Raw genomic sequence first — 114,111 nt, 5'->3', positions numbered from 1 at the left:
ACTTTTCCAATGACCTAGCCATCGACCTAGGAACCGCTAACACCTTAATTTATATGCGTGAGCGGGGTATTGTCCTCGATGAACCTTCTGTTGTGGCAATTCGCCAAGAAGGTGGGCCAAACGGCAAAAAGACCATTTTGGCCGTCGGCAAAGAGGCAAAAGCGATGCTGGGTCGTGTTCCAGGGAATATTGAGGCCATTCGCCCAATGAAAGACGGCGTGATTGCCGACTTCACCATCACCGAACAAATGCTCAAGCAATTTATCAAGCTTGTGCATGAAAGCAAATTATTAAAGCCAAGTCCACGCATCATCATTTGCGTTCCTTGCGGATCTACCCAAGTTGAGCGTCGTGCGATTCGCGAATCCGCATTAGGTGCTGGCGCATCACAAGTATTCCTCATTGAAGAACCAATGGCAGCTGCAATTGGTTCTGGCTTGCCTGTCTCAGAAGCTGCGGGTTCGATGGTTGTCGACATCGGCGGCGGCACAACTGAAGTTGGCGTCATGTCATTAGGTGGCATGGTTTACAAAGGCTCTGTTCGTGTTGGTGGCGATAAGTTTGATGAAGCGATTACCAATTACATTCGTCGTAACTACGGGATGTTGATTGGTGAACAAACTGCTGAACTGATTAAGAAAACGATTGGCTCAGCTTTCCCTGGCGCTGAAGTGCGCGAGATGGAAGTAAAAGGTCGCAATCTTTCTGAAGGTATTCCACGTAGCTTCACTGTTACTAGCAACGAAATTCTGGAAGCATTAACTGATCCATTGAATCAAATCGTGACTGCGGTAAAAGCAGCTCTCGAGCAGATTCCACCTGAGTTGGCATCCGATATTGCTGAACGCGGCATGATGCTTACTGGCGGCGGAGCCTTATTGCGCGACCTCGATCGCCTCTTGCTCGAAGAAACTGGTTTGCCAATTCATGTGGCAGAAGATCCCTTAACTTGCGTGGCTCGTGGTTGCGGTATCGCACTCGAGCGCATGGATAAGTTAGGCGGAGTGTTCTCGCACGAGTAAGCGACATACACGTCGACCAGGGAATTGCAACATAGCGCTCCACCACTTTTCAGACAGGGCATTCCGGCCTTACTTAAACTGATTGTCTGTCTGTCGATCAGCATCGCTCTGATGCTGATCGATTTTCGTTTCAAAGCACTCGACCCCATTCGCAACAACGTCAATTGGATTTTGCGTCCACTTGAATATGTCATGATGGCGCCGCGCAATGCCTTTGAAGCAACGTCTGAGTATTTCACAACCAGATCGACTCTTGATCAAGAAAACCAAGTAATGAAAGTGCGTCAAGCAGAGCTTTCTTTGCTGGCAAATCAATCTGAATTTTTGATGGTGGAAAACCAAAACCTGCGCGAGCTTATGACCTTGCAAAAACAGGTTCCATTCAAAACATTGCCGGTAGAAATTCTATTTAACCCACCCAATCCCATTTCACAACGCATCGTAATCAATCGCGGCAGTAATGACGGCCTAAAGCTTGGAAACCCGATTGCCAATGATTCCGGGATTTTGGGCCAAGTGGTCCGTCTCTATGAGCGCTCTGCTGAGGTTTCCCTGTTGGAAGACCGTGATTTTGCGGTTCCAGTCCAAGTGGCCCGCAATGGCCTTCGTGCAGCCGTATTTGGCGCAGGGCGCGGCAATCCACTAGAGCTTCGCTACCTCCCGGTAGCCAGCGATTTGGAAGTTGGCGATATTTTGCTGACCTCGGGCATTGATGGCGTTTACCCTCCAGGGTTTGCAGTAGCAGTGATTAGCAAGATTGAGCGCAATGTCGATAAGAACTCTTCTAACGTCTTTTGTGTTCCCGTTGCGGCAGTAAATCGCTATCGTCAAGCGCTTGCACTGTTGTACGATCCGCAACTCGATGCCAAAGCAGCTACTGTGAATAACAAATCCACTTCTGGTGCACCACTAAGCAATACACCCGGCAGACGCCAAACTCGCGCGCGAGGTATGCAATGATCGATTTCCAGAGCGGCTATATTCTGCGCCCGGTAAATCCGGTCTTCATTTATTTCAGCTTATTTTGTGCACTGCTATTAAACCTATTGCCCATTGGTAATTACGGTTGGGTGCCAGATTGGTTAATCCTGTGTATTGTGTTTTGGAACATTCATCAACATCGCTATGTCAGCGTCATCACCGCCTTCATTTTGGGCTTGATGATCGATGTACATAATTCCGATTTATTAGGATTGCACGCCTTTAGTTACTCTTTGGTCGCCTACCTTGCTATTTCATGGCACAGGCGCATTGTGGCCCTGACCGTTCTTTCACAAGCATTGCACCTACTTCCTATTTTCTTATTGGTATCGCTATTTCCTGTGTTGGCACACTGGCTACTCAGCGGTGAACTCTATTGGTGGGCTTTAACAGGCGCGATCCAGGCTTTGATTGAAGCAATGCTTTGGCCACTAGCTACCCGCATCTTGCTTGCGCCCCAACGTCGCCCTATAGATGTTGATCACAATCGACCCCTTTAAGAAGCGGAATGGTTTCTTTTAAAAAACCGAATCTCGACTCTTTTCAAGAGCGCATTCATATTGCGACTCTATTTGTCACGTTTTGCTTTTTACTACTCATCACGCGTCTTGTGTGGCTGCAGCTAGTAAGCCACGGAAAATACGCACTGCTAGCTGAAAGTAATCGCATTGCCTTGGTTCCGGCCCCGGCAAATCGCGGACTCATCATTGATCGTAATGGCATTGTCATTGGCCGAAATTATTCTGCCCTCACGCTAGATGTGAATGCTGAAGAAGTCAAAGGGAATGTAGATCAGCTCATCAACGATCTTTCTGAAATCGTTGCCATTTCACCTCGGGATCGTCGGAATTTCAAGCGTTCGCTAGAGGATTCTCGAAATATGGGCACTTTTCCCCTGCGCTCCATGCTCAATGAGACCGAAACTGCCCGTTTTATGGCCAATCGCTATCGCTTTCCTGGGGTAGAAATCCGGGCTAGAAGCTTTCGGGAGTATCCGTACAACGAATTAGCCTCGCACCTGATTGGCTATATTGGTCGCGTTTCGCAGCGCGACAAAGAGCGGATGCAGACTGAAATTGAGGGTGCTAAAGCAGATGATCCTGATGCATTGCAGGCTTCATTTTTGCCGGGCATTCAGTACGTTGGCAAGATTGGTTTAGAGCAAAGTTATGAAACTGTATTGCGTGGCGTGCCTGGTTACGATCAAGTAGAAATTACTGCGGGCGGCAAACCGGTGCGTACACTTTCAAGCTCCCCTTCAGTTCCCGGCAAAAATGTAGTTCTCTCCGTTGATATCAAGCTCCAATATTTAGTTGAGCAACTATATGGAAATTTCCGCGGTGCATTTGTGGCCATTGAACCAGCGACAGGTGATGTATTGGCTTTTGTCTCTAAGCCCAACTTCAATCCGAATGATTTTGTTGAGGGCATTGATTCAGTGACCTGGAAAGAGCTCAATGACTCACCACAGAAGCCACTCTATAACCGCCCACTAAAAGGGATCTATCCACCTGGATCCACTTACAAACCTTTCATGGCATTGGCGGCCTTAGAAAATAAAAAGCGCACACCATCACAAACAATTTCGGATCCTGGTTACTTTGACTTTGGTAACCATACCTTCCGGGATGATAAAAAAGGTGGTCACGGAATTGTCGACATGCAAAAGTCGATTGTTGAATCTTGTGACACGTATTACTACATGCTTGCCCGAGACATGGGCGTCAACATGATTGCCGATTTTATGAGGCCATTAGGCTTTGGTCAAATTACTGGCATCGATTTACAAGGCGAAGCAAGAGGTGTTTTGCCATCCACCGAGTGGAAGAAAAATACTTTCAAAAAACCTGAGCAGCAAAAGTGGTACGAGGGTGAAACTATTTCCTTAGGCATTGGGCAGGGTTACAACGCTTTCACAATTTTGCAATTAGCTCATGCCATGGCAAACGTAGCTAATAACGGTATTGTGATGAAGCCTCACTTAGTCAAAGCTATTGAAGATCCATTTACTCGCAACAGAGTGCTGACAACCCCAAAAGAAAGTTATCGCATCGATCTCAATGCTGAGAATATTGAAGTGATCAAGAAGGCTATGGTCGAGGTTAATAACTCTGGCACATCTGCCGCAGCATTTAAGGGCACTGGATATCAAGTGGGCGGAAAAACCGGAACTGCGCAGGTATTTAGTTTGAACTCCAAAGATTACAAACATGGATCCACAGCAGAATTTTTGCGCGACCATGCCTTGTATATCGCATTTGCTCCAGCGGATAAACCAACCATTGTGATTGCGATGGTTGTAGAGAACGCAGGCTTCGGCGCGCAGTATGCCGCTCCGATTGCACGTCAAGCATTGGACTACTACATTGAGGGCAAGTGGCCCAAGGAGGTTCCTGAATGGAAAAGAGCCCCTTAATCAAAGTTAAAGGATTTTTCTCAAGCATCTTTGCGGGACTAGATCGCCAGCTAGGCTTTATTCTGCTTGGCTTAGCTGCCGTTGGCTTTTTTACTTTTTTATCTGCAAGTCAAAATACACCCGTACAAATTGCAGATGAATTGCGCAACCTCGCACTCTCGTTTTTAGTGATGTGGATCGTTTCACGTATTCCACCTAAGTGGTTAGAGATGGGTGCAGTTTGGATTTATGGATTTGGTGTTGCCCTCTTAATCGCAGTAGCCGCATTCGGACTCATTAAAAAAGGTGCTCGTCGCTGGCTCAATATTGGAGTTGTCATTCAGCCATCCGAGATCATGAAGATTGCAATGCCACTCATGCTTGCCTGGTACTTTCAAAAGCGGGAAGGCATTCAAAAATCCTGGGACTATGGTGTTGCTGCAGTGATCTTAGCTATACCGGTTTTTTTAATTGCACGCCAACCAGACTTGGGAACGGCGTTACTCGTTTTTGCAGCAGGGCTATACGTCATCATCTTGGCGGGCCTACCGTGGAAATGGATACTGCCATTTATTGGTTTGGGTGTTATTGGCATTTTGTTAATTATTATTTTTGGCGGCACTATTTGTGCGCACGATGTAGTGTGGCCATTTGTGCACGACTATCAAAAGCATCGCATATGTACTTTGCTAGATCCAACTAGCGACCCGCTTGGTAAAGGCTTTCATACCATTCAATCTATGATTGCTATTGGCTCTGGTGGATTCTTTGGCAAAGGTTGGTTCCAAGGAACGCAAGCACATCTAGAATTTATTCCAGAAAAACATACTGACTTTGTCTTTGCAGTGTTCTCTGAGGAATTTGGTTTGTTGGGCAACCTGATATTGATTGCCTTGTTCTTTGCGCTCATTAAAAGAGGTTTAGCGATCTCGGCGAGTGGGCCAAACTTATTTACGCGTCTGTTAGGTGCGTCAGTGACTTTAATTTTCTTTACCTATGCATTTGTCAACATTGGCATGGTGAGCGGCCTCTTGCCGGTAGTTGGTGTGCCACTTCCATTTATTAGCTATGGAGGCACTGCATTAGTGACGCTCGGATTTGGCGCAGGAATGTTAATGAGCATCCATCGTCACCGTCGTTTAGTGCAAAGCTAACTCAGTGCAGTGATGCATTTGATTGATTGAAATTTTTGCAGGAATAAAAAAGCCCGGCATGCCGGGCTTTTTTATCAACAAAGGAAGAATTACTTCTTACGCTTGTTAACTGAATCTTTAAATGCTTTACCAGCAGAAAACTTAACAGTCTTTGCAGCAGCAATTTTGAGTGGCTCGCCAGTTTTTGGGTTACGACCCATACGTGCAGCACGTTTGCCAGAAGCAAAAGTACCAAAGCCGATCAGTTGTACTGAGTCACCTTTAGTAACAGCTTTGATAATTGTGTCGATTGCAGAATTCAATGCGAATTCAGCTTTGGCTTTAGAAATCTCCGCGTCGTCAGCAATCGCTGCGATTAGTTCGGCTTTGTTCAAGTGAAGCTCCTTATAGATATTGATGTCAGCGCACATTACGCTTACATGATTTTAACCACAAAAAATTACAAAAATAAAGTTGCGTTACAGCAATTTTTTACTACGACTACAAATTACTCATCCAAAACGGTGATATCAGAAACAAAATACTCGGTATCGCCAAAACAGGTTGTTGGCAAACCAATGTGTTGCTCATACTTTAGGGCAACCTTTTTACCTAAATTAGCATTTATTTTTTGCGCCACAGCATCTTCTCGCACCGTAAAGAGGAATTTTTCTGACATTGTGCCTGGCATAGAAACCATGGCCAATTCACCTTCCCAGGTTTTACATATATAACCGCGATTAGAGAATTTCTGGACATACCCTGCGCGTTCACCGCTGCCATAGCTCCAAGTTAGCATTCCCCACGTATAGACCGAAATACCCACTAACCCAATTAAAACAAGGCTTAAGAGCCACTTTATAAAGCTATTCATAAGATCATCCTTAGCAAAACTCCACATAAACCCTAAGCCGGTTTTCAAACCCTCTGCTTGAAGTATATGAGTATCCGAGCATAAGAAATAGTCAATTTAGGGCTGGCATACAAATTAAAATACTAACAATTACCTCACTTAGACAAAGCTCATGGAAATTCGCCACATCATCTTTTTTATTTTTATAGCATCGGCTGTTTATGTCTATTTCAGAGGAAAGGTTCGTTTTGGGGTTGTTAGATCTCTTACCGACTACCAAGTGCTTCTAGCCCCCGTAAATGCACTTTTGTATTTATTTTCAAAAGTAAAACCTGGCGCTTTTATTCCAGTAAGCCAATTTCCTGAAATGCAGCCCGTCCAAGATAACTGGGAAATGATTCGGCAAGAGGCGCTTTCTCTGCAAGAAGGTGGCTCCATTGCGGCCGCAACGGGATACAACGATATCGGCTTTAACTCCTTCTTTCGGACTGGTTGGAAGCGTTTTCACCTCTGCTGGTATGGAAAAGAGGTACCCTCAGCTCAAGCGGGTTGCCCCAAAACAGTTGCACTGCTTAAATCAATCCCCTCAGTCAAGGCTGCCATGTTCGCATCTCTGCCCCCTGGAGCAACGCTGGTGCGCCACCGTGACCCCTATGCGGGCTCCTTGCGGTATCACATTGGCCTAACGACTCCCAACGACCCCAAATGCTTTATTGATGTAGATGGGGAGCGTTATTTCTGGAAAGATGGCGAAGCGGTCATGTTTGATGAAACTTACATTCATTTCGCTGCTAATGAAACAGATCAACAAAGAATCATCTTATTTTGCGATGTCGAGCGCCCAGTTCATACAAAGGCAGTTGCTCTATTCAATCGCTGGTTTGGACGCTATGTCATGAGCGCCGCATCATCCCAAAATGTTGAAGGTGAAAAAATAGGTTTCGTAAATATTTTGTTCACCTATTTCTACCATCTCCGTGCACAAGCTAAAAAACTCAAAGCAAAACATCGCTCCGTTTATTACGTGGGCAAATGGGTGCTCATTTTGGGAATATTGTGGGCAATATTTTGGTAAGGGCCGACCTTTAAATCAAGGGCTCAACAACTGCACAATTTGCTCGGGACTGATAGGCCCCCAAATTTCCACTCGTTTCTTGCGGCTATTTTGACCAGAAACAAACTGAATTTGTTTTTGAGGCACCCTTAATTGCTTAGAAAGCCAAGCCAATAAGAGCTCGTTCGCTTTATTTTCAAGGGCAGGTGCCTGTAAAGAAATTTTTAAACAGCCGTCATGCAGGCCAACGACCTTAGTCACCTTGGCTCCTGGCTGACAATGTAAATTTAAGGTAATTCCGGCGGGGGTTTGTTTTAACCAAATAGGCGTCATTAAAGTACTTTAAACTGAAAGCATGACGATGAAGAATTCTCAAGCTCTAGAACAGCTATTTGCCAATAATCGCACCTGGGCGGAAAGCATGGTGGCAGAGGATGCCAATTTCTTTAAACGCCTCGTTTCTCAACAAGCCCCTGAATATCTGTGGATTGGTTGCTCTGATAGCCGAGTACCAGCGAATGACATCGTGAACTTGCTGCCTGGTGAATTATTCGTTCACCGAAATGTTGCAAACGTAGTGGTTCATACTGATTTGAATTGCTTGTCTGTTATTCAATTTGCGATTGATTTGCTTAAGGTAAAACACATATTAGTAGTAGGTCACTATGGCTGCTCTGGTGTCCATGCGGCACTAACTGATAAAAGAGTTGGCTTAGCTGACAACTGGTTGCGTCACGTTAAGGATGTACATCAAAAACATGAGCGTTATTTGGGCGATGCTATTCCAACCCCTAAACGACAAGATCGACTTTGCGAACTCAACGTCATTGAGCAGGTTGTTAACGTTTGCGAAACCACCATCGTGCAAGATGCTTGGGCGCGCGGACAAGACCTCACTGTTCATGGCTGGGCATATCGCCTTGAAACTGGCCTAGTGAATGATTTAGGAATGTCGAGCAGCTCCATTGAAGAAATGGCTGAGCGCTATGCCAAATCCGTAAAGCGTTACGAATCAGAGCAAAACTAATTTGCTGAAGTCTTTTTCCAACCAAACAGTTGTTGTTCTACTCAAGCTTCTTGCCCTTCTGCCTTATAGGCTGCTGGTTGAGTTGGGTTACGGGCTTGGATATATTGCGGCGCGCGTTCCAAGCGATAGAAATCGAGTAGTAAAAACAAATCTCCATTTGTGCTTTCCAAACTTAAGTCCATCTGAAGTCGATAGTCTTGCCAAAGAGCATTGGCGATTGCTTGGGCGCAGTCTGGTAGAGAAAAGTATTATCTGGTGCGGCAGCTCTAAACAACTCAGCAATATGATTGAGGTGAAATCAGCAGTTGACCTCTCTAGTAGAAAACCACGCATCTTAGTAAACATGCATTTCACAGGAATTGAGGGCAGCATTATTTTGAGCGCCCTCTCCAAGGAAAAACGTTGGCCGCGCACCTCGGGCTTTTTTCAGAGAATGAAGAATCCTTTTTTTAATAAAAGAATTGTGGAATGGCGCAATCGCTTTGGTGGGAACTCAATTGATCGCCAAGGTAATGCAAAGGCGATCATCCGAGAAATTCGCAATGGAGATTTCATCATCATCGCACCTGATATTGATCTCGGTCTTAAGGATTCTGAGTTTGTGCCATTTTTTGGAATTCAAACAAATACCATCACCACTATCTCGCGTTTGGCAAAAATTACTGGTGCCGACGTTTGCTTAATGACCACCACATTAAAAGCAGATGAGTCGGGTTACCTTTGCGAAATTGGGAAGCCTTTAGAGAATTTTCCTGGGGCAGACCCCAAGTCTGACACCGCACGCCTTAATCAATACTTTGAAGAAGAAATTCGACTTCGGCCGGCCGAATACTACTGGGTTCATAAGCGCTTTAAAAATCGCCCAGATAATGGTCCGAGCCCCTATAACCCTTCTATCTAGGGGCCTTTTGTCCTATCATTAAGGGATGACTGAACGTATTGGGCTATTTGCCGATCTCCACAGCAATTTAGAAGCTTTTGATGCCTGCATGGCTCGTGCCGAGGAACTTGGCGTTACTCGCATGGTGTTTCTGGGTGACCTCGTGGGCTATAACGCTGATCCTGTTGCGCTGCTTGAGCGCATTGCCACGCTCGTAGAAAATAAAAAAGCGATTGCCCTTCTTGGCAACCATGATGAGGCTGTTTTTAAAGATAGCCGTAATCAAATGAATGCCAGCGCCAATGCCGCCATTGAGTGGACTAAATCTCAACTCAACAATGACCATGTAGATTTCCTTAAAAATCTTCCTCTGATGGTTCAAGAAGATCAGATTTGTTTTGTGCATGCCTCTGCCTACAATCCAGCAGAGTGGAATTACATTACCGACAGCATGAGTGCATGGCGTTGTGTACAAAGCTCTGGTAAAAACTACACTTTTGTTGGTCATGCCCATGAGCAAGCGCTTTTTTATCAAAGCGCTGTTGGGAAACTCATTCGATTTGCACCACACCCTGGTGATGAAATTCCGGTACTACCTCATCGCCAATGGGTAGGTGTTGTTGGCTCTCTTGGTCAACCTAGAGATGGCAATCCAGAGGCCTGCTTTGCTGTTTTTGAGCCCGCTTCAGAAGCGCTGACATTTCATCGTACGCCCTACGATCACTACACTGCCGCAGAGAAAGTACGTCGCGCTGGCCTGCCAGAAGACCTGGCAAACCGCCTCATCACCGGCAAATAAACAATGCCCATCAACACCGACATTCAAGCAGTAGACGATATATTTCAAGAAGGCAAAGTAGTAGATGGATTTGTTTTAGGCAAGGAAGTTCACCGCGGCGGAATGGCTAGCCTTTTTTCTGCAACTAAAGAGGGAATAGATGTCCCTATCTTGCTGAAAATCCCGCGTGTTGGCAGAGATCAACCGGTTGAAAGTTTGATCGGCTTTGAAACCGAACTCACTATCTTGCGCTCCCTAAAAAGTCCTTACGTTCCTCAATATTTAGGTTCAGGCAATATGGCCACGCGCCCGTATATTGCAATGGAAAGAGTTGAGGGCCGCCCATTAGAGGATTACATCAAGGAAGGCAAAGTATTTACGATTGATGAGGTAGTTCGCATTGGGGCAGATTTAGCGCAAGCTGTTCAATCACTGCACTCACAAGATGCCATTCACCTAGATGTCAAGCCTGAAAATATTTTGATTGATGAGAAGGGGAAGTTAACACTCATTGATTTTGGATTGTCGCACCACGCTCGATACCCGGACTTGCTTGCAGAAGAGATGCGCAAAGGTATCGGCTCTGCACCTTATATTTCTCCCGAACAAGTAGCCGGCATTCGCTCTGATTCGCGCAGTGATATTTTTTCCATTGGCGTGATCATGTACGAGCTGCTAACTGGCGAACTGCCATTTGGCAACCCTCAAACGATGGGTGGTCTGCGTAAGAGAATGTGGGCTGAGCCCTTTCCACCACGAGCTATTCGTAGGGAAATTCCGCGCTGGTTACAAGAGGTAGTGCTGAGATGCCTGGAGCCACGCGCTGCAGATCGCTATCAAAGTGCTGCGCGTTTACGTCAAGTATTACGAGATCCCGAAGGCGTTACGCTCACAGAACGCGCCGACCGCGTTGAACCGCCTAGCTTTTGGGAAAACCTCAAAGGGATGTTCAAAGCCGCTGGTTACGAGCCCTCCCCAAGCCCACGGCCGAGTATGGGCAGCCTTGATGCACCCCTTATGATTGCCGCGATAGATACCCGTCAATCCGATGAAGATTTGCGTGAGCGCATGCAAACCACAGCAAAAAATTTATTGCAGGCCTATCCTGAAAGTCGCTTAATTTGCTTGAGCACGATTGCCAGTACGCCAACCTACGAAGGCAATCATGAAAGCCAAACCGCTAGCGGTATTGTGCGTGGGCACCTAGTGCAACTGATGGATTGGGCAAAACCACTTAAATTACCACCTGAAAGAATTTCTTATCACGTACTTGAGGCGCTTGATCCTGCCTCTCGAATCGTTGAATTTGCCAAAGACAATGATGCATCCCTTATTTTGATTGGGGCATCACATAAGTTGCCTAATAAGGTAACGCCTTGGAGAACCTCGATGACCAAAATCGTCGAGGAGGCCCCTTGTAGCGTTCACATTGTTCGCACTTAAAGATTATTCGGGCAAACGGGGCAAGCGCTCAGCGCCCGCTGGTATCTGATGCTTGGCCATATTCATCTCCATGGCCAGGAAGGTGTAATACCCTGCAATCCCCGCTAAATCGATTGCCCCCTTTTTACCAAAACGCTTCTCTATTTTGGCAAATGTAGCATCTGAAACCTGCTTATATCGTTGCAGCTCAATAGTGAAATCGTAGACCATCGACTCATCCTCACTCATGCCTTCGGGTCTTCTACCCTCTTTTAATGCCTGAGCGATTGCTGGCTTTAATCCAGCTTTGATGGCAATCGGATAATGAACATACCACTCATAGTCTTGCGTCCACTCACGTGCGGTAATCAGAATCGCAAACTCACTTAAGAGACTATCGAATGCAGAGTTATAGCGCAGATAGTCGCCCATAGCACGGGCATTATTCATCAGCTTCGGGCTGTACATCAGCATGGCAAAAGGCCCCCATGGGGCCTTTTTACGTGTCACCTCAAATTCCTTGGCAGCCTTTTGCTGGTCTGGGGTATATTGCTCAACTGGAATTTCTGGAAGGCGTGTTTGAGCAAGCGCTACTTCACTAAATGCCAGCATTGCTATGAATAACGAACAAATTTGCTTTCTTTTCACAGCGCCTCCAGATTAAAGAATCACTTCATCTTCTCTTGTCGCTGATCCAAAATAATTTCAGGCTCCTGTGCCTCAATCCAATTGTCGCGATTGAGCACACTAGTGAGCCGCTTTTGATCAAGCTCGCCAGTCCATTTCGCAACCACAATCGTAGCCACGCCATTACCAACCAGGTTTGTTAGCGCACGCGCCTCTGACATAAAGCGATCGATGCCGAGAATAATGGCTAGGCCCGCAACCGGAACATCTCCGACAGCAGAAAGGGTGGCTGCCAAAACAATAAAGCCGCTACCAGTAACGCCTGCTGCACCCTTAGATGTGAGCAACAGCACTAGCAAGAGCGTGACCTCCTGCATGAGTGTCATCGGCGTATTGGTTGCTTGCGCAATAAATACTGCGGCCATTGTTAAATAAATAGAGGTGCCATCTAAGTTGAATGAATAACCTGTTGGAATAACAAGACCAACACAAGTCTTCTTGGCGCCCAATAGCTCCATTTTCTCCATCATGCGTGGCAAGACGGATTCGGATGATGAAGTACCCAAAACAATTAACAACTCTTCTTTGATGTAGCGCACGAATTTAAAAATATTGAACCCATTAATTCGTGCAATGATTCCTAAAACAATAAATACAAAGAGCAAGCAAGTTAAATAAAACGAGCCCATGAGTTTGCCCAATGAGAACAAAGAACCAATGCCGTATTTGCCAATGGTGAATGACATTGCGCCAAATGCGCCAATAGGCGCAAACTTCATAATCACACCAATCATGTCAAAGAGAACATGGGATGTTTTTTCAATTAAGTCGAACACCATCGTTCCGCGACCACCGAACTTATGTAAGGCAAATCCAAACAAGATTGCAATGAAAAGGACCTGCAAAATTTCACCCTTAGCAAATGCATCAACTGCACTGCTCGGAATAATATTCATTAAGAAATCCGTAGTGGTGCCCATTTTTCCGGGCCCGGTATATGCAGCAATTCCTTTGGTGTCTAAGCTTGAAGGGTCGATATTCATGCCTGCGCCAGGCTGAAGTACATTCACAATGACCAGACCAACCACCAAAGCAATCGTGCTCACGATCTCAAAATACAACAGGGCTAGTCCGCCAGTTTTGCCAACCTTCTTCATGTCCTCCATGCCGGCAATACCCAGAACTACCGTGCAGAAAATAACGGGGGCAATTAACATCTTGATGCCTTTAATGAAGGCATCCCCAAATGGCTTCATTTCTGTACCCAAGCTTGGGTAAAAATGGCCTAGCAAAACACCAATTACAACCGCTGTAAGTACTTGAAAATAAAGGATTTTATAGATTGGTGGTTTTTTTAATGTAACGGTCATTTGGTCATCCTTTATTGAATTATGAGCAGGCTTTTTTATTTCATCTGCCCCCATATTAACTCCAGGCCAATAATTAGCCCCAATACCGGATAATGCAGGCATGGAAGAAAAAGTACGCGTCTCAAAATTACTCTCTGAGCTTGGTCTTTGCTCGCGTCGTGAGGCAGACTCGTATATTGAGCAAGGTCTGGTAACGGTAGATGGTGAAGTGGTGAACGAATTGGGCGTGCGCGCCTATCGTCATCAAAAAATTGAGCTGCAGTCTGGCGCTAAAGCCCAGCAAGCCTCTCGCATTACTGTCATTCTGAATAAACCCGTTGGTTACATTTCTCACTATGATGATGAGCAGGAATATCAACCAGCGGCCTCTTTGATTACCCCTGAAAATTACTTTGCCAGTGCGCTTGATAAAGGTAGAAGCCCTCGCTTTAACACCAAAGGGCTGGCGCCAGCAGGTAGACTAGATATTGACTCTACGGGCATGCTAGTTCTGACTCAAGATGGTCGCATTGCCAAATTATTGATTGGTGAAAATAGCCCCGTTGAAAAAGAATACTTAGTACGCGTAGAGGGGGCCCTCTCTTTCGAAGATTTAGATCGCCTAAAACATGGCCTCTCTCTTGATGGGGTAGAACTCAAACCTGCACAGGTTAGCTGGCAGAATGAAGATCAACTACGCTTTGTGTTGCGTGAAGGGCGTAAGCGCCAAATTCGTCGGATGTGTGAGATGGTGGGCCTCAAAGTGATAGGCCTCAAACGCGTCAGAATGGGTCGCATCTCATTGGGACCGCTTCCTCCCGGGCAATGGCGCTACGTAGGGGCTCATGAGCAGTTCTGAAGCACCTTGGCACGCTTATAATTGCCTCCGAACTTAGATACTCAACGCAGAATTACCATCGAAACTCTTACCTCCAGCACTCCAGGCGCAGAAGTACTTAGACGTCGCAGCTTTGCGATCATCTCTCACCCAGATGCGGGTAAAACTACGCTTACAGAAAAGTTACTGCTGTATGCGGGAGCTATTCAGATTGCGGGAAGTGTTAAGGCTCGCAAAGCTAGCCGTCATGCAACATCTGACTGGATGGAAATTGAAAAGCAGCGCGGCATCTCTGTAGCAAGTTCGGTGATGCAAATGGAATACCGCGATTGCATCATTAACCTATTAGATACACCGGGCCACCAAGACTTTTCAGAGGACACTTATCGTGTGTTGACTGCGGTTGACTCCGCTCTGATGGTGATTGATGCTGCTAATGGTGTTGAATCTCAAACATTGCGCTTGCTTGAAGTTTGCCGTGCGCGTAATACGCCTATCGTGACATTCATTAATAAGATGGACCGCGAAGTTAAGCCCCCAATGGAATTAATGGATGAGATTGAAACTGCGCTTGGCATAGAAGTGGTGCCCTTCACTTGGCCAGTTGGCATGGGTAAATCCTTTGCTGGAGTGATTGATATCGCCAATGCTCGTATGCGCATGTTCAAAGCAGGTGAAGATCGCGTGACCGAAGACTCACATGCAGTAGTTGCTATAAATGATCCAGCCCTTAAAGAGCGTCTGGGCACAGACTTAGAAAATGCCCTTGCTGAAGTGGAGCTGATCAAAGAAGCAATGCCAGCCTTTGATCTCGAAGCCTTTCTGGCTGGCCGCCAGTCACCGGTCTTTTTTGGTTCAGCTATCAACAACTTTGGTGTACGCGAGATTCTCAATACATTGGTTGAGCTCGCACCATCGCCAGGCTCACGTAAAGCCTTGCAACGTGAGGTCAGCCCTGCCGAGAACAAGTTCTCAGCAGTTGTATTCAAGATTCAGGCCAACATGGATCCAGCACATCGTGACCGTGTAGCTTTTTTACGCATCTGTTCTGGCCATTTTCAGCGCGGCATGAAACTCAAGATTTGTCGCAACGGTAAAGAAGTACGAACCAACAATGCGCTATCTTTCTTATCGCAAAGACGGGATATTTTGGATGAGGCTTTTCCAGGCGACATCATTGGCTTACCAAATCATGGCTTGCTGCGATTGGGTGACACCTTAACCGAAGGTGAGCAATTGCAATTTACGGGGCTCCCATTCTTTGCACCAGAAATTTTCCGTATGGTTGAATCTGCCGATCCTTTGCGCTCTAAGCAATTACGCACTGGACTGATGCAATTGGGTGAAGAGGGCGCTATTCAGGTCTTTAGGCCAATGGCTGGGGGCACCATGCTACTTGGCGCCTTTGGTCAACTTCAATTTGAAGTGGTAAGTCATCGCCTCCAAACTGAATATGGTGCAGAAGTGCGTCTTTTGCCGGCCCGATATAGCTTGGCTCGTTGGGTTAGCTCAGACGATCCTGTTGCGCTGAAGAAATTTACTCAAGAAAATATCCACCGTATGGCAGAAGACGTAGTGGGCGCATCTGTTTTCTTGGCATCACATAAATCAGAGCTGGATGTTGCCCAACAACGCTGGGAGTCCATTCAATTCCATGCCCTCAGAGAGCATGCCGGATTAATTTATCAATCCGATTTAGCAGGCTAATTCGCCCAGCGGTTGCATTAAATTAGCGTGTGGTTTTGCAATCAAAGACCGCAAACAACTGCGTATCACTACTTCTAAACGAGGCCACTTTGCCGTACTGTGCGCAATAAGCACCGGCTTTCTGAGTTAATTGCTCAATTGATTCACCACTACTATTTAGAAAAGTAACGTGATTAGAATCTGATGCATCGGTATATACCGCAGCACAAGCGCTCAAAATAGATGCGCAACATATAGTCAAAATAGAAGACTTCATCAATACATTCATTTAATCATTCCTCATCTGTAAGCTAGGGCTTATTGAGCTCCAGCACCTTCATAATCTTTGCAGTGATTTTGCTAGCAAATGGCCTGTAAATCAGAATACAAACAATGGCTACTGGGTAAGCTACTGACCAAACTTCAAACCATACCCAGAAGAAATTTTCTGCACGGCCAATACGAATAAATGTAGTAGCAAGCGTAATGCTTGAGGACATTAAGAATCCCATAACCAGGGCAAAAATGAGATTGGGTAGGCTGATCATGGCTACATCATAGCTTCTATACTTGTTAACTGTTATTCTGGACTGTGATCACTATTGTGCGCCCTAGACAGGGGAATCTCTTGCGAAAGTCATTGAGATTCATCATTCCATTACTCTAGGAAAACTCCATGGCTGTAGGCCAAAATCAAAGAACCAGAAAAAATGACTCTATGCTCACCAAAACGGGAAAAGCGCGCTTAGGCCCCCTGAATACCGCTCAACTTACTAAGTTACTAGAATCGAGCACCAAACCCAAAGAGAAAAGCAAAATCTTGCGCGCACTCAGCAAACACAAAGTTGTTGCCGCATAATTAAAAAGCCCCGTTTAATCGGGGCTTTTTAATTTCATGGTTACAAATAAAACTACGCTCTTTTTACCAACATTCTTTTCCCAAGGATGACGGTAGACACAACCAATATGGCAAAGATTAAATTCATCGCCGTGAGTGAATCGCCCAACAAAATACTTGCTGCTACTAAAGTGCAAAACGGCTGAATTAACTGCACTTGACTGACGCGTGCAATGCCACCAATCGCAAGTCCCTCATACCAAAAAAAGAAGCCAAGAAACATGGGGAATAAACTTAGATAGACAAAGCTAGTCCATGCCACGGCATCCGCATGAATATATTCTGGGCTATAAGTGAACCAAGTCATCACAATATTCAGCGGCAAGGAAATGATCAAGGCCCAAGAAATGACCGCGCGTGGATTCATTTTTCTGGAAAGTTCACCGCCCTCTACATAGCCAATGCAGGCACTAGTGCCACCAAGCACTAAAAGGCCATCAATATACGTAAAGCTACCGGAGCTTTTCAATAGAGCGTACAGAATGACCAGCCCCGCACCCAATAAAGATACCAGCCAAAACCCCAGGGAAGGCCGCTCTTTAAAGCGCAGCACTCCAATAACGGTAGTAGCAAGCGGCATCATCCCTAAAATCACTGCCCCATGTGACGATGAGCCTTGAGTCATAGCGACGGTGGTAAATATGGGAAAACCAAATACGACGCCCAAAGCTATGACAACAAATTTGACAAAATCTACTTTAGTTGGTGTGCGCTCTTTTTTGTACGCAAGATAGACTAGTGCAACCAACCCCGCTAAGGTTGCTCTGCCAAAAGCAATGAAATACGGGTTAAAGCTTAAAACAGCAATCTTACTTACTGGTAGCGTTAAGCTAAAAATTAGAATGCCAATAAAGCCAATTAGCATTCCCTTACTTTCTTTATTCACCGTTACCCTTTGTCTTGTGTTGTATTTATTGTATTAACAATCATCAAAGCATGAGTTGTAATATGTAAACACTCCTTATGAAATTCAATGCCTATATTCAAGCCATCTATCTAGCAGCGTCTGCTGGCAAGCAGATGCGATCCGTCAGCACTGCCAAAGTCATAGTTGGCAGTGGCCTTGAAGGTGACCGTTATGCACTAGGTACGGGCGCCTATTCAGCCATCGAGCCAACTAAAGTGCGTCACGTCAGTATCATCGCCCTATCTGCTATCGATACAGCAAATGATTGGTTAACAGCTGGAGATGAACCGACTTTTGATGGCTCTGAAACACGCCGTAATATTGCACTTGCAGGAATTACGGCATCTGAACTCAATGCGCTCGTGGGCCAACGATTTCAGCTAGGTGACATTCAACTACTTGGCACAGAACTATGCACCCCCTGTGAAAGACCGGCGCAATTACTCGGCAAACCAAGTTTCATGGAGGCATTCGAAGGGCGCGGCGGCATTCGGGCCGAAGTTTTAAATTCTGGAGCTCTTGCTGTGGGTGATAAGCTCTTCGCATGAGAAGAGGAATGACATGATTCAATATCGCGACAACGCCACGATTACTGTGGAGCAAGCCATCGATCTTTACAAGCGCTCCACCCTTGGGGAGCGACGCCCTATTCATAATGTTCAAACATTTGAGGACATGCTCAAGAATGCCAACCTCACCATTACTGCATGGGACGGCGAAGCTTTGGTGGGCATTTCGCGTTCGCTAACCGACTTTTCTTATGTGGCTTACCTTGCGGATTTAGCCGTTGATGAAAAATATCAACGCTCTGGAATTGGCAAGCAACTCATTGAGGAAACCAAAGCACGTCTTGGTCCTGAATGCATGATCGTGCTGTTAGCGGCGCCCAAGGCGAATGAATATTACGAAAATATTGGCTTTGAACACAATCCGCGCGCCTGGACTCTCAAAAAGTAATTCAGTCTTTATCATTGCCATATGACTATTACTCGATTTTGCTTAGTTCGCCATGGTGAAACTGACTGGAATGCCGCGCGACGCCTTCAAGGCCATGCTGATATTGGCCTGAATGCCAGAGGCTTAGCTCAAGCAGGACAAATGGCGCGCGCCCTCAAAAACATTAAGCTTCAATTTGATGTTTTGTATACCAGTGATCTCCAGCGCGCAGCAAAGACTGCACAAGCTATTGAAGAATTATTTGAAACCTCTGCGATACCGAATGCCGCCCTTAGAGAACGTCATCTTGGCGCGCTACAGGGCCTCACCACTGATGAAGCCCCGATGCGTGAGCCAGATCTTTGGAAATCTCATCTCAGCAGAAATATTGAGGAGAACTTACGTGATGGCGAAAGCATTCAACAATTTGCAGATCGAATTAAAACTGCGCTTGTGGAAATCTGCGAAGAACATTCAGGTAAAACTATTTTGCTGGTCAGCCATGGGGGTGCCTTGGATATGATGTACAGAATTGCGAGCAATCAAGCCCTGGATGCAGAAAAGGCCGTTACCGTACCTAACGCCTCTCTCAATTGGATAAGTCATGATGGACTTGCCTGGAAGGTGAATAGCTGGGCAGATACGAGCCACCTTCAGGATTTGGCCCTAGATAATCTAGACCTCTAGTGGCCCGTAAGGGCTTATGATGCATACATGAAATCGATTTTTCGCATAACGGTTCTTTTAATTGCCACTGCAATCCATATTCCCGCCTACGCGTTGGATGATATTCCGGATGCGCTTCCGGATCGCATCGTTGGCGATATCGGTGCGGCCGTTTACACCTCTAATTTACATATTGGTACCGAAGGGACTCAATCCTTAGTCCTGCCCTATGCCTTTTTTGACTATCAGCGTTTTTTCGCTCGCATTGATGAGGTGGGCATTAAGACTTTCAAGATGGGTTACGGCTATTTTGAAGTAATCGGAAAAATTAATTTAGACACCTACAAAGTAAAGTCGTCAATCAATAGCAACTCTATCAACCGAAGCGACCCAATACCCCTTGGCCTAGGAACTTTTCAAGAGACGCCGATCGGAGGATTTTTTGTTAATGCCTATCATGACTTTGGTAAATCAAAAGGGGCACTCTATGAATTTTTATACTTCGCTGAGATTGAAACCTATAAAAAAGTAATCATCTATCCGCAAATTGGTATAGAACGACAGTCAAGTCAATATGCTAATTACTACTATGGCATCAGCTCTGGGGAGTCGACAGCTACTGGTTATGCGGCTTATAGCGCCCCTGCAACAAACAATCTTTTAGCGGGACTCATGGTGGAGATTCCAGTGGTGGATAACTGGTACATCAACGTGTATGGCAAACGCAAATGGATGGGTGGTGGAATTAATAACAGCCCAGTCATAAATCGCTCATTCCAAGATAATATCTTTATGGCACTTGCGTATCGCTTTAAATAAGTAGGAATAATAAATTGCCCACAGCCGGCTCAATCCTCTTTGAGTAATTAAAGGACGATTTTGTAAACCAGGGCTATCTAAGCCTAGGTATCTCCAGCCTTAATTAGCCAGATAGCGTAAAGACCAACCTAAATTCAAAGCAGCCAATGCAATGAGCGTGAAAAAAGTAAATTTCATTCCAAGCACGCGCTTGCTGAAATCTGGCGGCGGAGTGTTCATGCCTTTTGCGTGAATCAAACGTCCAACAATGAGTGCGATACCTGGAATAGCCACCAACCACCAAGGGGCGCCATTTAACTCAAGACAAGCAATTAGGATGATTCCAATGGGAACGTATTCGGCAAAGTTGCCTTGGGTACGAATGGCCCTCTCAAGATCTTCGTGACCACCACTTCCTAGGCCAACCTTATTTTTTCTTCTTAAGCCAATGACAGCAAAAGAGAGTTTGATGAAAATAATGGTTAAGGCAACGGCAATAATTGAGGTGACTAATAGCATTCATATCTCCTTAGATAACTTCTAATACCTTGCTTAAAGAATTGCCTTCATAGTTTGGTTTTTCACCAATCTCCTCAAAGGGGTGACCAAGACGATTGACCCAAAACACATCAAAGCCATACCACTTTGCAGCTAGAGCATCCCAAGCATTGCTCGATACAAAGAGAATTTCTTCTTTCTTGACAGGAAATGCCTTTAATAGCAATTCATAGGCCTGTGGGGCCGTTTTAAATAAGCGCACATCCTCGATAGTGACAACTTTATCCAGGTAAGGCTTCAAGCTATTACTCTCAACTACGGTTGCCAACATTTCTCTGCTGCCGTTAGACAAAATCGCAGTAGATATTCCTTTCTGTTTTATTGTTTTGAGGACATTAAGACTATCCTCAAAGCCAGCGAGCTTGGCATACTGGTCCATCAACCGCCCCTCATAATCAGGGGTGAGATTTAGGTTCATACGCTTACAGACATACCGCAATGAGCGAATGGTTAGCTCCCAAAATGGGAGATAGTGCGAACTGCCATTGGGATTGGGATCACTCATCGTCACCAAGCGGGTGTATTCAATTTGGCGATCGCGCCACATTAAAGCAAAGGCCTGCCCATGGCCTGGAAATAATTCTTCTGCCAACTGCCCCATGGAATACACATCAAATAACGTGCCATAGGCATCAAAAGCGATTAGCTTATACATGTGTTTCTTACTTTCTAGTATGAATTTCTATTGTCATTTAATCAGAAAATTTAGCCAACGCATGCCACCCAAAACTGAGAAGGGGAAGCATATCTTTAGCAAAACCAGTGACTTCTTTAATTAACTCTTTAGAGCAAATAGTTGATCTGGGCAACTGCTTTCTAATAATCCAGCCTTTGAGTTTGATTGCTAGCTCAACCTCTGGCGGGACATCATTAAAGCCCCTCGGAATTCGGGCCAATGTGTTGGAATAGTCCAGCTCATAGCCTTTTCTTTTTAGAGACTTCTCAAGAGATAGCCAGGCCTTAGGGTTATCTAAAATCCCCTGCCTGAGTTTTTTTAGATTATGGGCTTCTGGCTGTAAATAACCTGCGGCGCATCTACTGCCCAGGGGGTCTAAACGAAAATACAGAACACCCGGGGAGTGCTTGTCGCCTGTTCGCGTAAAGAGCCCGCTGGCATGCATGTTGTAAGGATGTTTTGCCTTTGAAAACCGAGCGTCTCGATTAATTCTAAAGAGGGATTTTTTGGGGTCGCCCCACAGCGGTATATCTTTATTGGCGAGACTCTCAGACAGGGCGTTGGTAAAGCACTTCATCGGTTCGCGCACAAACTCTTCATATTCCGAGCGATGCTCAGAAAACCAAACTCTAGTTTGATTATCGGCAAGCTCTTCAAGAAATTTGAAAGCCTTAGGACTAAATCCAATAAATTCGCTCATTAAAGTAGGGGCGAGAATACCAAGTCTAGCCTGGTTGCTTGAACCACTTCTGCTTTTCTTCAGGGCTCATATTTTCCCATTTGGCTCTTCGGGCCTTCATTTCTGCCTGCTCTTCTGGTGTTAAACCATCAAAGAAAGCTTTTCTCTCGGCTTTCATTTTTTCTTTTTGTTCAGGAGTGGTGGATTGCCATTGCGATTTCATTTTTTCCTGAACCAGCTTGCGATCTTCAGGGCTTAAGGTCTTCATTTGATCGCGCCTCTGATGCCAATACACTTTGCGCTCTTCTGGTGTTGCTTTCAGCAATGCAGCATCTATTTGCTTCATCTGCTCAAAGCGCTGATCAAAGGTGAGATTGATATTAGCCAAAGGATTTGGTGGCTCAGGGATAGCGGCACCAGCGAAGGAAATCACAGAAGCACTAAATAGCGCTCCAACCACCCATTTTTTAGAACTCATCGCCTCATCTCCTGCTGGTTATGAACCATTCTAATCCCGGTCAGGACAGAGTCAACCGGCCCTATCTAGTAAGTTAGACCCGCAATATAAGCGTAAAGCGGAATCCCCAAAATGATATTGAAGGGGAAAGTAATTCCCAACGACATTCCCATATATAAAGCGGGGTTTACTTCCGGAAGTGCGTGTCTTAATACGGCTGGTACAGCAATATAAGAAGCGCTGGCAGCAAGCACCATCAATAGGATGGTATCGCCCAATGGCAAGCCCAATAACTTGCAAAGTGCCAATGCAATAGAGGCATGAACCAAAGGAGCGCCGATTGCATAAAGCAAAGTAATGGGTGGCTTACCCTTTAATCCCTCAAAATTCTTAGCCGCCATCAAACCCATGTCGAGCAAGAAGAAGGCCAGCATTCCCTTGAATAAATCGATTGAAAATGGGGCCATTATTTTTTGCCCACTATCGCCACTGACTAAGCCAACCATCATCGAGCCCAAAAGCAGTAGTTGTGCTCCATCAGTAAATGATTCATGAAAAATCTTGGACATGCTTGTCGACTGTGTTGAATTCGTAGCTGATGTCCTGGCTTTATTCGCTAACAAGATTGCCAGAATGATTGCGGGCGACTCCATCAATGCCATTGCGGCCGCCATGTGTCCACCAAACGCAATGCCATATTGATCAAGTGCTTGTGTCGCAGTAATAAACGTTACTGCGCTAACAGAACCATAAGTAGCTGCAATGGCAGCTGCATCATAGTTATTGAGCTTGCTTCTTAAAACAATATATCCCATGAGAGGAATGATGATTGCCAAAAATACTGCGAGCCCAAGCGCCAAACCAATCTCAAGAGTAAATCCTGATTTATGAAGGGCAAAGCCGCCCTTCAAACCCAACGCCATCAATAGATAGAGCGATAAAAACCTAGCAATCGGCTGAGGAATTTCTAGATTAGATTTAACGGCACCAGCAAATGCACCAAAGACAAAAAAGAGAATTGCTGGATCCAAAAAATTATTCATACCAACATCTTAGGTAATTTTAGAAGTCCTTGTATTAGCCCCACAATGTCTGAGGGCTAAACAGGGTCAATATGTGTCATGACATTGAGCACCGGCAATTGCTTCTTTATTTCATTACCCGCGTTTAAGGCAATGTCGTGCCCAACCTTGACAGTGGCATTGGCATCCACATCGATATGGACATCCACCAAAATCATGTCGCCCATCTTGCGAGTGCGCAGATCATGGAAGCCTCTAACGCCATCAGTAGATTTAATAATGTCCTCTATCTGACGATGCTCCTCTTCTGATACCGCCCTATCCATTAAGTCATGCAGGGCATCCCAACCAAACTTCCAACCCATTTTGGCCACCATTAGGCCAACTACTAGAGCACCAATAGCATCAAAGATTGGGTGCCCAAATAAAGCGCCAACAATACCAATAGAAACGACCAATGAAGAAGCTGCGTCAGATCTGGCATGCCAAGCATTGGCTACCAACATCGAAGATCGCACACGCTGAGCTACTGCCAGCATGTATCTAAAAAGCAGCTCCTTTGCAACCAAAGAGGCCAACGCAACATACAAAGCTAGGATTTGAATTTGTCCGGCCGCCACTGGACTGATAATCTTTTCCCCGGCCTTAAAAAGCATACCCGCACCAACAGCCAATAAAGAGATTCCTAAAAATAGAGAAGCGGCAGTTTCATATCGTTGATGGCCATAGCGGTGATCTTCATCCGCATCTTTAGCACTATGGTGATTGGCAAAAAGCACTACAAAGTCTGCAACTAAATCTGTCGCGGAGTGAATACCATCCGCAATCAAGCCCTGAGAGCCAGACACAATACCCGCAAATACTTGAGAAACTGTCAGGCCGATATTAACCAGGACGCTGACCAATGTGCTCTTCTTCGCAGCCTGTTGCTTGGCAGGCGTTTGTGATTCGTGATCTTCTATTTCTTTATCCATTACTTGATACTAGCAAAGAAGGAGGTGTTAGTGTCTCTTGGCGGCCCAGGACGGAGCCAAACCAGAAGTTCAGAATGATCGATCCTTCATTACAACTCTAATATCTTGATAAATTTGCAAGCCAGCAATCAAAATAAGGGAAAGGGATAAGGGCACCACTGAAATATAGCCAACCCTTTTAAAGCTCACCGCACCAATAATTCCGCCCACCAAAAACATTCCAAAAATAAATAGGTGGGTTTTGAGTTTCTCCCTATTGGCTTTGACATAACCATTTACATTGGCTTCTGGTGACTTATTCCAATAGATCAACTTACCTAGCTCAATACCGATATCAGTAATTACTCCCGTCATATGCGTAGTTCTTATCTCTGCTCTAGAGGCTTTTGTTACGATGGCGTTTTGTAGGCCCATCACAAAACATAAAAGGAGTGCAATCGCTGGGACAGTTAGCGGCAAGTAGACATTCAAGTTGGCCCCCACCAAACCAAACACCAAGAGCAAGATAGCCTCGACTAATAAGGGCAAAGCAAACTCACTATTGATTTTTCTTCTATGCCCCCAGTTCACAAGGATGGCAGTAGTTGCCGCCCCAAATAGAAACGAGAGCAAAAGTGAGATGCCGCCCAAAACAGAAATAAAATTATTGAGAGCTAGGTCATCGCCAATTGCAGAAATGATGCCGCTCATATGAGAAGTGTAGCGAGCAATCGCCAGAAACCCGCCCGCATTCACCGCACCTGCCACAAATGCCATATAGGCGCCTAACTGAATATTAGTCTTATGGGAGCGTTGAGCACTAGTTAAAAGCTGAATGAACTTTATTGGCATTGAAGCTACATTCTACGGCCCACACTGATTTATCAGTTGGTGAAGCGCCCCTCTAGGGGGCGCTCAAACTATTACTTTAGTAATAACTCAGTGGCTCGGTTTTGCCCCAAAAGATTTTGTAGGAATAAATGGTATATCCAATGATGGTTGGCAGCACAACTATAGCCCCCCAAAATATGACCCACAATGACTCCGTAGCTGAAGCTGCCTCCCAAATCGTCATTTTGTCTACAACGATGTAAGGGAACATGCTGTAGGCGATTCCTAGAAATGCTAAGACAAAGATGGCTACGCTTAGAGCAAAAGGAATCCAAACAGGGGCAGGCTTATTCTTCTGCATTTTTAATAAGCTCAAATCGATAAAGATAAAACAAGCTAAGGTCAGAACTGGAAACGGCAATAAGAAAAAGACATTGGGGAAGGTAAACCATTTAGCCGCAATCTCCGAACTAAAGAACGGCGTCGCTACAGAAATGATTCCAACGCCTAGGGCCGTAAATAAGAGGCATTTCCTTGCCCAGCCAACAGCCTTTAGCTGTAGATCGCCAGACGTCTTCATAATCAGCCAGCCAGCGCCCAATAGGGCATATCCAGCCGGCAGGCAAAGCGCCACGATAAAAGAAAATATCCAGCCCAAATATCCGGAGTCAAAACCAATCACCTCTCTACCAACCATGACCCCTTGAGATGCAGCAGCTAAAAAGCTGCCAAAAAAGAATAGAAAGTTCCAGACTGCCTTCTGACTCAAATGGGCTTTTGCACGAAAGTCAAAAGATACGCCTCGTAAAATTAAACCAGCCAACATGATGCCTACAGGCAAATAGAGTTCAGTCAAAATAATTCCATGCGCCATTGGAAAGGCAATTAAGAGAACTCCAACTCCGAGTACTAACCAAGTTTCATTGGCATCCCAAAAAGGACCGATTGATGAAATCATGATGTCTTTTTCTGATTCACTTGCCTGATTCAATAAGATGCCAACGCCCAAGTCGTATCCATCTAAGACAACATAAGCAACCATAGCAATACCCATTGCAACCAAAAAGAAAAGGGGCAACCAACCAGATGGTTCGTATAAATTAGGAATCATTCTGATGCTCCTGCAATGTTGTTAGTGAGGCCTGATTTTTGCTCATCAATAATATGTGCAGGATTAGCTTGTCTTGCCAAGTAAAAAACAACCCAAATATAAGAAACAATAAGTCCTAAATACAGCGCAAGGTACATCACGAGCGTACCCAAAACCATATTGGTAGGCACTTTAGTAACTGCATCAGCAGTTTTTAGCACTCCACTAACAAGGTAAGGCTGTCTGCCTATCTCGGTCACATACCAGCCGGCAACTACCCCAACCCAACCAGAAAATGTCATCACACTGAGTCCCTTTAAAAGCCAGGTTGGTAGCTCTTTATTTTTTCTTGTGAGATAAAACCCAACGAATGCAGTTAAGAGCATCAACATGCCGATGCCGACCATGATGCGAAAGGCAAAGAAGATGGGGGCGACTGGTGGGGTTGCCCCAGGGAAAGCATCCAAACCTTTCACCTCACCGGCAAATGAGTGTGTCAAATATAAAGATGCGAGTTTTGGAATAGCTATTTCGTATTTATTGGCTTTTGTCGTTTCATCAGGTATGGCAAACAAAACAGCAGGGGCGCCTTTGGTGGTTTCCCAAATTCCCTCCATTGCCGCTACCTTTGCAGGCTGATACTCCAACGTATTTAGCCCATGTGAATCACCAAGGACAATCTGTAATGGGGCCAACACTACCGCCATAGTCATTGCCAACTTGATCAGCGCTCGGTTGCCAGAAAGATTGATGCCCTTTAAATATCGATAAGAAGAAATGCCTGCAATTAAGAACGTTACAGTCAAAAATGATGCCGTCATCATATGCAGGAGGCGATACGGCATGGAGGGATTAAAGACAATCTCAATCCAATTGGTTGCATGCGCTTGACCATTGATCATCTCAAACCCTTGTGGGGTTTGCATCCAAGAATCTAAAGCAATGATCCAAAATGCCGATAGTGATGTACCGAAGGCAACTAAAAATGTGGCGATAGTGTGAGCTCTTTGAGAGACTCTTTTAGAGCCAAATAACATAATTCCTAAAAAAGTTGCCTCGAGGAAGAATGCCGATAAAACTTCGTAGCCAAGCAAAGGCCCTGCGATATTACCTACCGTTTGCATATATCCAGGCCAGTTGGTTCCAAACTGAAAGCTCATCGTGATGCCGCTAACAACGCCCAGAGCAAAGGTTAGGGCGAATATCTTGACCCAGAATTGATAGGCCTCACTCCATACTGAGTCACCTGTTTTATTAAATTTAACCTTGAAATAGAAAAGCACCCACCCCAAAGCAATAGATATTGTTGGGAAAAGAATATGAAAAGTCATATTTGACGCAAATTGAATTCTGCTCAAAATAAGCGTATCAAGCATTTTGTTACCTCTTATTTTTAATGTGCTTTTATTATGCTCTTTACCTTCTTGACCTGCTGAGGCTGATTTAATTGGCTTACCTCAGAATCGCATGTTGTTTTAACGATATTGCTAAGAAAACCTAAATCAAGCCTTCAAGGGTTTTCATTCAGGATCTTCACCATGGATTCTGCTACTATTTTTTGGCAACATCATTTAATAAAAATATTAGGGACACAATCAAATGAAGTGCTTGCTCATAGCCATTTTGGCGACTATATCTCTCTGCTCTATAGCGGAGACTGACATCGTGTATCCACCACGCTCAGAAATCTATTCCATTCCAAGCCTAACGATTTCCGATAAACAGTTTTTGCTGGGGGACAAGAATGGTAAAGAGGTAACTGTCAACGGCATTCTTCGCTTTCCACCAAAGCCCGTTAGTCAAAAAATTCCAGTTATCTTCTTGGTGCACGGCTCAAGCGGTATGGGAGCAAACATAGACTATTGGTCCAATCACTTCTTAGGGCAGGGCTATGCCACATTTAGTATGGATGGCTTTACAGGAAGAGGCCTAACCGTTGTGGGCCCCAATCAAGCTCTGCTAGGCAGATTGAATCTTGCTCTTGATAGCTATAAGGCAATGGAAATTTTGGCCAAGCATCCACGCCTAGATTCCAATAAGTTTGTCATGATGGGCTTTTCCAGGGGTGGTCAAGCAACTCTATTTGCCAGTGTAGAGCGATTTAATAAGATGTGGAATAAGAGTGGAACTGTATTTGCTGCACACATTCCGTTTTATGCTGATTGTGTGACAAGCTACATCAGCGACACAAAGACCACTGGCAAACCTATTCAGCTTCATCACGGTGTCACGGATGACTACAACCCTATAACCGCTTGTAGGGAGTATGTCGGTAAATTAAAAGCGGCCTACCAAAATGTAGAAATGTTTGAATATGATTTTGGCCCACACGCATTTGATTCTCCGCTTGGAGCAGTGCCACCAGTAGCTTCAAAAGACGCACAAACTGTTAGGTCTTGTAGGATTGTTGAAAAGACGCCAGGCAATTTAATTAACACCCAAACAAATCAAGAGTTCAAGTACTCTGATGCTTGTGTTGAGTTAAACCCTCACGTGGGCAAAGATGATGATGCCACCCAAAAGGCAACCCGTGAAATTAATACTTTCTTAGTAAATCTATTTAAGAACTAGACTTGTCAAAATAAGGGGGCGGAAGCTGCCTCCTTGTTTTTTATCGTTTGTAACGACATCACAGAAACCTGGAAATGAAAAACCACCAGAAGGTGGTTTTGGTATTTCATGATGGTCCAGGGCGGAATCGACCAGGGCCAAGAATGCCTTACTCTGTGGGAGCCAATTCTGCTCCAGCCGGCCTTTTGTAGCGGTTGTAAGACCACAAATATTGATATGGCTTTGAAAGTATCATCTCTTCAAAATAGTGATTCATTTCTGTACAGGCATCAACCAGGCAATCAGGGAATGCCTCATTCATCAATTGGCTCTTAATTAGCCAGCCCTTTCCTAATGCTAGCCTTTCTGCGCTAACAAAAAGAATTGCTACATTTGCTTGGCGAGCCAATTTAATTGGGAATGATGTTGTGTAAGCATATTGCTTAAAGAATTTAGCCCATACTCCATCGCCAACGCTAGGTACCTGATCTGCCAATAGGCCAACTACCTCGCCCTTTACTAAAGCTCGTTTAATCTGACGAACCCCGCTAATATTTGCCTCAACAAAATCAATTTCGGAGTGATGACGTGATTTAAGCATGAGCTCATTCACCCATCTTTTTCGAGCCGGTCTATACATCACTGTTGCTCTTGTATGCTCGGCAAAAATACGAGGCACTATTTCAAAGCCTCCTAAATGTGAAGCAAGAACAATTAGGCCTTTTCCATTTTTGGATAGCTCAACAACTTGATCCAAGTTTTCAATGGTGACTTTATTAATAGAGGATTTTGGATGCCTCCAAATCCATAATGTGTCGGCAAACATCATTCCAGATTCAGCGGCCACCTTCCAGGGGGTTGATTTGAAACCCGAATAATGGGCTGCGCTCTGATGATTTTTATACAGGCGTCGTCTGTACCTAGAAGAAAACAGGTAAACCAATGCACCTATACCGGCCCCAATAATTTGAATGGCCGCCAATGGAAGCGAGCTAAAGAGTCTCAGTATGAAATACCTCATTGGCCATTCTAGACGCTAACAAATAAAAAACCACCCGAAGGTGGTTTTAGTGTTTCTTGGTGGCCTGGGGCGAAATCGAACCAGGGCCAGGATTTCTTCCTATTGGCTTAACTTATGGGGTTTTCCAAAATGATCTTCCTTGGGATAAACCCAGACTGTCTTCACTGGTCCCATACCAATAATTTGCACTTGGGTATCAGCCGCCATGGCGCCATCAAAATGTACGCCGTTAGCCGGATGAAACATCAGACTACCTGCTGGCATTGGAATATTCTTTTTTGGATCCCACTCAGGGCCCATACCTGCATACCAGACCCCACTGATTACCGTAACAAATCGATCTTGATCGTGAGAATGGGGTGCACTCATTACTCCTGCAGGAAAAATATTGCGGACCACATAAATTCCTGGCTTGCTAGGGTCTCCGTATAGTGTGGTTTGCTTGACACCATTTTCATTGGTCTTCCAAACAATCTGATCTTCTTTAACTGTAATAAATCCGCCGGGTAAATTCTCTGCATAAACTGTCGCGGAGAATAAAAATGTAAACAGCGTAGCCAACAATATTTTCATAACGAACTCCCTGTCTTTACCTTAAATGAAAAGTCACCCAAAAGGTGGTTAATGTCTCCTCCAATCGATAACTATCTTGAATTGGCTTTTTATATGACAATTCAAGATAGTGCTAAGTGCGATGGGATTCAGCTAGGACTAACCCTTGAGCATAATAAGAATTGTCGTTTTAAACACTATCGCAAGTGCCGACCTTGGATGGACGTCGCTTAAGTCGACGCTTGACTGACGCGGGGATGGCAAATCTCCAGCTCATAAAGGGTTCTTTAAAAAGACAGCTCTCGATGGGGATACCCTCAACTAATGGCGTCTAGCCTGCCAAGCCACAAAAGAAAATAGCACAACAAGTGGGCTATTCAGATTCTTGGTGGCCCCGGGTAGAATCGACCAGGGCCGAGGGGAGACAATTTTGCACCTAAGAGCATCGCCTCAGGTGGCGCCGCTGATTTAGTCAATGCGTGCAAAAAAAGTGATAGCTATTTACAGGCCACTGCTTCAATAGACTTGTGTTGGATAGCTCTTTGCGCCATAGATTCAAATCGCCCCCGCATACTATTTTTTAAAAAGTATTCAATGATGGCTGAGGGGATAATTGAGTTAGGCTCAATTTGAGCATCATACTTAAAAACTGTTTTATCTTTTTCCTCTAGCAATTTCCAGGTTCCCTTGTAAGACCTATTATCGCCGCTGATCTGCTCAAAAGTTAGAGACCTATTTGGTAGCTCTGTATATTCCACCGTTGATTTCATCTCTATAGAGAAAAATAGAATTTGCTCTTCAATCACTCTGTATACGCGCACCTTATTTCCCACTCTTGAAATAACCCTTGCTTCAATTATTCCCGGGATATTCTTTGAGCCCTCATAATCTGTAATGAATACATGGGCACTACAAATATTAATTGGCACGGAATAACTTGCTTGAGCATGAAAACGGCCATCAACCTGTGTCACGCTAACCCGAACATCAAAGGGATTGGGATTCTCTTGAGCAAAGCTCTGAGTGATAAAGAAGGCTAAGGCAAGTGTTGAAAACCATTTCATTGATAGATTTTAGGATCTTATGCATTTTGCTGTTTTAAACGGCACATTGGATAGATCAATGTGTCCTACAGAATACTTCTTCTGTAGTAAATCTGATAAAGCAATCCAAGAGATCATCATGCAGACACCAGAGGATGCGATAAGTAAGAAGTTTTTCTGCTTTCCAGCTTATAGCTAGTAATCGCCAAATCTCCACTTCTCATAGCTTTACATTTGCTCTTGCTGAACGACCACATGAAAAAACCACCCGAAGGTGGTTTTGAGGTCTACTCCAGCCAATAAAAATCTGGGCGTAGAATTTAAGGTCCAGATAAGGAATCCTATTTAATAAGCTTGTTGTTGCTCATGGGCCCGATCTATGGAAGAGGAAACCCTCTCATTCGCCTTCGAATCAGCCAATACAGACGCGCTAACAGCTCCCGCAAAGAAGGCAATTGCTACTGCCATCAAAAATCCTAATTTATGCATGACTAATCTCCAATATGAATGTGCGCCTTTAGATTAAAGTGATCAATCACTTTTGGAAATACAACTTTAGCTCTAGTCACAAAGATGCAATAAAAAACCACCCGAAGGTGATTTTGGTATTTCTTGGTGGCCCAGGGCGGAATCAACCAGGGCCGGGGATGTTTAATTCTATTTCCTGTTTGCCCCATAAGTTTTATTAAGGTAGTCGACTATGACTGGAACCTCCTCATCAGTAATGGGCGCCTTAAATACATTTTTCATCCTTAAAACTTGAGCATTCCAATAGCCAACTCCCGTATTGGGCGGTTGATATTCTGCATAGTGGGCAGAGTGGCAGGTAGAACATTTCTGTAAAGTCAGCTGATAGCCGGGCAAATCTGATGGTCGCCATAAAACAGTATCGGCTGGTAACTCAATCGTTTTAGCTAGTGCCATTTGTGTCAAAGCTAGAGCAGATAGAAGGATGATAGTTTTTTTCATATTTTCTCCTTAAACCGCTGTGACTTTTACAGTCTCAACAATATTTCGCATATAGCCAGCCGGCATCCAGCTTGCAGTCATGGGCTGAATTTGGCCGGCATGATTAAATGCTCTGACCCTTAAGTCCAATATCCCTTTTTGTTTTGGCGTAAATTCAATGCGCCACTCTCTAAATGAGAAACGTCCAAGGTCTTGGCCCAATCTCGCCTCTGTCCAATTTTGTCCATTGTCCTGCGAGAACAAAACCTTCTTTATTCCATAGCCAGCATCAAAGGCAATGCCTCGAGCTTGAACGGGCTTACCAACAGTGACAACGCTATTGTCTGTAAAGTTAGTAATGAAAGAGCGAATCGTAAATTGATTAATGGGGATGGTTTTTGAGGGTGCCGTTCCTGGCGCGACACAGTTACAGTCATTATCAGGAATACGATAAGCAGGATTCATCCAATAGCCGTTGTATACATCATCGACCACTTTAATTTCACTAAGGTGCTTAACCCAATACGTTCCGTAGTAGCCAGGAACAATTAACTTGATTGGATAGCCATTTAAGAAAGGAATATCTGTTCCATTCATTTGATAGGCAACCATCACATTGCCATCCATGGCGTGATCAATATCTAGACCTTTTACAAAATCTGAATCGCTTGGGAGAATTGGCTGATCCAAGCCATTGAAAGTTACTTGCTTGGCTCCACTACCGGGATTGGCCGCCTTCAAAATATCTTTTAAGGCAACGCCAACCCAAGCGGCATTACCCATCGCACCATTACCGAGTTGCCCACCATTAACTCTAGGCTCAAATAAGCCGCGGCTATTACCAGAGCATTGATTAACAGCAACAATGCGTTGAGATGGAAAATTTTTCTTTAATGCCTCTAGAGAAATCTCTAAAGGCTTTTCTACATTACCGCCAACTTTTAATCTATAAGTGTTGGGATCTATCGATGTTGGAATGCCGGCCATGTGATAGCGTACAAAGAATTCATCATTTGGCGTAATGACATGATTGTCGTAATACTTAAATGGTGTTTCTAATTGCGGCGGCCTGGAAGTAAGCACAATCATGGGCTTCTTCTCAGGAAAAGCCATGAGTTCGCGCTCACCATAGGCTATAGGTAAATTTGTTTTCTCTGCGCCTATCGCCCAAGATGGCAATAATGAACTGGCTCCACCAGCCAGTGCGGCTGTAATGACTTTACGTCTATTGGTAAAGTTATCTGAATTCATGGATGTCTCCTCCATAGTATTTTTGGTTGAAGTAAGAATAGCTACTTTTGAAGAGACATGCGTTGGTGATTACCCTCATCACACATTAAAAATGTCGTTTTAAACGACATTCCTATAATGGGGCAAGCAATCACTATAAAGGCTTTTATGGCTTGGATCATTACAAAGTATCTATTAACAGCAGGAATGGTTGTATTCATCTCTGAGGTTGCCAAACGCAGCAATAGGTTGGGTAGTTTTATTGCGGCATTGCCACTAATGACATTCTTAACCTTGGTATGGCTCTATGTAGAAAATCAACCTGATGAAAAAATTGCTAATCACGCCTATTACACATTTTGGTATGTGATTCCAACGCTACCAATGTTTCTATTGTTTCCTTACCTGCTACCAAGGCTAGGATTCTGGGTGACCATGGGTGCGTGTGTAGTGGCAACAGCCATCTGCTTTGGCTTATTTGCCTTGGTGATAAAAAGCTTTGGAATTAATCTGTTGTAAATAAAAAAACCACCCAAAGGTGGTTTTAGTGTTTCTTGGTGGCCCGGGGCGGAATCGAACCGGAGCCTCAGGAAATTCTCATCCCACCCCTAGACTACTTCCAGCTAAGGTTCAATTTCTTATGCGAAGCGGCACAATCTCTCAAATAGAGATTAATGAGGCTTTGATAAGGAATTCCAACTTCTTCTGATACAGATTTGAAGTAACTCACTGAATCCTCATCCAATCTAATCGTAATGGGCTTCTTGAGCATAGAAGCATATGGATTTTTACGAGCTTTTGAGAAATCATACTCTTTACGCATCTTCATCACCTTTAATAAGCTTTTGACTCTTTAGGGGTTGCCTTACGAGCCGAAATAATACGAACGACATTACCCTCGCTTCGATAACAATGGCAAACCAAAATCACACGAAGAGAATGGCTTACTCCCAGCAAGATAAATCTGTCTTCGTCCTCCGAATGATCGGGGTCGGAAATTAACTTAGCACTTTCATCATAAAACACAGATTTCGCCTCTTCAAATGAAATACCGTGTTTCTTCAGATTGGCTGAAGCTTTTCTAGGTTCCCATTCAAATCGTAACGAAGTCATATGTACATTGTACATACATCAGCTGGGATAAGCAACCAGGGTTAAAAATCCTGAATCACGCAGCCTTTCCGAAAGACCAAATGAAAAAACCACCCAAAGGTGGTTTTAGTGTTTCTTGGTGGCCCGGGGCGGAATCGAACCACCGACACAAGGATTTTCAATCCTTCATCGATATTAGTAAAGCGCACATACTGGCAAGAGAATATTGACAGCCACAAATCCGCCTCCGATGAACCAGAGAGAAACCCTATCAAGCTTCCGAGAAAAATCTTCCTCTTTTTTGCGGAGATAGTAATAGACTGAAATCAATGAAGCTATTACGCAAAAAGTAATCGTAAACAAACCAATTGCGGTTACTAAGTCTGCCAAACCAAAGTGCCCCGAAGATGGCAACATAGAGTGCGTCATATAAGCGTTAGCAACCACGCCAAAATAAGATGCCGAAGGAAAGCCATAACGAGGAGCGGTTTCGGAAGGGCGTATGAAGAAGCTACAAAAAGTCAGCAGAACCCCCGCGTATAAACCAATGAACAGCTTTAAGTAAACGCCGATACCATGGCGCTTTAAAGTAACTCCATAGTTGTACTCGCTAAAGGTGGTGCGATGATTCTCGCTGACCCTAGGGTCGCCATATGAAGTCTTATAGGTGTGTGGCTTAACTACGGTGGCAAAACCTTTGATGTCATATCCAGAAACTTTTGCCCGCGAACTCAGGCCAGAAGCTGAATCAGCTACGTAGCGCATTTTCACTACATCATTGGCAGAATCCTCAATATAGATATTGAGCATGTGGTCATCGAGTGGGACGCGAGTTGTATTAAAAAACTTATTTACTCTTGCTACCACTCTATAAACCTCGTAGTTAGAGCCATCAGTCCCGCGGTAACTGTTTTGAAGTTCTTTCTTTTCTATTTTTCCATCAACAAGTCTAAAATTTTTCCCTGGATTAATAGAGGCATCACCCTTCCATCGAAACCAAATATAGAAAGTGGGAGACCAGTAAGAGTCTTTGATAGAAAAATGTTCTATGCCATCCAAATAAATGCCAATGTTGACTGGGACAAAGTTTGTATTAGCGGGGAGCGGATCGGGCGCAGTTTTTCCGGGCTCTACCGCATCCGCGCTCATGCGAAGGACATGATTTCTACTGGCAATATCCTTCTCGCCTTTAACAATCCAAATAACCAATATGGCGATCAATAAGTAGACTATTGAAATACCAATAGCCCAATACCTAAGAAACGCTTTTTTTTCTGGGGTAAGTTCAACCGACATATCTGCCATTCTCCAAGTGGGCTCAGTTTGTTTTCTGTAGTTTAACTATTTCGAGTAATCGTCTAAGCACGTTGGGGTTACAATAACGAAAAAACCACCCGAAGGTGGTTTTGGTGTTTCTTGGTGGCCCGGGGCGGAATCGAACCACCGACACAAGGATTTTCAATCCTCTGCTCTACCGACTGAGCTACCAGGCCAAGAATTGGGATTATAACGAATTGGCTTGGATCATCTTCAAATTTGCTTAGTAGCCCATGATTTCTGGGTTTTGTGGTATTTGCCCTTATTGGGTGGTCGCCTAGCTCTCGCCTTTATTGCGCGAGGTATCTATTCCCAAGGCCTTCAGTTTGCGATACAAATGGGTTCGCTCTAGACCTGTGTACTCTGAAATCTTGGTCATACTGCCGCCCATGATTTGCATTTGATGTTCAAAATACGCCTTCTCAAACAAATCTCTTGCCTCCCTCAAAGGAAGATCAAAGTATGTTTTTGCAATCCCACTAATGTATTCGCCCTCAACAGCTGGGGCAGCCGATTCGGAAACCACCTGCTTTGGCGTGACAACGGAATTGGCGCTCGACTGAACGGCTCTCACCCGTTCTGGCTCAACATATTTAGGAGAACTCTCCAGGGCCTTGCTAACCGTCTTTAAAAGCTTTTGTAGAGCAATCGGTTTTTCTAAAAAATTGAGTGCGCCAATACGAGTGGCCTCAACTGCAGTGTCAATCGTTGCGTGCCCAGACATCATTACTACTGGCATCGTGAGCTGGCCAGTATTGGACCACTCCTTTAACAATGTAATGCCATCGGTATCGGGCATCCAAATGTCTAACAAGACTAAGTCAGGGCGCATTTGTTCGCGAATAGTGCGCGCCTGTACCGCGCTTTCTGCAGCGTACACAGTATGGCCTTCATCAGTGAGAATCTCATTGAGAAGCTCACGAATTCCCATCTCGTCATCAACAACCAAAATACTAGCCATGCTTATGCTGCCTCTTTTGCTAGATTCATAAACAATATTGACACTTTCGCACCAACCACTTCTTCACCTTGCATGCGGTTCCGAATTTCAATTTTGGCCGAGTGATCATCAATGAGTTTCTTAACTACTGCCAAACCCAGACCCGTGCCTTTGCTCTTTGTTGTTACGTAAGGCTCAAAGGCTCTTGCCAATATCTTAGCTGGAAATCCAACCCCACTATCACTTATTGTTAATCGCACAGCATTTTGAGCTACGCCATTGTGTTCGCCATAAGGGACTAATTCTGTCTTAACCTCTACCGGACTACTGGGGCGAGGCCCCTCAAGAGTGGCATCTTGAGCATTTTGTAGCAAGTTATGGATTACCTGCCTTAGTTGCGTGGGATCCCCCATGATCTCTGGGCAATGAGGATCTAACTGAGTGCGTAATGGACTGCCCTCGTACAGACCCAAAATTTCTGAAGTAAGTGTGTTGATGGAAACTGACTTGAGTTGTGGGGTTGGCGTCTTCGCAAAATCCCTAAAGTCATTCACCATTTCTTTCATGGCTTGTACCTGACCAATGATGGTTTCGGTGCTGCGATTAATCATTTCTTCTTGCTCTGGGCTCAGCTTACCTGCAAGCTTATGCTGCAATCTTTCCGCGGAGAGCTGAATGGGCGTTAGAGGGTTTTTAATTTCATGAGCAAGACGTCTAGCAACTTCACTCCAAGCGATAGATCTTTGTGCGCTCACCACATCAGTAATGTCATCAAAAACAACCATACGTAAATCGCCAGTCAGCTCTGTACCGCGCACAAATAGAGTTACCCCCAATTCATTTTCAAATTCATTTGTAGTGTGTAGTTGAATTTGTTTTTGCCACACCGGCGCATTAGTCGGCGTGGTCTTTTGTTCTGCATCTCCCTCGCCCAGCACTGCGAGCTTCATAGTAGAAAAGCCTTCTTTGATGACCCCCTCAAACTCCAACAGAGCCGGTCTGCTGCCGAGGGGCTTTCCATCAAGGAGAGTAAGGTCCTGACCAAAAATACGATCTGCGCCCTCATTGCTAGAAACAACGTTGTAGTTTTTATCAAAAATGCATACGCCTGCCGTGAGACTTCCCAACACGCGCTCTAAGAATGCTTTGGATTCTTGCAAAGAAGTTCGGGTGTCAGCCAACTGCCTAGTCATGACATTAAATTGCCGTGTAAGCATGCCAAGCTCATCGCCAGTATCGAGCTCTGGCTTGGGAGACAAATCTCCCTGTGCAACTGCCTGGGTGCCTCTCAGAAGCATTAGAAGGGGGCGCGCAAGCTGCCTACCCAACATCAAAGCCAAAGTAATGGCCACGAACACCGCGAAGAAAAGAGTCAGGGTTAAGGTACCCACAAACATCTTGCGTAGACCAGTGCGCCCCAAGGCCTTCTCTTGATATTCGCTATACGCTGACTCCACCGCAAAAATATTCTTGGCCAAGGGCGTTGGAATATAGCGTACTAGCTGTAAAAAATATTTGTCTTCCACATCTTTGCCTAAATCTGCTTTGCTATAGATCGTTTTTTTACGAACAATCGGGACAATTGCTCTAACTCGATAGCCCCGCTGCCCACCCTCTACCTCAATTTGATCTAGAAAGGTAATGCCCTTCTTTTTAAATGCCTCCGCAACCACGTCTGCACTGGGCGCAGGAAAGTATTTTTTAGGTTTTATCTCGCTGGTGAAGATCAGATTGCGCTGCATATTAAAAAGACTAAGCTCTTGAATGCCAAATTGATTGCGAATCTTCATTACTGAGGTGGCCACCTGCTCAGCGCTAGTGCCTGAGGGTATCTGCACAATCTGTTCGGCAATAAAATTGCCCTCGCCCAAAATTTCTTCTTGGGCTACTCGCAACGTTACGCGCCCCAACTCTAAACCCGAGTTCAGCGCTGTCTCTACTTTGACGTCAAACCAGGTCTCAATACTGCGCGACACAAACTGCAATGACACGCCGTACAAAATTAAGCCCGGAACGATTCCGACTAAAGCAAAAATCATGGCTAACTTTGCAATCAAACGCGTACCAAAGTGCCCGCGATACCATCGTACGGCGATAACAGCCACCAAAATCAAAATGACTAGAGTCAAGCAAATTCCGATTACTACATTGGCGGCGTAGAGCCAAATAAAGTAGTTATCAAAAAATTCTGTGTTGGAAGAGGCAATCGCCAATAAAACTAAAAGCAATAAAGCAAAAGCGCCGATCACACCGATCGTGACCGGAATGATTTTTTTACTCCAAGCCTTGGATGTAAAAAAACCCGGGTCTAGCATGGCTGCTATCGATCTCATCGCTTAATTAAATTAGGGCCAGTAGGAGAAAATGGAAAGCGGTACCAATCGCTTGATACATTCCAATCGCGATTGTTTAGTGCGTTTACTTGAAAAGGTTTTGGTAGCTTACTAAGATCCAAACTCATGCGCATACTGGCTGTATAAGATTTGCTAGGATCTAGTTGAGAGCCCTCAATAACTCGCCATCCGCCAATACTACCCACTGCTTGCAATGCCTCAGACATGGTTCTGGCAGAAAAAGTAAAGCCCTCTGATGCTATTCGGTACTGCTGTGTGAGTGGCTGATAAGAAAGGCGGGCCTGCCTTTGCACAAGCGCAGACTTTTCATCAAACCAATACCAACGTGATCGAACTAAATCAAACTCTGTTTGGAAATAGAGAACGACGCCTTTTTGCACGGCATCTTCTAGTCCAGGAGATAGCTCAATCTGGAAAGTTGCGTTGAGAAGCCAGTCGTTATCCGCCTTCTCCAACTCAAAGGATTTGATCTTGATTCCTTCGGCGCTAACGGTGGTTGAAAAAACACCCAACACCATCAAGAACAAAATGAGGAATTGTTTAATTCTTCGGCTCATGGCCCATTTTTCTTAAACAAAGCATAGTAAAAACCGTCGTTTAGTTCGCCCGGCAAAATCTGGCCTGAAGCGCCTAATCGTACCGCATTGGAGTGTTGCTCAGCAAACCAAACAGCCTGCTCCTCGCCCTCCTCGGGAAATATCGAGCAAGTGACGTACAAAAGGGTCCCTCCTACCTGGAGCATCATCCACGCCTGATTCAAAATGGCTCGTTGTCTTTCTTGTAGCGCCCTAATGTCTGCTTCGCGCCTTAAAAATGGAATATCAGGATGTCGCGACACTATTCCAGAGGCCGAGCAAGGGGCATCAAGCAGAATCTTGTCAAAAAGAACGCCATCCCACCAGGCCGCCTTGGAAGCGTCGCCGCGTAACACGCGCACTTTGTCGGACTGCAAACGCAGGCGATCTAAGTTGCCACCAATTTTTCCAATACGCTCGCCGTCTAACTCTAGAGCCCGCATTGAACAATCTGCAAGCTCCAATAGATGTGCCGTTTTTCCACCGGGAGCAGCACAGGCATCCAACACCAACTCTCCCACCTGAGGACTTAGTAAGACTGCAGCCAGTTGTGCGCCTGCATCTTGTACAGACACAGCGCCAGTATAAAAACCAGGTAGATCGGATACGGGAACCGCTTCAGGCAACAGGAGAGCGGAAGGCAATTGAACGCCCGCCAATTCTTCTATTGGCATTGAAGAAATTCCGGACTCAGACAATAAGGCTTGATATTGCTCGCGCGTATATTGTCTTTGGTTCACACGCAAAATTAATGGTGCACGCTTGGCCTGTTGAAACAAAATCGATTGCCATGCTTTGGAATAATTGCGTTTCAGATTAGCACGCCACCAAGCAGGTACATACATTGGAATTGGATCGGGCGGAAAACGCTTCTCGCCCTCTGGTGGTTGCACCACGAGACTTACCTTGCGCAGGACCGCATTCACTAAACCTTTGGCATACATGGTTTCGTCATATTCACCACAAGCCTTCACCGCCTGATCCACAATCGTGTGAGCTGGATAGCCCTTGCTCTCGGCTGGATCTTGCAAAAATAAGGCAATCGCAACGCTAAGCAAATGATCTACTTCAGGGGGTGGAGTCTTTGGAATGAATTGCTTAATGAATTCGTGAGAGCGCACCCATTTGCGAAGTGCATCAAAGCTCAAGCTCTGAACGATCGGGCGTTCGTGGGCCTCTAGCTGATCGAGAAGCTCAGTAAGCGATCTTCCGCTCATGACCTCGCTTACCGCTTGTGCAGCAATCGTGATTGCTTCAGAGAGCGGGAGACTGCGTGGTGTTTTTTGATCAGTCAAATTAATTTGCTCCGGGATAAACCCCGTTTTTAGCCATACTCATTAAGCGTGCCACCCGCTCTTCAGTAGGCGGATGGGTTGAAAAAAGTTGTGCGAGGCCGCCGGTACTCAAAGGGTTGAGAATCATCATCTGCGCTGTTTCAGGATGCTGTTCAACTGCTTGAAATGGGATGCCTTGTGCATAGTTGTGAATTTTTTCTAATGCCTGTGCTAGCGCCTCAGGATCAGCGCTTATTTCGGCACCGCCGCGATCTGCCTCATATTCTCTTGCGCGAGAAATACTCATTTGAATCAAGCTTGCTGCGATCGGAGCCAAAATTGCCACCATCAAGCTGGCTATTGGATTATTGGGTCTACCCTCAGAATCGCGGCCACCAAAGAACATGGCAAAGTTAGCCAATGCTGAAATGGCCCCAGCCATAGTGGCGGCGATAGTCGAAATCAAAATATCACGATGGCGAACGTGGGCAAGCTCATGCGCCATCACGCCACGTAATTCACGATTCGAGAGAATTTTCAGAATGCCGGTGGTTGCAGCAACTGAGGCATTGTCTGGATTGCGCCCCGTTGCAAAAGCATTAGGAGCATCCTCATTAATTAAAAATACTTTAGGCATCGGTAAGCCAGCCTTCTCCGACAACTCTTTAACGAGCCCATAAAACTGGGGGGCAGATCTTTCGTCAACCTGCTGTGCATTAGTCATCTTCAGCACCATGGTGTCAGAAAACCAATAGCTGAAAAAATTCATGCCAACAGCCAGCAGTAAAGCCATCAACATACCCTGCTCACCACCCAACATACCACCAACCACAATAAAGAGTGCAGTAATTGCTGCCATCAAAACAGCAGTCTTTGCAAAATTAAACATTTCTACTCCTTTGTTTGAAAGCGCAACAATTTTTTACTATCACCAATCGACTGCAAACACGTTTTGGCATCTATTTTTTTGCCGCCTGGTTTTTGCATCTCCAAGACCTCAAGCACTCCTTCACCACACTGAATATATGTGCCCTTATTACTTAACCCAAGCACCTCGCCTACAGTACCGCTGGAGCTTACAGCTTTAGGGTCTGCAAGCCTTGAATTCCAAAACTTCACCGCCAGTCCATTCAAATTGCTACTTGCCCCCGGGAAAGGATTAAAAGCCCGAATACGATGATCGATTTCTTTGGCACTTAGAGCCCAATCGATCCCTGCCTCATTCTTCAGTATTTTTTCAGCGTAGATAATGCCGTCTTTCGCTTGCGGTACCCGAGATAAATCTTTGGCTTGGTCTAAGGAATTTAAAACATCCACAATGGATTTCGAGCCAAGCTGCGCCAACCGATCATGCAAGCTGGCACTCGTTTCATCGCGAGCAATTTCAAGGTCCGCAACTAAAACAGTATCTCCGGTATCCAAGCCAACATCCATTTGCATAATGCAAACGCCTGTTTTGGAATCGCCCGCTTCAATTGCTCGCTGAATTGGTGCTGCACCACGCCAACGGGGCAACAGAGAAGCGTGAATATTAAAGCTGCCATGTCTTCCTGCTCTCTCGCTAATATCCAAGATCTCTTGGGGCAAGATCAGGCCATAGGCAACCACCACCATGACGTCAAAGTCCGCTGAAGATAGGCGCTCGTATGCAGCTTGTGCCTGCGCCTGCTTCTGCGAATCGGTGCTTGTGCGTCTTAATGTTTCCGGTTGCAGCACAGGAATATTTTTTTGCAAAGCAAACTCTTTTACTGGGCTTGCCTGAAGGTGCATGCCCCTGCCAGCGCGGCGATCGGGCTGCGTTAAAGCCAAAACAATTTCATGACCAGCATCGTAAATTGCGCGCATCGCTTGCGCAGCAAACTCAGGAGTTCCAGCAAAAACGATTTTCATTAGTGCGCTTAGCGCTGACCCACTAATTCTTTAGCGCGCTTTTTCATTTTTTGTGAGATACGAGTTCTTTTAAGTATTGATAAATACTCAACAAACACTTTTCCTTGCAAATGATCTAACTCGTGCTGCAAACAAACTGCCAACAAACCATCAGCCTCTATTTCGAATTCTTTACCGTCAACGTTTAAAGCCTTTACTCGAATTTCAGATGGTCTCTCAACCTCGTCATAAAACTCTGGAACAGATAAACAACCTTCGCGCCAAGATTTTGTTTCAGAGCTGGACCAAATAATTTCTGGGTTGATAAAAACCATCAATTCGTTTTGTTCATCAGACACATCAATTACCACGATGCGCTCATGAATATCTACCTGCGTTGCTGCCAAGCCAACACCGGGGGCGTCATACATGGTGTCCGCCATATCGGCGACAATTTTTTTAATGCGCGCATCCACTTGCGCAACAGGTTTGGCAACCTTGTGCAAGCGGGGGTCTGGATAACAAAGGACGGGTAATAAAGCCATATAAGAATTATCCAACAGAGCTATCAGTCTGTCCTGATTGTCGCAATTCCCCCAAAGAACAAAATTGATTTATGCAAACATCCTCCACGCCTAATGCCATTCTCCAAATCGATCGCAAGAGCCCTTATTACCCAATTCGCCTCCATGATTTATATGATCCCCCGGGATGTCTTTATATATATGGGGACATTCATCTTCTGAAGAGGCCCGTGATTGCGATCGTAGGCTCTAGAAACGCCAGCCCTGAAGGCTTAAAAAATGCAGGCCTGTTTGCCCAAGCATTATCGAAAGCGGGCGCCTTGATCGTTTCTGGCCTAGCAAAGGGGGTCGACAGCGCCGCCCATCAGGCGGTCATTGAGCTTGGACCCAATCACTGCACTGCGGCAATATTGGGAACAGGCATAGATGTCGTCTATCCCCGTCAAAATATCGAACTATCTCGTGCCATCAGCCAACAGGGGCTATTGGTATCTGAGCTTCCCCTAGGCTCGGGGCCTAAAGCATGGCACTTTCCAAGAAGAAATCGCATTATTGCCGCCCTAGCTATTGGTGTCGTTGTTATAGAGGCGGCTGAAAAGTCGGGCTCTCTCATTACAGCCCGCCTGGCCGCAGACCTTGGAAGGGAGGTTTTCGCCCTTCCCGGGCCCATCCACAACACCAATTCTGCCGGCTGCCATCTACTTATTCAGCAAGGTGCAAAACTAGCCTTTAAACCAGATGATGTTCTTGAAGAGTTTTCTTTTTTAAGCAAAAACAGCATTTAAATGGCCTAGAAAGGGATTTTTATCTGAAAACTGGGAACTTCTGCCCGCCCAAAACTGGCCAAAAATAGGCGTTTTTGGACTTTTCCTAATTTATCGGTTAATAATAAAAAAGGGGTATGCAATTGGCCAAGCCCGATTTTGGTTTAAATTGGCCATCCGTTTTATCCCAAAAACCATCATTTCTAGCTCAAATTTAGGCAAAACGCGTGGCAACTAAAGCAACTACCAAAAAAAGCAGCTCAAAGACTACCGCCGGGGACCACCCTAAGGCGCTCATCATTGCGGAGAAGCCTTCTGTTGCCAATGACATTGCCAAAGCCTTGGGCGGCTTTACGAAGTACGAAGATTATTTTGAGAGCGATGAATTCCTAATCTCTTCCGCGGTTGGCCATTTATTGGAAATTGCCGCCCCTGAAGAATTTGATGTGAAACGTGGCAAATGGTCGTTTGCCAATTTACCGGTGGTGCCTCCTTATTTTGATTTGCGTCCGATTGTAAAAACAGAATCACGCCTCAAAGTTTTACAAAAACTCATTAAGCGCAAAGATGTAACTGCCCTCATTAATGCTTGTGACGCGGGGCGTGAGGGTGAATTAATTTTCCGCTTGATTGCGCAACACGCAAAAGCATCGCAATCTATTAAGCGCTTATGGCTCCAATCGATGACCCCCGCCGCCATTCGCGAAGGCTTTACCAATTTACGCAGCGATGAAGACATGAAGCCTCTTGCTGATGCGGCTCGTTGTCGCTCGGAGGCTGACTGGTTGGTCGGCATCAATGGCACGCGCGCAATGACAGCCTTTAATAGCAAGAGCGGCGGCTTCTTCTTAACGACTGTAGGTCGTGTGCAGACTCCAACACTTTCTATTGTGGTGGAGCGCGAAGAGCTCATTCGCAAGTTCATCTCTAAAGATTACTGGGAAGTGAAGGCTGAATTTATCGCTGCTGCTGGCGTGTATGAAGGCCGCTGGTTTGACCCTAAATTCAAAAAGGATGCTGCCGAGCCCGACGCGCGCGAGAACCGCCTATGGAGTGAGGCTGCAGCTCAAAGTATTGTGGCTGCATGCCGCGGCAAAAAAGCAAGCGTGACTGAAGAAGCCAAGCCTGCTACACAGCTTGCTCCTCAGCTATTTGATTTAACGAGCTTACAACGTGAAGCGAACGCGCGTTTTGGATTCTCTGCAAAAAATACATTAGGTCTTGCACAGGCTCTATATGAGCGCCACAAAGTATTAACCTATCCACGTACCGACGCAAAAGCGCTTCCTGAGGACTACCTCGATACCGTTAAACAAACCATGGAGAACCTTGCTGAGCATTCACAAGACTATCGTGCTTTTGCTAAACAAATTTTGAAGGGTGACCCAAAGGATCCTAAGGCCAAAGCGGGCTATGGTTGGGTAAAGCCAAACAAACGAATTTTTGATAACTCTAAAATTTCTGATCACTTTGCGATCATCCCAACATTAGAAACGCCTAAAACTTTAAGCGAGCCCGAAGCCAAGCTCTACGACTTGGTTGTGCGCCGCTTCTTAGCCGTGTTTTATCCTGCCGCAGAGTTCCGTGTGACCACACGCATTTCCGAGGCGTCCGGACACCACTTTAAAACCGAAGGTCGTGTGCTTGTAAACCCTGGTTGGCTAACGGTTTACGGCAAATCCAATCAAGCAGACGATGAACTCGTTCCCGTCCAAGAGGGTGAGGCTGTACAAACTGAGTCTATTGCAGCAGTGCCATTGAAAACCAAGCCGCCAGCACGCTATACAGAAGCAACCTTACTCTCCGCAATGGAAAGTGCGGGTAAGTGGGTTGATGATGATGACATGCGCGAAGCGATGGCTGAAAAGGGATTGGGTACACCAGCAACTCGAGCCGCCATCATCGAAGGCCTGCTTGCTGAAAAATACATGGTGCGCGAAGCTCGTGAACTGATTCCAACTGCAAAAGCATTCCAACTGATGACTTTGTTGCGCGGCTTAGATGTTGAAGAGTTAACTCGCCCCGATCTCACTGGTAGCTGGGAGAACAAACTTTCTCTCATAGAGCAAGGCAAGATGAATCGCGATACTTTCATGCAAGAGATCGCGCAAATGACTCAGCGCATCGTCAAGCGTGCCAAAGAATATGACAGCGATACCATTCCAGGCGACTACGCCACCATGACCACGCCATGCCCACACTGTAAGGGTCCGGTAAAGGAAAACTATCGACGTTTTGCCTGTGAAAAGTGCGGCTTTACGATCAGCAAAACACCTGGTGGGCGCGCATTTGAATATCCTGAAGTTGAAGAGTTGTTGCGTGAAAAAACCATCGGTCCACTACAAGGTTTCCGCAGCAAAATGGGACGCCCATTTGCAGCCATTATTAAATTAAGCGAAATTCCAGAGGATGACAAAGATTATCCAAATGCGGGCTTCAAACTTGAGTTTGATTTTGGCAACACGCAAGATGATGAGACTGAAGCCGTCGATTTCACGGGCCGTCTAGCGCTAGGCGTTTGTCCAAAGTGTTCGGGCGCAGTATATGAAGATGGCATGCGTTATGTTTGTGAAAACAATACTGGCCCCAATAAATCATGTGATTTCAAAACCGGAAAAGTAGTTCTACAACAAGAGGTCTCGCCAGAACAGGTTCAAAAGTTACTGAAAGAGGGCAAAACAGATCTTCTAACTAACTTTAAGTCGAACCGCACTGGGCGTGGCTTTAAGGCCTATTTAGCGCTAGATTCTGCTGGCAAAATTGGCTTTGAATTTGAGGCTAAAGCACCTAAGGCTGAAGGCGCTGCTCCCGCAAAGAAACGAGCGGGCGCAAGTGCAGCGACTAAGTCTGCAGCAAAACCTAAGCGTGCAAGCAAAGCAAAGTCATCATCTAGTAGCTGAGCCGTAATCAGCTTAGCCGCTAGGGCGGACCACAAAATTCCTCTCGATCCCAAGGCAGTAGCTAAAAATATTCCTGGGCGCTGAGGAAGTGCGCCGATGATTGGTAAACGATCTCCAGCAACACAACGCACACCAACAAAATCTCCAGACTTTATCAACGACGAAAGATTTCCTTCTTCGTAATCCACTAAGCGCTTAGCTTGCTCACGATTGAAGTCATCACTGATTTCTCTTGGTGAGAGGTCATCCTCACCCTCATCAAAACTAGAGCCAACAATCCATTGATAGCTACCATCATCAAGTTGCTTGGCAGGCAAACAATATCCATCTCCAGAGATGCCAACCTGGGGTAATTTTTTGATCCAAGGGTCATTTTGCCGAACCGTGAAAATGCTCAACTGACCGCGCACCGGCCTTAAGGGCAAACGAATACCGATACTATTCATAAGATCTTTTGCTTCAATGGCGCAGGCCACTACAACTTGATTTGCAGTCATAATCAGATTGTTTGAGGCATCAAATAAATGCCACTGATCGCTGAGCTCCTCTAAGCGCGCGATGCGCGTGCTCCACACACAAGTTAATCGCTGTTGTTCGTGTAACAACCCCTTGCTTGTTTCATGCAAATTTAAACCAGCGCCACGCGGCAACCAAACGCCGCTTTGTTCAATTCCACAAAACCGTTTAGCCTCTTGAGCATCCATGGCAATAGCCATATCTTCATCAAGATTCAGTGAACGCAAATGCTCTTCTGTTGCAGCTCGATCAAAGGTTTTATCTTTTTTGGTCGGCTGAAATATCCCGTATTGCTGCCACATATTTTTCCAGCGTGCCTCGGCCAGAAGAAATGCAAGGCGCGTTAGACGCAATAAACGGGGGGCGCCCTTGCCAATATGCGGATGTGCAATGGCATAAGCATGGCTTGAACAGGCGGTGGCCGGAGATGGAGCGGCGTCAATAATACAAACAGCTTTGCCACGCTCGAGCAACTCATTTGCAATGGTTGCCCCACAAATGCCTGCCCCAATCACCACTATTTCATGGTGTTGGGGTTTGGTCATTGATTAAGTATTGATAAAACGATTGATACTGCTATCAGCTTATGAAGCTTAAGCATTCAGGCGTTGTTCGATCTTGGAGCGAGTTTCTTTCATCTCTTTTGGCAAGCGATCGCCAAGGTGCTCGAACAATTCTGTGTGCAGCTTAAGCTCATTCTTCCAATCATCAATTCCAACGGTGATTGCTTTAGTAAACTTTTCTGCGGAATAGTCGAGACCACCCCAATGCATATCTGTGTACTCTGGAGTAATACCAAATGGGGTTTCTTTGCCGCTTGCCTTACCTTCTGCGCGGCCCAAAATCCAAGAAAGAACACGCATGTTTTCACCGAAGCCTGGCCATACAAACTTGCCATTCTCATCTTTGCGGAACCAGTTCACGCAATAGATCTTTGGCAATACTGCGCCTTCAGATTCGAGCTTCTTACCAATATTGAGCCAATGTTGGAAGTAGTCGCTCATGTTGTAACCAGCAAATGCAATCATTGCAAATGGGTCGCGACGTACAACGCCGATTTGACCTGTAATGGCTGCGGTGGTTTCAGAGCCCAATGTTGCAGCCATGTAAACGCCCTCAACCCAATCACGTGCCTCGCTAACCAAAGGTACGGTATTTGAACGGCGGCCGCCAAACAAGAATGCATCAATAGGAACGCCTGCGGGATCATCCCAATTTGGATCAACCGCTGGGTTGTTAGTCGCCGCAACAGTAAAGCGTGAGTTTGGATGCGCGGCTTTACGGCCAGCAGCCCCATCGGCTGGAGTCCAGTCTTTGCCTTGCCAGTCAATCAAATGTGCTGGTGGAGTTTCTGTCAAACCTTCCCACCAAACATCACCGTCATCAGTCAAACCAACGTTTGTAAAGATCACATCTTGATTGAGAGAGTCGATACAGTTTTGATTTGTTTGGCGGTTAGTTCCAGGAGCTACGCCGAAGTAGCCAGACTCTGGGTTAATTGCAAACAAACGAGTTTTGCCAGTAACGGCATCTTTGCGTGGCTTGATCCAAGCAATGTCATCACCAATAGTGGTAACTTTCCAACCCTCGAATCCCTTTGGAGGAATCATCATGGAGAAGTTGGTTTTGCCACACGCAGATGGGAATGCGGCTGCGATGTGATATTTTTTACCTTCGGGTGAAGTTACGCCCAAGATCAGCATATGCTCAGCCAGCCAACCCTGATCGCGACCCATATTGGAGGCGATGCGTAATGCAAAACATTTTTTACCTAACAATGCATTGCCGCCGTAGCCTGAACCGAAAGACCAAATCTCACGTGTTTCTGGGTAGTGAACAATGTATTTGTTTTTGTTGTTTGGCCATGCGACGTCTTTTTCACCAGCAGCCAAAGGCTTGCCCACAGTGTGAATACAAGGAACAAACTCGCCGTCAGCGCCAAGCTGATCGATTACCGCTTTACCCATGCGAGTCATCAACTTCATATTGATCGCCACATAAGGGCTATCAGACAACTCGACACCAATGTGTGCGATTGGCGAACCAATTGGGCCCATAGAGAAGGGCACTACATACATGGTTCTACCGCGCATACAACCATCAAACAATGGATTCAATGTTGCGCGCATTTCGCTTGGCTCTACCCAATTGTTAGTTGGACCAGCATCTTCTTTCTTTGCTGAGCAGATGAAGGTGCGATCTTCGACACGCGCCACATCCTCAGGATCAGACAAAGCTAAAAATGAGTTTTTACGCTTAGCAGGGTTAAGGCGCTTAAATACACCAGCACTCACCAACAACTCGCACAATTCGTCGTATTCAGCTTGTGAGCCATCACACCAACGAATGGCGTCAGGCTTGGTAAGAGCTGCCACTTCGCCAACCCACTCAATTAGACGCTTGTTTTTTACGTAAGCTGGCGCATTCACATTAATTTGGCCGCTGGTAGTTGAAGTCATATGTTTCCCTATGAAGATTAAATTTTTTAATCCGACGATTTTAACATTTCGGTCACATTTGCTGTGTGGGCCAGACACAGCACAAACCCTTTACTTACCAATGCAGAATTGGCTGAAGATTTTCCCCAAAAGGTCGTCTGGAAGCAGTTTTCCGGTAATTTCCCCCAAGTGTCTTTGGGCTAAAGAGAGCTCTTCTGCAAATAATTCGAGAGAATTGTTGCCATTTGCAGCGAATTCTTCTGATTTTTCAATATGTTCAGCCGCGCGCTCTATGCAGTCTAAATGTCTTCTACGAGCCAAAATAGCGCCCTCCTGGGGTCCAGCCCAACCCACAAGCTCCAGAATCTTCTGTTTTAACCCCTCAATTCCCTCTCCAGTTTTGGCGGAAATCAGCAAAACTTCACTGGGCGCAGTTTTTGATGGTTCTTGGAGCAAATCAACCTTATTCACAAGCTCAAGCACGGCGCATTTAGGCGGTAATTCCCTCAAAATCTGAGTTTTTAGGTCGTCCTGTTGGGCGGCCGACTGAGCATCAGTCAAAAAAATCACTATGTCTGCCAAACGAATGGCATCCCACGATCTTTCAATGCCTTTTGCCTCTACAACATCCGTTGTTTCGCGCAGACCAGCTGTATCAATAATATGCATGGGCACACCGTCAATGGTGATGCTTTCTTTAACCCGGTCTCGAGTTGTCCCGGCAATAGGGGTAACAATGGCGACCTCTTCACCGGCCAAGCGATTAAGCAAAGAGCTTTTCCCCACATTGGGCGCTCCGGCTAATACCAGCTGAATTCCATCGCGCAAAATTTTTCCCTGCTTAGCGCCCGCACGTAAAGCTTGTAACTTTTCTTTAACCGCGGTCAAGCGCTGACGTGCCTGAGCATTTTCTAGAAACTCAATTTCTTCCTCTGGAAAATCTAAGGTCGACTCAACCAAAATCCTGAGTTGGGTAATTTCTTCAATGAGATTATTGATGTCGTCAGAAAAAGCACCCTGCAAAGAACGAGCTGCGCCGCGAACAGCCGCCTCGCTTTGCGCGTCAATTAAATCTGCAATAGCCTCAGCCTGGGTTAAATCAATTTTGTTGTTGAGATAGGCACGCAGGGTAAATTCGCCCGGCTCTGCAATGACAAGTCCCTCGGATTTGCCCAACTCTAAACAGCGTTTCATCACCAACTCAAGAAGTTGTGGGCCACCGTGACACTGAAGCTCTAAAACATCTTCACCCGTAAAAGAAGCTGGTCCAACGAAATGAATTGCAATGAGCTGATCAATGGCTTGGCCACTCTCATCACAGAGCGTTAATAGATTTACTTGTCTTGGAGGAAGGTTTTTTTGAAATAATGCGCTCGACAAAGCGCTCAAATTTTTTCCACTGATGCGAATAACCCCGACGCCCGCCTTGCCGGGCGCGGTTGCAATAGCAATGATGGGCAATTTTCTTGTCATCATTGCTGTCTATTTATTGCAAGCGAGTTATGCCGCGCTCAAATTACTTAGCGGGCTTTTTTCCAAACATCTGATTAATCTGCCACTGTTGAGCAATCGATAGAAGGTTATTAGTAACCCAATATAAAACCAAGCCCGCAGGGAAGAAAAAGAACATGATTGAAAAGACGATCGGCATGTACATCATCACCTTCGCCTGAATTGGATCTGGAGGCGTTGGGTTCAACTTCGTTTGCACAAACATAGAGACAGCCATAATGACCGGCAGAATGTAATACGGGTCAGGCACCGAGAGATCATGAATCCACAAAACCCATGGTGCGCCACGCATCTCAACCGATGACAACAATACCCAATACAACGAGATAAACACAGGGATCTGAATCACAACCGGCAGGCATCCACCCAACGGGTTAATTTTTTCCTTGCGGTACATCTCCATCATGGCTTGATTGAGTTTTTGTGGCTCGCCCTTGTACTGCTCCTTCATGGCCGCCAAGCGCGGCTGCACTTCCTTCATGCGGGCCATTGACTTATAACTTGCAGCAGATAGGGGGAAGAACACCAGCTTAATTAAGATGGTCAACAGGATGATGGACCAACCCCAGTTGCCAACATAACCATGAATTTTTTCAAGCAACCAGAAAATGGGTTTAGCAATAATAGTCAGATAACCGTAGTCCTTGAGCAATTCAAAGCCTGGAGCAATCGTCTCCAAAACCTTTTCTTCTTGAGGTCCCACAAATAATCTGGCTTTTTCTACAACAGTTGCTCCTGGGGCAACAACACCTAGGGGTGTTTGCATACCAATTCGATACAAGCCGTTGTCTATTCTTCCAGCATAAATATCCCGTGCATCTTTGTCGCCCGGAATCCAGGCGCTCGCAAAGTAGTGCTGAACCATGGCGATCCAAGCTGGCTCACCAGCAGCAACTTGCGTTGGGATGGTGATCTTGTTTTTATCTATCGCTGAGAACTCCAGCTTATTAAATTTTTCTTTATCTGTGTAGGCGGCCGGTCCAGTAAATGTGCTGGCTGAGAAGGCGCCGCCAAATGGGCCGATTTTTTGCTCTTGTGAAGCGTCGCGCACAATTTCTGTGTACAAAACAAGAGGGTTTGGGTTGTTTGTTGTTTGTGTGACGCGATGGCCAACATCTACTACATAGCTACCAGGATTTAGGATGAATGTTTTTTCAAGTTTGACGCCGTTACGTTCGCTGGCAAATACTGCAAACGGTCTACCTGAACCATCTTTTCCTGACTGTACTAATTTAAAGGTGCTTGTGTGATTTGGAAGGTCGTTATTGTTTAAAGAAATTAAACCAGACCGTGCAAAATATTTGTGTGTTGGCGTGTATTGAAAAAGCTCTACTGGATTTTTCTCAGCAGTTAATTCTTTTAATAACTTAGCATCAATTACATTTGCTCCGCTGGCACTAATTTCCAATACCAACACATCATTTTGGAGTGTAAACTTTTCTGCACCTTCTATGGTGCCACCACTAACCACTGGCGTTACGGCAACTGCCGGCGCACCTGCGGCTTGCATAGGGACATCAACTTTGCCTCCCGTTGTGGCCTTGTCAGCAACAGCCGGGGAGTTCGCTGGGGCGCCACCAAACAAGGATGGCTTGCCTTCATGAACCTGCCAATTGTTGTAGAGCATGAGACCCGACATCGAGAATACTGCCCAAAGAATTGTTTTTTTAAAGTCCATTTACATTCACTTAAGTTGGTGTTTTGTATCTTTTACAGCAGGATCATAACCGCCGTGTGACAACGGGTTGCAGCGCAAAATACGCCACGCCGTTAGGCCAAAGCTTTTAATAAATCCGTAATGACTAAAGCAGTCACATGCATATTGCGAACAGCTGGGCACATACTTGCAGTGCATACCTAAATAAGGGCTTAAAGCTAGTTGATATATTTTTACCAACTTAATTGCCGCATTATTTAAGGCGCGCACCTAAAGCAGCCCCGAAATTTGAGAGCGCAAAATTTCTTTTTCTTTTTTTCTGAGTCTGCCCCGAGTTTCGCGACCGATTGGTTTTTTGAGCTTGACCACAACATCTTTATTTAATGTTTTGGCTTGAGCCGTCCAAACCAATTCGCGAATCATCCGCTTTAGGCGGTTTCGATCAACCGCTCTTTTGGCCAACTTCTTTGCTACCGCAACCCCCAAGTCAGGCTTGACGCCCTCTTGAGTGGATGCAACATACATGCCCCAATACAAACTTGTCTTGGGGCGTGCTTTAAGTAATTCAGAAATCCTTGCGCTATTCAATGGCTAAATTACACAGCCAAACGCTTGCGGCCTTTTGCACGACGAGCATTTAAAACTGCGCGTCCGCTTTTGGTTTTCATGCGAATACGGAAGCCGTGTGTACGCTTGCGACGAGTTACTGAGGGTTGGTAAGTTCTTTTCATGTTCTATCCCTGGAAAACCAAGTATTTTCCTTGTTGCAGAGCAAAAGGTCAATCGATCTTGATGAATATGTAGGTGTTTTTCTCTATTTTTAGTGAAATTTCTCTTAAATCATTAATTTAAATAGAGATTTTTCTATTATTCACAAGTTATCCACAGCTTTTCCACGTTTTTGTTGCTTGTGGATAACTTTGGAGCATCGCTACAATGGATCCTCCAAAAATATGAGCAACCTACACAATCCCCCCGCCTTGAATTCAATTAGCCCACTGGGGTTCTGGGATGATGCTATCGGCATTTTATCCCGCGAACTGTCGCCCCAACAGTTTAAAACGTGGATTCAACCCCTTACCCTATTGTCTTTTGTTGAAAGTGATGACTCACTAACAATTGGAGCCCCCAACCGATTTAAGTTGGATTGGACCAAAAAGACGTTTGCCGACCGATTCCAAGAGTTGGCCTCCCAGTATTTTGGGCGTCCCATTAATGTCGGCTTTACACTCGCTGTTGAGGGTGGTGCAACCAATACCGCACCCTCCGTAACGCTGGAAGAGCCCATAGAGAAAAATGTTTCTGTGGAGATCTCGGAGCCAAGCATATCGGTAGAAGAGAGTGCTTTTGAGATTGAAGATCACTCAAAACTCAACCCGAACCTTACTTTTGAAACGTTTGTTACTGGTAAAGCCAATCAACTTGCTAGGGCTGCGTCGATTCAGGTGGCGCACAACCCTGGAACCTCTTACAACCCCATGTTCTTATATGGTGGGGTAGGTCTGGGTAAGACCCATTTAATTCACGCGATTGGCAATCACCTCTTAAAAGAGAAGCCAAACGCCCGTATTCGCTATATCCACGCCGAACAGTATGTTTCAGATGTGGTCCGCGCATACCAACAAAAGGCGTTTGACCGCTTTAAGCGCTACTACCACTCCTTAGACCTTTTACTTATTGATGACATTCAGTTTTTTAGCGGCAAATCCAGGACCCAGGAAGAGTTTTTCTATGCTTTTGAGGCCTTATTAAGCAACAAGGCCCAAGTCATCATTACTAGTGACACCTATCCCAAGGAAATGGCGGGTATTGATGATCGCCTTATTTCCCGCTTTGATTCTGGGCTAACGGTTGCCATTGAGCCACCAGAGCTAGAAATGCGTGTCGCTATTTTGATGAAAAAAGCTATTAGTGAAGGCATCCCCATGAGTGAGGACGTTGCATTTTTTGTGGCCAAACACTTACGCTCAAACGTCCGTGAGTTAGAAGGGGCTTTGAGAAAGATTTTGGCGTTTGTTCGCTTCCACGGTCGTGAGGTCACGATTGAGGTTGCCAGAACAGCACTAAAAGACCTACTTTCTATCCAAAATCGTCAAATTTCTGTCGAAAATATTCAAAAAGCAGTTGCTGATTTCTATAGCATCAAGGTTGCAGACATGTACTCCAAAAGGCGCCCGGCTAATATTGCGCGGCCCCGTCAAATTGCAATGTTTATGGCCAAAGAGTTGACACAAAAAAGCTTGCCGGAGATTGGTGAATTATTTGGCGGTAGGGACCACACAACCGTCCTTCACGCTGTTCGCAAGATTGCAGATGAGCGAGCACATGATGGGCAGCTAAACCATGAGATTCACGTTATTGAGCAAACCTTAAAGGCGTAGTTTTTTGCTTGTTGATAAGGTTGTGGACAACCCCAGGGATAAGTTTGTGGATTAGATGTGGATAAATTGTGGAAAGGTTCAGCTTCATGCAAAAATAGGGTGTTGATAAAAAGTTATCCCCTTTTTATGCAGCGCTTATACAAGAGTTTTCCACAGGTTTTTTTGTCTCTAATGTGTTGTTTTATAAGGGTTTTTTGACTTATCCACGGAATTTCGAACCCTTATTACTATTACTACTAAGATATATACAAGGATTTAAAAGCAATGCAACTCGTTAACACTTCTCGCGATAGCCTACTAAAACCACTTCAGGTTGTTAGTGGAATTGTTGAACGCAGACACACGCTGCCAATTTTGGCTAATCTCTTATTTAAAAAAGTTGGAGAAAAAGTTTCATTCATCTCCACTGATATTGAAATTCAAATTACAACAAACGCTAATTTTGGTGTTGGTACAGAAGATGTAACAACAACTGTTGCCGCTAGAAAACTTTTAGACATTTTGCGTGCATTGCCAGAGGGTCCAGTATCTTTAAATCTTAAAGATAACAAGATGGTTGTACAGAGCGGCAAAAGCCGTTTCTCTTTGCAAACGCTTTCTGCAACTGAGTTTCCGGTGATGCAAAGCGTGGGCGAGGTAACTGCTGCTTGGAAGATGTCGCAAAAGAGTTTCCGTCAACTCATTAGCCAAGTACATTTTTCAATGGCTCAACAAGATATTCGCTATTACTTAAATGGGATGTTGTTGGTAATTGAGGGTAAAGAGGTGGTTGCGGTGGCAACAGATGGTCACCGCCTTGCTTACTCTCAGGTTGAGCTGGCAGAGGCCCCATCAGGCTCTGGTCAAAAACAAGAAATCATTATTCCTCGCAAAACAATTTTGGAGTGCCAGCACTTACTCGAGGATTCTGATGAATCCTTGGAAATTAGTTTGACAGCTAATCAAGTGAAGTTTGCATTTGGTGATATTGAATTAATTTCAAAATTAGTTGAAGGTAAGTTTCCAGATTTCCAGAGAGTGATTCCGAAGGGCCATAAAAACTCACTCGTAGTTGGTCGTGATGCTCTTCAATCAGCACTTCAACGCGCCGCTATTTTGACAACAGACAAATTTAAAGGGGTTCGTTTTTCCCTATCCCCAAACCGCATCACAATTCAATCAACCAATGCTGAGCAAGAAGAAGCTCAAGAGGAGATTGAGACTGAGTATGCTGGTGATGCAGTAGAAATTGGATTTAACGTTAGCTACTTGTTGGATGTTTTATCAAACCTAAAGAATGAAAAGATTCAAATTAGTTTAGGTGATGCAAATAGCAGTGCTGTGATTACTCTGCCTGGCTCAGAGAGCTTTAAGTATGTTGTGATGCCAATGCGTATTTAACTTAGAAAAAAATGACTGAAGAAAAAAAAGTAGTAGAGCAGTACGGCGCTGCATCGATTCAAATCCTAGAGGGTCTTGAGGCTGTTCGTAAACGTCCTGGTATGTATATCGGAGACACATCCGATGGTACGGGTTTGCACCACCTTGTATTTGAGGTTTTGGATAACTCCATTGACGAAGCTTTGGCTGGTTATTGTTCTGAAATCACAGTAGTTATTCAAACTGATAACTCTATTTCTATTGTCGATAATGGTCGTGGTGTCCCAACAGGGATTAAATATGACGATAAGCATGAGCCGAAACGTAGTGCTGCTGAAATTGTCATGACTGAGCTCCATGCTGGTGGTAAGTTCGATCAAAATAGTTATAAAGTTTCAGGTGGTCTTCATGGTGTGGGCGTTAGTTGCGTAAATGCGCTATCCAAATGGTTAAAGTTAACTATTCGTCGCGATGGCAAAGCTCACCACATGGAGTTTGCGCGTGGCGTTATTCAAAATCGCAATGTTGTTGATGAGAACGGGGTTTTAGTTTCTCCAATTACTGTTACTGGTGATACTGAGCTTTCAGGAACCGAAGTTCACTTTTTGGCTGACGAAACAATTTTTGGAAACGTCGAGTTCCATTATGAAATTCTAGTTAAGCGTATTCGCGAACTCTCTTTCTTAAACAATGGTGTTCACATTAAGTTGATTGATCAACGTACGGGTCAAGAAGAAGACTTTGCTTTCTCTGGTGGTGTAAAAGGCTTTGTTGAGTACATCAACCAAACTAAAAACGTACTGCACCCCAATATTTTTTATGCTGAGGGCAATCGCCCCTCAGACCTAGGCGGTCAAATTACTGCTGAAGTATCTATGCAGTGGAATGACAGCTTTAGTGAGCAAGTACTTTGTTTTACTAACAACATTCCACAGCGGGATGGTGGAACACACTTAACCGGCTTGCGCGCTGCAATGACGCGCGTCATTAATAAATACATTGATGAGCATGAAGTTGCCAAGAAAGCAAAAGTAGAAATTTCTGGTGATGACATGCGCGAGGGCTTGGCCTGCGTTTTATCAGTGAAGGTTCCAGAACCAAAATTCTCCAGCCAAACAAAAGATAAATTGGTTTCTAGTGAGGTGCGTGGCCCGGTTGAAGAAATTGTTGCCGAAGCATTGAGCGCATATCTCCAAGAACGTCCAGCTGACGCGAAGATTCTGTGCGGCAAGATTGTTGATGCGGCCCGTGCTCGCGAAGCCGCACGCAAAGCGCGTGACATGACGAGACGTAAGGGTGTATTGGATGGGCTTGGCTTGCCTGGAAAGTTGGCCGATTGCCAAGAAAAAGATCCAACCAAATCCGAACTCTTTATTGTCGAGGGAGACTCCGCAGGGGGCTCTGCCAAACAAGGACGTGATCGTCGCTTCCAAGCAATTCTTCCGTTAAAAGGAAAAATCCTTAACGTTGAAAAAGCACGTTTTGACAAAATGCTTGCCAGCCAAGAAGTGGTTACTTTAATTACCGTTTTGGGCACCGGCATCGGGATCGAAGAATATAAGGCAGATAAATTGCGTTATCACCGCATCATTATCATGACCGACGCGGACGTTGACGGTAGTCATATCCGCACGCTGTTGTTAACTTTCTTCTATAGGCAGATGCCTGAGTTGATCGAGCGTGGCCATATCTATATTGCTCAACCACCTCTTTACAAAGTAAAGTTTGGCAAGAATGAGCAGTACATTAAAGACGACAACGAGCTAAATCAGTTGTTGTTAAAAATTGCACTTGAAACAGCATCCCTACAAACGCCATCAGGTGAAATTATTGAGGGTGAGGCGCTCAATGAGTTGGCAAAACACTATCAAGTGATTCAGTCGATTGTTGACCGCTTGTCTCGCACCATTGACGAAGATGCTCTGCGAGCAATTGCTTCAGGAACACCATTAAATCTGGATACCGAAAAATCAGCTAACGAATCTGCTGATCGCTTAAGGCAAGCGCTTGCGGATTCTTTGAATCCTTTAGCTTTGCCACCAGAAATTATTGTTCAAAAAGAAGACCGTACTGAGCGCTTCCGCTTGTTGTTATCGCGCCGTATTCATGGAAACCTGAAGCTCTCTTCCATTAACTCTGACTTTGTTCATGGTGATGATTACCAAAGCCTTGCAAATGCCGCAGCTGTTTTATCGGGCAAGGTTGTAGCGGGCTCCAAGGTTCGTCGCGGCGACCCTGATAAAAACCAAAAAGAGCAAACTATTGGCGACTTTAGGGCCGCCTTTGCTTGGTTGTTGTCTGAGGCAGAGCGCGTATTGAGTCGTCAGCGCTATAAAGGCCTTGGTGAGATGAATCCATCACAGCTGTGGGAAACCACTATGGATGCAAGCTCTAGAACACTCTTGCAGGTAAAGATTGAAGATGCCATTGCTGCGGACCAGGTCTTTACTACGCTTATGGGGGATGAGGTTGAGCCTCGTCGCGCATTTATTGAAAAAAATGCCCTTATTGCCCGCAACCTAGACGTTTAACTTATGACAGCCAAAAAATTAAAACCACCCAAGGTGGACCGATCCTCTATTGTTGTGAAGTCTTCGCCGATTCATGGAAAGGGCGTATTTGTTGCCAAACCCATTAAAAAGGGCCAGGCAATTATTGAATACAAAGGCGAGCGCATCAGTTGGAAGCTTGCAGAGAAGCGCCACCCCCACGACCCCAAAGATCCTAATCATACTTTTTACTTTTCATTAGAAGATGGTCGTGTGATTGATGCGAAATATGGTGGGAATGCTGCGCGCTGGATCAACCATTCATGTAAGCCAATTTGCGAAACCCGGGAAGACAGTTTTGATGGTGAGCCCCGCGTGTTTATTTATGCAAAGCGCGCCCTGAAGGTTGGTGAAGAGTTGTTTTATGACTACTCACTCGATATTGAGGGAAAGATTACCAAGCAAATGAAAAAAGATTACGAGTGCCGTTGCGGTGCAAAAAAGTGCCGTGGCACTATGCTTGCAACTAAAGATAAGTAAAAATAATTTTCATGTTGTTTGTAACAATCCAAGAGCTAGAGGCTGCCATCAACTACTGGCGCAGTCAGTCCCCATCGGAGGGTGATGAGTTGCGACTCTGTCCCGAGGCGTCGGCCCTGGCCAAACCTTATGCATTAATGATTGTCCAGGGCGCCCAAAGGGTGCCGGTGGATGTCTTGGATGAATTGGCTCGTTCAGCGATTCAGGAATTTCAAAAACTTCCCTAAAATTTTTTTAGCGTTGCCACTTTAATTGTTTAGGGTTATTGCTATATAAAGCCACGCTATCTTGGGGTATTCTCATATTCTTGCTCCCAAGTAGGGGGTAGAGGGCATGAGATTGCAAGAAACAATATTAAAAACAATTGGACTGGGAAAATCCTTTAAGGGATTTTCTGCGGTCACTGATGTGAACCTAGATGTCGCTCGGGGAACCATTCACGCTTTGATTGGGCCTAATGGAGCCGGCAAGACGACTTGCTTCAATTTGTTGACCAAGTTTTTAGAGCCCAGCAGCGGCCAAATCTTATTCAATGGTTTTGACATCACCAAAGAGGCCCCCGCACAAATTGCGAGACGGGGCATTATTCGCTCCTTTCAGATTTCTGCTGTTTTTCCACATTTAACGGTTATTGAAAATGTTCGTGTTGCACTGCAGCGAGGATTGGGGACCGAGTTTCACTTCTGGAAGTCTGGAAACTCCTTAAATGTGCTTAATGAGCGCGCACTAGAGCTTCTCCATGAGGTTGGCTTGGAGGACTTTGCCGACGAAGAAACGCTCAATCTAGCTTATGGCCGTAAAAGGGCGCTTGAAATTGCAACAACTTTAGCTATGGAGCCGGAGTTAATGCTTTTGGATGAGCCCACCCAGGGAATGGGTCACGAAGATGTTGAGCGTGTAACAGAGTTGATTGATCGTGTGGCCAAGGGCCGCACTATTCTCATGGTCGAACACAATATGAAGGTGGTTTCTTCAATTGCAGATCGTATTACCGTTTTACAGCGTGGCTCAGTGTTGGCTGAGGGTTCATATCATGAGGTTTCAAACAACCCACTGGTTGTTGAGGCTTATATGGGTAGCCATGGGGGAGACAACCTATGAGCACCATGGCGCTAGAGGTTAAAAATTTAGAGTCTTGGTATGGCGAATCTCACATTTTGCATGGCGTGAATTTTGCTGTGCGTGATGGCGAGGTTGTTACTTTACTTGGAAGAAATGGCGCCGGTCGAAGCACCATTCTGAAAACCATCTTAGGATTAACTAGTAAAAGAACTGGTTCTGTAGAGGTGTATGGGGCGGAAACTATCTCCATGCCCACTTATAAGATTGCTCGTTTGGGGGTTGGTTTTTGCCCGGAGGAAAGAGGAATTTTTGCTAGCTTGAGTACAGAGGAAAACCTTTTGCTTTTGCCAGAGATTGCGCCTGGCGGCATGGGTTTGGACGAGATTTATGAGATGTTTCCAAATCTCTATGAGAGAAGAAACAGCCCCGGCACCCGCTTATCTGGTGGCGAGCAGCAAATGCTGGCAATGGCGCGAATTCTGAGAACCGGCGCAAAGTTATTGTTATTGGATGAGATTACTGAGGGGTTGGCACCCGTGATTGTGCAAAAGCTTGGAGAAGTTGTTACCAGCTTGCGCAACAAAGGCTTCACGATTGTGTTGGTTGAGCAAAACTTCCGCTTTGCTGCACCCTTGGCTGATCGTCATTATGTAGTTGAGCACGGAAATGTGGTTGAGGTGGTGCAACAAAGCGAGCTTGCCGAAAAAGCAACTTTATTAAATGAGTATCTTGGTGTTTAGTGGATTTCTATAGGAGACGGTAATGAAGTTAAAGCAAATAACCGCATGTCTGGTTGCGGCGACCATGTTTGGTTCAAACCCAGCATTTGCACAAAGTGGATCTAAAGTAAGTGGCGACGTTGTAAAGATTGGTGTATTAACCGACCTTTCATCAACCTATTCTGATTTGGCTGGCCCTGGTGCGGTGATTGCTGCAAAAATGGCAATTGCTGATTTTTCCAAAGACGGCACTGTAATTGGCAAGAAGATTGAGCTTGTTAGTGCTGATCACCAAAACAAGGCTGATATTGCTGCAAACAAAGCGCGCGAATGGTACGACAAAGACGGCGTAGATGTGATTGTTGAGTTAGTTTCAACCAACGTTGCCTTGGCTGTAATGGAAGTAGCAGAGCAAAAGAACAAGATTACTTTGGTTTCTGGCGCAGCTTCTTTACCAATCACCAATGAAAAATGTACAGCGAACAACGTACATTGGACCTACGATACCTACGCACTTTCTAACGGCACAGCTAAGGCTGTAGTAAAGCAGGGTAAAAAGAACTGGTACTTTATTACTGCTGACTATGCTTTCGGCGCTGCCTTAGAGAAGGACTCAACCAACGTTGTGACTGCAAACGGCGGCAAGGTATTGGGTACTAGTAAGCATCCATTCCCCAATAGCGATTTTTCTTCCTACCTCCTGAAAGCCCAAGCTAGCGGAGCAGATGTGGTTGCTTTGGCAAACGCTGGTCAAGACACTATCAACAGCGTAAAGCAAGCCTCTGAGTTTGGCATTAACAAAAAGCAGACGGTTGTTCCATTGTTGATGTTTATCTCTGATGTGCACTCTTTGGGCCTTCCTGCCGCACAAGGCATGTATCTCACAGAAGGCTTCTATTGGGACAAGGATGACAAGACCCGTGCGTTCGCTAAACGCTTTATCTTGCAACACAAGCGTATGCCAACCAGTGTTCAGGCTGGTGTTTATTCATCCGTTCTTGCTTATTTAAATGCTGTGCAAAAAGCCGGTACCGATGACACTCAGGCTGTAATGAAGGCTTTGAAGTCAACCAACATTGATGATGGTCTTTTCAAGGGCAAGATTCGTGCTGACGGTAAATTTGAGCATGACATGTATTTGCTAGAGGTGAAGAAGCCGTCTGACTCTAAGAGCCCATGGGACTATTACAACGTCAAAGCGGTGATTCCTGCTGCCGAAGCAACACAACCACTTTCATTGTCACGATGCAAGCTGGTTACTAACAAGTAATTGATCCCCACCTAGTATGTTTGAACTTCTCGGAATTACCCCTCAAGGGCTGGTAGCCCAGCTCTTGGTGGGGCTGATTAATGGCTCGTTCTATGCCATATTGAGTTTGGGATTGGCCATTATTTTTGGCCTTCTCAACATCATTAATTTTGCACATGGCGCCCAATACACCATGGGTGCTTTTGTGGCCTGGATAGGTTTAACCCAGATTAGCCAATGGCTTGGCTTCCCTGACTTATCTATTAATTATTGGTTTGCTCTTATTGTTGTTCCGTTGGTTCTGGCTGGTTTCGGCTTAATTCTGGAGCGCACAATGTTGCGCCGCCTGTACCACCTTGATCACCTATATGGTTTGTTGCTGACTTTTGGTTTGGCTCTCATTATTGAGGGCATGTTCCGTCACTGGTACGGCATCTCTGGTGAGAGCTATCCAGCCCCAGAGATATTGCAGGGAGCAATCCCGCTGGAGTCGCTTGGCATCATCCTGCCAAAATATCGTGTTTGGGTAGTTGTTATCTCTTTGGTAGTTTGTTTCTCAACCTGGTATGTGATTGAGAGAACAAAGTTGGGCGCCTATTTGCGCGCCGGAACCGAAAACCCTAAATTACTACAAGCCTTTGGTATCAATGTCCCGCTGATGATTTCTTTGGCCTACGCCTATGGCGTTGGTCTAGCGGGCTTCGCTGGTGTATTGGCAGCCCCTATTTTCCAAGTGAACCCGTTGATGGGCTCCAACCTCATTATTGTTGTGTTTGCGGTGGTAGTGATTGGTGGCATGGGCTCGATCATGGGTGCCATCCTTACTGGTTTGGGCTTGGGTCTAGTTGAGGGCCTGACTAAGGTCTTTTATCCAGAGGCCTCCGGCGTTGTGATTTTTGTGATCATGGCAATTGTTCTTTTGATTCGTCCTGCTGGACTGTTTGGGCGGGAGAAATAAGCATGAATCCAAAAACAAAATTGCTATACGGCATCTTGGTTTTAATTGCCCTGTTATTGCCATTCCAAGATTTTATTTATCTCGTATTTGCAATGAAGGTGCTGTGCTTTGCCCTTTTTGCATGCGCATTTAATTTGCTTTTGGGTTTTACTGGGCTTCTATCTTTTGGTCACGCAGCATTTTTTGGAACTGCCGCTTACATTACCGCTTACTTCTGCAAAGAGGCGGGCCTCTCCCCTGAGTTAGGAGTTGTGTTGGGCGTTGTTGGTTCTGGGGTTCTGGGATTCTTAATTGGATCGTTGGCTATTCGCAGACAAGGTATTTACTTTGCGATGGTGACTTTGGCCCTTTCGCAAATGGTTTACTTTTTAGCTGTTCAGCTTCCGTTTACAGGCGGTGAAGATGGAATACAGGGTGTCCCGCGCGGCATGTTATTTGGCTTGATTGACCTAAAAGATGACGTTGCAATGTATTACTTTGTTTTAGCGGTTTTTTTATTTGGTTTTGCCGTCATCATGCGCGCAGTGCACTCTCCGTTTGGTCAGGTTCTTAAGGCAATTCGTGAGAATGAGCCTCGTGCAATTTCCTTGGGTTATGACGTTGATCGTTTTAAGTTGATGTCTTTTGTGCTTTCGGCTGCATTATCTGGTTTGGCAGGATCCATGAAATCTTTGGTGTTCCAGTTGGCAACACTGACCGATGTTCACTGGCACATGTCCGGTGAGGTTGTGTTGATGACTTTGCTTGGTGGCATGGGAACCATTCTGGGCCCAGTGGTTGGCGCAGGAATTGTGGTTGGTTTGCAAAACTACCTCGCCAACATTGGCTCATGGAGCACAATTGCAACCGGCTTCATTTTTGTCATTTGTGTTTTAGCATTTCGTCGTGGCGTTGTTGGCGAAATTGCCGCGTACTATAAAAACAAAAACTGAGTTTTTATTTTTCCTTTTATTATTTGGCTTTAGTGCGGCGCTCTCGCCGCACTCATTTAATTAAAAGAGACTCTCATCGAATTTTCAATTTTCATATGGCCGCTGCTTTTGGCAATGGCCTTCTTTGCTGGGCTGGTTGATGCTGTAGCTGGAGGTGGAGGCTTGATTCAGGTGCCCGCCCTGTTTGCTGCTTACCCCAATGTTCCGCCTGCAACTTTGCTAGCGACGAATAAGGTTGCCGCGGTTGGTGGGACCTTTAATGCTGCGCGTAAATTTTTGCGCCACGTTTCTTTACCTTGGGCAATTGTTTTGCCAGCCATCATCGCAGGTTTTGTTGGCTCTCTTTTGGGTGCTAATGCAGTGAGCAATTTTCCAGCCGAGCCTTTGCGCAAAGCGTTGCCATTTGTTTTGTTATTTTTGCTTCTGTACACCTGGTTTCAGCCTTCACTTGGAGAGGCGCACGCACCGAAAATTCTTGGGCGCTTGCAACAAGTCAAGGGCGTCATTCTTGGTTTAACAATTGGTTTTTATGACGGCTTTTTTGGTCCCGGCACCGGCAGCTTTTTGTTGTTTGGTTTTGTGCGCTTTTTTGGTTTTGATTTTCTCCATGCGTCTGCGGCAACAAAATTGGTAAACGTAGCAACAAACCTAGCTGCTATTTTGATGTTAGCCAGCCTTGGTCAAATTAATTGGCCTCTTGGGTTTGCGATGATGATTGCTAATATCGCCGGCAGTCAGTTTGGTAGTCGATTAGCAATTAAGCATGGCAGCGCCTTTGTCAGAAAGGCTTTTCTGCTTATTGTTAGCGTGTTGATATTGAAGTCAGCCTGGAATGCTTATTTCATCAATTAAATCAAATACTTAGAGATATATTCATTGTTTTTCTAAGATTTTTTGATCTTTTGTTTCACGTGAAACAAACAAAATGCTATGATCATCGCCCTATCTGAGGCAAATCATGCGTTATTCCAAAAGTTTCGATGTCATTGTGGTTGGCGGCGGTCACGCTGGGACTGAGGCCGCGCTTGCGTCGGCACGCATGGGTTGCGACACCCTATTAATTACTCATAGCATTGAAAACTTGGGCGCTATGAGTTGCAACCCCTCCATTGGCGGGATTGGTAAGGGACATTTAGTCAAAGAAATTGACGCCATGGGTGGCGCAATGGCTGCCGCGACAGATGAGGCTGGTATTCAGTTCCGCATCCTCAATTCTAGTAAAGGCCCCGCTGTTCGAGCTACTCGCGCTCAGGGTGACCGAGTTTTATATAAGGCCGCCATTCGCCGCCGCCTAGAAAATCAACCTAATTTAAGCATCTTCCAGGCCGCAGTGGACGACTTATTGGTCAAGGGTGATCAGGTCCAGGGCGTTGTTACCCAAATGGGCCTGGAGTTCGAGGCAAAAAAAGTGGTCCTGACGGCGGGCACCTTCTTGGATGGAAAAATCCATGTTGGCTTAAATAATTATGCCGGTGGGCGTGCCGGTGATCCTGCCGCAGTTTCTTTGTCGGCTAGACTAAAAGAGTTGAAGCTCCCCCAGGGGAGGCTGAAGACTGGCACCCCGCCTCGTATTGATGGTCGAACAATCGACTTCTCAGTCATGCTTGAGCAGCCTGGGGACTTGGATCCAGTGCCGGTGTTTTCTTATTTGGGGCGTCCAGAGCAGCATCCTAAGCAGGTTCCTTGCTGGATTTCTCATACAAATGAAAAGACTCACGATATTATTCGAGGCGGTTTAGATCGTTCACCAATGTATACCGGTGTGATTGAGGGGGTTGGCCCCCGCTACTGCCCTTCTATTGAGGACAAAATTCATCGTTTTGCCTCGAGAAATAGCCACCAGATCTTTTTGGAGCCAGAGGGCCTAACAACTAACGAGTTTTACCCCAATGGGATTTCTACCAGCCTACCTTTTGATGTTCAGTGGGACTTAGTCCGCAGCATTCGGGGTATGGAGTCTGCGGTGATTGTTCGCCCTGGTTATGCAATTGAGTACGACTTCTTTGACCCACGCCAATTGCGCCATAGCCTTGAGACAAGGGCTATTGGCGGACTTTACTTCGCTGGTCAAATTAATGGCACTACGGGCTACGAAGAGGCTGCAGCGCAGGGTATGCTGGCCGGAATCAATGCTGGCTTGGCAGCGCAAGGTAAAGATCCTTGGCTTCCAAAACGCAGCGAGTCCTATATTGGTGTTTTAGTTGACGATCTAATTACTCGCGGGGTTCAGGAGCCGTACCGCATGTTTACAAGCCGAGCAGAATATCGCCTGAGCTTACGCGAAGACAATGCAGATATGCGCCTAACCACAATTGGGCGCGAGCTTGGATTGGTGGACGACTATCGTTGGGAGGTGTTTTGCAGAAAACAGGAAGCTGTTTCACGTGAAACATCTCGCTTGCAAGATATTTGGGTTGGGCCAAAACATGAGGCTGCCCCCCTAGTTTCTAGGTTGCTGGGTCAAGACCTGTCCCATGAATGTAGCTTAACCGAGTTATTGAGGCGCCCAGGGGTTACTTATGAAGCAATTACTGCTTTGGGTGACGGAATGTGGGCTCCTGAAACTTTAGATGAGGATCTTGGCTTGGCGTCTCAAATTAGCGACCAGGTAGAAATTTCAGTTAAATACCAGGGTTATATTGATCGTCAGGCGACAGAAATCGCTCGTCAAGAGCACAATGAATCTTTCCCACTTTCAGAGTTGTTAGATTACTCTCAGGTTGTTGGCTTATCTAAAGAGGTCCAGCAAAAGCTGAATTTGCATAAACCAGAAACATTGGGTCAGGCTGGCCGTATTTCAGGGGTAACGCCTGCTGCCCTTTCGCTTTTATTGGTGCACCTTAAAAAGGGCTTGGGCCGCACTCAAGAAACTCATGAGTGAGGGTTTGCTTGCCTTAGGGATTGAGGACCTTGGGTTGGAATTAAGCCCAAGCAATATCGCCGATTTAGAGTTGTTTTTGCAAGAAATGGGACGCTGGAACCAAGTTCATAATCTGACGGCAATCGAGGGTGAGAAAGACTCTATTCGACTGCATCTTATTGATTCTATTGCAGTTTTGCCAGTATTGAAACGCTTCTTAAAGGGCTCGTCTCCTAAGATTGCTGACCTTGGTTCAGGAGGTGGGTTGCCGGCCATTCCTATTGCCATTGTTCAGCCGGAGTGGCAGCTTTCACTGATTGAAGCCATCCGCAAGAAGACGGCATTTCTGCAGCATGTGCGCGGAAAACTGAAACTGAAAAACATTGAGGTGCTCTGCGAGAGAGTGGAAGATGCTGCAATGCAACAACCAGCACAATTTGATGCAGTCATTTCTCGGGCATTTACAAATCTCGCGCGTTTTTTGGATCTGTCATTGCCCTTCTTAAAGCCCGATGGCCTGGTATTCGCAATGAAGGCCAAGCGCGCAGACGACGAAATGAAAGATGTTTCCATGGACGATTGGCGCTTAGTTGCCGATGAGCCCCTTCATATCCCTAATTTAGCGGTGGAGCGACGCCTTTTGGTGTTGGCCCCCGTGAGAAAATCCACCCTCACCTCTTAAGTAAACCCAAAAGTAGCCATGGCAAAAATTTTCTGTATTGCAAATCAAAAAGGTGGTGTTGGTAAGACCACTACCGCCGTTAATTTGGCAGCGGGTTTAGCAGGACTACAACAGCGCGTTTTGTTGGTGGACCTTGATCCTCAAGGTAATGCCACTATGGGCTCGGGGGTAGAGAAAGCAGACTTAAACGCAAGCGTATATCAGGTACTAATTGGTATGACGTCAGTTAAAGAGTGTGTGCAGCGTTGCGAAAGCTCCGGGTACGACGTATTGCCGGCTAATCGTGATTTAGCGGGCGCTGAAATTGAATTGGTAGATCTAGATTTCCGCGAAGCACGTTTGAAAGATGCGCTTGCTCAAGTGGCAAACGATTACGACTTTATTTTGATTGATTGTCCGCCTGCTTTGTCCTTACTTACGCTCAACGGATTGTGCGCAGCAAATGGTGTGATTGTGCCAATGCAATGTGAATACTTTGCATTGGAGGGTTTGTCCGATTTGGTAAACACTATCAAACAAGTGCATGCAAATTTGAATCCCGACTTAGTCATCATTGGTTTATTGCGCGTCATGTTTGATGCGCGCATGACTTTGCAACAACAAGTTTCCGATCAGTTGCTTGAGCACTTCGGCGATAAAGTATTTAAGACCATTATTCCGCGCAATGTGCGTCTTGCTGAAGCCCCCTCTTATGGGCTTCCTGGGGTGGCTTTCGATAAATCATCACGTGGCGCAAAAGCCTATTTAGAGTTTGGTGCTGAGATGGTTGAGCGCATCAAACACATGTAATTTTTAGAAAGAATAATAAAGATCATGGTTGCCATTAAGAAAAAAGGTTTAGGTAGAGGTCTTGAAGCTTTGCTTGGAGAGAAGACGCAGCAAGCGAATCCCTCCACCGAAATCAATCGTTTGCCATTAACTGCTTTGCAGGCAGGCAAATATCAGCCGCGTCAAAAAATGGAAGCTGGTGCTTTGCAAGAGTTGGCAGAAAGTATTCGCGAGCAAGGCGTCATGCAGCCCTTATTGGTTCGCCTGGTGGCGCCTGGCAAATACGAAATTATTGCGGGCGAAAGACGTTTTCGTGCGGCAACTATTGCGGGGTTAAAAGAGGTTCCGGTTTTAGTTTCTGGCGCCGATGATCAGGCTGCAGCAGCAATGGCCCTGGTAGAAAACATGCAGCGAGAGGATTTAAATCCTCTCGAAGAATCACAGGGTTTAGCTAGGTTGATCGAGGAGTTTGGATTTACGCACGAACAGGCAGCAAAGGCTGTAGGCAAGTCGCGCAGTGCAATTACCAATTTATTGCGCCTCGCCCAGCTAGCAAAGCCGGTGCAGGCCATGTTGTTGGCCGGAGATATCGATATGGGGCATGCTCGTGCGCTATTGCCCCTTCCTGGGTCTAGCCAGGTGGCTTTAGCCCAGAGAATCTCAGCACAGGGTCTGTCTGTCCGTGAGGCGGAGCGAATGACTGCTGCTTTGGTGATTGCGGGCGGTCAAATTGGAGACAAAAAGGCTAAAAGTAAGTCAAACACTTCTTCGCCCAGTAGTGATCCAGATATGCAGCGTTTGACGCAGGAAATTGCAGATTTGATTGGCTTAAGCACCGAATTCAAGCTTAAAGGCAAGGGCGGAGAGCTCAGGCTTCGGTTCAGCCAATTCGACGAACTAGATTCTTTATTAAAAAAATTGGGTATTGAGTCTTAAATTAGGTAGAAAAATGTCCCCAAATCCTTTGACATATTGCACTGCACACATTAAACTTTCGGGGCTAAATTGATTCCTCAAAAAAATCAATTTTCCGAGGTAGATGAGTGGGATGAACCCGAAGAAGTTATCCGGGTTTACAGCAAAGAGGAAATTGTTGCGATGCAGCAAAGCGATGCAACAAAGCACCGAGCTCTTTCACCGTGGAAAATTATTTTGGCCCAAGTGTTGATTACGGCTATCAGCATGGTGTTTTGGTCAATTTTTGGGGAGCCGGTAGGGGTAAGCCTTTATACTCAGTCGGCCTTTTTAGGTGGTTTAATTAGCGTCTTGCCTACAACCCTGTTTTTAGTCAGGTTGGAGTTGGCAAAAAAATCGCAAAGATTGAATCCAGGAAGATTTTTGGCGGCATTGGTTTCAGGTGAATTGATCAAAATCGCCGTGACGCTGATGCTGTTTATAGGGATTGCGTATTACGTCCCTGGCGTGCTTTGGGTCCCCTTGTTGGTGACTTACCTGCTTGCCTTGAAGTGTGTATGGCTGGCGTGGTTGTGGCGCTAAGTAGTGACAATTGAGATTGAAACAAAGGACCAGTTAAGAGATGTCTAGCGAAGTACACCAAGCCCACGAGGCAGCCGAGCAAATGACGCCAACCGCGTACATTTCTGAGCATTTACAAAATCTCACCAGCACTGGTGAGCATCAATCCTCCATCGTTGATTTCAGCGTCATCAATTTAGATACCATTTTTTGGGCTTCATTGATGGGCTTCATAGCAGTATTTATATTATTGATTGCAGCACGTCGTGCAACTCCTGGCGTTCCTGGTCGGTTCCAGTCTTTGATAGAAATGATTGTGGAGATGGTCGATACACAAGCCAAGAGCATTGTTCATGGTGATCGCACTTTCATTGCGCCTCTCGCGCTCTTCGTATTTTTCTGGATCATTCTTTTAAACACCCTCGACTTAATTCCTGTGGATTGGGTGTTGGGCGTAAATCATTTCATCGGTAACTTTGGCGGACATGTGCCGCACAACCGCATGGTTCCCACAACTGATTTAAATGCAACGATGGGCATGTCCCTGTCAGTGTTGGTTTTGGTGTTCTTTTACAGCTTCAAGGTAAAAGGTTTCGGCGGCTTCTTGCACGAACTCATTTCTGCCCCTTTTGGTGCGAAATGGTATTTAGCCCCATTCAACCTCGCACTGAACATCATTGAGTATTTGGCGAAAGGCGTTTCTTTGGGAATGCGACTTTTCGGCAATATGTACGCTGGCGAATTGGTCTTCTTATTGATTGCCTTGCTTGGTAGCGTATGGACCTTTAATTTAGATTTATCCCTGTTCGGATTGGTGGGCCACGTTATTGCTGGATCAGCTTGGGCCATCTTCCACATTTTGGTTATTTTGTTGCAAGCCTTTATTTTCATGATGTTGACTTTGGTTTACATCGGGCAAGCGCATAGCCATCACTAAGATTTTATTTTTAACTTACCTCTTTTAACTTCAGGAGTCAGCAACATGCAAGCATTTTTAGCAACTATTCAAGGTTCAACAGCTATTTGTATCGGCATCATCATCGGCCTCGGCGCGATCGGTGCATGTTTGGGTATCGCATTGATGGGCGGCAAGTACATCGAAGCTTGTGCACGTCAACCAGAATTGATGGAGCCACTCCAAACTAAGATGTTCCTTTTGGCTGGTTTGATCGACGCTGCGTTCTTGATCGGCGTTGGTGTTGCAATGTTGTTTGCTTTCGCAAACCCACTGCTCGCAGTTATTAAGTAATTGTTTTGGCGTGGATGACCAACGGGTCATCCAACTGTTCTCAACAATACTGAAAGGAATATCGTGAATCTGAACGCGACCCTATTCGCGCAAATGATCGTTTTCTTCGTCTTATGGTGGGTTGTTGCACGCTTTGTGTGGCCACCGCTAGTTAAGGCGTTAGATGAGCGTTCAAGCAAAATTGCTGATGGTTTAGCTGCTGCAGAGCGTGGTAAAGAAGCTCTCGCACTGGCCAGCAATGAAGCTGAGCAAGAATTAAATAAAGCACGCCAAGAAGGTGTTCAACGCGTTGCCGAAGCTGAGAAACGTGCACAAATGTCGGCCGAAGAAATTCGCGCTAACGCACAAGCTGAAGCCGCTCGAATCATTTCTCAAGCGCAACAAGACGCAGCCCAGCAAGTTACTCGTGCCCGCGAAGTTCTGCGTGCTGAAGTGGCTGTTCTCGCTGTCAAAGGCGCCGAGCAAATTTTGCGTCGCGAAGTTGATGCAAAAGCGCATGGCCAATTACTTGATCAATTAAAGGCAGAACTTTGATATGGCTGAATTAGCCACCATTGCACGTCCTTACGCGGAAGCGCTTTTTCAAAGCGCCAAGCCGGCTGAGCTCGCTGGATGTTTGGAGCAATTAAATGAATTGGCTCAGCTTGCTGCTTTGCCAGAAGTTGCTGCATTGTCAAACAACCCAAAAGTCTCAGCTGATGATTTAAGCAAGTTACTTTCTGGCATGGTGAAGACCAAGTTAGATGGCAAGGTTGCCAGCTTTTTGAATCTTGTGAATCAAAACCACCGCTTAGCAGCCGTTCCTGAAATTGCTCATCAATTTGAAGCAATGAAGAACAAAAGCGAAGGCGCTGCAGAAGTAAATATTACTAGCGCATTCCCTTTAGAGGGTTCTGCGTTAAATGATTTGTTGTCAAGTTTGAAGAAGCGCTTTGGGGGTAAAGAATTGCGCCCAACGATCCAAATTGATCCAACATTGATTGGCGGAGTTCGCATTCAAGTTGGCGATGAAGTAATGGATAGTTCAGTTAAGGCCCAGTTAGCTCAAATGCAAGCAAGTCTTGGCGCATAAGTGATCCCTATTAAGAACATACGAAATAAGACCCAGGAGTAAGTAATGCAACTCAACCCTTCCGAGATCAGCGAGCTGATCAAAAGCCGAATTAGCGAATTGGGCGTTGACTCCCAAGTTCGCAACGAAGGCACTGTAATTTCAGTGACCGACGGTATTTGCCGCGTACATGGCTTGTCAGGTGTTATGCAGGGCGAAATGTTGGAGTTTCCAAACAACACTATCGGCCTCGCATTAAACCTTGAGCGTGATTCTGTTGGTGCCGTAGTGTTGGGCGAATACACCCACATTAAAGAAGGCGACCCAGTAAAATGTACTGGCCGCATTTTGGAAGTTCCAGTTGGTCCAGAGTTGCTCGGTCGCGTAGTAAACGCGCTCGGTCAGCCGATTGATGGCAAAGGCCCAATCAACACCAAGTTAACTGACTTTATTGAAAAGGTGGCGCCTGGCGTTATCGCACGTCAATCCGTAAGCCAGCCAGTACAAACTGGTTTGAAGGCGATTGATGCGATGGTTCCAATTGGCCGTGGTCAGCGTGAGTTGATCATTGGCGACCGTCAAACTGGTAAGACAGCAGTTGCGGTTGACGCGATCATTAACCAAAAAGGTAAAGGCGTTTATTGCGTTTACGTGGCGATCGGTCAAAAAGCTTCCACTATTGCTAACGTTGTTCGCAAGCTCACAGAATTGGGCGCAATGGAGTACACCGTTGTTGTTGCAGCGAGTGCTTCTGAGTCTGCAGCGATGCAGTACCTATCTGCTTACGCAGGTTGTACCATGGGTGAATACTTCCGCGATCGCGGCGAAGATGCTTTGATTGTTTATGATGACTTGACCAAGCAAGCGGTTGCTTATCGTCAAATCTCCTTGTTGCTCCGCCGCCCACCAGGCCGTGAAGCTTATCCTGGCGACGTGTTCTACCTCCACTCACGCTTGCTCGAGCGCGCTGCCCGTGTAAATGCTGAGTACGTTGAAAAGTTCACTAACGGCGCAGTAAAAGGCAAAACCGGTTCTTTAACTGCATTGCCAATTATTGAAACTCAAGCTGGTGACGTTTCTGCATTCGTTCCAACCAACGTAATTTCGATTACTGACGGTCAGATCTTCTTGGAAACTGACTTGTTCAACGCTGGTGTGCGTCCTGCGATTAACGCCGGTATTTCTGTCTCCCGCGTTGGTGGTGCCGCACAAACTAAAGTAATTAAGAAATTGTCTGGCGGTATTCGTACCGACTTGGCGCAGTATCGTGAATTGGCAGCGTTTGCTCAGTTCGCATCTGACCTTGACGAAGCAACCCGCAAGCAACTTGAGCGCGGTCGTCGCGTTACTGAATTGTGTAAGCAAGCTCAATACAAGCCACTCCAAGTTTGGGAAATGGCCGCTTCACTTTATGCTGTTAATAACGGCTACTTCGATGACCTCGAAGTGAAGAACGTATTGCCATTCGAAAAAGGTTTGCAAGATCATTTGAAATCTAAATTCGCTGACTTAGTTGCGCGTATTGAAGAAACCAAAGATTTGAGCAAAGATGACGAAGCTGCATTGCGCGCTGCCATTGAGGATTACAAGCGTTCTGCCTCTTTCTAAGAGGGCTCGCATAAATCATGGCAAGCACAAAAGAGATACGATCTAAGATCAAGAGCGTGCAAAACACGCGCAAGATCACGAAGGCAATGGAAATGGTCGCCGCATCCAAGATGCGTCGCGCCCAAGAGCGCATGCGTAATGCGCGTCCATATGCTGAAAAAATTCGTGAGATTGTTGCCAACCTTTCTAAAGCTAATCCTGAGTTCCGCCCTGCTTACATGGCAACTCGTGAAGTGAAGAAAGTTGGTACGATTTTGGTTACTACAGACAAAGGCTTGTGCGGCGGTTTAAATACCAACGTCTTGCGTTTGATTGCTAACCAAGTGCGCGATTTGCAAGAAAAAAATATTGAGATTGCGTACACCGCAATTGGTTCAAAAGGTTTGCAATTTTTGAATCGCTCAAAAGCAAAATTGATTTCTCAAACAATCCAAATTGGTGACACACCACATATGGATGTTTTGATTGGTGCAATTGTTGCCCAATTAGAAGCGTTTGAGCGTGGCGAGATTGATGCTGTTTATTTGGCATATACCCGCTTTGTAAATGCAATGAAACAAGAGCCTGTTTTAGAAAAACTCTTGCCTTTGGAGCCAGAAGCTTTGACTCCACAAGAGAAAACAGGCAATTCTTGGGATTACATCTACGAACCTGATGCAGAGTCTATTTTGAATGGCCTGCTTAAGCGTTACGTTGAAGCAATGATTTATCAGGCGGTTGCTGAAAACATGGCTTCTGAGCAGTCTGCACGTATGGTCTCTATGAAGGCCGCTTCAGATAATGCGAAGAACGTAATCGGCGAATTGCAATTGGAATACAACAAAACACGACAGGCTGCTATTACTAAAGAGTTGTCAGAAATTGTTGGCGGAGCGGCTGCGGTTTAAGCGGTCGGCGATTAGGAATACGAAAGAATTCAGGAATTAAAAGCGGAGAAATGCGATGAGTAACGGAAATATCGTGCAATGTATCGGTCCAGTGGTGGACATTCAGTTCCCACGCGACAAAATGCCAAACATTTATGATGCGTTGACATTAGTTGATAGCGGTGAAAAATCATTTGCTGAAAAAGGTTTGACCTTTGAAGTTCAGCAACAAATTGGTGACGGCGTAGTTCGCGCTATTGCCATGGGTGCAAGCGATGGTTTGCGTCGTGGTATGGAGGTTAAATCTACTGGCGGCCCAATTTCTGTGCCTGTTGGCCCAGCTACACTCGGCCGCATTATGGACGTTTTAGGTCGTCCAATTGATGACGCAGGTCCGATTGCCACTGAAGAGCGTCGTGCTATTCACCAGCCAGCACCTAAGTTTGATGAGCTATCACCTTCTGTGGATTTGTTAGAAACCGGTATTAAGGTTATTGACTTAGTTTGCCCGTTTGCTAAAGGCGGTAAGGTTGGCTTGTTCGGTGGTGCGGGTGTTGGTAAGACCGTGAACATGATGGAATTGATTAACAACATCGCTAAGCAACACTCAGGTTTATCAGTGTTTGCGGGTGTTGGTGAGCGTACTCGTGAAGGTAATGACTTCTACCACGAGATGAAAGAATCTAACGTTATCGATAAGGTGGCGATGGTGTTTGGTCAGATGAACGAGCCTCCTGGCAACCGTTTGCGCGTTGCGTTAACTGGTTTGACAATGGCTGAAGCTTTCCGTGACGAAGGCCGTGACATTTTGTTCTTCGTTGACAATATTTATCGTTACACATTGGCCGGTACCGAAGTTTCTGCATTGCTCGGTCGTATGCCTTCCGCCGTGGGTTACCAACCTACATTGGCTGAAGAGATGGGTAAATTGCAAGAGCGTATTACTTCTACCAAGACTGGTTCCGTTACCTCTATCCAGGCCGTTTACGTTCCTGCGGATGACTTGACCGACCCATCACCAGCTACAACCTTCTTGCACCTAGACTCCACAGTTGTGTTGTCACGTGATATCGCTGCATTGGGTATTTACCCAGCGGTTGATCCATTGGATTCAACTAGCCGTCAGCTCGACCCACAAGTGGTTGGTCAAGAGCACTATGAAGTAGCTCGCGAAGTGCAGATGACATTGCAGCGTTATAAAGAGTTGCGCGACATTATTGCAATTTTGGGTATGGACGAGTTGTCACCAGAAGATAAGTTGTCTGTATCACGTGCTCGTAAGATTCAGCGTTTCTTGTCCCAGCCTTTCCACGTTGCTGAAGTGTTTACTGGTTCACCAGGCAAATACGTTCCATTAAAAGAAACCATCCGTGGTTTCAAAATGATCTGCAGCGGCGAATTGGATCACTTGCCTGAGCAAGCGTTCTATATGGTGGGTTCAATTGATGAAGCCATCGAGAAAGCCAAGAAGCTTTAATCTAGGGAAATTATGTCAACCATACGCGTAGATGTAGTGAGTGCTGAGCAGTCTATTTTCAGCGGGGAAGCCAAGTTTGTTGCGCTTCCTGGCGAAAGTGGTGAGCTCGGCATTTTGCGCGGCCACACTCCTTTGATTACACGTATTCGTCCAGGCTCAGTTCGTATTGAAAAAGCTGATGGTGATGAAGAGTTTGTTTTCGTAGCAGGTGGCTATTTAGAAGTTCAGCCAGATCGCGTTACTGTTTTAGCGGATACCGCTATTCGCGGACACGATCTTGATGAAGCTAAAGCGATTGAAGCTAAGAAACGTGCTGAAGAAGCGATGCAAAACCGTGGCACTGACTTTGATTTGGCTTTGGCCCAATCTGAGTTTGCAATGGCGGCTGCACAGCTGGCTGCAATTGCACGTTTCCGTCGTAAAAAGTAATAGCCGGTCATCTCCTTGCTGTTAAATGATCGGTTTTTAAAGGCCTGCCTGGGCGAAGCGGTTGATCAAACACCGCTTTGGCTCATGCGTCAAGCCGGCCGATACCTCCCCGAATACAACGCTACTCGCGCTAGAGCCGGAAGTTTTCTCGGGCTCGCAAAAAATCCTGCTTATGCTACTGAAGTAACACTTCAGCCTTTGGATCGCTATCCATTGGATGCTGCAATTTTGTTTTCTGATATTTTGACCATTCCTGATGCAATGGGATTGGGTCTGAAATTTACTGCTGGCGAAGGCCCTAGTTTTGACCATCCCCTGCGTACTGAAGAGGCGGTTAAGAAATTACGTGTTGCTGATATGGATCAGCTCAAGTATGTTTTTGATGCTGTTTCAGAAATTCGTAAAGCACTCATTCAAGACGGCAAACAACGCGTTCCATTGATCGGCTTCTCGGGAAGTCCATGGACATTGGCGTGCTACATGGTTGATGGATCCAGTGCCGATGATTTTCGTCATGCCAAAACCATGATGTTTAGTCGTCCTGATTTGATGCAGCATATCCTTGATATTAATGCTCAGTCAGTGGCAGCCTATTTGATAGAGCAAGTTAAAGCAGGCGCACAGGCCCTGATGATTTTTGATACTTGGGGCGGAATGCTTCCAGACGGTTGGTATCAAAAGATGTCTTTAGCATCGATGCAAAAAGTAATTGCCTTATTGCCGCGCGAGCATGAAGGTAGAAAAATTCCAGTCATCATGTTTACTAAAGGTGGCGCAATTTGGCTCAATGACATGGCGCAAGTTGGTGCTGATGTGATTGCTATCGACTGGACAATGTCGCTGAGTCGTGCAAGAAAACAGTTGCTCGCTCTGAACAAGCCGTTGGCATTACAAGGCAACCTAGATCCGCTAATCTTGTTCGCAGAGCCAAAACAAATTGCAGAGCAAGCCAACCTTCTCCTCGAGGATTTGGCGAGTGCGCCATCCCTCAAACCTGGTTTACATCCTTTGGATGGCCATGTTTTTAATCTAGGCCACGGCATTTCTCAATTCACCCCTCCAGAGAGCGTGACCGCTCTCGCCGAGGCTGTCATAAATCGCTCCAGGTCTCTCAGGACAAAGTCATAATACTGAGTGAATGCTAACTTGCTGCTGAGAATTTTTAACGAAAGTTATACACAGTTAGCGACGAAATTCAAAATTCAGTGAGATTGCGAATAAAGATGAAAATTCACTTTCGAATATCTTTGTAAGTTACTGATTTATATAAATAATTACTAAAAAGCTTTAAAAGAGTGCAGAATCTGAAAGCTGATAAATTAGCTTATAAATCAGAATCCTCGGATGATATCCACAGACTTATCCACAAGCAAAATAGAGATTTGAAGTAAATCATGCCCCCTCCAATCGTTGTCCAAGTTGTTGTTGATAAGCCCCTTGCCCAGGGCTTTGACTACTTGTGGGATGAAGAGGCATTAGGGTGCGCCCCACAAGTAGGGGCAATAGTTGGGGTTCCCTTTGGGCGAAGTTCACTGGTGGGGTTGGTAATTAAAGTAAGCGCTTACTCAGACTATGATCTTGATAAATTAAAAGGGGTAAGCAAAATTGCGCCCCTTCCCCCCTTGGACCCAGCAGTATTGAAGTTAATGAACTTTGCCAGCCAGTATTACATTCATGCGCTAGGCGAGACCATCATTCCCACCATTCCACAGATGTGGAAAAAGCCAGATGATTGGGAAAAGATCCCCAAGAAATTAGCTGCAGATGAAGAAAAGCAAAAGAAAAAAAACAAGCTAGAGGCCGTTGAGGGATTTGTTGATGAGGCCCAGCTGAACGATGGTCAAAAACTCGCCTTAGAAAAATTACGCACTATTCCTTCGGGAGAATTCAAAGCAATACTGTTGCAAGGACAAACTGGTAGTGGAAAGACTGCTGTATTTTTAAATTGGTTGAGTGGTATTTTGGAGGATGCGAGTGCACAAGTATTGCTCTTGGTCCCTGAAATTAATTTAACGCCACAGTTGGAGCGCAGAGTGCGCGCTTATTTTCCAGATAAAAAAATGGTGGTGCTTCATAGCGGTGTCAGTGAGAAAGTAAGAGGCATTGCTTGGTATGAGGCGATGACTGGTCAAGCCCAAATTATTTTGGGAACAAGATTGGCTGCATTAACTCCCCTTCCTAATCTACGCGCCATTGTTGTGGATGAAGAGCATGATCCATCCTATAAACAGCAAGATGGTATTCGTTACTCTGCAAGGGATCTTGCGATATGGCGTGCCCACGATCTCAAGCGCCCGATCCTATTGGCCTCGGCTACGCCATCGCTTGAGACTTGGATGGCTGCCAGGGCTGGTCGTTATGAATATATTCGCCTAGATCAGCGCGCTCAAGGCGCAAGTTTGCCAAAAGTGCATTTGATCAATACGCGCGATCCACAAACGCAATTTAGTCCGGGTGATATAGAGAAGCCAAAATCCAAAAGCCTGATTACTAAAACCCTTGCGAATGCGGTTAGTCAGAATCTAGAAAATAAGCAGCAAAGCTTAATACTGATCAACCGACGAGGTTATGCTCCAGTGCTTAGCTGTGGCGCTTGCTCATGGCTCTCAAGATGCGAGCAATGCAGCTCCTATATGGTGCTGCATAAAGCTGGAGCATTAGGCAGGAAATCAGTTTTAAGTTGCCACCATTGCGGCTTGGTTAAATCGATTCCAAGCCATTGTCCTGATTGTGGCAATGCCGACTTGAAGACCTTGGGACAGGGAACTCAAAAGATTGAAGATGCTATTGAGGAGATGTGGCAGGCTGCAAGAGTGCTGCGAGTCGATACAGACTCCAGCAGAAAGAGTAAGGGTGCCGAAGCGCTCTTTCAGGAAATTCACGAAGGCAATATCGATATCGTGGTTGGGACCCAGATGATTGCCAAGGGGCACGATTACCAAAATATTGGCTTAGTTGCTGTGCTGGATGCGGATAGTAGATTGTTCTCTCAAGACTTTAGGGCTGCAGAGCGATTATTTGCCCAATTAGTTCAGGTTGCAGGGCGGGCTGGGCGATCCAATAAGGATGGTGAAGCAGGTGGTGCTATTTATATTGAAACGCAGTTTCCGGAGTCTGCAGTTTTTCAGTTTTTACTGCGCCATGACGTAGATGGGTTTTTAAGCTTTACGGCCAATGAAAGAAAAGAAGCGGGCTTGCCGCCATTTGCTTACCAGGCCCTTATCCATGCTGAGGCTAAAAGTTTAGATAAAGCAATTCAGTTTTTGAGTAGCTTGAAGGGATATTTAAAGTCTCGGGGCCACATAAATAAAGGCCTCAGAGTCTATGATCCGGTCCCCAAGGCAATGATGCGCGTAGCTGGCTCGGAACGCGCCCAACTTCTGGTGGAGTCTGACGATCGTAAAAACCTGCAAGAAATCTTAGAGGCGATAGATCTTTATTTGCGAGAGAACTCTCAGGGGCGCATTAGTAAAGAAGGGCGTATTCGTTGGTTAATTGAGCGCGACCCCATTTCAATCTGATTGATTTCAGATATCAGGCGCCAGGGCCCGCGTTATATATTTCTGGGGTCAAGAGTTGATTGAGCTCTTCAGCAAGAATTTCATCGGAGGCGGGTTTGATTTTGAATAACCAAACACCGTATGGATTTTCATTGACGATCTCAGGCGATGTATCTACCTCTTCATTGAGCGCAACAATCTCCCCGCTTATGGGTGCATGAATATCGCTAGCTGCCTTCACTGACTCAATCACAGCAATAGCCTCACCCTGCTTTACTTGTTGTCCAAGTTTTGGGGCTTGAAAGAACATCACATCACCTAGCGCTTCTTGCGCATGATTGCTAATGCCAACCCACACTAAACCGTCATTTTCCTGATCGGCCCATTCGTGAGTTTCTGCAAATTTAAATGTATCTTGGCTATTCATTGTTTTATCCTTTAGGTGCATTTTATGCTGACTCCCCTAAACTAGCTTTCCCCAATGATTCACTTAACTACTTGTACGTATGCCAATTAAATTAGGAATTGTTCCTGTTACACCGTATGAGCAAAATTGCTCTATTTTGGTTTGCCAGGAGACTGGCGATGCCGCTGTGATTGATCCTGGCGGGGATATTGAAAAGATTCTTGAGGGCGTTAAGCAGATGGGCGGCAAGGTTAAAAAGATATTGTTGACGCATGGACATTTAGATCACTGCGCTGCCGCCAAAGACTTGGCTGATCAGCTTGGTGTGCCTATTGAGGGGCCACAAGAAGAGGAGCGTTTTTGGATTGATCAGCTGCCAGAACAAACAGTGCGCTTTGGTTTTGGGCATGCCAAAGTTTTCGAGCCTGATCGTTGGTTAAATAATGGTGATCATGTGCAGGTTGGCAATATTGATCTTGAGGTATTTCATTGCCCAGGGCATACGCCTGGCCACGTTGTATTTTTTGACAAAGAAGATCGTCTTGCAATTGTGGGCGATGTTTTATTCGCGGGATCAATTGGCAGAACTGATTTTCCGCGTGGTAATCATGCAGATTTAATTAATGCGATTAAAACCAAATTGTGGCCCTTGGGAGATGATGTACAGTTTGTTCCTGGTCATGGACCAATGTCGACGTTTGGTCAAGAGCGCAAAACGAACCCCTATGTGGGAGATGGCGCGTAGCTAATGAATCTAGCGATTTGAACTACCAGTGGGTATTAGGTTTTAGCTGAACCGGTACGATGCGTACGGTTGTATAAACAGCTAGCGCAGATCCAGCGCTGCTTGCGATTGCTTGTCGGAATCCATGTGCCACCCTCAAGTCGTTTTTCACGGCTGCAAGAAGAGCAAAATTTCAGGCTCTGGGAGGTTTCTTGGGTAGCTGCTGGAGTCGATGTAGTCATGGGCAATCCGGGTAAGGCAAATCTTATACAGAGATCTATTTTACCCGTTTTGTCCCGCTGGGGCTGGGGTTAGCACAACCCGGACTGAATCGGCCGTTTTGTTGCCGTCAAAATCTAACCAGGCCTTGTTTTCAAAGTCATAGAGCTTGCACTTGCGCGCAGTATCGAAATACCAGCCCCAAGAGAACTTTTGGACAAAAATACGGTCTGGAAGGATCGTTTCTAGGGTCTGTTGGGCCTCTGGCAGGCGATAAAGCGGTACGCTCATATCCACATGGTGCGCAGTGTGCTCCATGATGTGGTGCATCAATTTGCCCCAAATCCAGTTAAAAGTCAGGTGAACGGTTGTGGATACAAAAGGCTGGGCGCGTAACCACTCCGATTTCTTGTCATACCAAGAGACTTTTGGATGGGTATGGTGCACGTAAACCACAAATCCAATCATGCCGTTCCAGAACAAGAATGGCACTGCGAAGCCAGTGATCAAGCCAATCCAAATAGATTGCCCAGTAGCAATGGCCCCAGCAATTAAGCAGCCAATCCAAACGATTGCAAATGCGGTAACAAGCAAATTGTCTTTTAAGAAAATAGGACGATCACCAGGTTTGTTTTTTGCATTTGGGAAGTACTCACGTCTCCACCAGATTTCAATGAGGTAATAAAAAACAGGGCCCCAGCCGCTACGGTAAAGGCGCTCTAGAGCCTTACGCAATGGGGGAAGCGCGTCGTATTCTGATTTTGATAGGGGCGCCCATACAAAGTCAAAACCTTTTAGATTGGTTTGGCCGTGATGCACAACGTTATGACCAACATCCCACAAGCTATATGGTGTGAGAGATGGCAAGAACGCAATACGACCTAACACTTTGTTCAGTTCGCGATTGGGTGTGTAACTTTGATGGCAAGCATCGTGACCCAATATAAAGATGCGACCTGTTACAAAACCGGCAATCAAACCAAAAACAATTTTGAGCAACACGCTCTCTACGAAGATTGTTCCTGCGATACAGCCTAGCCATAGGAGGGCATCGATTACTAGGAGCATAATTGCGCGCCCAGTTTCTCCTTGTGCCATCGGGATTAGCCAGCTTCGAATGATTTTTCGATGCGGTAATGGCGCCTCTGGGTGCAAAGGATTAGTTAAGGAAGGCTCTGAAAGGGCGGTATTTAGATGTGTAGACACGATAAGAATCAATAAGTTAGGTGCAAATGATAGCGGTTTTCGCAATTTCACGCATGATGTAGGTCAAAAACCCCTTGATTTTTGGCGCGCCCGGCAGGAATCGAACCTGCGACCCTTGGCTTCGGAGGCCAATACTCTATCCACTGAGCTACGGGCGCTAGTGGAAAAACTGGTTACCTCTCTATTGTAAGTGTCTATAACCCTTCTCTCTAGTTATAATCTCGACAAAACAACCCTAAAACCCGTCAAACGATAAATTCTTATGAGCAACGAGCACGGAAGTCTAATTAAGTCCCCAAAACAACTCATCATCATGGTGTTCGCAAGCTTTTTCGTGCCACTCATCATCATTTTGTTGTTAATGGTGTTTGTGAACAATGGCAAGCGCGCAGATTCATCTGCATCTGCTGATCAAATTATTAAGCCAGTAGGGCAACTCAATTTTAAAGATGCTAGCGAGCCTGCGGCTCCTGCAACTAGCGCCAAATAATTCTTTAGCGCATATTTAAAAGCTGGCCTTGTGCCAGCTTTTTTATTTTCATTTATTCACTCTTTGCATCTAAGGCAACTTGGTAGGCTTCTTTTTTTGTGAGGCCTAAAGTTTGCGAAAGAACGGCAGCAATTTCTTTGCTCCCCATATAGGGGCTCAGTGCATTAGCCCACAACAAGAGAGCTGAATGCTCCGGAGTCTCATCGCTATTGGCTGACCGCCCTGCAACCACGATGACAAATTCACCCTTAAGGCTCTCCGCTGCCTCTAGCCAGTGAGTAACGTCTTGCGCTTGAAGTGGCACCAGCTGCTCAAATTTTTTGGTTAACTCACGGCAGACTAAAAGCTGACGATCAGCCTCTAAATTTTTTGCAAGCAATGCAAGAGTTTCTTTAATGTGGTGCGGAGACTCAAAAAAGATGCTTGCCTTTTTGCTGCTGGAGATATCCTGCAGCAGAGCATCACGCTCTTTAGTTTTATTGGGCCAAAAACCTAAAAACTGAAAGCGCCCTTCTGAATGATGCATCACTGAGCCGGCCGCCGAGATAGCGCTTGATACAGCGCTTGCGCCCGGAATGGGAATTACTCTGAGCCCTGCTTTTTGAACCTCATTTACCAGCTTTGCCCCTGGGTCCGAGACTCCTGGGGTGCCAGCATCTGAAATATAAGCCCAGCGCTCATTGTTCAAGAGGTGTTGTATGACTGTTTGAGCACCGCCAATTTCATTGTGTTCGTGCAACGCTAAACATTTTTTATGAATGCCAAATTGTTGGAGTAATGCCGCACTATGTCTAGTATCTTCACAAGCAATCCCATCGACTGAATTGAGAACATGTAGGGCGCGCAAAGTAATGTCACCTAAATTGCCGATCGGTGTTGCAACCATGTATAGGGCCCCAGCAGGTAAATCCTGCTGCTTTAAGAAATCGAAAGAGCTTAATTCCATGGGGGCTTGCCTGCGAAAAGTTAAATAATTAGTAAGAGGATACGTTGCTTTTGGGATAAGCCGATTGCTACTGAAATTAGGACATCTTTGGCGCATAATATTGTTATGGAAAAAGATATCAATGAACGTTTGCGTCAGCGTGCCTCCCAGCATTTTCTGGACAGCATTGCGGTAAAGCAAGAGGCCGAAAAACTGCTTCCCGAATCTGTTGCTAGAGGCGTTCTAGCAATGGTGGACTGTTTGCGTGCCGGCGGCAAGGTGATGGCTTGTGGCAATGGCGGTTCTGCAGCTGATGCACAGCACTTTGCAGCAGAGCTCGTTGGTCGATTCGAGAGAGAGCGCCAAGAGTTGGCGGCGATCGCTTTGACGACAGATACTTCAATTCTTACAGCTATTGGAAATGACTATAGTTACGATGAGATTTTTAGTAAACAAGTTCGTGGGCTAGGGAAAAAGGGTGACATTCTGCTGGGGATTTCAACCTCGGGGAATTCAAAGAATGTTGTTAAAGCTATTGAAGCTGCCAAAAAGCTTGGCATGAAAGTTATTGCATTCACTGGTAATGGTGGCGGGAAGATCGCTCAATTATTGGATGGAGATGACGTCCACTTGTGCGCACCCTCAACACGAACCGCACGCATTCAAGAAACACATTTAGTTTTACTTCATGCTTTATGCGATGGCGTAGATCACGTATTACTCGACTAGAAATCATTATTACTTCAATACAGAAATTACCTAAATGAAAATCTCACTCTTTAGAAGACTGTTTCTTGCCACCCTCATTGCCTCACAACTTTCAGCATGCGCGGTAGTTGCTGTTGGTGGGGTAGCGGCCGGGGTAACAGTGCTCGCAGACCGTCGCACGCCAGGCGTGCAAGCTGTTGATAAAGGCATTGAGTTAGAGGCAGAGAATGCGCTAGCAAAACGATTTGGTGATAACGCGCATATTAACGTGACTTCGTTTAATCAAAAAGTATTGATCACTGGCGAAGCGAAGGATGTTGACATTAAGGGTGAGGCAGGTGCTTATGTAAAAGCGATGAAGAATGCCCGTTCTGTCTTTAATGAGCTGGTCATTGGGCCAAACAGTAGCTACACATCACGCGCAAACGATTCTTACCTCGAGTCTAAGATCAAAACCCAAATGATCTTTACTGATAAATTGCCATCAAACTCTATGGCCATTGTGGCTGAAGGTAGCAACGTATATCTCATGGGTATTTTGACGCAAAACGAAGCCGATATTGCAAAGAAAGTTGCGAGCAATATCAATGGCGTTAAAGAAGTTTTTGTTTACTTTGACATTATTTCTGAAGAAGAAAAAATGCGCCTAGAAGCTATAGGCAAAGCAGATCAAACTCAAGCTAGCAGTCCTCCAAAATTTCAATAATTTTTTCGTAGGTTGGTGATGTTAAAAAAGCGAGCGATTGTAAAAATAGTTTTTTTATTTACAGTGCTCGCTTATTTCTTGCCTACTGCGCAGGCGAATATTCAAGACGAGAATGCATTCGCACTTGCAAAACAAAATGCTTGCTTAGGCTGTCATGCAATCAATAAAAAAATTGTTGGCCCTAGTTTTCAAGCGGTGGCAGAAAGATATAAGAGTGACCCCAATGCCCAAGCATTTTTAAAAAATAAAATTGCTAAAGGAGGGTCTGGTTCATGGGGCGTTGTACCTATGCCGGCCAACTCAAAATTAAGTAATGCAGATTTATCTACATTAAGCGGCTGGATCTTGCGTGGAGCGCCCTACAAAAACTAGAGCTGTAAATTAGCGCGCTAAGCCTGGTCTGCCTAGAAACCACCACCAGGCTTCATTAGAGCGCTTGAGGTTTTCTTTTAGGGCGTAGTCCATGCCAGCCCACTGCTCATTGGCGGCCTCTTCCACAATAGTTGCGGTATTTGCTGGGGGCAGCTTAAGGCAAGCATCAGCATCGCCATAGGCGTATTCAACGGTCATCCCTGCCTTTTGCGCCAGATGCATCATGGCTTTGTTATTGGCAAGGCAATGAACGTAAAGGGTTTCAATGTTGGTATTGCGTGAGTGAACGGCTGAGCGTTGCAACAAGGCTGTTCCCAGCCCTTGGGAGCGCCCTTCTGGTAGGACAGACACACCAAATTCAGCAGCTCGTGCCTCTCCCTTGCGCTCAGGCAAGTAGGCTAAATGGGCCATGCCAACTAGCTCCAGGTCCAAATTGAAAACACCAAAAATGACGTCCCGATTGAAATCAAGGCCTTCTACATAGTGACGAATCACCTCATCAGGGGTCTGAGTACCAAACCGTAGACGTCTATCTTCATCATTTAGTTGCAATAAATGATTCAGTATTTCCTGTTTATATCCAGCGTGAAGTTCGCGAACAGGCACGGCTCTCCCGGCCCAATGGGGGCTTGAGGGTGAGTGGCTATTCGCTAATTTATTGTGCATAGCAATATCTTAGCAGGGATAAGGGAAAATTTCAGGGTTTTCCCTAGGTTTGTTGGAAATATGCGAAATAAGCATGAAAAAACAGCGTAATTTTTGGGTTGACTAGGTCTAAACCCTAAAAAATAGGATTTTTTTTAAAAAAGTTGAAATTTTTTTTAAAATCTAAACCATTGTTTTAATTGACTATATTTTTAAAGTAAGAAAAAACTTAGCCTTTTTTAAGCAAAAGAGTACGAAAGGTGTTGACGACCCTAAAAATGTGGGATATAGTCTCACCTCTCTGCTGAATGTTTTACGAAATACGAAAAACAAGTCAGCCCTCTTTAAAAATTAGTCAACCGATAATTGTGGGTACTAAGTGAAAGCATCCAGTCCTTCGGGACAGATGTAAATAAATAGTACTCATAGACAGTAAAAAGATTTGGTTTTATTACCAAGTCAATTTCTTGAATGAGTGCGACGATCCGCAAGGATCACAGGAATTGAACTGAAGAGTTTGATCCTGGCTCAGATTGAACGCTGGCGGCATGCCTTACACATGCAAGTCGAACGGCAGCACGGGTGCTTGCACCTGGTGGCGAGTGGCGAACGGGTGAGTAATACATCGGAACGTACCTTATCGTGGGGGATAACGCAGCGAAAGCTGTGCTAATACCGCATACGCCCTGAGGGGGAAAGCGGGGGATCGAAAGACCTCGCGCGATTAGAGCGGCCGATGCCTGATTAGCTTGTTGGTGGGGTAAAAGCCCACCAAGGCGACGATCAGTAGCTGGTCTGAGAGGACGATCAGCCACACTGGGACTGAGACACGGCCCAGACTCCTACGGGAGGCAGCAGTGGGGAATTTTGGACAATGGGGGAAACCCTGATCCAGCAATGCCGCGTGAGTGAAGAAGGCCTTCGGGTTGTAAAGCTCTTTTGTCAGGGAAGAAACACCGGCTCTAACACAGTCCGGGAATGACGGTACCTGAAGAATAAGCACCGGCTAACTACGTGCCAGCAGCCGCGGTAATACGTAGGGTGCGAGCGTTAATCGGAATTACTGGGCGTAAAGCGTGCGCAGGCGGTTATACAAGACAGGCGTGAAATCCCCGGGCTTAACCTGGGAATGGCGCCTGTGACTGTATAGCTAGAGTGTGTCAGAGGGGGGTAGAATTCCACGTGTAGCAGTGAAATGCGTAGATATGTGGAGGAATACCAATGGCGAAGGCAGCCCCCTGGGATAACACTGACGCTCATGCACGAAAGCGTGGGGAGCAAACAGGATTAGATACCCTGGTAGTCCACGCCCTAAACGATGCTGACTAGTTGTTCGGGATTTACATCCTGAGTAACGTAGCTAACGCGTGAAGTCAGCCGCCTGGGGAGTACGGTCGCAAGATTAAAACTCAAAGGAATTGACGGGGACCCGCACAAGCGGTGGATGATGTGGATTAATTCGATGCAACGCGAAAAACCTTACCTACCCTTGACATGTCACTAACGAAGTAGAGATACATTAGGTGCTCGTAAGAGAAAGTGAACACAGGTGCTGCATGGCTGTCGTCAGCTCGTGTCGTGAGATGTTGGGTTAAGTCCCGCAACGAGCGCAACCCTTGTCTTTAGTTGCTACGCAAGAGCACTCTAAAGAGACTGCCGGTGACAAACCGGAGGAAGGTGGGGATGACGTCAAGTCCTCATGGCCCTTATGGGTAGGGCTTCACACGTCATACAATGGTGCATACAGAGGGTTGCCAACCCGCGAGGGGGAGCTAATCTCAGAAAATGCATCGTAGTCCGGATCGTAGTCTGCAACTCGACTACGTGAAGCTGGAATCGCTAGTAATCGCGGATCAGAATGTCGCGGTGAATACGTTCCCGGGTCTTGTACACACCGCCCGTCATACCATGGGAGTGGGTTTTGCCAGAAGCCGTTAGCCTAACCGCAAGGAGGGCGACTGCCACGGCAGGGTTCATGACTGGGGTAAAGTCGTAACAAGGTAGCCGTATCGGAAGGTGCGGCTGGATCACCTCCTTTCTAGAGAAAAGATGCTGAATCCTAGTGCCCACACTTATCGGTTGACAATAAAAGCCACGGGTCTGTAGCTCAGCTGGTTAGAGCACTGTGTTGATAACGCAGGGGTCGTAGGTTCAAGTCCTACCAGACCCACCACCAGCCAGAAACAAGACTTAGTGGGACGTTGGGGGATTAGCTCAGCTGGGAGAGCACCTGCTTTGCAAGCAGGGGGTCGTCGGTTCGATCCCGTCATCCTCCACCATCATCTAAATGTCAAAACTAAGCGATCTAACGATTGTTTAGTTTTGCCATTTATGGCTGTTCTTTAAAAATTTGAGTAAGCAAAGTGTCAAATGTTTCTTTGAGAGGACATTTGACAATGTAATAAGGGTAAAGATTGAATCATCAATCAGTAATACAAACGAGTTTTACCAAGTTCTTAACAAAGTACTTACAGTTTGGATTACGGCAAACATGTCAGAAGTAGAAGTAAACCTGTAACAGGTACTAGCAATGGTGCTCGTTATAGGATCAAGTGAATAAGTGCACATGATGGATGCCTTGGCGATTACAGGCGACGAAAGACGTTATAACCTGCGATAAGCCCCGGGGAGCTGGTAAATAAGCTTTGATCCGGGGATTTCTGAATGGGGAAACCCACCACTTTTGTGGTATCCATACCTGAATACATAGGGTATGAGAAGCGAACCTTGTGAACTGAAACATCTAAGTAGCAAGAGGAAAAGACATCAACCGAGATTCCCAGAGTAGTGGCGAGCGAAATGGGAAGAGCCTTCTAGTGATATCTCAGTAATTAACAGAATGGAATGGAAAGTCCAACAATAAAGGGTGATAGTCCCGTATGTGAAAATTATTGAGTGGTACTAGGCTAGAGACAAGTAGGGCGGGACACGTGAAATCCTGTCTGAATATGGGGGGACCATCCTCCAAGGCTAAATACTCGTAATCGACCGATAGTGAACAAGTACCGTGAGGGAAAGGCGAAAAGAACCCCGGGAGGGGAGTGAAATAGATCCTGAAATTGTGTGCATACAAACAGTAGGAGCCTCGTAAGGGGTGACTGCGTACCTTTTGTATAATGGGTCAGCGACTTACATTCAGTAGCAAGCTTAACCGAATAGGGAAGGCGTAGCGAAAGCGAGTCCGAATAGGGCGCTAGTTGCTGGGTGTAGACCCGAAACCAGTTGATCTATCCATGGCCAGGTTGAAGGTGCGGTAACACGTACTGGAGGACCGAACCCACTAACGTTGAAAAGTTAGGGGATGAGCTGTGGATAGGGGTGAAAGGCTAAACAAAACTGGAAATAGCTGGTTCTCTCCGAAAACTATTTAGGTAGTGCCTCGTGTATCACTGTAGGGGGTAGAGCACTGTCATGGTAGTGGGGTCCATTGCGGATTACTGCGCCATAGCAAACTCCGAATACCTACAAGTGCAAGCACGGGAGACAGACATCGGGTGCTAACGTCCGGTGTCAAGAGGGAAACAACCCAGACCGCCAGCTAAGGTCCCTAATATATGCTAAGTGGGAAACGAAGTGGGAAGGCTAAAACAGTCAGGAGGTTGGCTTAGAAGCAGCCATCCTTTAAAGAAAGCGTAATAGCTCACTGATCGAGTCGTCCTGCGCGGAAGATGTAACGGGGCTAAGCATATAACCGAAGCTGCGGATCACAGTAATGTGATGGTAGGAGAGCGTTCTGTAAGCCTGTGAAGGTGTCTTGTAAAGGATGCTGGAGGTATCAGAAGTGCGAATGCTGACATGAGTAGCGATAAAGGGGGTGAAAAGCCCCCTCGCCGTAAGCCCAAGGTTTCCTGTTCAACGTTCATCGGAACAGGGTGAGTCGGCCCCTAAGGCGAGGCAGAGATGCGTAGCTGATGGGAACAAGGTTAATATTCCTTGACCATTGTTAGATGCGATGGGGGGACGGATCGCGGAAAGTTGTCCGGGTGTTGGAAGTCCCGGTTCTTGCGTTGGAGATGGCTATTAGGTAAATCCGGTAGCGTAATTCAAGGGCGTGAGACGAGCGAATTTATTCGCGAAGCAATTGGAAGTGGTTCCAAGAAAAGCCTCTAAGCTTCAGTCTAACAAGACCGTACCGCAAACCGACACAGGTGGGCGAGATGAGTATTCTAAGGCGCTTGAGAGAACTCAGGAGAAGGAACTCGGCAAATTTGTACCGTAACTTCGGGATAAGGTACGCCCTGGTAGTTTGACCCTGTACAAGGGGAGGACGAAAGGGTTGCAATAAAAAGGTGGCTGCGACTGTTTAATAAAAACACAGCACTCTGCAAACACGAAAGTGGACGTATAGGGTGTGACGCCTGCCCGGTGCTGGAAGATTAAATGATGGGGTGCAAGCTCTTGATTGAAGTCCCAGTAAACGGCGGCCGTAACTATAACGGTCCTAAGGTAGCGAAATTCCTTGTCGGGTAAGTTCCGACCTGCACGAATGGCGTAACGATGGCCACACTGTCTCCTCCTGAGACTCAGCGAAGTTGAAATGTTTGTGATGATGCAATCTACCCGTGGCTAGACGGAAAGACCCCATGAACCTTTACTGTAGCTTTGCATTGGACTTTGAATCGGTCTGTGTAGGATAGGTGGGAGGCGTTGATAACAGGATGCTAGTTCTGTTGGAGCCAACCTTGAAATACCACCCTGATTTATTTGAGGTTCTAACCTTGGCCCGTTATCCGGGTCGGGAACAGTGCATGGTAGGCAGTTTGACTGGGGCGGTCTCCTCCCAAAGTGTAACGGAGGAGTACGAAGGTACGCTTGGTACGGTCGGACATCGTACCTAAAGTGCAATGGCAAAAGCGTGCTTAACTGCGAGACCGACAAGTCGAGCAGGTGCGAAAGCAGGTCATAGTGATCCGGTGGTTCTGTATGGAAGGGCCATCGCTCAACGGATAAAAGGTACTCTGGGGATAACAGGCTGATACCGCCCAAGAGTTCATATCGACGGCGGTGTTTGGCACCTCGATGTCGGCTCATCTCATCCTGGGGCTGTAGCCGGTCCCAAGGGTATGGCTGTTCGCCATTTAAAGAGGTACGTGAGCTGGGTTTAAAACGTCGTGAGACAGTTTGGTCCCTATCTGCCATGGGCGTTGGAGATTTGACGGGGGCTGCTCCTAGTACGAGAGGACCGGAGTGGACATTCCGCTGGTGTACCTGTTGTTTCGCCAGAAGCATCGCAGGGTAGCTATGAATGGAAGAGATAACCGCTGAAAGCATCTAAGCGGGAAACTTGCCTGAAGATGAGATCTCCCGTAGGTTTAACCTACATAAAGGGTCGTTGAAGACCACAACGTTGATAGGTCGGGTGTGGAAGTGCAGTAATGCATTAAGCTAACCGATACTAATTGCCCGTTAGGCTTGATCCTATAACCAGCACTATTGTGTTGGATGTTTGCCAGATTTAATCTGCATCCTTATTACATGCTTACTCAAATAGAGTTGTTGATTTAATCAGCAACTCGACCCTCTACGCCCGGTGACCATAGCAAGTTGGAACCACTCCTTCCCATCCCGAACAGGACAGTGAAACGACTTTACGCCGATGATAGTGCGGATTACCCGTGTGAAAGTAGGTAACTGCCGGGCACCAATGCGACGCCCAGACCCTCTTAGGTCTGGGCGTTTTTACTTGTGCAAAGCGTTTAGAGATATTGACAGAAACTCCATTTGGAGTCAGAATATTGGGTTCGCGGAGGGGTGTCCGAGCGGCTAAAGGAGGCAGACTGTAAATCTGTTGGCTATGCCTACGTAGGTTCGAATCCTACCCCCTCCACCAGATGTGCGGGATTAGTTTAATGGTAAAACAGCAGATTTCCAATCTTCGGTCAAGAGTTCGATTCTCTTATCCCGCTCCAGAATTTGTTGCATTAGATTTCGCCCATGTGGCTCAGTGGTAGAGCACTCCCTTGGTAAGGGAGAGGTCGGCAGTTCGATCCTGCCCATGGGCACCATGTTTGATTTTATTAATTGTGTATTTCGTGTTTGGTTTAAGAGTTAACTAAAGGCAGATTAAAAATGGCAAAAGAAAAATTCGAGCGGACAAAACCGCACGTAAACGTAGGCACCATCGGTCACGTTGACCACGGTAAAACCACATTGACAGCAGCAATTGCAACCGTGCTTTCTAAAGCATTTGGTGGTGAAGCTAAAGCATACGATCAGATCGATGCTGCTCCTGAAGAAAAAGCACGCGGTATTACGATTAATACAGCGCACGTTGAGTACGAGACTGCAAATCGTCACTACGCTCACGTTGATTGCCCAGGACATGCTGACTACGTTAAGAACATGATTACTGGTGCTGCTCAGATGGACGGCGCTATTTTGGTTTGTTCTGCTGCTGACGGCCCAATGCCACAAACTCGTGAGCACATCCTCTTGGCACGCCAAGTTGGTGTTCCTTACATCGTGGTGTTCTTGAACAAGTGCGACATGGTTGATGACGCTGAATTGTTAGAACTCGTTGAAATGGAAGTTCGTGAGCTTTTATCTAAGTACAACTTCCCTGGCGATGACACACCAATCATTCAAGGTTCTGCTAAGTTAGCTCTTGAAGGCGACGAAGGCCCATTGGGTAAAGAAGCCATCATGAAATTGGCTGAAGCACTTGACTCATACATCCCAACTCCAGAGCGTGCTGTTGACGGCGCGTTCTTGATGCCAGTAGAAGACGTGTTCTCTATCTCCGGTCGCGGTACTGTAGTTACAGGTCGTATCGAGCGCGGTATCGTTAAAGTTGGTGAAGAGATCGAAATCATCGGTATCAAGCCAACACTCAAGACAACATGTACTGGTGTTGAAATGTTCCGCAAATTGCTCGACCAAGGTCAAGCAGGCGATAACGTTGGTATCTTGTTACGCGGTACAAAACGTGAAGAAGTTGAGCGCGGCCAAGTATTGGCTAAGCCAGGTTCAATCACCCCACATACTCACTTTACAGCCGAGGTTTATATCTTGGGTAAAGATGAAGGTGGTCGTCATACTCCATTCTTTAACAACTATCGTCCACAGTTCTACTTCCGTACAACGGACGTAACTGGTTCAATCGAGTTGCCAAAAGACAAAGAAATGGTAATGCCTGGTGATAACGTAACTATTACCGTAAAACTCATCGCTCCAATCGCGATGGAAGAAGGTTTACGTTTTGCGATCCGTGAAGGTGGCCGTACTGTTGGCGCCGGCGTGGTTGCAAAGATTTTGGCTTAAGTAGTAAGTTTTAATTAGTTTTTATAAAGGGGTGTAGCTCAATTGGCAGAGCGTTGGTCTCCAAAACCAAAGGTTGGGGGTTCGATGCCCTCCGCCCCTGCCACGATTTGAACTGAAAGCAAAATGTCTCATCAAACAGCAAGTCATACTGAAGAAAAAAGCGGCTGGGTCTCTGGACTCGCTGCTTTAGTCGTCGTTGCAGCGCTAGTCTTGTACTACACGCTGGTAGATCAATCTATGTTGATTCGTCTCGCTGTTTTGTTTGGCGGTATTGCTGCTGCAGTTTTGATTGTGGCGATTTCACCAGATGGGCGCCGCTTTATCGCCTACGCAAAAGATTCTTGGTATGAAGTAAAAAAGGTTGTTTGGCCAACTCGTAAAGAGACTACCCAAATGACTCTAGTCGTATTTGGCTTTGTTCTGATCATGTCCTTATTTTTGTGGATTGCAGACAAATTGATTGAATGGCTAGTTTTTTCAGTCTTTTTGGGCTGGAAGTGAGTAAAAAATGATTGATTCTGAAGTAGCTACTAATCCACAAGCTACCGGCAATATGCGCTGGTACGTCATTCATGCTTATTCCGGGATGGAAAAAAGCGTGAAAAGAGGTCTTGAAGAGCGCATTGCTCGTTCTGGAATGCCTGAGAAATTTGGCCGTATTTTGGTCCCCTCCGAAGAGGTTGTGGAAATCAAGTCCGGTACCAAGTCAGTTTCTGAGCGTCGCTTCTTCCCAGGATATGTCCTGATTGAGATGGAAATGACCGATGAGAGCTGGCATTTGGTGAAAAATACACCAAAAGTAACTGGTTTCGTAGGCGGCGTTCGTAATCGTCCGAGCCCAATTTCTACGGCTGAAGTAGCCAAAATCATGGATCAAATGCAGGCTGGGGTGGATAAACCTAAGCCTAAGACCCTATTTGAGGTTGGCGAGATCGTGCGAGTTAAAGAAGGCCCATTTGTTGATTTCAACGGAAATATCGAAGAAGTCAATTATGAGAAGTCAAGATTGCGCGTTTCTGTTACAATTTTTGGCCGCGGTACCCCAGTTGAACTGGAGTTCGGCCAGGTAGAAAAGATGTAAAAACAAGGACTTAGTCCTGTTTTGCAGTCCAGCAGTAAAAGTAGTTTTAGATGGTTATTTAGTTTTTGTATTTAACCGAGGAGCGGAGCTAGAAAGCCAAAAACTAGCGAAGCGTTTACTCAACAGCGGTCTTTCCTAATGAGGTTAGGCGCGCTTTAAGGAGCACACATGGCAAAGAAGATTATTGGCTTTATTAAGCTGCAGATCCCTGCAGGTAAAGCAAATCCATCACCACCCGTAGGTCCAGCATTGGGTCAACGCGGTCTTAACATTATGGAATTCTGTAAGGCGTTCAATGCTCAAACTCAGAGCATGGAACCTGGCCTGCCAATTCCAGTCGTGATTACAGCGTTCGCTGATAAGAGCTTCACATTCATCATGAAGACTCCTCCAGCAACCATCATGATTAAGAAGGCTGCGAAGATTGAAAAAGGATCACCACGTCCTCATACCGATAAAGTGGGTTCAATTACTCGTGCTCAAGCGGAAGAAATCGCTAAAGCAAAAATGCCAGATTTGACAGCAGCCGATATGGACGCAGCTGTTAGAACAATCGCTGGTAGCGCCCGTTCCATGGGCATCACTGTGGAAGGTCTCTAATCATGACTAAATTATCTAAACGCGTTAAAGCAATTCAATCTAAAGTTGATCGCAACAAGTTCTATTCATTAGACGATGCATTGAACCTCGTTAAAGAGTGTGCAACTGCTAAGTTTGATGAGTCTATCGACGTTGCAGTTCAGTTGGGTATTGATGCTAAGAAATCTGACCAAGTTGTGCGTGGCGCAGTAGTGCTCCCAGCTGGTACAGGTAAGCATGTTCGTGTAGCTGTTTTTGCACAAGGCGAGAAGGCTGAGCAAGCTAAAGCTGCTGGTGCAGAAATCGTTGGCATGGAAGATCTTGCTGAACAAATCAAAGGCGGCAAAATCGATTTCGATATTTTGATCGCATCTCCAGACACAATGAAAATTGTTGGTACTTTAGGTCAAGTATTGGGCCCACGTGGTTTGATGCCGAATCCAAAAGTTGGAACAGTTACTCCTGACGTTGCTACTGCAGTTAAGAATGCAAAAGCTGGTCAAGTTCAGTTCCGTGTGGACAAAGCCGGTATCGTGCACGCAAGCATTGGCCGTCGTTCATTCGAACCAACTGCATTGAAATCGAACTTACTCGCATTGCTCGAGGCTTTGAATAAAGCGAAGCCACCTGCATCAAAGGGTATTTATTTAAAGAAGGTTGCCGTAAGCAGCACCATGGGTGCAGGCGTACGCGTAGACCAAGCATCGTTACAGGCTGCAGCTTAATTAGCTTGTAACAAAAAAGAACTTTGGGTCGACTCCCGCTCTTGTAGCGAGAGTCGAACATCAAAGACCGTTGGTGAATTAGTTGCTAATACAGAGTTAATTCTTAATCGTTACGAAAGTAATAGCCAGCGCAGATGGCGACCCTGAAAAGATTTTCACAAGAACTTTGTGAACAAATGATCAGACGCTGGTGTGTAACCCCAACTGGAAACAGTTGGTTTTTATGGAGTTAAACCGTGCCTTTGAATGTACAAGACAAAAAAGCGATTGTTGCTGATGTCGGCGCTCAATTGGCTGGAGCCCAAACCGTCGTGCTCGCTGAATACCGTGGTATTCCAGTAGAGCAGTTGACAAAGCTACGTGCTAGCGCACGTGACCAAGGTGTATATCTTCGCGTTTTGAAGAACACATTGGCACGCCGTGCTGCACAAGGCACACAGTTTGAGCCTCTTGCTGATTCGATGGTTGGCCCCTTGATCTACGGCATTTCTGCTGATCCGATTGCTTCGGCAAAAGTATTGCAGAACTTTGCTAAGACTCAAGACAAGCTAGTCATTACTGCTGGCTTATATAACGGCAAGTTGTTAGACGTTGCAGGCGTAAAAGCCCTCGCAACAATTCCAAGCCGCGACGAGTTGTTATCTCAGTTGTTAGGTGTGATGTTGGCACCGGTATCTGCGATGGCTCGCGTATTGGGCGCAGTAGCAGCACAAAAGGCAGCTGGAGCACCTGCTCCGGTAGCAGCACCTGCAGCTGAAGTTGTAGAAGCGGCAGCAGCCCCAGCAGAAGTAGTTGCTGAAGCCGCCGCTCCAGAAGCAGCCGCTGAGCCTGCAGCCGCAGCCCCAGAAGCTGGAACAGAAACACCTGAAACCCCTGCCGCTGAATAAGCGACAGATTAACTATTTAAGTATTAGGAGCTAAAAATGGCGATTACTAAAGAAGAAATCATTGATGCAGTAGGTAGCATGTCCGTTATGGATTTGAACGACTTGGTTAAAGCGTTCGAAGAGAAGTTTGGCGTATCAGCTGCGGCGATGGCTGTTGCTGGTCCTGCTGGTGCAGCTGGCGGCGCTGCTGCTGAAGAGCAAACAGAATTCACTGTTAACTTGCTCGAAGCTGGCGCAAACAAGGTTTCAGTAATTAAGGCAGTTCGCGAAATTACTGGTCTTGGCTTGAAAGAAGCTAAGGACTTGGTTGACGGTGCACCGAAGCCAATCAAAGAAGGCGTTGACAAGAAAACTGCTGAAGAAGCTAAGAAGAAGCTTGAAGAAGCTGGCGCTAAAGCAGAACTCAAGTAATACACACAATGCTGGCGCCTCTCACAAAGGGGCGTTAGCCATGTTGGGTTTGACCATTAGTGGTCAAACCCGATTTCATTTCTGATTGAAATCGGGTTTGCCTTCTGATACGACTGCAGAATGCAAGTTTGGTCGGACACTAGATCTATCGGTTTAGTGTTGTCCGCCAGTGATTGGTAGTGGCCAATCGCCAAATCTTTGTACAGTCGCTGAATTCGGAGATGAAATGAACTATAGCTTCACCGAACGCAAGCGAGTCCGTAAAAGCTTTGCTAAGCGAGTAAATAACCACCAGGTTCCGTACCTGATCGCAACGCAGCTGGAATCCTACGCTAAATTTTTACAGGCTGATAAGCCGGCAATGTCTCGTCTTACTGAGGGACTTCAAGCTGCCTTTACATCAGCATTCCCAATTGTGTCTAACAACGGCTACGCACGTATGGAATACGTGTCATACCAGTTATCACAGCCACCATTTGACGTTAAAGAATGTCAACAACGTGGTTACACATACCACTCAGCCTTACGCGCAAAAGTTCGCTTGATTATTTATGATCGCGAAGCGCCTACTAAGGTTAAAGAGGTAAAAGAGAGCGAAGTCTATATGGGTGAAATTCCACTCATGACTGAAAACGGCTCTTTTGTGATTAACGGTACTGAGCGCGTAATCGTTTCTCAGTTACACCGTTCCCCAGGCGTGTTCTTCGAACACGATAAGGGCAAGACACACAGCTCAGGTAAGTTGCTGTTCTCAGCACGCATCATTCCTTACCGTGGTTCATGGCTCGATTTCGAGTTTGATCCAAAAGATATTCTGTATTTCCGCGTTGACCGTCGTCGTAAGATGCCCGTCACCATTTTGCTCAAAGCAATTGGCTTAAACAACGAACAGATTCTTGCTAACTTCTTTAACTTTGACCATTTCTCATTGACTGCCAATGGCGGCTCAATGGAATTTGTACCAGAGCGTTTGCGTGGTCAGTTGGCTAGCTTTGATGTGCTCGACAAGAATGGCGTTGTTGTCATTCAAAAAGACAAGCGTATCAATGCAAAGCATATCCGCGAACTCGAAGCTGCTAAGACAAAAACTATCGCTGTACCAGATGACTATTTAATTGGTCGTGTAGTTGCACGCAATATTGTTGATCCAGATTCTGGTGAAATCTTGGCTTACGCTAATGATGAAATCACTGAAGAGTTGTTGGCTACATTGCGCGATGCAGGCATCAAACAATTGGAAACCATCTACACGAATGATTTGGATTCTGGTGCGTATATTTCACAGACATTGCGTACTGATGAAACGGCGGATCAAATGGCTGCTCGTATCGCCATCTACCGCATGATGCGTCCTGGCGAGCCTCCAACAGAAGATGCTGTTGAGGCCTTGTTCCAGCGCTTGTTCTACAACGAAGATACTTATGATTTGTCACGCGTTGGCCGTATGAAGGTCAACAGCCGTTTGAACCGTCCAGAAATGGAAGGTCCAATGGTTCTGTCGAACGAAGATATTCTCGACACTATTAAGTCCCTCGTAGATTTGCGTAACGGCAAAGGCGAAGTAGACGATATCGATCACTTAGGTAATCGTCGTGTACGTTGCGTTGGTGAGTTGGCTGAAAACCAATTCCGTGCTGGTTTGTCACGTGTCGAGCGTGCGGTTAAAGAACGTCTCGGCCAAGCCGAAACAGAAAACCTCATGCCGCATGACTTGATTAACAGCAAGCCAATCTCTTCTGCGATTCGTGAGTTCTTCGGCTCTTCACAGTTATCCCAGTTTATGGACCAAACCAACCCACTCTCAGAGATCACGCACAAGCGTCGTATTTCTGCATTGGGACCTGGTGGTTTGACACGCGAGCGCGCAGGCTTTGAAGTGCGCGACGTGCATCCAACCCACTACGGACGTGTTTGCCCAATCGAAACTCCAGAAGGACCAAACATTGGTTTGATCAACTCACTCGCGTTATTTGCGCGCTTGAATGAGCACGGTTTCTTAGAAACTCCATACCGTAAGGTTTCCAATAGCAAGGTAAGCGATGAAGTGGTTTACCTCTCTGCGATTGAGGAAGCAAAGTATGTGATTGCTCAGGCAAACGCAACAATCGACAAGAGCGGTAAGTTGGCCGACGAATTAGTTTCTGCTCGTCAAGCTGGTGAAACCATGATGGTTAGCCCAGAGCGCATCGATTTCATCGACGTTGCTCCTAGCCAGATCGTTTCTGCTGCTGCTTCACTCGTTCCATTCTTAGAGCACGATGATGCAAACCGTGCGCTGATGGGTGCGAACATGCAGCGTCAAGCAGTTCCTTGCTTGCGTCCAGACAAGCCATTGGTTGGTACAGGTTTAGAGCGCATTGTTGCGGTTGACTCCGGCACTGTTATTTTGGCGTCCCGCGGCGGTATCGTTGATTATGTTGACGCTAACCGTGTTGTTATTCGTGTAAACGATGATGAGACAGCTGCTGGTGAAGTTGGTGTGGATATTTATAACCTCATCAAGTACACCCGTTCAAATCAAAATACCAACATTAACCAACGTCCTATCGTTCAAGCTGGTGATCGTGTTGTCCGCGGCGACGTAGTTGCTGATGGCGCATCTACCGATTTGGGCGAATTGGCTTTGGGTCAAAACATGACTGTGGCATTTATGCCATGGAACGGTTACAACTTCGAAGATTCAATCTTGATCTCTGAAAAAGTTGTTGCTGACGACCGCTACACCTCTATTCATATTGAAGAGTTGTCAGTGGTTGCACGTGATACCAAGCTGGGTTCAGAAGAAATTACTCGCGATATCTCCAATTTGGCAGAGTCACAACTCTCCCGCTTGGATGAAAGCGGTATTGTTTACATCGGTGCTGAAGTTGAAGCTGGTGACGTATTGGTTGGTAAAGTAACTCCAAAGGGTGAGACTACTCTCACTCCGGAAGAGAAGCTCCTCCGTGCGATCTTCGGTGAAAAAGCATCTGATGTTAAAGATACTTCTTTGCGCGTTCCATCAGGAATGATCGGTACCGTTATTGATGTTCAAGTCTTTACCCGCGAAGGTATTGAGCGCGATGCACGTGCACAGTCAATTATTCAAGAAGAATTACAACGCTATCGTTTGGACTTAAACGACCAGCTGCGTATTGTTGAGGGCGATGCCTTCATGCGTCTAGAAAAGCTGTTGATTGGCAAAGTTGCCAACGGCGGCCCTAAGAAATTAGCTAAAGGCACCAAGATCGACAAGGAATACCTTGCTGATTTGGATAAATACCATTGGTTTGATGTTCGTCCAGCGGATGATGAAATTGCCTCACAAGTTGAAGCGATTAAATCTTCTATCGAAGCGAAGCGTAAACAGTTTGATGAAGCTTTTGAAGAGAAGCGCACCAAGCTTACCCAGGGCGATGATTTGCAGCCTGGCGTAACGAAGATGGTTAAGGTTTACTTGGCTGTTAAGCGTCGCTTGCAGCCTGGTGACAAGATGGCCGGTCGTCACGGTAACAAGGGTGTGGTTTCTAAAATCGCTCCAGCAGAAGACATGCCATTTATGGCTGACGGACGCCCTGTTGACATCGTCTTGAACCCATTGGGTGTTCCTTCCCGTATGAACGTTGGCCAGATCTTGGAAACCCACTTAGGTTGGGCTGCCCAAGGTATTGGTAAGCGTATCGACGAGATGGTTCGTGAGCACGCTAAGCAAACTGAATTACGTAAGTTCTTCAAGCAGCTTTATAACGAAACAGGTCGTGTTGAAGACATCGACAATTTCACTGATGAGCAGATCAATGTTTTGGCTGAGAATCTCCGCCAAGGCTTGCCATTTGCTACCCCAGTGTTTGACGGTGCTACTGAAGCTGAAATCGGACGCATGCTCGAGTTGGCTTATCCAGAAGAAGTGGCTACTTCTTTGAAGATGACTCCATCACGTCAGCAAATGATTTTGTGCGACGGCCGTACTGGCGATCAGTTTGAGCGTCCAGTAACTGTTGGCGTAATGCACGTCTTGAAACTCCACCATTTGGTCGATGACAAGATGCATGCTCGTTCAACCGGACCTTACTCTTTAGTAACGCAACAGCCATTGGGCGGTAAAGCTCAGTTCGGTGGTCAGCGCTTTGGTGAGATGGAAGTCTGGGCCCTCGAAGCATACGGTGCTTCATATGTCTTGCAGGAAATGCTGACAGTGAAGTCCGATGACGTCGCAGGCCGTACCAAGGTTTACGAAAACATCGTCAAGGGCGAGCACACGATTGATGCTGGCATGCCCGAATCCTTCAACGTGCTGGTAAAAGAAATCCGTTCGTTGGGTATTGACATTGACATGGAGCGCAACTGATATGAAAGCATTGCTCGATTTATTTAAGCAAACGCAGGGCGAAGAGCAGTTTGATGTCATCAAAATTGGTCTCGCATCTCCTGAGAAAATTCGCTCATGGTCTTTTGGTGAAGTACGCAAACCAGAAACCATCAACTACCGGACTTTTAAGCCCGAGCGTGATGGTTTGTTCTGCGCCAAGATTTTTGGACCAACCAAAGACTACGAGTGCTTATGCGGTAAGTACAAGCGTTTAAAGTTCCGTGGCGTAATCTGCGAGAAGTGCGGCGTTGAAGTTACTCTCGCTAAGGTGCGTCGTGAGCGCATGGGCCACATTGAGTTGGCAGCCCCTGTAGCGCACATCTGGTTCTTGAAGTCTTTGCCATCCCGTTTGGGTATGGTTCTCGATATGACATTGCGGGATATCGAACGCGTTCTTTACTTTGAAGCATATGTAGTAGTTGATCCTGGTATGACTCCTGAAGGCGCGATGAAGCGCGGTCAGATCATGTCTGAAGATGAATACATTGCTAAGACCGAAGAGTATGGTGACGGTGCATTTACCGCCATCATGGGCGCGGAAGGTATTCGTGATCTCTTGCGTTCGATTGATATCGATCGCGAAGTAGAGACGATTCGTGCAGATTTAAAAGCAACGGGTAGTGATGCCAAGATCAAGAAATACGCTAAGCGCTTGAAAGTGCTCGAGGCGTTCCAGACTTCAGGTATTAAGCCTGACTGGATGATCATGGAAGTATTGCCAGTATTGCCTCCAGAATTGCGCCCATTGGTGCCATTGGATGGCGGTCGCTTTGCTACTTCTGATTTGAACGACCTCTATCGTCGTGTAATCAACCGTAACAACCGTTTGAAGCGTTTGTTAGAGTTGCGCGCACCAGAGATCATCGTTCGTAACGAAAAGCGTATGTTGCAAGAAGCGGTTGACTCATTGCTCGACAACGGTCGTCGCGGTAAGGCTATGACTGGCGCTAACAAGCGTCCTCTCAAGTCCTTGGCTGAGATGATTAAAGGTAAGAGCGGTCGTTTCCGTCAAAACTTGTTGGGTAAACGTGTTGACTACTCTGGTCGTTCAGTCATCGTGGTTGGCCCTACATTGAAATTGCATCAGTGCGGCTTACCAAAATTGATGGCTTTGGAATTGTTCAAGCCATTCATTTTCAACAAGCTTGAGACTTTAGGAATTGCAACCACCATTAAGGCTGCAAAGAAAGAAGTTGAAAGCCAGACTCCAATCGTTTGGGACATTCTCGAAGAAGTGATTCGTGAACATCCAATCATGTTGAACCGTGCGCCTACATTGCACCGTCTCGGTATTCAAGCTTTCGAGCCAATGCTGATTGAAGGTAAAGCAATCCAATTGCACCCATTAGTCTGCGCGGCATTTAACGCCGACTTTGACGGTGACCAAATGGCGGTTCACGTTCCTTTGTCGCTCGAAGCGCAAATGGAAGCACGTACATTGATGTTGGCTTCGAACAACGTATTGTTCCCAGCTAACGGCGAACCATCAATCGTTCCTTCACAGGACGTGGTGTTGGGTCTGTACTACGCTACACGTGACAAGATCAACGGTAAAGGCGAAGGCATGGTTTTCGCCAACATTACTGAAGTAGTGCGCGCATACGAAGCAGGTCAAGTTGAATTGGCCTCACGCGTTGCTGTGCGTATTACTGAGTTTGAGATCGTGGACAAAAAAGCAGAAGGCGATGCGCGTTTTGCTGAGAAGACCAAGATCTATCAAACATCAGTTGGCCGTGCAATCTTGTCTGAGATTTTGCCTAAAGGCATGTCTTTCGAGGAAATCAACAAGCCTTTGAAGAAAAAAGAAATCTCACGTTTGATCAACACTTCATTCCGTAAGTGTGGATTACGCGAAACGGTTATTTTTGCTGACCGCCTCTTGCAGTCTGGTTTCCGTTTGGCAACCAACGCTGGTATCTCAGTTGCGATCGACGATATGTTGATCCCAACTTCTAAAGAGCGCATCATCACTGAGGCATCTGCCAAGGTTAAAGAGTATGACAAGCAGTTCATGTCAGGTCTCGTAACCAATCAAGAGCGTTATAACAACGTGGTTGATATTTGGGGTGCTGCAGGCGACCAAGTTGGTAAGGCGATGATGGATGAGTTGTCACACGTTGACGTACTCGACCGTAACGGTAAGACTGTTCGTCAAGAATCCTTTAACTCCATCTACATGATGGCGGATTCTGGTGCGCGTGGATCTGCAGCGCAGATTCGTCAGTTGGCTGGTATGCGTGGTTTGATGGCTAAGCCTGATGGCTCCATCATTGAAACCCCAATTACTGCGAACTTCCGTGAAGGTTTGAACGTATTGCAGTACTTCATCTCAACCCACGGCGCTCGTAAAGGTCTGGCTGATACGGCGTTGAAGACAGCTAACTCGGGTTACCTGACACGTCGTTTATGCGACGTCACTCAAGATCTCGTGGTGATCGAAGATGATTGCGGCGCAACTAATGGTGTAACCATGAAGGCGCTGGTTGAGGGCGGCGAAATTATCGAAGCATTGCGTGACCGTATTTTGGGTCGTGTATGTATCGGTGACATCGTTCACCCTGACACACAAGAAGTCATTGTTCCGAACGACACATTGCTCGATGAAGATCACGTTGATCAAATCGTTGCATTGGGTATCGACGAAGTTAAAGTTCGCACAGTATTGTCTTGCTTAACTCGCTTTGGTTTGTGCGCGAAGTGCTACGGACGTGATCTAGGTCGCGGTGGTTTGGTGAACGTTGGTGAAGCGGTTGGCGTTATCGCTGCTCAGTCCATCGGTGAGCCAGGCACACAGTTGACTATGCGTACCTTCCACATTGGTGGTGCAGCGTCACGTGCATTGGTTGCAAGCAACATCGAAGCTAAGTCTAATGGTGCTTTGAAATTCTCTACCACGATGCGTGTTGTCAAGAACGCGAAGGGCGAGCAGATCGTGATTTCACGTTCTGGCGAAGCCTTGATCGTTGATGAGAACGGTCGTGAGCGCGAGCGTCATAAAGTGCCTTATGGTGCAACTCTCTTGTTAAAAGAAGATGCAGCAGTGAAGGCCGGCGCAAGCTTGGCGACATGGGATCCATTGACACGTCCGATTATTTCTGAGTACGCTGGTATCGCTCGCTTCGACAACGTTGAAGAAGGCGTAACCGTTGCTAAGCAAGTAGACGAAGTTACCGGTCTTTCCACCTTGGTGGTAATTGACGGTAAGCGTCGTTCTGCAGCAAGCAAAGGCGTTCGTCCAATGATCAACTTGGTTGATGACAAGGGTAACGAAGTCATGATCGCCGGCACTGATCATCCAGTAAACATTGGCCTCCAAGTAGGCGCCTTGATTACTGTTAAAGATGGTCAGAAGGTCGAAGTTGGTGAAGTATTGGCTCGTATTCCAATCGAATCACAGAAGACTCGCGATATTACCGGTGGTTTGCCACGCGTTGCTGAATTGTTCGAAGCACGTTCACCTAAAGATGCAGCTGTCTTGGCGAAAGTTACCGGAACAGTTTCCTTCGGTAAAGAAACCAAAGGTAAACAACGTTTGGTGATTACCGATATGGACGGTGAAGCCAATGAATTCTTGATTCCTAAAGAGAAGCAAGTCCTCGTTCATGACGGTCAAGTTGTGAATAAGGGCGAGATGATTGTGGAAGGCCCTGCTGATCCACATGACATCTTGACTCTCCGCGGTATTGAAGAGTTGGCGATCTACATTGTTGATGAAGTTCAAGACGTTTACCGTTTGCAAGGCGTGAAGATCAATGACAAGCACATTGAAGTGATCGTGCGTCAAATGTTGCGTCGTGTGCAAATTACTGATGGCGGCGATACTGCTTACATCACTGGTGAGCAAGTTGAGCGTTCAAAACTGTATGACGCAAATGATTTGGTGATTGCCGCAGGTAAGCGCCCAGCCCAGTTCGAAAACGTGCTGCTGGGTATTACTAAAGCATCCTTGTCTACAGACAGCTTCATTTCAGCGGCTTCTTTCCAAGAAACCACCCGTGTATTGACCGAAGCCGCAATTATGGGCAAGACCGATACACTTCGTGGCCTCAAGGAAAACGTCATTATTGGTCGTCTGATCCCTGCTGGTACTGGCTTGTCTTATCGCCGTGCACGCAAGGTCAGAGAGCAATTCGAGCGTGATCGCGCTCAGATGATTGCCGCCGAAGAGGAAGCAATGGCCAATATGCCTGTAGAAATTGAGGCTGAAGTCGTTGCTCCTGCTGGGGAGGCTGATCCGAGCTAATTTGGTAATTCTGGCCAGAAATGGCCAGTTTTTTCCCCATTTGGTTGACGGAAAAGGCTGGCCAAGCTAGAATGCTGAGTTCTACTGATTCAGAAGAGGGTCTTTTTGACCTAGAAATTCTCTAAGTCATTGATTTTCTTGAAGAAAGCAACAAAGAAGTACTAACCGAGCTATTTTATGCCAACAATTAATCAATTAATACGTAAGCCAAGATCCAGGCTGATCGTGAAAAGCAAGAGCCCTGCACTGGAAAACAGTCCGCAGCGCCGTGGTGTTTGTACACGTGTGTACACCACTACTCCTAAAAAGCCTAACTCTGCGCTTCGTAAAGTAGCCAAAGTTCGCTTAACCAATGGTTTTGAAGTGATTTCATACATTGGTGGTGAAGGCCATAACCTCCAGGAACACTCAGTAGTGTTGATTCGTGGCGGTCGTGTAAAGGATTTGCCAGGTGTTCGTTACCACATCGTTCGTGGCTCACTTGACTTGCAAGGCGTTAAAGACCGCAAGCAATCACGTTCCAAGTACGGTGCTAAGCGCGCTAAGAAATCTGCTTAATCTTTCAATAGATTTTTGCTGAAGTATTTGTAGTAAGTCTTCGTTTGTCAGACTTAAAAGACAAGTAAGTGGTTGTTCCGTCTAGGAATCTTCTTAGATAGTAGGGCAACCGGAGCGGGTGATCCATGTGGGTCGCCCCTAACTGAACTGAAGGAGTAGTTATGCCACGTCGTCGTGAAGTTCCCAAACGGGAAATTTTGCCGGATCCAAAATTCGGAAATGTAGAAGTAGCTAAATTCATGAACGTCCTCATGTTGGACGGCAAGAAATCGGTTGCAGAGCGTATCGTTTACGGTGCCTTTGATCACATCGAGAAAAAAGCAAATAAAGAACCACTCGAAATTTTTTCAACAGCTATGGGCAACGTTAAGCCAATGGTTGAGGTGAAGAGCCGTCGCGTTGGTGGTGCTAACTACCAGGTTCCTGTTGAAGTTCGCCCATCACGCCGTTCTGCTTTGGCAATGCGCTGGGTGCGCGAAGCCGCTAAAAAGCGCGGTGAGAAATCTATGGCTCAACGTTTGGCCAACGAATTATTAGAAGCTGCAGAAGGTCGCGGCGGAGCAATGAAGAAGCGTGAAGAAGTTCACCGTATGGCAGAAGCTAACAAAGCTTTCTCACATTTCCGCTTCTAATCGCACAGCAAAGAAAAGGTACCAACAGTGGCACGTAAAACCCCTATCGACAAATACCGCAATATCGGTATTTCTGCGCACATTGACGCAGGCAAGACAACAACAACAGAACGCGTTTTGTTCTACACCGGTGTTAACCATAAGATTGGTGAAGTACATGATGGCGCTGCAACCATGGACTGGATGGAGCAAGAGCAAGAGCGTGGTATCACGATTACTTCTGCTGCTACTACAACGTTCTGGAAGGGCATGGCTGGTAATTTTCCAGAGCACCGCATCAATATTATTGATACCCCAGGACACGTAGACTTCACTATTGAAGTTGAGCGTTCAATGCGCGTGTTGGACGGCGCTTGCATGGTTTATTGTGCGGTAGGTGGTGTACAACCACAATCTGAAACTGTTTGGCGTCAAGCTAACAAGTATCAAGTTCCACGTTTAGCATTCGTAAACAAGATGGACCGTACTGGTGCGAACTTCTTCAAGGTTTATGACCAGATGAAGTTACGTCTCAAAGCAAATCCTATCTTGATCCAGATTCCTATTGGCGCTGAAGAGAATTTCAAAGGCGTTGTGGACTTGGTCAAAATGAAGGCCATCTATTGGGATGAGGCTTCACAAGGTACTAAATTTAGCTACGAAGAGATTCCTGCTGAATTAAAGGCGTCTGCAGATGAGTGGCGCGAAAAGATGGTTGAAGCTGCTGCTGAAAGTTCAGAAGAGTTGATGGAGAAGTACCTCGGTGGCGAAGAGTTGACCGAAGAAGAAATCAAAAAAGCATTGCGTCAACGTACGATTGCTAATGAAATCATTCCAATGATGTGCGGAACTGCGTTCAAAAACAAAGGCGTTCAGGCAATGTTGGATGCGGTGGTTGAGTTATTGCCATCCCCATTAGACGTTCCACCAGTTCCTTGTGAATTGGAAGACGGTACCCCAACAACACGTAAAGCTGACGATGCTGAGAAATTCTCTGCATTGGCATTTAAGATCATGACCGACCCGTTTGTTGGTCAGCTCATCTTCTTCCGTGTTTACTCAGGCGTAATGAAATCAGGCGACACAATCTACAACCCAATCAAGGGTAAGAAAGAGCGTGTTGGACGTTTGTTGCAGATGCATGCAAACCAACGTGAAGAAATTAAGGAAGTTTATGCAGGTGATATCGCTGCAGCAGTTGGTCTAAAGGACGCAACTACTGGCGAAACATTGTGTGATCCAGATAGCATCGTGATTTTGGAGCGCATGGTATTCCCAGAGCCAGTGATTTCTCAAGCTGTTGAACCTAAGACAAAGCCAGACCAAGAAAAAATGGGTCTTGCTTTGAATCGCTTGGCACAAGAAGATCCATCATTCCGCGTTAAGACTGATGAAGAATCTGGCCAAACTATTATTTCCGGAATGGGCGAGCTCCACTTGGAAATTTTGGTTGACCGTATGCGTCGTGAGTTTGGTGTTGAAGCAACTGTTGGTAAGCCACAAGTTGCCTATCGCGAAACTATTCGCAAGGTTTGCGAAGAAATCGAAGGTAAGTTTGTTAAGCAGTCTGGTGGTCGCGGTCAATACGGTCACGTGGTATTGAAGCTTGAGCCACAAGAGCCAGGCAAAGGTTTTGAATTCATTGACGCTATTAAGGGCGGTGTGGTTCCACGTGAATACATCCCTGCAGTAGAAAAAGGAATTCGCGAAACATTGAATTCCGGTATTTTGGCTGGCTATCCAGTTGTAGATATCAAAGCAACATTGTTCTTCGGTTCATACCATGACGTTGACTCCAATGAAAACGCATTTAAGATGGCGGGCTCTATGGCATTCAAAGACGGTATGCGTAAAGCAGCGCCAGTGTTGCTTGAGCCGATGATGGCTGTTGAAGTTGAAACACCAGAAGATTTCATGGGTAACGTTATGGGCGATCTTTCTTCCCGTCGCGGTATTTTGCAAGGTATGGATGACATTCCAGGCGGCGGTAAGATTGTTCGCGCTGAAGTGCCGTTGGCAGAGATGTTTGGTTACTCAACTGGCTTGCGCTCGTTGACCCAAGGTCGCGCTACCTACACCATGGAATTTAAGCATTATTCCGAAGCACCGAAGAACGTTGCTGAAGCAGTTATGGCTGCTAAAGCGAAGTAATTTATCCACATTAATTTTTGAATATTGACTAGCTAAAGAAGGCAGACAAAAATGGCAAAAGAAAAATTCGAGCGGACAAAACCGCACGTAAACGTAGGCACCATTGGTCACGTTGACCACGGTAAAACTACATTGACAGCAGCAATTGCAACCGTGCTCTCTAAAGCATTCGGTGGCGAAGCTAAAGCATACGATCAGATCGATGCTGCTCCTGAAGAAAAAGCACGTGGTATTACGATTAATACTGCGCACGTTGAGTATGAGACTGCAAACCGTCACTACGCACACGTGGATTGCCCAGGACATGCTGACTACGTGAAGAACATGATTACTGGTGCTGCTCAGATGGACGGCGCCATTTTAGTTTGCTCTGCTGCTGACGGCCCAATGCCACAAACTCGTGAGCACATCCTCTTGGCACGCCAAGTTGGTGTTCCTTACATCGTTGTGTTCCTCAACAAGTGCGACATGGTTGATGACGCTGAATTGTTAGAACTCGTTGAAATGGAAGTTCGTGAGCTTTTATCTAAGTACAACTTCCCTGGCGATGACACACCAATCATTCAAGGTTCTGCTAAGTTAGCTCTTGAAGGCGACGAAGGCCCATTGGGTAAAGAAGCCATCATGAAATTGGCTGAAGCATTAGATACCTACATCCCAACTCCAGAGCGTGCTGTTGACGGCGCGTTCTTGATGCCAGTAGAAGACGTGTTCTCTATCTCCGGTCGCGGTACTGTTGTTACAGGCCGTATCGAGCGCGGTATCGTTAAAGTAGGCGAAGAGATCGAAATCATCGGTATCAAGCCAACACTCAAGACAACTTGTACTGGTGTTGAAATGTTCCGCAAATTGCTCGACCAAGGTCAAGCAGGCGATAACGTTGGTATCTTGTTACGCGGTACAAAACGTGAAGAAGTTGAGCGCGGCCAAGTATTGGCTAAGCCAGGTTCAATCACCCCACATACTCACTTTACAGCCGAGGTTTACATCTTGGGTAAAGACGAAGGTGGTCGTCATACTCCATTCTTTAACAACTATCGTCCACAGTTCTACTTCCGTACTACGGACGTAACTGGTTCAATCGAGTTGCCAAAAGACAAAGAAATGGTAATGCCTGGTGATAACGTAACTATTACCGTAAAACTCATCGCTCCTATCGCGATGGAAGAAGGTTTACGTTTTGCGATCCGTGAGGGTGGCCGTACTGTTGGCGCCGGCGTGGTTGCAAAGATTTTGGCTTAAGTAGTTAGCTTTACTAGTAACAAATATTTAGCGGTTTGCTAACCGGTGACATCAGTGCTGCTGATGTCACCGTGCTCTTTAGATGTATAACGTGGCAGCACCACAACGCTCTTTGGAATTAATATGCAAAACCAAAAAATTCGTATTCGCCTTAAAGCATTTGATTACCGTTTAATCGACCAGTCTGCAGCTGAAATCGTTGATACAGCTAAGCGTACTGGTGCAGTTGTTAAGGGTCCGGTACCTTTGCCAACCCGTATTGAGCGTTTTGATATCTTGCGTTCACCACACGTGAACAAGACATCTCGTGATCAGTTAGAGATCCGCACCCATCTCCGTTTGATGGATATCGTTGATCCTACAGAGAAAACTGTAGATGCTTTGATGAAATTAGACCTCCCAGCAGGTGTGGACGTCGAAATTAAGTTGCAGTAATTTGTTATTTCCGGTCTTTTTGCTTGTCAAGATCGGCATTTCGGGATAGAATCTAAGGCTTCGCTCAATTATTTGGGCGAAAATCTTAGTTTTATCAGCATTAAAAACGTTGTAAGTTATTGATTTAGAAGTACTTTTACTTGTAAATCACTTAAATTAATTTTGCCGACCAATCGAAGTCGGCGTGGAGCATGAATATGAGCTTAGGCTTAATCGGCCGCAAGGTCGGCATGACCCGTCTATTTACGGACGAAGGGGATTCTATCCCTGTAACCGTAATTGACGTGAGCGACAACAGAATCGCTCAAATCAAGACCCAGGCAACTGATGGCTATGATGCTATCCAGTTGGCACATGGCACACGTAGAGCTACTCGCGTTACTAAAGCAATGGCTGGTCACTTCGCCAAAGCTGGTGTGATGGCTGGTAACGGTCTCAACGAATTCCAATTAGACGCAGCAAAAATCGCAGAAATGACACCGGGACAAGTAATTCCTGCTGACACTGCATTTACTGCTGGTCAAAAAGTGGACGTACAAGGCGTGTCTATCGGTAAGGGCTACGCAGGTACCATTAAGCGTTATCACTTCGCTTCTGGTCGCGCATCCCACGGTAACTCACGTTCACATAACGTACCGGGCTCAATCGGTATGGCGCAAGATCCAGGTCGTGTTTTCCCTGGTAAGCGTATGACCGGTCACTTGGGTGACGTTACACGTACAGTTCAAAATTTAGTCATCGCACGCATTGATTCAGAACGTAATCTGATCATGGTTAAAGGCGCTATTCCAGGTGCCCCAGGCGGTAAAGTTATTGTTACTCCAGCGGTTAAAACACCGTTGAAGAAGAAATAAGGAGAGCGAATATGGAACTTAAGCTTCTCCAAGACAACGGTACTTTAGGTGCAGGCGTACAAGCTTCACCAGAAGTATTCGAACGTGAATATAACGAAGCATTGGTACACCAAGTTGTTGTGGCTTACCAAGCAAACGCACGTAGCGGTAACCGTGCACAAAAAGACCGCGAGCAAGTTAAGCACACAACTAAGAAACCTTGGCGTCAAAAAGGTACAGGTCGTGCACGTGCTGGTATGAGCTCTTCCCCGCTGTGGCGTGGAGGTGGTCGTATATTCCCGAATTCTCCAGAAGAGAATTTCAGCCAAAAAGTAAACAAGAAAATGTACCGCGCTGGTATGAGATCTATTTTGTCTCAGTTAGCTCGCGAAGGTCGTTTGAATGTTGTTGATCAATTTTCTCTTGACGCTCCAAAGACTAAAGTTTTAGCTGACAAAGTTAAGGCAATGGGCTTGGATTCAGTCTTGATTATTGTTGATCAGGTTAGCGAGAATTTGTACTTGGCATCACGTAACTTGCATAAAGTTGCTGTATGTGAGCCACAGCACGCTGATCCATTAGCTTTAGTTCAATACAAAAAAGTATTGGTAAGCAAAGCTGCGATCGCAAAAATTGAGGAGTTGCTGAAATGAGCCAAGTCCGTAAAAATGATCACAACCTAATGAGAGTCCTGCTTGGACCGGTTATCTCTGAAAAAGCGACTATGGTTGCGGAGAAAAACGAACAAGTAGTATTCCAAGTAGCTCGCGACGCAAACAAGCTCGATGTAAAACAAGCAGTTGAATTGCTCTTTAAAGTGCAAGTTGACTCAGTTCAAATCGTGAATCAAAAGGGTAAGCCAAAGCGCTATGGCCGTTTTGAAGGTCGTCGTGACCACACTAAGAAGGCCTATGTAAGCTTGAAGCCAGGTCAAGAAATTAACTTTGAAGCGGAGGCGAATTAATCATGCCTTTGATGAAGACAAAACCGACCTCACCAGGTCGTCGTTCAATGGTCAAGGTGGTCAATCCTGACCTGCATAAAGGTAAACCTTTTGCAGCGTTAGTAGAGCCACAATTCCAAAAAGCGGGTCGTAACA

113 protein-coding genes, 9 tRNA genes, 3 rRNA genes and 2 pseudogenes (2 of these 127 only partly in view) are annotated in these 114,111 nt (G+C 45.9%); 80 read left to right on the top strand and 47 right to left on the bottom strand.

All coding sequences use genetic code 11. The features are described from left to right. The 5 genes in view from VC159_RS00980 to rodA are tightly spaced (at most 24 nt apart) and all read left to right on the top strand, a layout consistent with a single transcriptional unit that may run on beyond the window. Window positions 1-1,022, top strand: partial view of a rod shape-determining protein gene (locus VC159_RS00980; protein WP_068319852.1) — the 3' portion only. The gene continues 22 nt to the left of window position 1, outside the view; only the last 1,022 of its 1,044 coding nucleotides appear in the window; its start codon lies beyond the left edge, outside the window; its stop codon occupies window positions 1,020-1,022. A 24-nt stretch (window positions 1,023-1,046) separates the two neighbouring features. Then, a complete protein-coding gene (gene mreC / locus VC159_RS00975; protein WP_215358759.1) occupies window positions 1,047-1,982 on the top strand; it encodes a rod shape-determining protein MreC in 936 nt (311 codons plus the stop codon). Continuing rightward, window positions 1,979-2,503, top strand: coding sequence for a rod shape-determining protein MreD (gene mreD, locus VC159_RS00970; protein ID WP_215321165.1), 525 nt, complete (start codon window positions 1,979-1,981; stop codon window positions 2,501-2,503). Before mreC ends, mreD begins: the two co-directional genes overlap by 4 nt. Before the next feature lie 8 nt (window positions 2,504-2,511). After that, window positions 2,512-4,419 carry a penicillin-binding protein 2 gene (gene mrdA, locus VC159_RS00965; RefSeq protein WP_323472415.1) on the top strand — a complete coding sequence of 636 codons (1,908 nt, stop codon included), beginning with the start codon at window positions 2,512-2,514 and terminating at the stop codon, window positions 4,417-4,419. Then, window positions 4,401-5,552: a rod shape-determining protein RodA gene (rodA, locus tag VC159_RS00960; protein ID WP_323472414.1), complete on the top strand. Its 1,152-nt coding sequence runs from the start codon at window positions 4,401-4,403 to the stop codon at window positions 5,550-5,552. The genes mrdA and rodA overlap by 19 nt, the downstream gene beginning before the upstream one ends. A gap of 89 nt (window positions 5,553-5,641) precedes the next feature. Here rodA and VC159_RS00955 read toward each other — a convergent pair whose 3' ends face one another. Next, window positions 5,642-5,962, bottom strand: coding sequence for an HU family DNA-binding protein (locus tag VC159_RS00955; RefSeq protein WP_011903860.1), 321 nt, complete (start codon window positions 5,960-5,962; stop codon window positions 5,642-5,644). Between the two features lie 77 nt (window positions 5,963-6,039). Then, complete coding sequence (locus tag VC159_RS00950; protein ID WP_323472413.1) at window positions 6,040-6,453, bottom strand: hypothetical protein; 414 nt, start codon at window positions 6,451-6,453, stop codon at window positions 6,040-6,042. Between the two features lie 109 nt (window positions 6,454-6,562). Here VC159_RS00950 and VC159_RS00945 point away from each other — a divergent pair, with 109 nt between their 5' ends. Beyond that, a complete protein-coding gene (locus tag VC159_RS00945; RefSeq protein ID WP_323473544.1) occupies window positions 6,563-7,459 on the top strand; it encodes an aspartyl/asparaginyl beta-hydroxylase domain-containing protein in 897 nt (298 codons plus the stop codon). A gap of 15 nt (window positions 7,460-7,474) precedes the next feature. Here the strand turns inward: VC159_RS00945 and VC159_RS00940 are convergent, their stop codons facing one another. After that, on the bottom strand, window positions 7,475-7,771 hold the full coding sequence (locus VC159_RS00940; RefSeq protein ID WP_323472412.1) for a DUF167 domain-containing protein: 297 nt from the start codon (window positions 7,769-7,771) through the stop codon (window positions 7,475-7,477). 22 nt (window positions 7,772-7,793) lie between these two features. Here VC159_RS00940 and can point away from each other — a divergent pair, with 22 nt between their 5' ends. From can to VC159_RS00920, 4 genes are read left to right on the top strand one after another with little or no spacing between them, the layout of a single operon-like run. Further along, complete coding sequence (can, locus tag VC159_RS00935; protein WP_323472411.1) at window positions 7,794-8,465, top strand: carbonate dehydratase; 672 nt, start codon at window positions 7,794-7,796, stop codon at window positions 8,463-8,465. A 1-nt stretch (window position 8,466) separates the two neighbouring features. After that, entirely contained in the window at window positions 8,467-9,366 is a 900-nt protein-coding gene (locus VC159_RS00930; protein WP_323472410.1) for a lipid A biosynthesis acyltransferase, read from the top strand. A gap of 25 nt (window positions 9,367-9,391) precedes the next feature. Then, the gene (locus tag VC159_RS00925; protein WP_323472409.1) at window positions 9,392-10,144 is read left to right on the top strand and encodes a metallophosphoesterase family protein; all 753 of its coding nucleotides are present in this window, start codon (window positions 9,392-9,394) and stop codon (window positions 10,142-10,144) included. 3 nt (window positions 10,145-10,147) lie between these two features. Further along, window positions 10,148-11,566, top strand: a complete 1,419-nt coding sequence (locus VC159_RS00920) for a serine/threonine protein kinase (protein ID WP_215358767.1) — start codon at window positions 10,148-10,150, stop codon at window positions 11,564-11,566. A 3-nt stretch (window positions 11,567-11,569) separates the two neighbouring features. Here VC159_RS00920 and VC159_RS00915 read toward each other — a convergent pair whose 3' ends face one another. Continuing rightward, on the bottom strand, window positions 11,570-12,193 hold the full coding sequence (locus VC159_RS00915; protein ID WP_251367733.1) for a carboxymuconolactone decarboxylase family protein: 624 nt from the start codon (window positions 12,191-12,193) through the stop codon (window positions 11,570-11,572). A gap of 20 nt (window positions 12,194-12,213) precedes the next feature. Next, on the bottom strand, window positions 12,214-13,542 hold the full coding sequence (locus VC159_RS00910; protein WP_323472408.1) for a dicarboxylate/amino acid:cation symporter: 1,329 nt from the start codon (window positions 13,540-13,542) through the stop codon (window positions 12,214-12,216). Between the two features lie 100 nt (window positions 13,543-13,642). Here VC159_RS00910 and VC159_RS00905 point away from each other — a divergent pair, with 100 nt between their 5' ends. Both VC159_RS00905 and VC159_RS00900 read left to right on the top strand, forming a co-directional pair. Next, window positions 13,643-14,380: a pseudouridine synthase gene (locus VC159_RS00905; protein ID WP_323472407.1), complete on the top strand. Its 738-nt coding sequence runs from the start codon at window positions 13,643-13,645 to the stop codon at window positions 14,378-14,380. 57 nt (window positions 14,381-14,437) lie between these two features. Further along, on the top strand, window positions 14,438-16,066 hold the full coding sequence (locus VC159_RS00900) for a peptide chain release factor 3 (protein ID WP_323473543.1): 1,629 nt from the start codon (window positions 14,438-14,440) through the stop codon (window positions 16,064-16,066). 22 nt (window positions 16,067-16,088) lie between these two features. On the opposite strand, the gene VC159_RS00895 is transcribed toward VC159_RS00900, so the two are convergent. Both VC159_RS00895 and VC159_RS00890 read right to left on the bottom strand, forming a co-directional pair. Then, a complete protein-coding gene (locus VC159_RS00895; RefSeq protein ID WP_323472406.1) occupies window positions 16,089-16,334 on the bottom strand; it encodes a hypothetical protein in 246 nt (81 codons plus the stop codon). Window positions 16,335-16,356: 22 nt separating this feature from the next. After that, window positions 16,357-16,557 (bottom strand): DUF2798 domain-containing protein, encoded by a 201-nt coding sequence (locus VC159_RS00890; RefSeq protein ID WP_323473542.1) that lies wholly within the window; start codon window positions 16,555-16,557, stop codon window positions 16,357-16,359. 164 nt (window positions 16,558-16,721) lie between these two features. Between VC159_RS00890 and VC159_RS00885 the strand changes: the two genes are divergently transcribed. Continuing rightward, window positions 16,722-16,904, top strand: a complete 183-nt coding sequence (locus VC159_RS00885) for a hypothetical protein (protein WP_072582586.1) — start codon at window positions 16,722-16,724, stop codon at window positions 16,902-16,904. Between the two features lie 52 nt (window positions 16,905-16,956). Here the strand turns inward: VC159_RS00885 and VC159_RS00880 are convergent, their stop codons facing one another. Then, window positions 16,957-17,829, bottom strand: a complete 873-nt coding sequence (locus tag VC159_RS00880) for a DMT family transporter (RefSeq protein ID WP_323472405.1) — start codon at window positions 17,827-17,829, stop codon at window positions 16,957-16,959. 77 nt (window positions 17,830-17,906) lie between these two features. Here VC159_RS00880 and VC159_RS00875 point away from each other — a divergent pair, with 77 nt between their 5' ends. Genes VC159_RS00875 through VC159_RS00860 form a run of 4 tightly spaced genes read left to right on the top strand, consistent with a single transcriptional unit; the run spans window position 17,907 to window position 20,271 of the window. After that, entirely contained in the window at window positions 17,907-18,398 is a 492-nt protein-coding gene (locus VC159_RS00875) for an MOSC domain-containing protein (RefSeq protein ID WP_323472404.1), read from the top strand. Between the two features lie 13 nt (window positions 18,399-18,411). Further along, complete coding sequence (locus VC159_RS00870; protein ID WP_323472403.1) at window positions 18,412-18,807, top strand: GNAT family N-acetyltransferase; 396 nt, start codon at window positions 18,412-18,414, stop codon at window positions 18,805-18,807. Window positions 18,808-18,828: 21 nt separating this feature from the next. After that, window positions 18,829-19,473: a histidine phosphatase family protein gene (locus tag VC159_RS00865; RefSeq protein WP_215358774.1), complete on the top strand. Its 645-nt coding sequence runs from the start codon at window positions 18,829-18,831 to the stop codon at window positions 19,471-19,473. A gap of 27 nt (window positions 19,474-19,500) precedes the next feature. After that, window positions 19,501-20,271, top strand: coding sequence for a MipA/OmpV family protein (locus VC159_RS00860; RefSeq protein ID WP_215358775.1), 771 nt, complete (start codon window positions 19,501-19,503; stop codon window positions 20,269-20,271). Window positions 20,272-20,370: 99 nt separating this feature from the next. Here VC159_RS00860 and VC159_RS00855 read toward each other — a convergent pair whose 3' ends face one another. From VC159_RS00855 to VC159_RS00815, 9 genes are all read right to left on the bottom strand, one after another. Next, on the bottom strand, window positions 20,371-20,769 hold the full coding sequence (locus VC159_RS00855) for an MAPEG family protein (RefSeq protein WP_215358776.1): 399 nt from the start codon (window positions 20,767-20,769) through the stop codon (window positions 20,371-20,373). Between the two features lie 10 nt (window positions 20,770-20,779). Continuing rightward, on the bottom strand, window positions 20,780-21,463 hold the full coding sequence (locus VC159_RS00850) for a haloacid dehalogenase type II (protein WP_323472402.1): 684 nt from the start codon (window positions 21,461-21,463) through the stop codon (window positions 20,780-20,782). Between the two features lie 37 nt (window positions 21,464-21,500). After that, a complete protein-coding gene (locus VC159_RS00845; protein WP_323472401.1) occupies window positions 21,501-22,184 on the bottom strand; it encodes a DUF2461 domain-containing protein in 684 nt (227 codons plus the stop codon). 25 nt (window positions 22,185-22,209) lie between these two features. Beyond that, window positions 22,210-22,641: a DUF3106 domain-containing protein gene (locus VC159_RS00840; RefSeq protein WP_323472400.1), complete on the bottom strand. Its 432-nt coding sequence runs from the start codon at window positions 22,639-22,641 to the stop codon at window positions 22,210-22,212. A gap of 65 nt (window positions 22,642-22,706) precedes the next feature. Beyond that, on the bottom strand, window positions 22,707-23,663 hold the full coding sequence (locus VC159_RS00835; protein ID WP_323472399.1) for a sodium-dependent bicarbonate transport family permease: 957 nt from the start codon (window positions 23,661-23,663) through the stop codon (window positions 22,707-22,709). A gap of 56 nt (window positions 23,664-23,719) precedes the next feature. Then, entirely contained in the window at window positions 23,720-24,616 is an 897-nt protein-coding gene (locus VC159_RS00830) for a cation diffusion facilitator family transporter (protein WP_323472398.1), read from the bottom strand. Window positions 24,617-24,685: 69 nt separating this feature from the next. Continuing rightward, on the bottom strand, window positions 24,686-25,447 hold the full coding sequence (locus VC159_RS00825) for a YoaK family protein (RefSeq protein ID WP_323472397.1): 762 nt from the start codon (window positions 25,445-25,447) through the stop codon (window positions 24,686-24,688). Between the two features lie 76 nt (window positions 25,448-25,523). After that, entirely contained in the window at window positions 25,524-26,537 is a 1,014-nt protein-coding gene (cydB, locus tag VC159_RS00820) for a cytochrome d ubiquinol oxidase subunit II (protein ID WP_215358782.1), read from the bottom strand. Further along, window positions 26,534-27,892 carry a cytochrome ubiquinol oxidase subunit I gene (locus tag VC159_RS00815; RefSeq protein ID WP_323472396.1) on the bottom strand — a complete coding sequence of 453 codons (1,359 nt, stop codon included), beginning with the start codon at window positions 27,890-27,892 and terminating at the stop codon, window positions 26,534-26,536. Before VC159_RS00815 ends, cydB begins: the two co-directional genes overlap by 4 nt. A gap of 223 nt (window positions 27,893-28,115) precedes the next feature. On the opposite strand from VC159_RS00815, the gene VC159_RS00810 reads away from it, so the two are divergent. Further along, complete coding sequence (locus VC159_RS00810) at window positions 28,116-29,087, top strand: dienelactone hydrolase family protein (RefSeq protein ID WP_323472395.1); 972 nt, start codon at window positions 28,116-28,118, stop codon at window positions 29,085-29,087. Window positions 29,088-29,235: 148 nt separating this feature from the next. Here VC159_RS00810 and VC159_RS00805 read toward each other — a convergent pair whose 3' ends face one another. The 6 genes from VC159_RS00805 to VC159_RS00780 form a co-directional block, all read right to left on the bottom strand. After that, window positions 29,236-30,087, bottom strand: a complete 852-nt coding sequence (locus VC159_RS00805; protein WP_323472394.1) for a lipid A biosynthesis acyltransferase — start codon at window positions 30,085-30,087, stop codon at window positions 29,236-29,238. Between the two features lie 99 nt (window positions 30,088-30,186). Further along, the gene (locus VC159_RS00800; RefSeq protein ID WP_215358786.1) at window positions 30,187-30,660 is read right to left on the bottom strand and encodes a cupin domain-containing protein; all 474 of its coding nucleotides are present in this window, start codon (window positions 30,658-30,660) and stop codon (window positions 30,187-30,189) included. 476 nt (window positions 30,661-31,136) lie between these two features. Then, window positions 31,137-31,703 carry an SRPBCC family protein gene (locus VC159_RS00795; RefSeq protein WP_215358787.1) on the bottom strand — a complete coding sequence of 189 codons (567 nt, stop codon included), beginning with the start codon at window positions 31,701-31,703 and terminating at the stop codon, window positions 31,137-31,139. Between the two features lie 324 nt (window positions 31,704-32,027). Then, window positions 32,028-32,171: a hypothetical protein gene (locus VC159_RS00790; protein ID WP_215358788.1), complete on the bottom strand. Its 144-nt coding sequence runs from the start codon at window positions 32,169-32,171 to the stop codon at window positions 32,028-32,030. A 168-nt stretch (window positions 32,172-32,339) separates the two neighbouring features. Then, complete coding sequence (locus tag VC159_RS00785) at window positions 32,340-32,651, bottom strand: cytochrome c, class I (RefSeq protein WP_215358789.1); 312 nt, start codon at window positions 32,649-32,651, stop codon at window positions 32,340-32,342. A gap of 9 nt (window positions 32,652-32,660) precedes the next feature. Continuing rightward, complete coding sequence (locus VC159_RS00780; protein WP_215358790.1) at window positions 32,661-33,881, bottom strand: molybdopterin-dependent oxidoreductase; 1,221 nt, start codon at window positions 33,879-33,881, stop codon at window positions 32,661-32,663. Between the two features lie 147 nt (window positions 33,882-34,028). Here VC159_RS00780 and VC159_RS00775 point away from each other — a divergent pair, with 147 nt between their 5' ends. After that, window positions 34,029-34,379: a DUF3147 family protein gene (locus VC159_RS00775; protein WP_215358791.1), complete on the top strand. Its 351-nt coding sequence runs from the start codon at window positions 34,029-34,031 to the stop codon at window positions 34,377-34,379. A gap of 94 nt (window positions 34,380-34,473) precedes the next feature. On the opposite strand, the gene VC159_RS00770 is transcribed toward VC159_RS00775, so the two are convergent. The 3 genes from VC159_RS00770 to VC159_RS00760 all read right to left on the bottom strand — a co-directional run bounded on the left by VC159_RS00770 (window position 34,474) and on the right by VC159_RS00760 (window position 35,198). Beyond that, window positions 34,474-34,683, bottom strand: coding sequence for a BrnA antitoxin family protein (locus VC159_RS00770; protein WP_068949841.1), 210 nt, complete (start codon window positions 34,681-34,683; stop codon window positions 34,474-34,476). Window positions 34,684-34,694: 11 nt separating this feature from the next. Then, entirely contained in the window at window positions 34,695-34,973 is a 279-nt protein-coding gene (locus VC159_RS00765; protein ID WP_068949842.1) for a BrnT family toxin, read from the bottom strand. A gap of 116 nt (window positions 34,974-35,089) precedes the next feature. After that, a tRNA-Phe gene (locus VC159_RS00760) sits at window positions 35,090-35,198 on the bottom strand. A 795-nt stretch (window positions 35,199-35,993) separates the two neighbouring features. Between VC159_RS00760 and VC159_RS00755 the strand changes: the two genes are divergently transcribed. Next, window positions 35,994-36,176, top strand: a complete 183-nt coding sequence (locus VC159_RS00755) for a hypothetical protein (RefSeq protein ID WP_323472393.1) — start codon at window positions 35,994-35,996, stop codon at window positions 36,174-36,176. A 193-nt stretch (window positions 36,177-36,369) separates the two neighbouring features. Here the strand turns inward: VC159_RS00755 and VC159_RS00750 are convergent. From VC159_RS00750 to def, 8 genes are all read right to left on the bottom strand, one after another. Continuing rightward, window positions 36,370-36,445: transfer RNA gene (locus VC159_RS00750), tRNA-Phe, on the bottom strand. 101 nt (window positions 36,446-36,546) lie between these two features. Continuing rightward, entirely contained in the window at window positions 36,547-37,230 is a 684-nt protein-coding gene (locus VC159_RS00745; RefSeq protein ID WP_215358792.1) for a response regulator, read from the bottom strand. A 2-nt stretch (window positions 37,231-37,232) separates the two neighbouring features. Next, window positions 37,233-39,542, bottom strand: coding sequence for a sensor histidine kinase (locus VC159_RS00740; protein ID WP_215358793.1), 2,310 nt, complete (start codon window positions 39,540-39,542; stop codon window positions 37,233-37,235). Beyond that, window positions 39,539-40,120 (bottom strand): DUF4390 domain-containing protein, encoded by a 582-nt coding sequence (locus VC159_RS00735; protein ID WP_251367738.1) that lies wholly within the window; start codon window positions 40,118-40,120, stop codon window positions 39,539-39,541. The genes VC159_RS00740 and VC159_RS00735 overlap by 4 nt, the downstream gene beginning before the upstream one ends. Continuing rightward, complete coding sequence (gene rsmB / locus VC159_RS00730; RefSeq protein ID WP_215358794.1) at window positions 40,117-41,433, bottom strand: 16S rRNA (cytosine(967)-C(5))-methyltransferase RsmB; 1,317 nt, start codon at window positions 41,431-41,433, stop codon at window positions 40,117-40,119. The genes VC159_RS00735 and rsmB overlap by 4 nt, the downstream gene beginning before the upstream one ends. Window position 41,434: 1 nt before the next feature. Further along, on the bottom strand, window positions 41,435-42,301 hold the full coding sequence (gene htpX, locus VC159_RS00725) for a zinc metalloprotease HtpX (protein WP_215358795.1): 867 nt from the start codon (window positions 42,299-42,301) through the stop codon (window positions 41,435-41,437). 2 nt (window positions 42,302-42,303) lie between these two features. Further along, complete coding sequence (gene fmt, locus VC159_RS00720) at window positions 42,304-43,302, bottom strand: methionyl-tRNA formyltransferase (RefSeq protein WP_215358796.1); 999 nt, start codon at window positions 43,300-43,302, stop codon at window positions 42,304-42,306. Between the two features lie 8 nt (window positions 43,303-43,310). Next, window positions 43,311-43,826, bottom strand: coding sequence for a peptide deformylase (def, locus tag VC159_RS00715; protein WP_215358797.1), 516 nt, complete (start codon window positions 43,824-43,826; stop codon window positions 43,311-43,313). 71 nt (window positions 43,827-43,897) lie between these two features. Here def and dprA point away from each other — a divergent pair, with 71 nt between their 5' ends. Together dprA and VC159_RS00705 are read left to right on the top strand one after the other, a co-directional pair. Continuing rightward, window positions 43,898-44,590 (top strand): DNA-processing protein DprA, encoded by a 693-nt coding sequence (gene dprA / locus VC159_RS00710; RefSeq protein WP_215358798.1) that lies wholly within the window; start codon window positions 43,898-43,900, stop codon window positions 44,588-44,590. A gap of 206 nt (window positions 44,591-44,796) precedes the next feature. After that, window positions 44,797-47,469: a DNA topoisomerase III gene (locus VC159_RS00705; RefSeq protein WP_215358799.1), complete on the top strand. Its 2,673-nt coding sequence runs from the start codon at window positions 44,797-44,799 to the stop codon at window positions 47,467-47,469. On the opposite strand, the pseudogene mnmC reads toward VC159_RS00705, so the two are convergent. From mnmC to rpmH, 7 genes and pseudogenes are all read right to left on the bottom strand, one after another. Next, window positions 47,442-48,530, bottom strand: a pseudogene (gene mnmC, locus VC159_RS00700) (FAD-dependent 5-carboxymethylaminomethyl-2-thiouridine(34) oxidoreductase MnmC); the annotation flags it as partial. The gene VC159_RS00705 and the pseudogene mnmC overlap by 28 nt on opposite strands. A gap of 48 nt (window positions 48,531-48,578) precedes the next feature. Further along, on the bottom strand, window positions 48,579-50,444 hold the full coding sequence (locus VC159_RS00695) for a phosphoenolpyruvate carboxykinase (GTP) (RefSeq protein WP_215358800.1): 1,866 nt from the start codon (window positions 50,442-50,444) through the stop codon (window positions 48,579-48,581). Between the two features lie 90 nt (window positions 50,445-50,534). Beyond that, window positions 50,535-51,896: a tRNA uridine-5-carboxymethylaminomethyl(34) synthesis GTPase MnmE gene (gene mnmE, locus VC159_RS00690; RefSeq protein WP_323473541.1), complete on the bottom strand. Its 1,362-nt coding sequence runs from the start codon at window positions 51,894-51,896 to the stop codon at window positions 50,535-50,537. A gap of 43 nt (window positions 51,897-51,939) precedes the next feature. Continuing rightward, window positions 51,940-53,613 (bottom strand): membrane protein insertase YidC, encoded by a 1,674-nt coding sequence (yidC, locus tag VC159_RS00685; RefSeq protein WP_215358801.1) that lies wholly within the window; start codon window positions 53,611-53,613, stop codon window positions 51,940-51,942. A 6-nt stretch (window positions 53,614-53,619) separates the two neighbouring features. Then, complete coding sequence (gene yidD, locus VC159_RS00680) at window positions 53,620-53,862, bottom strand: membrane protein insertion efficiency factor YidD (RefSeq protein WP_215358802.1); 243 nt, start codon at window positions 53,860-53,862, stop codon at window positions 53,620-53,622. Further along, window positions 53,863-54,180: a ribonuclease P protein component gene (rnpA, locus tag VC159_RS00675; RefSeq protein WP_251367740.1), complete on the bottom strand. Its 318-nt coding sequence runs from the start codon at window positions 54,178-54,180 to the stop codon at window positions 53,863-53,865. Between the two features lie 8 nt (window positions 54,181-54,188). Then, the gene (gene rpmH, locus VC159_RS00670; protein ID WP_011903922.1) at window positions 54,189-54,323 is read right to left on the bottom strand and encodes a 50S ribosomal protein L34; all 135 of its coding nucleotides are present in this window, start codon (window positions 54,321-54,323) and stop codon (window positions 54,189-54,191) included. Window positions 54,324-54,545: 222 nt separating this feature from the next. Here rpmH and dnaA point away from each other — a divergent pair, with 222 nt between their 5' ends. From dnaA to priA, 26 genes are all read left to right on the top strand, one after another. After that, window positions 54,546-55,973: a chromosomal replication initiator protein DnaA gene (gene dnaA, locus VC159_RS00665; RefSeq protein WP_251367741.1), complete on the top strand. Its 1,428-nt coding sequence runs from the start codon at window positions 54,546-54,548 to the stop codon at window positions 55,971-55,973. A gap of 264 nt (window positions 55,974-56,237) precedes the next feature. Then, the gene (dnaN, locus tag VC159_RS00660; protein WP_215358803.1) at window positions 56,238-57,353 is read left to right on the top strand and encodes a DNA polymerase III subunit beta; all 1,116 of its coding nucleotides are present in this window, start codon (window positions 56,238-56,240) and stop codon (window positions 57,351-57,353) included. Window positions 57,354-57,364: 11 nt separating this feature from the next. Further along, window positions 57,365-59,863, top strand: a complete 2,499-nt coding sequence (gene gyrB / locus VC159_RS00655) for a DNA topoisomerase (ATP-hydrolyzing) subunit B (protein WP_215358804.1) — start codon at window positions 57,365-57,367, stop codon at window positions 59,861-59,863. Window positions 59,864-59,866: 3 nt separating this feature from the next. After that, the gene (locus VC159_RS00650; protein WP_215358805.1) at window positions 59,867-60,361 is read left to right on the top strand and encodes an SET domain-containing protein; all 495 of its coding nucleotides are present in this window, start codon (window positions 59,867-59,869) and stop codon (window positions 60,359-60,361) included. A gap of 11 nt (window positions 60,362-60,372) precedes the next feature. Further along, window positions 60,373-60,588, top strand: coding sequence for a DUF3717 domain-containing protein (locus VC159_RS00645; protein WP_215358806.1), 216 nt, complete (start codon window positions 60,373-60,375; stop codon window positions 60,586-60,588). Between the two features lie 106 nt (window positions 60,589-60,694). Next, a complete protein-coding gene (locus tag VC159_RS00640) occupies window positions 60,695-61,462 on the top strand; it encodes an ABC transporter ATP-binding protein (protein WP_215358807.1) in 768 nt (255 codons plus the stop codon). Then, a complete protein-coding gene (locus VC159_RS00635; protein WP_215358808.1) occupies window positions 61,459-62,163 on the top strand; it encodes an ABC transporter ATP-binding protein in 705 nt (234 codons plus the stop codon). The genes VC159_RS00640 and VC159_RS00635 overlap by 4 nt, the downstream gene beginning before the upstream one ends. A 22-nt stretch (window positions 62,164-62,185) precedes the next feature. Further along, window positions 62,186-63,412, top strand: a complete 1,227-nt coding sequence (locus VC159_RS00630) for an ABC transporter substrate-binding protein (RefSeq protein ID WP_215358809.1) — start codon at window positions 62,186-62,188, stop codon at window positions 63,410-63,412. Window positions 63,413-63,428: 16 nt separating this feature from the next. Then, complete coding sequence (locus VC159_RS00625) at window positions 63,429-64,349, top strand: branched-chain amino acid ABC transporter permease (protein WP_215358810.1); 921 nt, start codon at window positions 63,429-63,431, stop codon at window positions 64,347-64,349. 2 nt (window positions 64,350-64,351) lie between these two features. Continuing rightward, on the top strand, window positions 64,352-65,281 hold the full coding sequence (locus tag VC159_RS00620; protein ID WP_215358811.1) for a branched-chain amino acid ABC transporter permease: 930 nt from the start codon (window positions 64,352-64,354) through the stop codon (window positions 65,279-65,281). Window positions 65,282-65,395: 114 nt separating this feature from the next. Continuing rightward, window positions 65,396-66,133, top strand: coding sequence for a TSUP family transporter (locus VC159_RS00615; RefSeq protein WP_215360250.1), 738 nt, complete (start codon window positions 65,396-65,398; stop codon window positions 66,131-66,133). A 106-nt stretch (window positions 66,134-66,239) separates the two neighbouring features. Continuing rightward, window positions 66,240-68,162, top strand: a complete 1,923-nt coding sequence (gene mnmG, locus VC159_RS00610; RefSeq protein WP_215358812.1) for a tRNA uridine-5-carboxymethylaminomethyl(34) synthesis enzyme MnmG — start codon at window positions 66,240-66,242, stop codon at window positions 68,160-68,162. Then, window positions 68,155-68,823 carry a 16S rRNA (guanine(527)-N(7))-methyltransferase RsmG gene (gene rsmG, locus VC159_RS00605; RefSeq protein ID WP_215358813.1) on the top strand — a complete coding sequence of 223 codons (669 nt, stop codon included), beginning with the start codon at window positions 68,155-68,157 and terminating at the stop codon, window positions 68,821-68,823. Before mnmG ends, rsmG begins: the two co-directional genes overlap by 8 nt. A gap of 18 nt (window positions 68,824-68,841) precedes the next feature. Further along, window positions 68,842-69,612 (top strand): ParA family protein, encoded by a 771-nt coding sequence (locus VC159_RS00600; RefSeq protein WP_215358814.1) that lies wholly within the window; start codon window positions 68,842-68,844, stop codon window positions 69,610-69,612. A gap of 24 nt (window positions 69,613-69,636) precedes the next feature. Next, window positions 69,637-70,527, top strand: a complete 891-nt coding sequence (locus tag VC159_RS00595; protein ID WP_215358815.1) for a ParB/RepB/Spo0J family partition protein — start codon at window positions 69,637-69,639, stop codon at window positions 70,525-70,527. A 69-nt stretch (window positions 70,528-70,596) separates the two neighbouring features. Further along, window positions 70,597-71,088: an ATP synthase subunit I gene (locus VC159_RS00590; protein ID WP_323472392.1), complete on the top strand. Its 492-nt coding sequence runs from the start codon at window positions 70,597-70,599 to the stop codon at window positions 71,086-71,088. A gap of 40 nt (window positions 71,089-71,128) precedes the next feature. Then, a complete protein-coding gene (gene atpB, locus VC159_RS00585; protein WP_215321256.1) occupies window positions 71,129-72,004 on the top strand; it encodes a F0F1 ATP synthase subunit A in 876 nt (291 codons plus the stop codon). 45 nt (window positions 72,005-72,049) lie between these two features. Then, entirely contained in the window at window positions 72,050-72,316 is a 267-nt protein-coding gene (gene atpE, locus VC159_RS00580; protein ID WP_011901869.1) for a F0F1 ATP synthase subunit C, read from the top strand. A gap of 63 nt (window positions 72,317-72,379) precedes the next feature. After that, entirely contained in the window at window positions 72,380-72,850 is a 471-nt protein-coding gene (locus VC159_RS00575) for a F0F1 ATP synthase subunit B (RefSeq protein ID WP_215358817.1), read from the top strand. Between the two features lies 1 nt (window position 72,851). Next, window positions 72,852-73,388: a F0F1 ATP synthase subunit delta gene (locus VC159_RS00570; protein ID WP_215358818.1), complete on the top strand. Its 537-nt coding sequence runs from the start codon at window positions 72,852-72,854 to the stop codon at window positions 73,386-73,388. Between the two features lie 45 nt (window positions 73,389-73,433). Further along, window positions 73,434-74,975 (top strand): F0F1 ATP synthase subunit alpha, encoded by a 1,542-nt coding sequence (gene atpA / locus VC159_RS00565; protein WP_072582050.1) that lies wholly within the window; start codon window positions 73,434-73,436, stop codon window positions 74,973-74,975. A 17-nt stretch (window positions 74,976-74,992) separates the two neighbouring features. Next, the gene (atpG, locus tag VC159_RS00560; RefSeq protein ID WP_215358819.1) at window positions 74,993-75,862 is read left to right on the top strand and encodes a F0F1 ATP synthase subunit gamma; all 870 of its coding nucleotides are present in this window, start codon (window positions 74,993-74,995) and stop codon (window positions 75,860-75,862) included. 55 nt (window positions 75,863-75,917) lie between these two features. After that, a complete protein-coding gene (atpD, locus tag VC159_RS00555; RefSeq protein WP_072582052.1) occupies window positions 75,918-77,318 on the top strand; it encodes a F0F1 ATP synthase subunit beta in 1,401 nt (466 codons plus the stop codon). A 12-nt stretch (window positions 77,319-77,330) separates the two neighbouring features. Continuing rightward, the gene (locus VC159_RS00550) at window positions 77,331-77,747 is read left to right on the top strand and encodes a F0F1 ATP synthase subunit epsilon (protein ID WP_215321259.1); all 417 of its coding nucleotides are present in this window, start codon (window positions 77,331-77,333) and stop codon (window positions 77,745-77,747) included. A gap of 9 nt (window positions 77,748-77,756) precedes the next feature. Beyond that, the gene (gene hemE / locus VC159_RS00545) at window positions 77,757-78,875 is read left to right on the top strand and encodes a uroporphyrinogen decarboxylase (RefSeq protein ID WP_215360252.1); all 1,119 of its coding nucleotides are present in this window, start codon (window positions 77,757-77,759) and stop codon (window positions 78,873-78,875) included. A 266-nt stretch (window positions 78,876-79,141) separates the two neighbouring features. Continuing rightward, window positions 79,142-81,268: a replication restart helicase PriA gene (priA, locus tag VC159_RS00540; protein WP_215358820.1), complete on the top strand. Its 2,127-nt coding sequence runs from the start codon at window positions 79,142-79,144 to the stop codon at window positions 81,266-81,268. A gap of 13 nt (window positions 81,269-81,281) precedes the next feature. Here priA and gcvH read toward each other — a convergent pair whose 3' ends face one another. Then, window positions 81,282-81,674 carry a glycine cleavage system protein GcvH gene (gene gcvH / locus VC159_RS00535; protein ID WP_251367742.1) on the bottom strand — a complete coding sequence of 131 codons (393 nt, stop codon included), beginning with the start codon at window positions 81,672-81,674 and terminating at the stop codon, window positions 81,282-81,284. Window positions 81,675-81,753: 79 nt separating this feature from the next. On the opposite strand from gcvH, the gene VC159_RS00530 reads away from it, so the two are divergent. Beyond that, the gene (locus tag VC159_RS00530; protein ID WP_371743848.1) at window positions 81,754-82,398 is read left to right on the top strand and encodes an MBL fold metallo-hydrolase; all 645 of its coding nucleotides are present in this window, start codon (window positions 81,754-81,756) and stop codon (window positions 82,396-82,398) included. A gap of 35 nt (window positions 82,399-82,433) precedes the next feature. Here VC159_RS00530 and VC159_RS00525 read toward each other — a convergent pair whose 3' ends face one another. The 3 genes from VC159_RS00525 to VC159_RS00515 all read right to left on the bottom strand — a co-directional run bounded on the left by VC159_RS00525 (window position 82,434) and on the right by VC159_RS00515 (window position 83,960). Further along, on the bottom strand, window positions 82,434-82,619 hold the full coding sequence (locus tag VC159_RS00525; RefSeq protein ID WP_041396810.1) for a hypothetical protein: 186 nt from the start codon (window positions 82,617-82,619) through the stop codon (window positions 82,434-82,436). 40 nt (window positions 82,620-82,659) lie between these two features. Beyond that, entirely contained in the window at window positions 82,660-83,802 is a 1,143-nt protein-coding gene (locus VC159_RS00520) for a fatty acid desaturase (protein WP_251367743.1), read from the bottom strand. Window positions 83,803-83,884: 82 nt separating this feature from the next. Further along, window positions 83,885-83,960 (bottom strand) — tRNA-Arg (locus tag VC159_RS00515). 104 nt (window positions 83,961-84,064) lie between these two features. Here VC159_RS00515 and VC159_RS00510 point away from each other — a divergent pair. Continuing rightward, complete coding sequence (locus VC159_RS00510; RefSeq protein ID WP_236638845.1) at window positions 84,065-84,292, top strand: hypothetical protein; 228 nt, start codon at window positions 84,065-84,067, stop codon at window positions 84,290-84,292. Window positions 84,293-84,344: 52 nt separating this feature from the next. Here the strand turns inward: VC159_RS00510 and rsmI are convergent, their stop codons facing one another. Beyond that, the gene (gene rsmI / locus VC159_RS00505; RefSeq protein WP_215358822.1) at window positions 84,345-85,238 is read right to left on the bottom strand and encodes a 16S rRNA (cytidine(1402)-2'-O)-methyltransferase; all 894 of its coding nucleotides are present in this window, start codon (window positions 85,236-85,238) and stop codon (window positions 84,345-84,347) included. A 105-nt stretch (window positions 85,239-85,343) separates the two neighbouring features. Between rsmI and VC159_RS00500 the strand changes: the two genes are divergently transcribed. From VC159_RS00500 to VC159_RS00490, 3 genes are read left to right on the top strand one after another with little or no spacing between them, the layout of a single operon-like run. Next, the gene (locus VC159_RS00500; RefSeq protein ID WP_215358823.1) at window positions 85,344-85,946 is read left to right on the top strand and encodes a phosphoheptose isomerase; all 603 of its coding nucleotides are present in this window, start codon (window positions 85,344-85,346) and stop codon (window positions 85,944-85,946) included. A gap of 34 nt (window positions 85,947-85,980) precedes the next feature. Continuing rightward, window positions 85,981-86,631 (top strand): BON domain-containing protein, encoded by a 651-nt coding sequence (locus VC159_RS00495; RefSeq protein ID WP_215358824.1) that lies wholly within the window; start codon window positions 85,981-85,983, stop codon window positions 86,629-86,631. 18 nt (window positions 86,632-86,649) lie between these two features. Next, window positions 86,650-87,003 (top strand): c-type cytochrome, encoded by a 354-nt coding sequence (locus tag VC159_RS00490; protein ID WP_215360258.1) that lies wholly within the window; start codon window positions 86,650-86,652, stop codon window positions 87,001-87,003. A gap of 9 nt (window positions 87,004-87,012) precedes the next feature. Here the strand turns inward: VC159_RS00490 and VC159_RS00485 are convergent, their stop codons facing one another. Continuing rightward, entirely contained in the window at window positions 87,013-87,669 is a 657-nt protein-coding gene (locus tag VC159_RS00485; RefSeq protein WP_215358825.1) for a GNAT family N-acetyltransferase, read from the bottom strand. 484 nt (window positions 87,670-88,153) lie between these two features. On the opposite strand from VC159_RS00485, the gene VC159_RS00480 reads away from it, so the two are divergent. The 27 genes and pseudogenes from VC159_RS00480 to rplB form a co-directional block, all read left to right on the top strand. Beyond that, a 16S ribosomal RNA gene (locus tag VC159_RS00480) occupies window positions 88,154-89,686 on the top strand. A gap of 58 nt (window positions 89,687-89,744) precedes the next feature. After that, window positions 89,745-89,821: transfer RNA gene (locus tag VC159_RS00475), tRNA-Ile, on the top strand. Window positions 89,822-89,851: 30 nt separating this feature from the next. Next, window positions 89,852-89,927, top strand: a tRNA-Ala gene (locus VC159_RS00470). Window positions 89,928-90,194: 267 nt separating this feature from the next. Beyond that, window positions 90,195-93,068: ribosomal RNA gene (locus VC159_RS00465) — 23S ribosomal RNA — on the top strand. A 106-nt stretch (window positions 93,069-93,174) separates the two neighbouring features. Continuing rightward, window positions 93,175-93,288: ribosomal RNA gene (rrf, locus tag VC159_RS00460) — 5S ribosomal RNA — on the top strand. The 16S, 23S and 5S rRNA genes sit together here with 5 tRNA genes alongside, the layout of an rRNA operon. Before the next feature lie 105 nt (window positions 93,289-93,393). Continuing rightward, a tRNA-Tyr gene (locus VC159_RS00455) sits at window positions 93,394-93,478 on the top strand. A 5-nt stretch (window positions 93,479-93,483) separates the two neighbouring features. Next, window positions 93,484-93,557 (top strand) — tRNA-Gly (locus VC159_RS00450). Window positions 93,558-93,578: 21 nt separating this feature from the next. Beyond that, window positions 93,579-93,653, top strand: a tRNA-Thr gene (locus tag VC159_RS00445). A 64-nt stretch (window positions 93,654-93,717) separates the two neighbouring features. Then, window positions 93,718-94,908 carry an elongation factor Tu gene (gene tuf / locus VC159_RS00440; protein WP_114637476.1) on the top strand — a complete coding sequence of 397 codons (1,191 nt, stop codon included), beginning with the start codon at window positions 93,718-93,720 and terminating at the stop codon, window positions 94,906-94,908. Window positions 94,909-94,935: 27 nt separating this feature from the next. Beyond that, window positions 94,936-95,011: transfer RNA gene (locus VC159_RS00435), tRNA-Trp, on the top strand. Window positions 95,012-95,031: 20 nt separating this feature from the next. After that, the gene (gene secE / locus VC159_RS00430) at window positions 95,032-95,409 is read left to right on the top strand and encodes a preprotein translocase subunit SecE (protein WP_215321267.1); all 378 of its coding nucleotides are present in this window, start codon (window positions 95,032-95,034) and stop codon (window positions 95,407-95,409) included. A 7-nt stretch (window positions 95,410-95,416) separates the two neighbouring features. Further along, on the top strand, window positions 95,417-95,989 hold the full coding sequence (gene nusG, locus VC159_RS00425; RefSeq protein ID WP_215358826.1) for a transcription termination/antitermination protein NusG: 573 nt from the start codon (window positions 95,417-95,419) through the stop codon (window positions 95,987-95,989). 168 nt (window positions 95,990-96,157) lie between these two features. After that, window positions 96,158-96,589, top strand: coding sequence for a 50S ribosomal protein L11 (gene rplK, locus VC159_RS00420; protein WP_068320088.1), 432 nt, complete (start codon window positions 96,158-96,160; stop codon window positions 96,587-96,589). Between the two features lie 2 nt (window positions 96,590-96,591). Then, on the top strand, window positions 96,592-97,293 hold the full coding sequence (gene rplA / locus VC159_RS00415) for a 50S ribosomal protein L1 (RefSeq protein ID WP_215348179.1): 702 nt from the start codon (window positions 96,592-96,594) through the stop codon (window positions 97,291-97,293). A gap of 236 nt (window positions 97,294-97,529) precedes the next feature. Next, window positions 97,530-98,048: pseudogene (rplJ, locus tag VC159_RS00410) on the top strand (50S ribosomal protein L10); the annotation flags it as partial. Between the two features lie 168 nt (window positions 98,049-98,216). Continuing rightward, entirely contained in the window at window positions 98,217-98,591 is a 375-nt protein-coding gene (gene rplL, locus VC159_RS00405) for a 50S ribosomal protein L7/L12 (RefSeq protein ID WP_323472391.1), read from the top strand. Between the two features lie 226 nt (window positions 98,592-98,817). After that, entirely contained in the window at window positions 98,818-102,918 is a 4,101-nt protein-coding gene (rpoB, locus tag VC159_RS00400; protein ID WP_323472390.1) for a DNA-directed RNA polymerase subunit beta, read from the top strand. A 1-nt stretch (window position 102,919) separates the two neighbouring features. Beyond that, window positions 102,920-107,182, top strand: coding sequence for a DNA-directed RNA polymerase subunit beta' (rpoC, locus tag VC159_RS00395; RefSeq protein ID WP_215358829.1), 4,263 nt, complete (start codon window positions 102,920-102,922; stop codon window positions 107,180-107,182). A gap of 177 nt (window positions 107,183-107,359) precedes the next feature. Further along, the gene (gene rpsL / locus VC159_RS00390) at window positions 107,360-107,740 is read left to right on the top strand and encodes a 30S ribosomal protein S12 (protein ID WP_072582063.1); all 381 of its coding nucleotides are present in this window, start codon (window positions 107,360-107,362) and stop codon (window positions 107,738-107,740) included. 161 nt (window positions 107,741-107,901) lie between these two features. Then, window positions 107,902-108,372: a 30S ribosomal protein S7 gene (gene rpsG / locus VC159_RS00385; RefSeq protein WP_011901897.1), complete on the top strand. Its 471-nt coding sequence runs from the start codon at window positions 107,902-107,904 to the stop codon at window positions 108,370-108,372. Between the two features lie 27 nt (window positions 108,373-108,399). Beyond that, the gene (fusA, locus tag VC159_RS00380; protein ID WP_216238314.1) at window positions 108,400-110,502 is read left to right on the top strand and encodes an elongation factor G; all 2,103 of its coding nucleotides are present in this window, start codon (window positions 108,400-108,402) and stop codon (window positions 110,500-110,502) included. 51 nt (window positions 110,503-110,553) lie between these two features. Further along, entirely contained in the window at window positions 110,554-111,744 is a 1,191-nt protein-coding gene (gene tuf, locus VC159_RS00375) for an elongation factor Tu (protein WP_071464430.1), read from the top strand. A gap of 123 nt (window positions 111,745-111,867) precedes the next feature. Beyond that, window positions 111,868-112,179: a 30S ribosomal protein S10 gene (gene rpsJ, locus VC159_RS00370; RefSeq protein WP_011901899.1), complete on the top strand. Its 312-nt coding sequence runs from the start codon at window positions 111,868-111,870 to the stop codon at window positions 112,177-112,179. 197 nt (window positions 112,180-112,376) lie between these two features. After that, window positions 112,377-113,033: a 50S ribosomal protein L3 gene (gene rplC / locus VC159_RS00365; protein ID WP_072582122.1), complete on the top strand. Its 657-nt coding sequence runs from the start codon at window positions 112,377-112,379 to the stop codon at window positions 113,031-113,033. Window positions 113,034-113,044: 11 nt separating this feature from the next. After that, a complete protein-coding gene (gene rplD, locus VC159_RS00360) occupies window positions 113,045-113,665 on the top strand; it encodes a 50S ribosomal protein L4 (RefSeq protein ID WP_011901901.1) in 621 nt (206 codons plus the stop codon). Continuing rightward, window positions 113,662-113,976, top strand: a complete 315-nt coding sequence (gene rplW / locus VC159_RS00355; protein WP_072582065.1) for a 50S ribosomal protein L23 — start codon at window positions 113,662-113,664, stop codon at window positions 113,974-113,976. Before rplD ends, rplW begins: the two co-directional genes overlap by 4 nt. Before the next feature lie 2 nt (window positions 113,977-113,978). Further along, on the top strand, window positions 113,979-114,111 hold the beginning of the coding sequence (gene rplB, locus VC159_RS00350) for a 50S ribosomal protein L2 (RefSeq protein WP_215362450.1). The gene runs 698 nt beyond the window's last position; only the first 133 of its 831 coding nucleotides appear in the window; it begins with the start codon at window positions 113,979-113,981; its stop codon lies beyond the right edge, outside the window.

Source organism: Polynucleobacter sp. JS-JIR-II-c23 (genome assembly GCF_035011225.1).
Lineage (GTDB): Bacteria > Pseudomonadota > Gammaproteobacteria > Burkholderiales > Burkholderiaceae > Polynucleobacter.
The sequence above is the reverse complement of the archived record's forward strand: the minus strand, read 5'-3'. Positions and strand labels throughout refer to the sequence as shown.

What these genes read in the sequence shown, in the direction of transcription:
- mreD (WP_215321165.1), top strand. Translation starts at nt 1,979, where the DNA reads ATGATCGATTTCCAGAGCGGCTATATTCTGCGCCCGGTAAATCCGGTC.
- mrdA (WP_323472415.1), top strand. Translation starts at nt 2,512, where the DNA reads ATGGTTTCTTTTAAAAAACCGAATCTCGACTCTTTTCAAGAGCGCATT.
- rodA (WP_323472414.1), top strand. Translation starts at nt 4,401, where the DNA reads ATGGAAAAGAGCCCCTTAATCAAAGTTAAAGGATTTTTCTCAAGCATC.
- VC159_RS00955 (WP_011903860.1), bottom strand. Translation starts at nt 5,962, where the DNA reads ATGTGCGCTGACATCAATATCTATAAGGAGCTTCACTTGAACAAAGCC.
- VC159_RS00940 (WP_323472412.1), bottom strand. Translation starts at nt 7,771, where the DNA reads ATGACGCCTATTTGGTTAAAACAAACCCCCGCCGGAATTACCTTAAAT.
- can (WP_323472411.1), top strand. Translation starts at nt 7,794, where the DNA reads ATGACGATGAAGAATTCTCAAGCTCTAGAACAGCTATTTGCCAATAAT.
- VC159_RS00925 (WP_323472409.1), top strand. Translation starts at nt 9,392, where the DNA reads ATGACTGAACGTATTGGGCTATTTGCCGATCTCCACAGCAATTTAGAA.
- VC159_RS00920 (WP_215358767.1), top strand. Translation starts at nt 10,148, where the DNA reads ATGCCCATCAACACCGACATTCAAGCAGTAGACGATATATTTCAAGAA.
- VC159_RS00910 (WP_323472408.1), bottom strand. Translation starts at nt 13,542, where the DNA reads ATGACCGTTACATTAAAAAAACCACCAATCTATAAAATCCTTTATTTT.
- VC159_RS00905 (WP_323472407.1), top strand. Translation starts at nt 13,643, where the DNA reads ATGGAAGAAAAAGTACGCGTCTCAAAATTACTCTCTGAGCTTGGTCTT.
- VC159_RS00895 (WP_323472406.1), bottom strand. Translation starts at nt 16,334, where the DNA reads ATGAATGTATTGATGAAGTCTTCTATTTTGACTATATGTTGCGCATCT.
- VC159_RS00890 (WP_323473542.1), bottom strand. Translation starts at nt 16,557, where the DNA reads ATGGGATTCTTAATGTCCTCAAGCATTACGCTTGCTACTACATTTATT.
- VC159_RS00885 (WP_072582586.1), top strand. Translation starts at nt 16,722, where the DNA reads ATGGCTGTAGGCCAAAATCAAAGAACCAGAAAAAATGACTCTATGCTC.
- VC159_RS00875 (WP_323472404.1), top strand. Translation starts at nt 17,907, where the DNA reads ATGAAATTCAATGCCTATATTCAAGCCATCTATCTAGCAGCGTCTGCT.
- VC159_RS00870 (WP_323472403.1), top strand. Translation starts at nt 18,412, where the DNA reads ATGATTCAATATCGCGACAACGCCACGATTACTGTGGAGCAAGCCATC.
- VC159_RS00865 (WP_215358774.1), top strand. Translation starts at nt 18,829, where the DNA reads ATGACTATTACTCGATTTTGCTTAGTTCGCCATGGTGAAACTGACTGG.
- VC159_RS00860 (WP_215358775.1), top strand. Translation starts at nt 19,501, where the DNA reads ATGAAATCGATTTTTCGCATAACGGTTCTTTTAATTGCCACTGCAATC.
- VC159_RS00855 (WP_215358776.1), bottom strand. Translation starts at nt 20,769, where the DNA reads ATGCTATTAGTCACCTCAATTATTGCCGTTGCCTTAACCATTATTTTC.
- VC159_RS00850 (WP_323472402.1), bottom strand. Translation starts at nt 21,463, where the DNA reads ATGTATAAGCTAATCGCTTTTGATGCCTATGGCACGTTATTTGATGTG.
- VC159_RS00845 (WP_323472401.1), bottom strand. Translation starts at nt 22,184, where the DNA reads ATGAGCGAATTTATTGGATTTAGTCCTAAGGCTTTCAAATTTCTTGAA.
- VC159_RS00840 (WP_323472400.1), bottom strand. Translation starts at nt 22,641, where the DNA reads ATGAGTTCTAAAAAATGGGTGGTTGGAGCGCTATTTAGTGCTTCTGTG.
- VC159_RS00835 (WP_323472399.1), bottom strand. Translation starts at nt 23,663, where the DNA reads ATGAATAATTTTTTGGATCCAGCAATTCTCTTTTTTGTCTTTGGTGCA.
- VC159_RS00830 (WP_323472398.1), bottom strand. Translation starts at nt 24,616, where the DNA reads ATGGATAAAGAAATAGAAGATCACGAATCACAAACGCCTGCCAAGCAA.
- VC159_RS00825 (WP_323472397.1), bottom strand. Translation starts at nt 25,447, where the DNA reads ATGCCAATAAAGTTCATTCAGCTTTTAACTAGTGCTCAACGCTCCCAT.
- cydB (WP_215358782.1), bottom strand. Translation starts at nt 26,537, where the DNA reads ATGATTCCTAATTTATACGAACCATCTGGTTGGTTGCCCCTTTTCTTT.
- VC159_RS00815 (WP_323472396.1), bottom strand. Translation starts at nt 27,892, where the DNA reads ATGCTTGATACGCTTATTTTGAGCAGAATTCAATTTGCGTCAAATATG.
- VC159_RS00810 (WP_323472395.1), top strand. Translation starts at nt 28,116, where the DNA reads ATGAAGTGCTTGCTCATAGCCATTTTGGCGACTATATCTCTCTGCTCT.
- VC159_RS00805 (WP_323472394.1), bottom strand. Translation starts at nt 30,087, where the DNA reads ATGAGGTATTTCATACTGAGACTCTTTAGCTCGCTTCCATTGGCGGCC.
- VC159_RS00800 (WP_215358786.1), bottom strand. Translation starts at nt 30,660, where the DNA reads ATGAAAATATTGTTGGCTACGCTGTTTACATTTTTATTCTCCGCGACA.
- VC159_RS00795 (WP_215358787.1), bottom strand. Translation starts at nt 31,703, where the DNA reads ATGAAATGGTTTTCAACACTTGCCTTAGCCTTCTTTATCACTCAGAGC.
- VC159_RS00790 (WP_215358788.1), bottom strand. Translation starts at nt 32,171, where the DNA reads ATGCATAAATTAGGATTTTTGATGGCAGTAGCAATTGCCTTCTTTGCG.
- VC159_RS00785 (WP_215358789.1), bottom strand. Translation starts at nt 32,651, where the DNA reads ATGAAAAAAACTATCATCCTTCTATCTGCTCTAGCTTTGACACAAATG.
- VC159_RS00780 (WP_215358790.1), bottom strand. Translation starts at nt 33,881, where the DNA reads ATGAATTCAGATAACTTTACCAATAGACGTAAAGTCATTACAGCCGCA.
- VC159_RS00775 (WP_215358791.1), top strand. Translation starts at nt 34,029, where the DNA reads ATGGCTTGGATCATTACAAAGTATCTATTAACAGCAGGAATGGTTGTA.
- VC159_RS00770 (WP_068949841.1), bottom strand. Translation starts at nt 34,683, where the DNA reads ATGCGTAAAGAGTATGATTTCTCAAAAGCTCGTAAAAATCCATATGCT.
- VC159_RS00765 (WP_068949842.1), bottom strand. Translation starts at nt 34,973, where the DNA reads ATGACTTCGTTACGATTTGAATGGGAACCTAGAAAAGCTTCAGCCAAT.
- VC159_RS00755 (WP_323472393.1), top strand. Translation starts at nt 35,994, where the DNA reads ATGTTCTATGCCATCCAAATAAATGCCAATGTTGACTGGGACAAAGTT.
- VC159_RS00745 (WP_215358792.1), bottom strand. Translation starts at nt 37,230, where the DNA reads ATGGCTAGTATTTTGGTTGTTGATGACGAGATGGGAATTCGTGAGCTT.
- VC159_RS00740 (WP_215358793.1), bottom strand. Translation starts at nt 39,542, where the DNA reads ATGAGATCGATAGCAGCCATGCTAGACCCGGGTTTTTTTACATCCAAG.
- VC159_RS00735 (WP_251367738.1), bottom strand. Translation starts at nt 40,120, where the DNA reads ATGAGCCGAAGAATTAAACAATTCCTCATTTTGTTCTTGATGGTGTTG.
- htpX (WP_215358795.1), bottom strand. Translation starts at nt 42,301, where the DNA reads ATGTTTAATTTTGCAAAGACTGCTGTTTTGATGGCAGCAATTACTGCA.
- fmt (WP_215358796.1), bottom strand. Translation starts at nt 43,302, where the DNA reads ATGAAAATCGTTTTTGCTGGAACTCCTGAGTTTGCTGCGCAAGCGATG.
- def (WP_215358797.1), bottom strand. Translation starts at nt 43,826, where the DNA reads ATGGCTTTATTACCCGTCCTTTGTTATCCAGACCCCCGCTTGCACAAG.
- dprA (WP_215358798.1), top strand. Translation starts at nt 43,898, where the DNA reads ATGCAAACATCCTCCACGCCTAATGCCATTCTCCAAATCGATCGCAAG.
- VC159_RS00695 (WP_215358800.1), bottom strand. Translation starts at nt 50,444, where the DNA reads ATGACTTCAACTACCAGCGGCCAAATTAATGTGAATGCGCCAGCTTAC.
- mnmE (WP_323473541.1), bottom strand. Translation starts at nt 51,896, where the DNA reads ATGACAAGAAAATTGCCCATCATTGCTATTGCAACCGCGCCCGGCAAG.
- yidC (WP_215358801.1), bottom strand. Translation starts at nt 53,613, where the DNA reads ATGGACTTTAAAAAAACAATTCTTTGGGCAGTATTCTCGATGTCGGGT.
- rpmH (WP_011903922.1), bottom strand. Translation starts at nt 54,323, where the DNA reads ATGAAAAGAACTTACCAACCCTCAGTAACTCGTCGCAAGCGTACACAC.
- dnaA (WP_251367741.1), top strand. Translation starts at nt 54,546, where the DNA reads ATGAGCAACCTACACAATCCCCCCGCCTTGAATTCAATTAGCCCACTG.
- dnaN (WP_215358803.1), top strand. Translation starts at nt 56,238, where the DNA reads ATGCAACTCGTTAACACTTCTCGCGATAGCCTACTAAAACCACTTCAG.
- gyrB (WP_215358804.1), top strand. Translation starts at nt 57,365, where the DNA reads ATGACTGAAGAAAAAAAAGTAGTAGAGCAGTACGGCGCTGCATCGATT.
- VC159_RS00650 (WP_215358805.1), top strand. Translation starts at nt 59,867, where the DNA reads ATGACAGCCAAAAAATTAAAACCACCCAAGGTGGACCGATCCTCTATT.
- VC159_RS00645 (WP_215358806.1), top strand. Translation starts at nt 60,373, where the DNA reads ATGTTGTTTGTAACAATCCAAGAGCTAGAGGCTGCCATCAACTACTGG.
- VC159_RS00640 (WP_215358807.1), top strand. Translation starts at nt 60,695, where the DNA reads ATGAGATTGCAAGAAACAATATTAAAAACAATTGGACTGGGAAAATCC.
- VC159_RS00635 (WP_215358808.1), top strand. Translation starts at nt 61,459, where the DNA reads ATGAGCACCATGGCGCTAGAGGTTAAAAATTTAGAGTCTTGGTATGGC.
- VC159_RS00630 (WP_215358809.1), top strand. Translation starts at nt 62,186, where the DNA reads ATGAAGTTAAAGCAAATAACCGCATGTCTGGTTGCGGCGACCATGTTT.
- VC159_RS00625 (WP_215358810.1), top strand. Translation starts at nt 63,429, where the DNA reads ATGTTTGAACTTCTCGGAATTACCCCTCAAGGGCTGGTAGCCCAGCTC.
- VC159_RS00620 (WP_215358811.1), top strand. Translation starts at nt 64,352, where the DNA reads ATGAATCCAAAAACAAAATTGCTATACGGCATCTTGGTTTTAATTGCC.
- VC159_RS00615 (WP_215360250.1), top strand. Translation starts at nt 65,396, where the DNA reads ATGGCCTTCTTTGCTGGGCTGGTTGATGCTGTAGCTGGAGGTGGAGGC.
- mnmG (WP_215358812.1), top strand. Translation starts at nt 66,240, where the DNA reads ATGCGTTATTCCAAAAGTTTCGATGTCATTGTGGTTGGCGGCGGTCAC.
- rsmG (WP_215358813.1), top strand. Translation starts at nt 68,155, where the DNA reads ATGAGTGAGGGTTTGCTTGCCTTAGGGATTGAGGACCTTGGGTTGGAA.
- VC159_RS00600 (WP_215358814.1), top strand. Translation starts at nt 68,842, where the DNA reads ATGGCAAAAATTTTCTGTATTGCAAATCAAAAAGGTGGTGTTGGTAAG.
- VC159_RS00595 (WP_215358815.1), top strand. Translation starts at nt 69,637, where the DNA reads ATGGTTGCCATTAAGAAAAAAGGTTTAGGTAGAGGTCTTGAAGCTTTG.
- atpB (WP_215321256.1), top strand. Translation starts at nt 71,129, where the DNA reads ATGTCTAGCGAAGTACACCAAGCCCACGAGGCAGCCGAGCAAATGACG.
- atpE (WP_011901869.1), top strand. Translation starts at nt 72,050, where the DNA reads ATGCAAGCATTTTTAGCAACTATTCAAGGTTCAACAGCTATTTGTATC.
- VC159_RS00570 (WP_215358818.1), top strand. Translation starts at nt 72,852, where the DNA reads ATGGCTGAATTAGCCACCATTGCACGTCCTTACGCGGAAGCGCTTTTT.
- atpA (WP_072582050.1), top strand. Translation starts at nt 73,434, where the DNA reads ATGCAACTCAACCCTTCCGAGATCAGCGAGCTGATCAAAAGCCGAATT.
- atpG (WP_215358819.1), top strand. Translation starts at nt 74,993, where the DNA reads ATGGCAAGCACAAAAGAGATACGATCTAAGATCAAGAGCGTGCAAAAC.
- atpD (WP_072582052.1), top strand. Translation starts at nt 75,918, where the DNA reads ATGAGTAACGGAAATATCGTGCAATGTATCGGTCCAGTGGTGGACATT.
- VC159_RS00550 (WP_215321259.1), top strand. Translation starts at nt 77,331, where the DNA reads ATGTCAACCATACGCGTAGATGTAGTGAGTGCTGAGCAGTCTATTTTC.
- priA (WP_215358820.1), top strand. Translation starts at nt 79,142, where the DNA reads ATGCCCCCTCCAATCGTTGTCCAAGTTGTTGTTGATAAGCCCCTTGCC.
- gcvH (WP_251367742.1), bottom strand. Translation starts at nt 81,674, where the DNA reads ATGAATAGCCAAGATACATTTAAATTTGCAGAAACTCACGAATGGGCC.
- VC159_RS00530 (WP_371743848.1), top strand. Translation starts at nt 81,754, where the DNA reads ATGCCAATTAAATTAGGAATTGTTCCTGTTACACCGTATGAGCAAAAT.
- VC159_RS00525 (WP_041396810.1), bottom strand. Translation starts at nt 82,619, where the DNA reads ATGACTACATCGACTCCAGCAGCTACCCAAGAAACCTCCCAGAGCCTG.
- VC159_RS00510 (WP_236638845.1), top strand. Translation starts at nt 84,065, where the DNA reads ATGAGCAACGAGCACGGAAGTCTAATTAAGTCCCCAAAACAACTCATC.
- rsmI (WP_215358822.1), bottom strand. Translation starts at nt 85,238, where the DNA reads ATGGAATTAAGCTCTTTCGATTTCTTAAAGCAGCAGGATTTACCTGCT.
- VC159_RS00500 (WP_215358823.1), top strand. Translation starts at nt 85,344, where the DNA reads ATGGAAAAAGATATCAATGAACGTTTGCGTCAGCGTGCCTCCCAGCAT.
- VC159_RS00495 (WP_215358824.1), top strand. Translation starts at nt 85,981, where the DNA reads ATGAAAATCTCACTCTTTAGAAGACTGTTTCTTGCCACCCTCATTGCC.
- VC159_RS00490 (WP_215360258.1), top strand. Translation starts at nt 86,650, where the DNA reads ATGTTAAAAAAGCGAGCGATTGTAAAAATAGTTTTTTTATTTACAGTG.
- VC159_RS00485 (WP_215358825.1), bottom strand. Translation starts at nt 87,669, where the DNA reads ATGCACAATAAATTAGCGAATAGCCACTCACCCTCAAGCCCCCATTGG.
- tuf (WP_114637476.1), top strand. Translation starts at nt 93,718, where the DNA reads ATGGCAAAAGAAAAATTCGAGCGGACAAAACCGCACGTAAACGTAGGC.
- secE (WP_215321267.1), top strand. Translation starts at nt 95,032, where the DNA reads ATGTCTCATCAAACAGCAAGTCATACTGAAGAAAAAAGCGGCTGGGTC.
- nusG (WP_215358826.1), top strand. Translation starts at nt 95,417, where the DNA reads ATGATTGATTCTGAAGTAGCTACTAATCCACAAGCTACCGGCAATATG.
- rplK (WP_068320088.1), top strand. Translation starts at nt 96,158, where the DNA reads ATGGCAAAGAAGATTATTGGCTTTATTAAGCTGCAGATCCCTGCAGGT.
- rplA (WP_215348179.1), top strand. Translation starts at nt 96,592, where the DNA reads ATGACTAAATTATCTAAACGCGTTAAAGCAATTCAATCTAAAGTTGAT.
- rplL (WP_323472391.1), top strand. Translation starts at nt 98,217, where the DNA reads ATGGCGATTACTAAAGAAGAAATCATTGATGCAGTAGGTAGCATGTCC.
- rpoB (WP_323472390.1), top strand. Translation starts at nt 98,818, where the DNA reads ATGAACTATAGCTTCACCGAACGCAAGCGAGTCCGTAAAAGCTTTGCT.
- rpoC (WP_215358829.1), top strand. Translation starts at nt 102,920, where the DNA reads ATGAAAGCATTGCTCGATTTATTTAAGCAAACGCAGGGCGAAGAGCAG.
- rpsL (WP_072582063.1), top strand. Translation starts at nt 107,360, where the DNA reads ATGCCAACAATTAATCAATTAATACGTAAGCCAAGATCCAGGCTGATC.
- rpsG (WP_011901897.1), top strand. Translation starts at nt 107,902, where the DNA reads ATGCCACGTCGTCGTGAAGTTCCCAAACGGGAAATTTTGCCGGATCCA.
- tuf (WP_071464430.1), top strand. Translation starts at nt 110,554, where the DNA reads ATGGCAAAAGAAAAATTCGAGCGGACAAAACCGCACGTAAACGTAGGC.
- rpsJ (WP_011901899.1), top strand. Translation starts at nt 111,868, where the DNA reads ATGCAAAACCAAAAAATTCGTATTCGCCTTAAAGCATTTGATTACCGT.
- rplC (WP_072582122.1), top strand. Translation starts at nt 112,377, where the DNA reads ATGAGCTTAGGCTTAATCGGCCGCAAGGTCGGCATGACCCGTCTATTT.
- rplD (WP_011901901.1), top strand. Translation starts at nt 113,045, where the DNA reads ATGGAACTTAAGCTTCTCCAAGACAACGGTACTTTAGGTGCAGGCGTA.
- rplW (WP_072582065.1), top strand. Translation starts at nt 113,662, where the DNA reads ATGAGCCAAGTCCGTAAAAATGATCACAACCTAATGAGAGTCCTGCTT.